This window comes from Psychrobacter sp. S1-30-MNA-CIBAN-0213, from assembly GCF_040309845.1.
Classification (GTDB): Bacteria; Pseudomonadota; Gammaproteobacteria; order Pseudomonadales; family Moraxellaceae; genus Psychrobacter.
On the sequence record NZ_JBEOPE010000011.1, the window covers coordinates 1 to 102705 of the forward strand.

The following is a 102705-nucleotide window of genomic DNA, read 5'->3' on the forward strand; positions in this document are numbered from 1 at the left end:
TGGATGCAAAATGACTTATCCAAATTGTTTTATGATATTTGTCCAAGGCATAACATTTTTATTTTGAACTGACTATAGTAAAGAAAAAGAGGGTTAGAACCCCTCTCTTTAGAGGTTTGTCTGAAACTTTTATTAAGAGTATTTGAAAAATTGAATATAATGCGCTTACTAGAAGTGGAATAGCGGCTGTACCGATATCTATACTGTTGAATGAATATATCTCTGTATCTAACCAATAAATACAAATCAATAGTATTGCTGAAAATATAGGTATTAGTATATCCTTCTGCACAAATAGTGCTTGATCGTTGAGTATCTTAGGAAGTCTTTTAACTCTATTCATTAAATAGTCAATTACTTCTAAATAAGCAAGTACACAAAATATGATAGAAAATAATAAGATAAAGACTAACTTAAAGTTGTATACAGAGAATAATTCATGTACAGAAAAATTCGCTCTTAATGGAAAAAAGAAAACTACTAGAAGTACAATCACAATGGCGATTAATCTATGAAAAAACATTTGACTGTTGCTCCATGTCTTATATAGTGAATAATAATCAAAGTCTACACCTATCAAATCAAAATTAGGATAAATATCTGAGATTAGAAGCAATTCAAACTTACTGAATTGGATAAAAATCATCGGTTGTAGAGTATATAAGCGGTATATTGTCTCTAATTGTATACACAAACACTATTTTAGGTTTGATTTGTCCAATCATGGGAGTGTCAGTGATCGAGTTGAATAAAATTATTGAATGGCGCGGAGGGGTAATGCAGGTACCAAAAGATTCAATTATTGCTTAGATATGATTAGTCGATGTTACAAATACCCCCTGAAGGTGCAAATCCTTCTCTCGAACCAAATATAATACTAGCTAGTAGATAATGAATTCCACTGGCTTTTTTTGTTCTAAACGCAGTAAGTGCTTGAGTCTAAATAAATGTCATTTATCATAATACTTTTTCTCTTTAGGAATTTTTTCAACAGATTCTTCAAGTTGCTGCTGTAATTTCTCTGAGCCTTTCGAGTAGTTTATTCCTAATATTAACAAGATGCTTCCCATAAGTGCTGCAAGCATTATAAAGATATTCACTATTTTTTTCTTCTGGGAAGTTAGATAGAAATATGGCGACTTTGCTTGGTTCTACGGAGGGATTAATACTAGGGATTTGTGAAATTACAGAAAGAACAATACTTATTAAGAACATTGAAATCCCTGCTAGCATGATGAAAGTTGATCTACCGTGCACATGGGTGATTCTAGAAATAAATAGAATTCTATAATTCTCATCAAGCTATAACCTTGAGACTGCATAATCCCATTTTTGCCTCTCTTCATCATTTTTATTTTTTCTCGACTTTGAGTATTTTGCTAACCATTTATCCGTATGCGGCTTTAAGTAACCCGCCCCTAAGCTAACTAAAACACCAACAAAAATAACCCCAAACCACCAAGATATAGAGCTTATGTTGTTTAGAATCTCATGCATTGACTAAGTTCCTGATCATTATTAGTATTTTTTCTAGAAATATTCTACATTAGTTAGTAGTCAAAATGAATGAAAGCGAATTAATAATTAAAATACACTAATAAAAACAATATACTTATAATCATGAAAAGAACGCAAATCAACAATATTTTAATTTGATTAACTTTTCATGAGACTAACCATACTAAAAAAATGGCAGCACCCCAAAATGAAGCACTGCCATCATCTAAAAATCCAATTATAGAACCAAAAACCTAACCCTTTACATTTACCACATAACGCCCAACTGTCTTACTCGCCATAAAGCGATCTAAGTACTCAGGCGTTTGCTCTAGGGTAATTTCTTCGGCATAACTCTCAAGGTCGGGCAGTTTCATATCGGTTGAAACGCGTTCCCAAATAGCTTTTTTATCGTCCAGTGGAATATAGACCGAATCGATACCGAGTAGGGACACTGCTCTGGTGATAAAAGGTATGACTGTCATAGAAAACTCAGCGCCGCTCGCTAAGCCACAAGAAGTAACCGCACCGCCAGCTTTAGTTTGTTTGAGCAAATTGGCTAGATAATCGCCGCCAATAGTATCAATGGCGTTGGCCCACAGCTCGCGACCGGCAGGTTTGTTACCGACTTCATTGATGGTATCGCGATGACGGACTTCACTCGCGCCAAGCTCTTTTAGATAATCGCTTTGCTCGGGCTTACCAGAGAAGGCAATGATCTCATAACCTAGCTGACTCAAAATCGCGATACTGATACTACCGACACCGCCTGTTGCACCCGTGACGGCGACTGGTCCGTCTTCAGGCTTTGCGCCCATTTTCTCTAATTTCTGAATACTCAAAGCAGCCGTTAAGCCGCCCGTACCGTAAATCATGGCTTCTTTTAGCGTTAAAGATTCTGGACAGGATACCGCCCAATCGGCAGGGATAGAGATCATTTGGCTTAAGCCGCCATCCGTATCCATGCCCAAATCATAACCGAATACGACGACCTCTTGCCCTTCTTTAAAAGTGCCAGACTTGTCGCTAACCACGACGCCTGCCGCATCAATACCAGGAGTATGCGGATAGTTTCTAGTGATTCTCTTATTGCCCGAGGCTGACATCGCATCTTTGAAATTTAATGATGAATAATGCACTTCGATTAACAAATCATTCTCAGGTAAATCACTGACGTTGCGTTGTTGAATACTTTTTTTAAATTCACCGTCGCTGGTTTCTTCGACGACTAAGGCTTTAAAAGTTTGGTTAGACATGGTGAAATTCCTTATGGATTGCTAGTGAGGTTTATCTTTATAATCACTTTCACATGGGCATAGATGTCTATATCTAATCTATAGTCAATACTAAATAAAGTAGATACGTTATATTTTGACGCGAGAATGGTATAAATTTTTCTTGCTTGCTGTGCCTACGCAGACAGAGGCTACAAAAAATAAATACCAGTCTCACTGTATCTTTTTTTATATCGGACTCCCTTGATTAAGGCTTCAAAAGTACCTTACCTTTTTTGCCTGACTGCAACTTACCATCGACCGCTTTAGTGATATCGGCCAGATCAAAAGTTGCTTCAACCGGTAGTTTCAACTTGCCATCAACCGCGCATTCTATTAACTCATCAACCAAACGCTGCTTATTTGCCACGCTCATTTCTTGACTAATCTTACTACCCCAAAAGCCTTTGATAGTGGCTTGTTTGAAGATAATATGCGTTGGGTTAAGCGTCATTGGCTGACCTGACATAATACCGAACGATGCTAAGGTGCCATAATGACCTAACAATGATAGTAAATCACCACTGGCCTCACCACCGACAGAGTCTACTGCGGCGCTGATGCTGTCATCGCCTACGATTTTACGGACTTGATCTTTCCAGTCTTCGTCTGAGTTATTGATATTATTTTTAATGCCGAGTGCTTCTAATTCTTCTAACGCATCGCTACTGCGTACGACGTTGATTGTATTGACACCGCGCGCAGCAGCCAGCATAGCGAGTGACTTACCAACTGCACCGTTGGCAGCATTATGGATAATCCATTGACCGCTCTCTACTTCTAAGAATTCAAGCAACATCAAGGCACTAAGCGGCATGGCAATCAATTGTGCAGCCAACTCATCTTCTAAGCTGTCCGGTACTGGGAATATCATGCTGGCAGGCGCGGTAAAGTATTCAGCCCACGTCGCTTGGACGCTAGCTGCCGCAATACGCTGACCGACTTTTAGGTCTTTGACGTCACTACCAACGGCATCGATGATACCCAAGGCCTCAGAACCACCGATCGCTGGCAGTTCAGGTTTAAAGCCGTATTTGCCGCGAATGGTTAATAGATCATGGTTATGAATGGAGGCGAGTATGGTTTTGACTCGCACTTCATCTGCTTTTGGCTCTGGAATAGGGTTATCACCTAAGCTAAGTACTTCAGTCGGTTTGCCAAAAGTGTCATAAGTTGCGCTACGCATAATAAATCCTTTATTTGTTTTTGATTAATTAAGTATGATTAAGTGTAATAGGTGCTCTTAATAGAAAGAGCTTAATCAGCCATCAACAGTAACAAGTCTGGCTCATCAATCGCAATATTACTTTCGTTAAGTAACGTTGTCGCTTGCTCGCCATAGTGAAATCCTAACCATCTAGTTTGGTGTCTCATTAACCTGCGCTTTATCAACTTCTGTGTTCTTTATTTCAATTGCCTTGAACTTCACATCCACCATATTTGTTAATAGCGGCTCACCTTTGTCATTAATACGAAACAGTCCATACTCTGCTGCTTCATAAGCCTCAGCATGACCTTCTTGAAAGAAAAAAGCATTGGTCGCAAGCTTTAGCGAACCGTTACGAATGCGGTAATGAATTGCCATTTCATTAGCAGCCAAGGTGTCGCGTTGATTACTGTTAGCTAAGCGCACAAACTGTCCGACATTATTTTTATCTAACGTTACGATGACATAGCCGTCACGTGAAGTAGTGCCATATAAATTTTCTTCTGGATGATTCTCTAACGCATTGAATACTTTACGCTCGATAGCATAGCTGAGCGTCATATAATCACCCTGCATAAACCCGCGTGGATCGACAGGAGCCAGCTCAAGTAAGACGGTATCACCAGTGGCAAGATGGGTTTCGTATTTCGCTACATTAATAGTCATCATGACAATGATAATCAGCAGTCCTAATAACGCAACGCTAATGGTAAAGGGGCGTTTTTGCCACCACGGTAAAGGTTTCGCCAAAGGCTTTTGTACTACTAAATTATCGTTTGTGTCATTCATAACGCGCGCTCCTTACTACCAGAAAAGTAGCGCTTAACCAGCAGCCAACGCATCATTAGCAGACCGATTCCAATAATAAGCAGAGAGACAGATTTGAGCAGCAACGAAGTATCGAGCTGATAGTAATACCAAAATATATAGCCCACCAATGCGCAGACACCAAGACCTAAGAGCACGCGCTGGCTATTGGCAGTCGCAATAATGATGATAAAGCTGGTCGCTAATAAGCCTGATACGTAGACTGACATGATGCCTAAAATGATAATAGCGCTGGCGATTATAAGGCTTGCTGCTGATAGTAGTTTGATCTGATAGCGTCTAAGGATAAGGTAGGCCGCATAGAGACTGGCAAGTGTGAGCAGCCCTTGCGCTAGGAAGTAGTTATAGCTGGAGGTTTCATTACTATTTAGAAAACTATGGCCGTATTCAGCGGCGATAAAATAGACCGATATGCTGAGCAACATAATAGCGCTGGCATAGGCGACAGCTTTAGTAATAGCAAAAGCACTGGAGCGCCACTTAGTAGGTATGCGCTGCAACAAACTATAGCGTTGTAAATGATTGACGACAGTAATAAGTGCTAAGAGTCCTAAGCTAACTTCAGATATGGAATAAAAATTAAGTAGATAGACCATGCAGCCCAATGCTACGGTAGCGCTTAACAAGCGATAGAGAAAGTTTGGCATGACAATGGTCATTATTAGCTGAATCAATAAAAACAACCAAACACTGAATGGTTGCTCAAGCTCGTTACTGAGTAAAGCAAACATGATATATATCTGACCGACGATACTAATGGCAAACGCTAAACTGTTCATAAAAGTACTACGGCGGCTATGTTTGCTTTTAAATAACGCCAGCCCCGCTGCACTTAATAATGTACCGATGATAAAAAGCGCAATAGCGCTATCTAACGCCCCTGTTTGTTCCAATATTAAAGTTAAAAATCCAATGAAGAACAGACTGGCAAGTAAACCACTCAAACCAAAAAACAGATGGATAAACCATGGCGTGTCATCGTAAGGTTCAGTTTTATTCTCAACAGAAGTGGTATTAATTAACCCATGTTGTTGCAATTGTACAAAGATATCATTCGAGTGCTTGCTATTCATGACCGCCTCCTTTTAATGAGTGAGGCTCAAACTTTCTAGTACTTAAACTTGCCACCTTACGCAGCCACATTACCGCCATAGAACTCATCCCGATTAGCAATAACGCTAAAACTAAAAAGCCACCAGCATCAAAATCATCTAGCACCAGCTTAGCTGTCCAAAACATCACTACAACGATGATAGAAAAACAAAGATAAGTCAGCATCAGCAAGTCAGTACGACGCTTACAAAACCGCCAATAGATAAATCCGCACCAGCTTGCCCATAACAGTAAAGATATGAGCGTGGTCAGAATACGAGTACTTTTAACATAACCATCGTCAAAGACCGTAACAATCGCTAGATGGGTTATAAAATAAGTATTGAGCAAACCGACAATATAGGTGCTCCAATGCAGCTTAGATTGGGTTTCGGTGTTGTCTTTAGAGTTGGCGAGTTCTAAGTCGTTTGTGCTAACGATGGCAGCGTGAGTATTGGATTTATTAATAGAGATTTTATTGACAGGGAGTTTATTTTCAACACAGACTAGCCATAATTTAAATGCTATAAAGTTCACTAGCGCCAATATTGCTAACTGAAAAATACTTTGATAGTTGTAGTCGATAAATAGGAAATCTGCGATATCTAAGTAGAGGATTAGAGAGGCATTAATTAACCCTAGCCATAGTAGCCACAGCGCAGGCAAGCGTGCGATAAGAACCCACGGAATAATCAATAATGCCCAGCTAAAAAACAGCTGCCACGTATCTGCGCCCGTCTGATACACCTGCCCAAATAGTGCCAGCAAACTGCCAGTAATCACGCTAGCAATAAGCAGTAATAACTGCCTGATAAACGTAAACCTGTGCCTAAAAGAGAGTAGGACGTAGAGTGTGATAGTAATAACCAATGCGCCTTCGACTAGGGCAAATTTACCCATCTTGCCCATATGTAGCCAGTTATAGGCGATAAAAAACACTAGTGACAATAAGAGTGCCACGACGCCGATAACTAATAGAGTCTTATCAAAAAAAGCCAGCCACGAGCGTTTGGTTGGAAATACTTCTAGATGAGTCGCTGCTGTATCTGCATGCTCTAGGGGAAGGCTACCTTGATTGAGCAAGTGCTCGATGGTACGTCGCAATTGAGTCATAGCGCTCTCTACATAAAAACAGTATGTAGTCTATCTTAGCTGTTTTTATCAGGTGAGAGTACGTTTAGTAGAGTTAAGAATGAGAGATAGCTCAATAAAACTCAATCCGACTAAGTACATGCTCCTGCACAAAGTATGCGCAGACGTACGCACTGGGCCACGCAAATACAAAGGCCAATCCCCACGAGTGCATTAGCTCTGTAAAGAAACCATCTATAAAGCCTACTTTGACCAATATCAACGCAGTCGAGATAATGAGCGACATCATCAGTGCCATAAGACCAGTAAAGATTAGCCGATAGTATTTGCGGCGAGTACGTATTCTAATAGTAGGTAGTTTTGCCATAATATTATCTAGTCCTACATGAAAAAGTCATGCTCAAATAATAATATCAGCATGACTTTGTCATTCGGTAAAGGGTTGAGTAAAGCATTATTCTTAATCTTATTAGCGGCTATGATATAGAGTATAGAGCTATTGATAAAACGATTATTAGCAATTATAAGTTTTGCTATATCTTAATAATAATGACCATCTCTTTAAAAAGCTCAATTTAGGCAGTCGGTTTTGCTACGATAAACAAGGTTATAACAAACAAATAAGGCAATGACATGGATGCTCAACAGCAACGAGATTCTCTACAAAAAACATTAGGCATCATCGGCGGTATGAGCTGGGAGAGTACCGAAAGCTATTATCGCTTGATTAATGAAGGTATAAAAGCTGAGTTGGGTAACCTACATTCAGCAGATTTACTGATTCATAGTGTCGACTTTGCACCAATTAATAAGTTGCAGGCGCAAGGTGCATGGGATGAAATGGGCGCGATAATAGCGAGTAGCGCTAAGCGCTTGCAAGCAGCTGGCGCACAAGGGTTGCTTATCGCCACGAATACCATGCATAAAGTAGTGGATGAGGTACAAGCTGCAACTGGCTTACCTATTATTCATATTGCAGATGTCACGGCTACTGCAATTAAACAAAAAGGTCTGACCAAGATAGCGCTATTGGGTACGCAGTTTACGATGACCCAAGACTTCTACAAGCAGCGTCTAATAGATGCAGGCTTGCAAGTTTTGATACCAGATACAGATGCGCAGCAAGAGATTCACAGAGTCATCAATGAGGAGCTATGCCAAGGGCAATTTCTTGATAGCTCACGTCAGTATTATAGCCAAGTGATTCAAGACTTAGCGAATGAAGGAGCAGAGGGTGTGATATTAGGCTGTACCGAAATTGGGCTACTTATCAAGCAAGAAGACAGCTCAATTCCGGTATTTGATACTACAGCGATTCATGCAGCGGCGGCGGTAGAATTTTTATTGGATAATGCAAAGTCGAGTCCAAGATAGAACTAGGTTAGGTATTCGTAGTAATAGGTAAATATTGTGAAAAAATTACTCGCCATACCAATGAGCAAAAGCCGCCAAGCCAAGTTAAGTTAAGATTGTATATAAACCAAGCTATGATCGTTTATTCTTTCTTATCATACGGTGTCTATGAAGTCGCCTCTGCAATCGTCGATGCAACCTTGCGATACGGCGTAAAGGTGACAGTTTCCACACAGTCGTTGGTACAATATCACGAAACGACGCACTGGTGCTCGAATGCGCGCGAAACTCCTCAGACCTTTGCGCGGCCTCTTCTGCGGTCAAGTGTTTACCTTTGCGCCATCCGCCATACAGATATAGTCCTGCGCCCATCACAGCAGTGGCTACCATGCCCGCTGGAAACGATAACCAAAGTGCATCGGTTCCGAGTAGGGGATAAAGCCCGAAAGCAAATCCAAGACGCACTGGGTACATGGAAATCACCATGACGATCAGCGGCCAAATTACATAGCCGTTAGCACGCATGGTGCCGAACAGCACTTGCGCGATCCCAAAAAATACAAAACCCCATGTCGCCATTAACTGAATATGCCGCCCAATCGGCACCGCTTCACTGTCACTACCAAGGAACAGGCTCAAAATAGTTTCATCAAAAATGCTCAGCACCCCGATGATCGCTCCCGTCAGCATCACGTTAAAGATGAGTCCCCAGCGGGTGATTCCTGCAACTCTACTCCATTGGTTGGCACCGATGTTCTGTGCGACCATCGCACTGGCTGCGGCACTTAGCGCCATTGCAGGCATCTGCACGTAGGTCCAAAGCTGTTGGGTCGCGCTATAAGCCGCTGTCGTCTGTACCCCCTCGCGGTTGATCAGTGACAGCATAGTTAATGCCGCCGAAGAGATAACGATCATCTGAGTGCCCATCGGCAACCCCTTCGAGAACATCGACTTCAGGATTTCTCGGTCTGCGCGCAAAAAGCGTAGCTCTGGCAACCTAAGTGTCAGCACAGAGCCACGCCAGTACAGGGTTACGACCATGCCAATAAGCGCTAGTGTGTTTGCGACGGCGGTTGCGAATGCCGAGCCAAATATACCCCATTCGGGAAAGGGTCCTAGACCCAAAATCAGCGTCGGCGTCAAAATCAGGTCAATAACGACTGATATAATGATAAACCAAAGCGGCGTCGTAGAATCGCCCGTTCCGCGCAGTGCCATCATCATTAGCGTAAAGGTCAGTGTGACGGGCATCGCAATGAAAATCATCCGCAGATACGTCAAGGCAAGTTCGACCGCGCTTGGCGGCGTACCAAGTAAATCAAGTAACATTGGGGCAAATATCCACCCTCCTGCCGACACCAATATACTTATCGGAATAATGCTACCCAGCGCCGTTCCCATGGTTTTCTTGACCATGGTGTCGTCACGGCGGCCCATTGCTTGACCAATCAAGATAGTAGAAGCCATGCCAAAACCGAAAACGAAGGATATCAGGATAAACATCAAGATGTTGCCGTTCGCCGTCGCTGCCAACGCCTCTTCACCTAAAAATCGACCCACCCAGACGGCATTGATCGAGCCGTTTAACGACTGTAATGCCGATGATCCAAGTGTTGGCAATGCAAACAGGAGCATCGTTTTGGCAATCGACCCTTCGGTGAGGTCACGTTGTTTACCAATGGCGGTATTTGTTTTACTCAATGTTTATCCTTTTGCGCTAGACCTTTAATTTGGGGCTGATTAAACGAAAGCGCTTATCATAAACCAGAAAGCTTGTGCCGTCTTTATTAGAGCTGTAAACCCTTAACGAGCTTTATGATTATTTGACTATCATTTTTGGTGGTGTTCTAAAAAGTATGCTGGCGATAAAAGTCAATAAGAAATCTATGCTAAGTTCTCTGATTGTATAGGGCTTTCAAGGCTTCAAGAATTGTTCAAATTTTAATCAGCATACTTTTTGACACACTACCTCATTTTTTATGTGATTGTCATACCGTTTAGACGGGAGGATAATTGCTATGATTGACAAAAATCTATCTCATTTTCATCACCATTATCAAAATGAGGACACGCCCTAGAGTTATGTTTTTCAATTCATTCTGCCAGCTGCTAACAAGGAAGTATCGATGCTATTAAAACGCTTATGCCTTGCCGCACTATTCAGTTTTTCAGTCGTCGGCTGTACCACCGCGCCCAATACCTTAGCCATAACTACCACACAAAAGCTTATCCAGTATGAACGCTCAAAATCAGACCTAACGACTAAATCATTTATGCTATCCTCAGGCGATACAATGGTCTATGCAGAAAACGGCAACGTCGCTGGCGAGCCTTTATTGCTGATTCATGGTTTTGGCGGTAATAAAGACAACTTTACTCGCATCGCTGATGAGTTGGAGCGTTATCATCTACTTATCCCAGACTTGCTCGGTTTTGGCGACTCTAGCAAACCGACGGCGGCTGATTACCGCGCGGACGCGCAAGCCGTGCGCTTACATGAGCTACTGCAAGCCAAAGGTGTGGCAGCCAATATTCATGTCGGCGGTAATTCGATGGGCGGCGCTATCAGTGTCGCTTACGCCGCGAAGTACCCCAATGAGGTCAAAAGCTTATGGCTGGTCGATAGTGCAGGATTTTGGTCAGCAGGCGTGCCTAAATCGCTTGAAAGCGCTACTCTTGAGAACAACCCTTTGCTGATCAATAGCAAAGAAGATTTTTATAATATGTATGACTTTGTCATGTACAAGCCGCCTTATATTCCAAAATCAGTCAAAGCGGTCTTTGCACAAGAGCGCCTTGCTAATAAAGCGTTAGAATCCAAAATACTAGAGCAAATCGTCACCGACAATGTCGAAGAACGCGCCAAAGTCATCGCTGAATATAATATTCCGACGTTGGTAGTTTGGGGTGAAGAGGACAACGTCATAAAGCCTGAAACCGCTGAGCTAATGATTGATATCATGCCGCAAGCCAAAGTGATTATGATGCCAAAAGTTGGTCATGTGCCGATGGTAGAAGCGGTAAAAGAAACGGCGAAGGATTATAAAGAGTTTCGTGCAAAGCTTCACGATTAATAAGTTATAGTTCCTTTACCAGTCGCTCTAGCAATTCAATCGTACTCTCTTGTCTGACCAAAGTTACTCCTTGTCCTGCCCATAAAGACTGATGTTCTGCATCGAAGTTTTTAGTCGCATGAGCACGTAAAACTTTGGTCATAGCATTTAATTGTGGATAGGGTGGTAGCTTATGAGCACTCTCAAATTGGCCAAAATCATGCAAATAATCATTTAATAAACCGCGTGCCTGCTTACCTGAAAACAGTCTTGTTAAGCGTGTCTCAGCACTGCGATTATCTTGACTGGCATCGAGTAGCGCTTGTTTATAAATGTCATTAATACTGCATTTATCTGTAGTCAAAAATGCAGTCCCTATTTGCGCAAGCTCAGCACCTGCTGTTTGAATTGCTTTGATGGCTTGCCCAGTCATAATCCCACCCGCAGCGATTAACGGAATATCGGTACAAGCGCGCGTTTGGCTAATCAAGGTCAATAATCCCATTGGATCGCTTGCGCTTTGTGGCAACCAACCACCGCGATGGCCACCAGCTTCTACCCCTTGTACGCATACTGCATCTGCGCCAATCTCTGCCCATGCTTTCGCTTCCAATGGATGATTGGCAGTACCGATGACGCGTGTACCTAGACTCTGTAAATGCTGAACTTGCTCAGCGCTAATAATACCAAAGGTGAAACTGGCGACAAGAACTGGATTGTCATAGAGCACTTGTAGCTGGTCTGCGAACCTAAGCGCTGGGCGTGCAGGTAACTCTATTTCAATATTTTGCTGTTGATAATACTGGTTTAGCCAAGTAGGAATGGATGTATCAAAGGTATTGGAGTCATGCTCCGATAACACCATCAGATTGATCATAAAAGGGCGGTCGGTAAGCGATTTAATGGTGTTAATTTGCTTATCCAAAACATCTGGCGCCGTCGTGCCAGACCCCAATGATCCCAATCCGCCGAAGTTACTGACCGTCACCGCCAGCTCAGGTGTGGTCGCTCCTGCCATCGGTGCTTGCACGATAGGGTAGGTTAAATTAAAGGTATTCAGTAAGGTCATGACGGGCTTCCTTTTTATTTTATTAGGCGTTTTACATGACTTACTTTAACAAAGCTGGACGGCTTGCATGTTAGATAATGTGTATTTAGTTGCTGAATGGAAAAGGTGAGTTTTGACTACAAGTTTGTAGTTAAAATAGTTGACTATAGAACTGTAGTTAAGAGCTATTAACTCATATACTTGATGTTGTTAAAGTATCTAACCAAAGAAAGTTGAAGTAAATAATGAATAAAATCTCTCAAATTACTCGGCGTGACATATTTGATATCTTAAGAATAGAAGATATATGGTGGGCAGGAAAGCTAGATGAAACGGAATTCTTATCTAGGCTTTATGATTTAGAAAGTATGCCTTCGACAGACCCCAGATTTTCGAACGCAGCAGACGATATCTGGCAACACAGGTTCAATAACTATGATTGGGAAGACAATTGGATCTTTACTGATGAAAGATTTGATTTATTGAAATGTGAAGATGCGGCTTTTCTGAATTTCTTATGCGAAATGATACATCCAGTTGTAAGGGTCAATGCGTATGAAGTCGATAAGCTACATAAAATGTTTAATGAAAGTCTTACCAATGATGATTTTGAAATTGTTGAGAGGACACGAATATCTAACAAACCAGTTTTTAGTGGAAGGGTAAAGTTCACAGGTAAAACCTCCATTGAAAAAAAAGGTAACGAAATCAAAATTATTTTTAATGCTGACTATGTTTCCCAGCAGATTAATCTAATGGAATCATCAATTGAAACTTCTCCTTATCAGGCTATAGGAATAGCGAAAGAGTTGATTGAAACTGCCTGTAAATCAATATTCAAAAGTAGGCAAGAAGAATGCAATAAAAACTGGGACTTATTTAAATTGATGAGAGAGACTACAAAGCTGCTTAAACTTACGCCTGATAATATATCTAACGAAGCAAAAGCAGCGAGTTCAATAAGACAAATTTTAGGCAGCTTATCCTCTGTAGTTCAAGGAATTGCAGAAGTTAGAAATGAATATGGCAGTGGTCATGGCAAAGATAGTGGGTTTAAAGGTTTACAACCTAGGCACGCTAAGTTAGCAGTCGGAGCAGCCTCTACTTTAGCTATATATTTATTGGAAACACATGAAATTAGAAAAGATAATTAAAACTTAGCAGCTAAAGTAATTATGCTTATTCAAAAGAAAAAATAGGTAAGCCCCCAAACCATCAAAACGATGATTAAGAAAACTGACCTATTTTTATAAACTAATTACTTAGCCTAAACGCTTAGTTCAACTGCAATGAACCTTTCGCATTCATTAGCAGCTCAACCACGTCATCACCACTGATGACGGTAAAGCGCTTATCAATGGCTGACTCTTCCACACCGCTGTGCTTCATACATGCACTGCAGACCAATACTTGTCCACCTTTTTCAATAAAGTTTTCTAGCAAATCCTTAGCAGGGTCAAACGGTGCGCCGATATCGACGTTATCCAAAGCATTAGGCAATGCTAGGTGTACCGCGTCTACCATCAGTATAACGGATGCAGAGTGACCTTTTTTAAGCGCGACACCTGCCATGGTAAAGGCTAAAGTAATTTTGCTTGGGTTTGATTCACTATTATCAAATAGCGTACCAACGTAATCCGTATTATTAATCATTTTATTTTCCTTATTAGACTGTGTTTATTTAGATGACATTTAATTAGATAGTATTCAATTGAATATTCTACTCACTAATATCCTAACACTTATTATACGTATTTGTATAATGTAATGTTGTGGAATGGTAGTCTTAAGGTTAACTGGCTGTGACAGATTATCAAAAATAAATTTACAGTTAGCCTAACCTAAAGGCGGCCACGGACGGTCATTATCACTCTCAATCCACTCGGCTACATAGCCAGTCGGCGGCATATTCCAATCAGATTTACCCATCGCATCCAGCACTTCTTGAGTTTCAATCACGCGTCCTTTGCTAGTGACGCCTGTCCGTAGTAGGGCAGACGAGCAGGGCTTGCCTTTGACCCACATTGATTGTTCCACGTAGATCCAGCGCTCATCAATAGCAGCCACGTGCGTCTTAATCGTAACCTTATCAAAGGCGCGAATACGTTTGCGATATTGTACGGTGCTACCAGCTACAACCAGCCCCCAGCGCTTATGCAGCAATTGTTTGCCAAGACCAGTACGAATGGCAAAGTCAGTACGTCCCAAATCGAATAACGTCAGCACGCGACCATTATTCATCTCTAAAAAATTATCAATGTCCGTCAAGCTACAGCGAATCTCAATCTCGCTGGTATCTGCTAAGTCTAGTTGATCGCCTTTCCTGTTAGCGATGACAGCCTTAGTGATAGATTTAGCATAACGAAAAAATGGATACATGACAGACTCTCAATAGTTTAAGGATTAGGGTTATGGTTTATTAGATTATTATTCATTGGAAGCATTGTTAGGTGAAGCGTTTTCAGGTGAAACATTATCAAGTGAAATATCGTTAGACGGAATGCCAATTGAGTGAAAAAAGGCGCTAACGGTTTCAGGTATCCAATTGATATCGAATTTTGAGGTCTTGGTTTTTTTACCATTCTTTTTCGATTGCTTAGAGCTGGATTTCACGGTGTCAGCCTGTTTGCTAGCTGAGCGATAACGCAGGTAACCAATATGCCCACCATGGTCGGTATCAAGGATAGTGACGCTATCAGACACATCGCCTTGAGTGGCGGTAAAGCCAATAAAGGGATCGTCTTTGGCACTAATCAGCAGTAGCGGATGGGTGACATTTATTAAGTAGGGTAGAGCCGATGAGGAGTGGTAATAGTCGTTTTTGGAGCGATAGCCATGACGCGGCGCGGTAAAGATATTATCAAAGTCACTGATACGATTGACCGACTTGATAGAGGCAATTTCCTCTTCGCTTATGTCATTTGATAAAGCTTTTTTGATAATTGGATTGAGCAAATATGGCGTATAAATACGATGACTCAAGAAGCTATGCATACTTAGAGCAGCTGACGACATATCGACAGGAGCGGAGATGACCACGGCACCCTCGCATAGCGCTTCATCACCATATTCGCCCATATATTTTGCCAGCGCATTACCGCCTAGGGAGACGCCTACCGCATAGATATGAGCATATTGCTCACGTAAATTCTGCAGCATGTGATGCACCTCTTCAGTGTCACCGGCATTATAAAAGACGCGTCCGTTAGCTGGAATACCGCCACAACTGCGAAAGTGTGCCACTACAAAGTGCCAGCCATCGCGATGCATTTGATACGCCAATGCGCGCGCATAATGGCTATCACTACTGCCTTCCATTCCGTGGAATAGCACGACTAAAGGTGTTTGCTCAAGCGTACCATCGTCAGTTGCCTCTATTGGATGCGCATCGTAGAAGTCATAAGCAATGTCCGTCTCACACAACGAGTCTTGCTTGAGTGCTCGGCGATAATTTGGCACTTCTGGTGCAAAAAACTTAGGCAAGATACTTTGCAGGTGTGGATTAGTCAGCCAAAATGGTGGCTTAAAAGGAGTGGGTGCAAACGGTTTTGGGGGGGTTGAAGACTTTGCGCTCTTTGAAGGTTTTGAAGTTGTCATAAATTAATCTTATTAGGTCATTATTATTAAACAGTGTTTTATCATACCGATAGGTCAGGTTAAATCCAATGATTTACAGTGAACGCATGATTACTCAAAATTGTTCATGTTCTATGATTTATCTAGCACCCGTCCATCCATTGCCAGACGCTCTTTTAAAGTCTCAATATCAGCTTCCGCAATAGTCACGGTTAACGTAACCTGCTTACTATAATTCACGTCATCAATACTGCCATTTAGACTTTCTACTACATAACGACATTGTGCTTCAGTAGCGAACTCCGCTAATATTTGTACTTGAGCCATTGGCACATAGGGGAGCAATATCATCTCATCGACAGCCGCTTGCGCAGAGCCTGCATAGGCACGAGTTAGGCCGCCAGCACCCAGTTTAATACCACCAAAATAACGCACCACAATAATAATAACGTTACCGATAGACTTGTGCTGTAGGACGTTTAGAATTGGCCGACCTGCTGTACCGTTAGGTTCGCCATCATCATCAAAGCCTGCGCTCGTTGTATTATCAGGATCGCCAATGATGTACGCCCAGCAGTGATGACGCGCATCAGCATATTGTTCGCGCAGCTGTTCCACGTGAAACATTGCTTGTTCACGTGAAGTGACCGGATAAGCATAAGTAATGAATTCAGATTTCTTGATTTCAAGACGAGCAGTGACGGCACGTTGTAAGGTTTGATAGCTCATATTCTAATGGATGATACGCCTAGGTTTGTGTTGAATATGGTAAACTTGCATGATAAACACTGCTGTCGTTTAAATCATTATTTGACGCAGTGTACTTTTATTATTCACTATAACAAAACTGATGGTAGCAAATAGCATGCGTTTAGATAAATTTATTAGTAAAGCCACCGAACTGTCGCGTAAAGAGTCCAAAAGAATCCTACACGCAGGCGAAGTCACGGTAAACGATGAAGTCATTAAAGACCCTGGTGTACATGTCGATATCGTCAATGATGAAGTCCTATGGGCAGGCGAGTCGCTATCGGTCGCAGCGGGCAATCGTTATATTTTATTGCATAAGCCAGAAGGCTTTGAATGTACGCTCAAAGTAAAAGAATATCCTATCGTCACCGAGCTGATTGCGGTGCCAGAATTGGGTAGCCTGCGTATTGCTGGACGCCTCGATGTCGATACCACTGGCGCATTACTCATTAGCGATGATGGCGGCTGGCTACACCGTGTCACCAGTCCTAAGCATGAGCACGCAAAAGTCTATGAGCTGACTTTGGCTGAGCCAATGGATAGTGACGCGCAGGCCAATGCAGTGAAGGAAGTCAGTGAAGGCATCTTGCTCGATGGCGACCATGAAGAAACCAAACCTGCTATCCTTGAGTTTATCGACGAGACTCACGCACGTCTGACGTTGGAGCAAGGTAAATACCATCAAGTTAAACGCATGATGGGCTACTTCGGTAATAGAGTCACTGAGCTACATCGCGCTAGTATCGGTCATATCACTTTAGAAGGTTTGGATAAAGGTGACAGTCGCTTTTTAACAGAGGAAGAAGTCGCAAAATTCTAAGAGTGGCGACGCCTTAAGCTTACTTATTAGATTACTTCACCAAAGTTAACTTCGTAATATTTTCTAAAAAACCAATTATCTGAAACAGCCATTGGCAGCAGACACCGTATCGGTGGACTGCTTGCTGATGTTGCCTGTCTCTTAAAGCTGAGTAGCAGTTTTGCAAAATAAATCGCCTAGCTCTTATCAAGCTCTTATAAAAATCTGCCAATGTGCTACAGTCTCAGTAGCTTACTTAATCTACTTTTTTGCATAATGTTTCTGTTTTATGTTTTAAAAAATGTCTCTAATAATGTCGCTGTTTTAGATGATGTAGCTACATTAGATTATTCCAGCCCCTTTATTTCAATATCGTAGTCGTTATTGTTCCATAATTTGCTTTAAGAACTCCGTTGATAAGAGCTTTATCTCAGTAATCTACTATTCATTTTGATAGGACAACGCTTGTGAAACAACCTGTATTTAAATTTGCCAGTCTCATTAGTGCCATATTGTTAGCGACTACCGCTTGCGCCGAGCCATCCGTTTCTAACTCCGTAAGCAAAAGTGCCAACCAAAACACTAGCCAAAATGCACAGAATACGTCAACAGCTGGAGATGTTAGTGCAGCTGTTGATAGTCAGCTACGCCAAGTACTGACCCAAGCTGGTATCAAGACGCAAATCACTTCTATTACGCCATCTAACTTACCTAATATGTATCAAGTTGATCTCGCTGGCCAACTGCCACTACATATTACTGCTGATGGCGAATACGTTATCCAAGGCGAGCTACAAAAGAACCCAAGCAAGCGTGTCGTGACTAAAACCCTAGCGCGTAGCAATAGTGCGCAAGCGGGTATGCCAGTAAGCGCTGCAGTCAAATCTGCTGTACTTGCCAATATGAGCGAGCTTAAAAACATGAGCGCCAAAACACCGTTCTTTTATACAGCTGTGCCGGGCGTGCTTTGGGGTGCAACGTTAGAGGGTGTACCGTTTTTATTATCCGATGACGCGCAATATATTACAGATGGCGAGATATCAGTCATTGAAAACGGTCAGTTCATGGGGCTAGACGAAGAGTTTGAAAAACGTAAAAACCAGTCCGTATTTAAAACCTTAGATGAGAAACAATTAATAACCTATCCGGCAACTAGCGCTGAGAGAGCCGTTATCTATGTGGCCGACGACGTCAACTGTCCTTATTGTCGCAGACTGCATCAACAACTACCGATGCTCAATGCAAAAGGCGTGACAGTAAAAGTCATCGGCTATCCGATATATGAGCAGTCACCAGCGCAAATGCGTGGTATTTGGTGTCAAGCAGATGATAGCAGTCGTCGCAAGGCATTTGATAAAGCAATGTTAGCGGGTGAGATGACACCTGCATCAGCTAACTGTAGTACAGATCATGTGACACCGAATCGTGAAAAGGCGGCTGGACTGGCTGTCATGGCCACACCTGCTATTTACCGCGATGATGGAGTGCTATACCAAGCGAGTTTTGAGAGCCCTGAGTTTTTAGAGTTCTTGGGAGTGAAGTAACTAGCTGTGTCATTCTTCTTAAAGAAGATCGGCAATAAAAAACCGCCCTATGAACATAGCTCATAGGACGGTTTTTTATGATGTATTTTTAATTAAAATGTCTTGTTAATCGAAGCTTACGGCAGGACTATATCGTTTATGGCAAGACTACATCAACGATTTTCCACTCAATGAAGCCTTCACGTTGCATCTCTATAGTAATAGGATAGCCTTTGACTTGACCGCTAATGGTAAAGCAATTGATACCGCAATAGCTTAATTTTGGCTTGTCACTATCGGTCCCTTGGGTTGCTTGCTGCTCTAACTGGGCAGCTTGCTGACTCATCATTTGCTGAACTTGTTGTTTGACTACCGCATCGACATCACCGCGATGAATAATCAAATCTTGAATTAGGTTTTTGAGGTCGACTTGATTGCTGGATATTGCCCAAGCAGCCGCAAGCTCTTTGGTAGCCGTATTGGCCTGACCCTGAGTATTGATAAGTTTTTCGATATTTTCTGGAGTCACAGCCCTATCTACCGCCTGCACGATAAAGCTATTAGCAGCTTTCGCAAGAGGCTCTCCACCAAGCTCTGCAACTAGCGGATATTGCTCCATCGTATTGGCAAACCTGCTGGTCAATTGGGTCTTCATACTCGGTCGTACTTGCTCGTAATTGATAGCAGCAGCGATAGTGGCACCGTCTTTGTCATCGTAGGCATTCTTAAGCTGATACGCACTGTAATAAGGCGAACCAGCATAAATAGCTACTGCAATGACTAACAATAACATCAGCAATGTCATTAGCTTTTTCATAATTTGGGTGACCTTATCGCGGACTTAATACAATCAATATGGCGATAAATACTAGCATGACTCTAACTAATAAAGGTATGAAAATGTTACGTAGATTTGCTGGGCTAGCAACGATTTATAATAGTTATTAGATTCCTTACTGATAATAGCTATTATAGATAGCATATTATCAAGCTACTCATTTCACTCCATACCCATGTAAATTATCGCTAGGAGCTTTTCATATTTTTTATAAACTTTAATAGACTAATTAAGAATTTAATGATTTAGGAGCTTGATAAATCAATTTAAGGTCTCCATTAATAGCGCAAACTTATATTAATTGATTTGGTTAAACAGCATCTCGCCGTTTTAGCTCGCAATCTTCATATGCTTCTCGTATTTTCACGCTCATACACCCTATGTTTCATGTGAAACATCTGCGTGTTTTCAGTCGTAAAAATCAATGAGTTAAAAAATGAGATTGCCAGTTGGCGTTACTGTGATGACGAGAGGAGAGCCCATGAGTAAGCGCGATTTTTATGAAATATTAGGCGTTAGTAAGACTGCAGACAGTAAAGAGATCAAACGTTCATACCGCAAGCTGGCGATGAAATATCATCCCGACCGCAATTCTGACGACCCTGATGCTGAAGATAAATTCAAAGAAGCGTCAATGGCTTACGAAGTGCTTAGCGATGAAGATAAGCGCTCAGCCTATGACCGTATGGGCCATGCAGCCTTCGAAAATGGAATGGGCGGTGGCGGCTTTGGCGGTGCAGGCGCGGGCAACTTCCAAGATATCTTCGGTGATATCTTTGGTAACTTTGGTGATATCTTTGGTCAGTCGCGCGGTGGCGGCGGTGGACGTTCGCGTCGTGGTTCTGACTTACGTTATGTAATCGAGCTGACATTAGAAGAAGCAGTACGCGGTTGCAAAAAAGAGATTAGCTTTACCGCACCTGCGCCTTGTGATACGTGTGATGGTAAAGGCGCAAAAGATGCCTCTGATGTAGTTACTTGTCAGACTTGTCACGGTCAAGGTCAGGTTCGTATGCAGCAAGGCTTCTTTGCTGTACAGCAAGCTTGCCCGCATTGTGGCGGTACGGGTAAACAAATCAAAAACCCATGCCCTGATTGTCATGGCGATGGGGTAAAAGATAAGTCACGCACGCTAGAAGTTTCTATCCCAGCAGGGGTTGATGACGGCGATCGCGTACGTCTGGCTGGTGAAGGTGAAGCGGGCGGTGCAGGCGTGCAAAATGGCGACTTATATGTTGAAGTTCGAGTCAAACCGCACAATGTATTTACTCGTCAAGGTGCGGATCTCTATATGGATGTGCCTGTTAGCATTACCGATGCAGCACTGGGTAAAGAAGTCGAAATTCCAACCTTAGATGGCAAAGTAAAAATTAAAGTCGCAGAAGGTACGCAAAGTGGCAAATTATTGCGTGTGCGCGGAAAAGGCGTCACGCCAGTACGTACGACGATGAAAGGTGATTTGATTTGCCGTGTCGTTATTGAGACGCCAGTGAACTTAACTCGTGAACAAAAAGACTTGTTACGTCAGTTCCAAGATACACTCGATGGTGATAGCAAACATCAACAGTCGCCACATAAAAAGTCATTCTTTAAGAAAATTGGCGAATTGTTCGACTGATAGATTGTTCAACTGATAGTTTAACTTGATAATCGATTTGATTATTTTAGCCCAATAGTTTCACGTGAAACTATTGGGCTTTTTAGTGGCTGTATAAAAAATAATTCATGCTATGATATTCAGTATAGGCTATATATAACCTCAAAAATAACCGTATTAAATCATAAGACTTTAGGAAAAAATATGACTAAACAAGTAAGTACACAACTTATCAATGTCGGTGTTATCGGGGCTGGCGGTCGTATGGGGCGTATGCTAATCGAAGCAGTGCAGGACAATCCGCAAACGACATTAAGCGCCGCTATTGAGCGTCAAGGCTCAAGCCTAGTTGGTGCTGATGCGGGCGAAGTAGCGGCTATAGGACGTTTAAATATAAAAATTGTGGATGACCTAACTGCTGTAATTGATGACATAGACGTCCTAATCGACTTTAGCTTACCGGATGCCACTGAACAAAACATGCAAACTTGTGCTGAGCATAAGGTAGCGATGGTCATTGGCACTACCGGCTTTAGCACACAGCAAGAGCAAGTGCTGACCGAAGCCAGTAAGCATACTGCTATTGTTTACGCTGGTAACTATTCTACTGGTGTTAACTTGTCATTGAAGCTGTTGAATATGGCAGCAAAAGCATTCGGCACAGATGCGGATGTTGAAATTATTGAAGCGCATCATAAGCATAAGATTGACGCACCGTCGGGCACGGCTTATATGATGGCAGAGGCAGTCGCAGAAGCACGCGGACAGAATCTAAAAGACGTGGTCGTATATGGTCGTGAAGGCCAGACGGGTGCACGTGAAGCGGGCACAATCGGCATTCATGCTATTCGCGGCGGTGAAATAGTCGGTGATCATACTGTGATGTTTATCGCGGATGGTGAAGTCGTTGAAATTACCCATCGTGCACGCGCGCGCATGACCTTTGCCGCTGGAGCAGTACGTGCGGCTACTTGGATTATTCAGCAAAAAGCTGGGCAATATAATATGCAGGATGTGTTGGGTTTAAATGACTAGTTATCAGTAGCTATCATTAATGTTATAGGATAAATCAGATAGATAGGTGCTACGGATAATAAGGAGCTGAATGTGCGCATAAATAACGATAATTTAAAGTTCATTATCAATGATATTGTTCTTTACGCACGCAACATAATCCTTGCTCTAAGTTTGGGTGTATTGCCAATAGTAGTGCAAGCAGCACCTTATCAAACCTACGTTATTCATACTTATGGCGGTGAAGCGTTACTGCCTGCTGTACGCCAGCAACTGGGTACCAGCACTGATGGTGGAACGGTTGCGACCTATCAAGATAAATTGGTATTACGAACGACGGCTACCAATTATCAAGCGGTACAACAATTACTAACGCAGATTGATGGTCAACCGCAAGCACTGACGGTTGCGGTGCGTGTTGGTAATAATGCCACTAGCCAAAGCAGTATCCAGCAAGGTCGGGTTATTATTTCTAACCGCAGTATCCAAGGTGCAGCAATCATTAATCAGCGTGATAGTCAGCAGCAGAATAATAGTATGTATCAAGTACAGACACTGTCAGGTAGCGCGGCAAGCATCAGTACAGGCACGCTCTATTCGCTAACGCAAAGTTATCAGGCGAATATTTATCCTACCTACAATCGCCCAGCGGGGCAGATTGTTATTCAGCAGCAAATGTTGTTACCAACCACTCAAGGCATTCAAGTCACCCCAAGATTATTGCCAAACGGTCAAGTGGAAGTTAATCTGTCTCAAACTGAAGAGAAACTGGTAATTGCTAATAACTCTAATAATCAAAGCTTTCATAATCAGAACCAGAACATCTATAACGGAAGTAACGCTGTTAAACGTCAAGGTCTCAACAGCACTATTATTGTGCCACGTGGACAATGGGTTGACATCGGACAAATTACGCAAGACATTCAAAATCAAAGCTCAAGTTATGGTAATAGTCGCAATAGTAACAGCAGCAACAGTGCGCCTATTTCGCTTTTAGTACAGTAGTTTATTTCAATTTTAAATGACACAAAAAAGCGCGGTACTGCTAATTACAGTACCGCGCTTTTATTTTATCACTTACTTATCTGCTAATTTATGTTGTTAGCTAACACAAGATGTAATCAACAGAAAATTTAATCAATATAGACCACTTCTAACGGAGGAAAGCCATTAAACTCGATAGATGAGTAAGAGTTGGTATAAGCGCCAGTGGTCAGCCAGTAGATCTTATCACCAATTTCCAGCTCTTCTGGCAATTGATAACCTGCTTCTTCATACATGATATCGGTCGAATCACACGTTGGACCGGCCAGCACTACTGTCCCTTCGCTGGTCGACGTTTCCATTTTCGGTGTATAGACCGGATATTTAATCGCTTCACCTAACGTTTCTATCAAACCTTGAAACAAGCCCACATCGGTGTACACCCAGCGGGTCAGATCAGTATCTGACTTACGTGAAATCAATACCACATCACTGACTAGGACGCCTGAACCACCAACCAACGAGCGCCCAGGCTCAAGAATAATCTCAGGCATATCTTCAACGCTATAATCATCGTTTAGATAGCTATTAATCTCTTCAGCATAAACCTGTACCGGATTCACTTCACTGATGTAGTTGGCCGGAAAGCCGCCACCTAAATTAATCATTTGCAGCTTAATGCCTTCTTCGTTTTTCATCCAGTCAAACATATATTTGACTTTGGCAAGTGCATCATCCCACGCGGCTACGTCTTTTTGCTGGCTACCTACATGGAAGGAAATGCCATAAGGTACTAAGCCCAAATCACGCGCCTGAATCAATAAATCAATCGCCATATTAGGATGGCAACCGAACTTACGTGATAATGGCCATTCAGCAGTATCTGAACCTTGTACCAAGATACGCACAAACACTTTAGAGCCTGGCGCCTGCTGGGCGATGTTCTTTAAGTCAGCTTCTGAATCAGTAGCATAAAGCTGTACGCCTTTATCATAAGCATATTTGACGTGTTCAGCTTTTTTGATCGTATTACCGTAAGAGATACGCGACGCATCGACACCGCAGTCAAGGACACGATCGAGCTCGTAGACTGAGGCACAATCGAAGTTTGAGCCAAGCTCAGCCAATAAGTTAATCACTTCCACAGCAGGACTGGCTTTCATTGCATAATGAATCTTAGCAGTAGGAAATAAGTCAGCCATTTCAGCATATTTAGTTTTGATACGACTTAAATCAACTACTAATAAGGGTGTCTCACGACCTTCAGCAGCTTTAGTGAACTTTTTCCAGCCAGTAGAGTCAAAATATTGGTCAATTTTAATCATGGTCATGATAAGAAGCCCTTAATAGAAACAATAGATTACCTAGACTATAAATGCTAAATAGCCTGTGAATAAAAGTAACGTAAAAAATAAAAAATTAAGCGTTGGTTGGCTGTGTCTCTTTATCCGCTTGTTTCTCGCCTTGCTTTTCACGTATTTTGAGCACTTTACGAACTTTATCACGTGCGCGAGTCTGTTTTAATTTTGATAAATAATCTACAAAGATAACACCGTTAAGATGATCCATCTCATGTTGAATACAGACAGCCAATAGACCTTCAACTTCTCTATCGATGGCTTGACCATCTTGATCCATTGCTTCGATACGTACTTTATTAGGACGCTCAACTTTGTCGTAGACATCAGGAACAGATAAACAGCCTTCTTCATACGGCTGTTTTTCTTCTACCAGCGGTGTTACTTTGGGATTAATAAACACCATAGGGGTGTCTTTATTTTCAGACAAGTCCATAACAATCAGCTGAATATGCTGGTCAACTTGTGAAGCTGCTAACCCAATTCCGTCCGCATCGTACATGGTCTCGATCATGTCAGTGATTAAGGTTTTAATCTCATCGTTAACTTCTTTGACTGGCTTAGCAATCGTACGCAAGCGCGGATCAGGATAGCTTAAAATAGGGAGTAATGCCATGACGGAGCACCTCGATAATAGCGGGTAGAATGGGCGGTTTATTATAAGTTAAATGAGGGCAAAAGTAACAATAATCAATGCATAACCGTGCAAATTCGTAGACTACGGTGTCACATTTTGCTTATCTAGGACACTTCCAAGAAATATATCGCACCAAGACTAAAAATAAAAAAAGACCTTACATGATGTAAAGTCTTCTTTCTCGAGATATATAAAATGACTATATGCGGCGTTTGTTCATAATCATCTCATATAGGAACAATAATATAATTGCACCAATTACTGAGAATAATAGACCAGTGAATCCACCATCGGCGTTAATACCGATGAGACTAGCGACAAAACCACCAAGCATCGCACCAACGATACCTAATACGATAGTCATAATCCAGCCCATAGGGTCATTACCAGGCTTAATAGCGCGCGCCAATAAACCTGCGACCAAACCTACAATAATCATCCAAATAAAGCTCATTGTTATTCTCCTAATTTATTACAATTGATAAAATCTTTCTATTAATATTATTGCTTAAGATGTTTCTCTTAAGGTCTTTCTAATGTTGATAGCAATATTGTAAACACTCATAGTGGTGAAAAGTAAGCATAAAGTGTTACCAGTGTAGGGGCTATGTGAGGAAAAACGACAAATTGCTATCTTGCAGAAGAAATTGGTAAATGAAAGGTTACAAAGGTAATCAGAGTGATAATGAAGAGACGTTATTCAGTATTTTACTCTTGGTTAGAAAATGTACAGCTCTGAGTTGACGTTAGGCACTAAGCATAAAATAGCGCTATCCCTTATGAAAAGAGTAGCGCTATTTTATTTAACAAGTTATGTGCACGGCATCAATAATCTACGCGAATAGTAGATAAGAAATGATACACTTTAAGTTTGGTCGGTCAATTCGCGTAGTGCTGTCAATAAGCGTTCATGAATACCTTCAAAGCCACCATTAGACATAATAATGACTGCATCGCCTGCTCGTGCGTGCGTCGTAATATGATCAATAATAGCTTCTACACTGCATACTACTTGCTGTTTGCCATTATGCTCAACACGATCAATGACTTCTTTCAATCCCCACTCAAGACCAGCTGGATCATACCAAAGTGTATGATCTGCTAGTACCGCTGATTGGGCTAGACTATCTTGATGGATGCCCATTTTCATAGTATTGCTACGTAGCTCAATAACCGCCCATAAACGTCTACCAGCCAGTTTCTTTTTAGCACCATCTAAAGTAGTAGTGATCGCAGTAGGATGATGAGCAAAATCATCGAAGACTAAGATGTCATTAATATCACCGATTAACTCCATTCGACGCTTAATACCAGCAAAAGTGGATAGCGCCGCACATGCGGTAGTGACATCTACCCCAATATTGTAAGCTGCTGCTACTGCAACCAGAGCGTTGTTGACATTGTGCATGCCGCTCATAGTCCAATCGACGATGGCAGTCGCTGATGGGTCTGCCTTAAAGCTTACTTCAAACTGACTACCATCCTCTGTAATCAATGCGGCTTGCCAGTCGCAAGTAGTCGCCTCGTGCTTCATACTTTCTGTATCAGCCTCTTGTCTGTTCGTCAACTTCTCGTCTGTCACTGCGGTACGCCAAACAGGAGTCCATACCCCTTTAGCTAGCGTGTCTTCTAAACTAGTAGTTGCTGTTGGCATAATGATTTTGCCAGTGCTTGGAATCATGCGCACCATATGATGGAACTGAGTCTGAATAGCGTTTAGGTCAGCAAAAATATCAGCATGATCGAACTCAAGATTGTTTAAAATAGCAGTGCGCGGACGATAATGGACGAACTTTGAGCGTTTATCAAAAAATGCAGAATCATACTCATCAGCTTCTATCACAAAATAACCCGATGTTGATGATGTTGTGCCGTCATTCGTTGTAGAGTTTGATTTTTCGTTACGTGTAACGTCTGCACCTAAATAACTGCTATGTGCAAACACGCTTTGCAAACGCTCATCCTTAGTATCCACTAATGGCACACCACCAATCAAAAACCCAGTATCAATACCAGCGTAGTGTAATATCCATGCCAACATAGTCGTCGTCGTTGTCTTGCCATGAGTACCGGCCACTGCTAATACATGACGTGACTGCAAAACCTCTTCAGAGAGGAACTGCGGCCCTGAGGTGTATCTCATACCTTGATTAAGCATATACTCAATGACATCCATACCGCGCTTCATGGCGTTGCCCACCACTACCAAATCAGGCGTTGGTTGCAAATGCTCCACAAGATAACCTTCTTGAATTATGACACCAGCGCTTTCAAGCTGAGTGGACATAGGAGGATAAATACTAGCATCTGAGCCTGTGACCTTATGTCCAAGCTCTCGCGCTAATAAGGCTAACGAGCCCATAAAAGTGCCACAAATACCAAGAATATGAATGTGCATAGATGTTCCACGCTATGATAAATAAGAAGTTGAATGAAGTAATACAGACGAGAACGAAAAGGTTAGTGAATAGAAAGTAGCAGATATTTAACGGCTACCAACATTCTTATTTACGCTATCAGCGCTCATTGTAAAGTAAACACTAATAGATAACCAATAAAAAACGCCTAACAAGGTAGGCGTAAACAATATACTTAAAGGACTTTAATAGAAGTTATTTCTCATGCATTTATAAAAATAAAATTGGGCTTATATCATACATTATTGGTTATTTACGCGATAAGGTAAGGTCAGCATTTAAGGTATTGTCATCATTCATCATTACAAGATGATTGTCTTGGATAGTATAACTTTCAATACTTTCGTTCTGATAGACAATGGTAATCATTGTATTGTCTTGACGATAAACACCCGACTCAACGAGTGGTACTTTAGGTGTCTTTGGATTCTCATAAATGCTGGTCTTTAGTACTGAACCATCAGCAAACAAGTTTAGCGTAACTGAAACACTGTCACAAAAAGGGCAGGGCAAAATTCCTACATAATCACCGATTAGCGTTGCCTGTAACTCACTACCTGCGCTGAGGTCTGAAATCATCGGCGCGCGGCGGGTCTGTAAGTTATCATCAGGCTTGGCTGCTGCAATCAACGACTCACCTTCACTAGCGACATCGTCTGCTACAGCAAGGCTATCATCATTCATCTGTGCAGAATCATATTGGTTATTATGCACTTTACTATCAGTCAACGATTGCTTCATAGTTGGATTATGAGCAACAGACGTCGTGGTTGATTGACTGTCACAACTAATCAGAATAATACTAAAAGTCAGTGTCAATAACAGACTACCAAAGCGCTTGATAGGAGAGGTTTTAGCAGGGATAGTAGGTGCGAAGTATTTCATCATTATACCAAAAACAAGCAAGCGTCTTGTAAACAAAAATAGGGCTTATAAAGCATTAACAAATATCCATACTAATAGTAGCGTTAATACAGAAGGAGAACGTTGTAAAAACGTCAACGCCTTTCAATACTTACATTTATCATTCTTTGCATCTTAATACCAATTAACTAACCACTTATCCAAAGTAAATACTACTTTTAGAGAAAACTTAATTAATAATAATTAGATACAAAGAATGAACGGCTATATAAAGAGGATGAACGGTGCACACCATAACAAACGATCATTGCTCTTATGTAGAGTTTTTGTTATAGACGAGTAAGTTTAGATGAGAGTGATTTTTAATCAAATAATTGATATAAATTATACCTAACAAAAGATAGGTTTTAGCTCAAAAAGAGTATAGATAATACAAAGGTGGTATATGAAATTTGAGATATAACAGAGGTGTAAATGAGAGATATTTAGCAGTTACTTAAAATAAATAACTGCTAATAAGTTAGAGGATTATAGGGCAAAAGATGTAAGCAAAATTATAATAAAACGCATGTCATGACATAGGTAGTTTATCGTTGAAGCAATTATTTAAGCAATTATAAATTTTATCTAGCATTATTAACGAGTAGTTAAAACAGGACGCAAAATACGCCACAATATTAGTCCATGTATCAGGAGCAATACACTAAAGAATATCAATGACTGCTCAGGAATGCTAAGGCCCAAAAAACGCCAAGAAACGGAAGCACATTCTCCAGAGCCTGCAAAGACTTCTTTAAACACTTGTAAAATAGGTAAAGTATCGAGCCAATAGTCTAAGCCTGGGCCACATGAAGGTACTTGATCAGCAGGTAAATGCTGAAGCCAAACATGACGCGCCGCCACGACTGTTGCCCAGCCAATGCCCGCCAAACTACCAACCCACAGTAATATTTTAAGAGCGATTGACTTGGGGTTCACTAACGCAGCGATTAAGGCGAATCCGCCCATTACCATTAATCCGATACGCTGAAATATACATAGTGGACAAGGCATTAATCCCATATAACGCTGTAAAAAGAATATTGCATAACTCATGCCGATCACGGTCATAATAACCAACAACACTTGTAAACTACGATAATTGGTCAGTCTTTGCATCAGGTACGTACTCTTATGGAATGGTTTATCTATAAAGGTTAAATATTAACAGTCGTTAGCCATTTGCTAGCGGTACTGCTGTAAAAACTCCATAAAGTCTTCAGTCTCAGCTTCTTCGATTTCAGCTTGTTGTAACACTGATTTTTCGGCAAGTACTTCATACTTAGCTTGTGCGTTAGGACTTAGAGTTTGCTGCAGTAAAGAGTCACGATGCTGCTGTGCTAAAGTGAAGCCAAGCTGCCACATGCTACCCAAACGCTCACTATCAGCGTTAACCTGAGCTGAGATAGTCGATTCAGAGTGACCAGCTTTACCTTGCATAAGCGCTAATGCGGCGCGATAATCGTTGCCACCATAATGGGCATCAAAGAGGGCTGCTAACGGTAACATGTTGTTTAAATGTTCAAGCATCCAGCTTTCTAATGGTACTTCTACACCATCATTGACGATATGTAGATTATCACGGCGACCTTCGTTGACCACGCGTTCGATGTTAATTGCTAGCTCATCTTCTTCATCAGGCATTAAATCAGGTGATTCGTTAAGCAGGCAATATAATGCCATGATTTCTAAGAAGCAAGCACTAGACAGGCGAATACCGACATCGCTATAAGGGTCAAGATCAATCGCGCGGAATTCAACATAGGCGATACCACGACGCTCTAAAGCCTCAGTCGGTGTCTCACCACGGTTAGCGATTTGTTTTGGACGAATAGGACTATAGTACTCATTTTCTATTTGTAGAATATGATCATTAATCTGAATTGGATGGCCATCAGTATCGTTTAAGCCCAATTTTTTGAAGCTCTCATGCGGTGTTTGGATGGCACGGCGCAGCCCCGAAATGTACTCAGGTAAATCATTGTAGCGAATATCGAGATGCTCTTGCACACTATTGGTATAGCCAAGTTTGCCCATACGTAAGCTGGTTGCGGTAGGCTTATAGTAAGTTGAATTATTTTGTAGAATCAAGTCGTGCTCACGTCCTGCCAAAAAACAAGGACAAACATTTGGACTTGCACCTAGCAGATAAAGAACAATACTGGTTAGGCGTTTAAAATTACGGATAAGGCCTAGATATTTATCGTTTTTGAACTCTGTCAGCGTTTGATTACTTGCTTCGGGCGTTTGTGCCTGCCAGTTTTCAAATAGTCCATCACCGAATGACAAGTTATAATGCAAGCCAGCAATGGTCTGCATACGGCGACCATAACGCACACCAAGACCACTACGATATAACGTTTTAAGTTGGCCAGTGTTAGAGCTACCATAATCTGCCAAAGGAATATCTTCATCATCAGACGAGAGCATGCATGGCATAGATAATGGCCACATTAGCTCGTCTTTAGCCAACGCTTGATAAACTAGCACATGTAATTGGCGCAGCATTGAGAGCGTGTCTTTGGGTGTATCTTTGGGATCAGTAATGAGCTCAAGTAGGCTTTCTGAATAATCTGTAGTAATAAAAGGATGGGTCAGCTTTGACCCAAGCTTTTCTGGATGCGGTGTTTGGGTCAGATAACCATCAGTTTTGATTCGTAGACCTTCTTTTTCGATACCACGGAGCATTCCAATTAAATGCTGACTGTCAAACCAATCTGGGATTTCAAAGTTAACAAAGCTGCTCGCAAAATTACTCATAATAGTCATCTATTGTTATTTATTATGGCAGATCAAAACACAACTGGCGTTTGACCATAAAAGAGGTAGATATTAGGTTAAGAATCCCGTCAGTTTAGCTCAAAGCTGTCATGAAAACCACGGACAATTACAAATACGATAAGCTTTATCCAAGGCTGATCCGACCGATTTTGACGGGAAAACTAACTAGAAAATAGTAGCAAAAAACTAAGATAATCGGTGCTATTCACGCGTATTTACCTTCATTTTTTCGTTACTTGTACCATGTAATTACAGCTTTATCCATACCAAGACACTTAGGATAAAGTTATTAGACTAAAAAGCACCTAACAATCAGATAGGTGCCTTAGCAAAACAAATAATTTAAACAATCAATATTGAAGCAGTCATTTAGATAGAAAATGACGAACCACAACCACAAGTGGTAGTCGCATTTGGATTGGTCACGATAAAGCGCGCGCCCTCTAACCCTTCGGTATAATCAACAGTAGAGCCTTGTAAGTACTGATAACTAAGCGAATCTACAACTAAAGTCACATCACCGTTGTCAAAGTTGGCATCATCTTCATTTAAGTCATTGGCAAAGTTAAAACCATAAGAGAAACCTGAACAGCCGCCACCAGTTACATAGACACGTAACATAAGGTCACTATCACCTTCTTCTTCACGTAGGCGACGTACTTTTTGTGCCGCGCTATCAGTTAAACTTAATATGGTTGGGTCTACTGGTTGGCTTGAGCTTGGGCTAAATTGGTTGGCTGATTCGTTCATATCTACCTCAGTTGCTAGGATCAAATGCTGTCGTCGTCCTGTTTGGGTTTGCAGTTAAATGGTTGCAAATAAAGATACGCACGGCGTTTGATTCGATTGGGTGCTGTGATTATGGCGATGTTATCGGTGTGACTAATGGAGCATTATAAATATAGTATTTGTGCCATCATAACTATTTAGTTGAAGGCCGGTACTTATCTTATAGCAGTATATCATAATGGGGGTAACGATTAGTTTGTCAAGAGTGACTCTATATAGTCAATCCACTATAAGAGAGTGACGGTGTTAACCTCGTTTGCAGTATCACCTATACATCTGCATTCGGTTGCCTTGACCCTCTTTTAAATTGAATCAACTATAATGACATTTAACTAGTCAAAGCTAAGCATTTATTATGCCTATAATTGCCAATCAAACCTCAAGTTACCTCTTATAATAAATGCTTGGTTTTAAAATAGTTATTTAATCGTTTGCCTATGGGGCAAGCGTTTGAAATAATAGCCGCCAGTTAACATACCAGATGTGTGTTTATTATTGCCTTATATTTTATATTACTGTTGAGATGAAGAAATTATATGATCGAATTTAAAGACGTTGGTGTTCGCCGTGATGGTCGTGAATTGTTTGCAGGGGCAAGCTTTCAGCTACATCCGGGCCACAAAGTTGGCTTGACGGGCAACAACGGCACTGGTAAATCGACCTTGTTTGCCTTATTACTGACGCGGATGGGCACTGGTGATACCGAGGTTACCCTTGATAGGGGCGAAGTGAGCATTCCTGATAGCTGGCATGTGGCGCATATGGCGCAGGAAGTGGGCGCGAGTGCACAAACGGCGATTGATTATGTATTAAGTGGTGACGAGCAGTGGTATGAGATTAACGCTGCTTTAAACGATTTGAGCAGTGTCAGTGATGAGCAGATTGGAGTGTTGCATCAGCAGTTTGATGAGATCGATGGCTATCGCACCCCAACCAAAGCCGCACAAATCATGGCGGGATTGGGTTTTAACACCAATCAGCATGAGCTGCCCGTAGAAGGGTTTTCGGGTGGTTGGCGTATGCGTTTAAACCTCGCCAAAACCTTGATGAGCCGTGCAGACTTAATGCTACTCGATGAGCCAACCAACCATTTGGACTTGGATGCCATTCTGTGGCTTGAGACTTGGATTAATGCCTTTACCGGTCTGGTCATCGTTATCTCACATGATCAAACCTTCTTGGACAATACTGTCGGTCATATCTTGCACGTTGAGCAGCAAAAAATCACCCTTTATACGGGTAACTATCAGCAGTTTATCCGTACCCGTCATGAGCGTATGGCGCAGCAGCAACAAGCGTTTGAGAAGCAAGAAGCAACCAAAGCACATTTGGATGACTTTATTCGTCGCTTCCGTGCTAAGGCCAGTAAAGCCAAGCAAGCACAGAGCCGTATCAAGCAGCTTGAGCGTATGGCAGAGCTATCACCGATGATGGCGGATAATCCATTTTCGTTCCGCTTTTACGAGCCAGCGAATATGAGCTCGCCATTGATTGAGCTAACCGATGCCGATATTGGTTATAGCGATACGCCACTACTTTATAATGCCAATGTGCAAGTGACCCCTGATACGCGTATCGGACTATTAGGCATGAATGGCGCGGGTAAATCGACTTTGGTTAAAGCCTTGGTCGGTGAGCTGGGTGTATTAAAAGGCAGTTATAACGTTTCAGATACGCTGAAACTTGGCTACTTTAATCAGCATCAAATGGATATCCTTGACCCTAAGGCAACCCCAATCGAGATGTTACGTCGTTTAGCAGGTAAAACGTCCGATGCGATGCTGCGCTCGTTTTTAGGTAGCTTTGATTTCCGTGGCGACCGTATCGATACCATCAGTGAGCTATTTTCAGGTGGCGAGCGCGCCCGTCTGACACTGGCTTTGATTGTCTGGCAACGTCCGAACGTCCTGGTACTTGATGAGCCAACCAACCATTTAGACTTACAAATGCGCCAAGCATTGACCATTGCCTTGCAAGGCTTTGAAGGGGCAGTGGTACTGGTCTCGCATGATCGCGAGTTGATTGCTAACGTCTGTGATGAGTTATATCTGGTCCATGATGGTCAAATCGATGAATTCGATGGTGATATTAGTGATTATGGTAAGTGGTTAGCAGAAAAACGCAAACAAGAAAATTCGTCAGATAAAGGCAGTAGTAAGAAAAAGAACAAAAAAGCCAATAAGAAGTTTGTTTCACGTGAAACGAACGACAGTCAAGCAACGAGCCAAGTAAACAATAAAACATCTACTGCGCCAGCAAATAACAAAGCTGTTCAGCCTGCGCTTAGTAAAGATGCGCAGCGCAAGATGGCAGCTGAGCAACGCAAGCTAACGGCACCGATTCGCCGTGAGATTGAAAATACAGAAAAAGCATTAGCTAAGATTGATGGACAGCTAGTTATGCTCGAAGAAAAGCTTGCTGACACCACCCTTTATGAAGAAAGTCGCAAGTCTGATTTGCTTGTTTTACTGAATGAGCAGACTGCGCTACAGCAGCAGCATAGCGATAATGAAGAAAAGTTATTGCTGTCGATGACGACGCTAGAAGAGATGGAAGCCAGTTTTGACTAGACAGCTCTAATAAGTGCGATGCGGTTGTGCACTTAAAGCTATTATTTACTTAAAATAGCAGACATAAAAAAAGGGAGAGCGTTAGCTCTCCCTTTTTATTACATTATTGTCTACGGTATTTGCCATCACCATAAGATAGTATCTTCATAGTGGTCGTACAAAGTTGACAGTTTATTTTACCAGCAGCGCCTTTAGACAAATCAAGGATTCGTCCTTTCGTAAAAGGTCCTCTATCCGTGATTTTTACTATTACGCTCTGCTTTGTCTTTTTGTTGGTCACTTCTACCTTCGTACCAAAAGGCAGCGTTTTATGCGCGGCAGTCATAGCATTCATATTAAAGATGCTTCCACTAGCGGTACGTTTACCATGAAACTTATTACCATAATAACTGGTGTTGCCAGCAAAGACTGTGGTAGTAAGTAATAGTGATAATGTGACAACTAAAGACTTGATTAAATAAGACATTTAATACCTTTATGCAGTTTATAAGATAGACAGATATTTTTGCCTACGTTATTTATACTCCCTATGAGTATGAATAATAGGGAGATTTTACAAGAGTGAGCTTGTCATATTATTACTGCTGTGTAAAAAACTCATGAGGTCAAATACCTGTTTTTTAAGAAGAAAAAGATATTTTTCAGTTAAAAAAATGATGATATAAGTACTGAAAGTAGCCTTATAAAGATTGATTCTCATAAAGAAGTCAACAAAATACTGGAAAGATAACAATACAATGTAAATAGGTAATATATAAAGACCAGAACTATCGATATAGCATAATTAATGTCATAAAAACCTAATTAGAAATAGCTAACATAATGTAAAAAAACCTTGCTATATTCTTACTTATTATTACAAACAAAGTGCTGAGTTGTCTTATATTGCTTCTAAACAAGAGGGACGTGCATCCATTGCCCTCACCAAACTGACACTACGCCAACAGTTGTCAAAGAACAATGATGCCAGAATCATAGTGACGCACGCTAATATAGTGACACACGCTAATAATGATGTTTTAAGTGATTCAGATAATACAAATGCTAGGGTCGCTTGGCATCATTACTGGTAAGACTTTGTTAGCTATGGCCGCAGGCGAAAAAATGAAATACTGACTCAGTATCCCCATATTATCTATTAACTGGATTGTTAGCAAAAAATACGATAAGGAAAAACAACATGGCAGAGAAAAACTACTATGACATTTTAGGGGTCAAAAAAGACGCCTCAGACGCTGATATCAAGAAAAAGTACCGTAAGCTCGTTCGACAATTTCATCCAGATGTTAGTGACGATCCAGATGCTGACAATAAGATTGCTGAGATTAACAATGCTTACGAGACGCTTAGGGACAAGGACAAGCGTAGCGAGTATGACGCGATGCTAAATAATCCATTCGCTGGACGAGGTAGTGCTGGCGGCTTCGGTGGTCAATCGGCTGGCGGTGGGCAGGGTGGTTTCCGCTGGGAAGATATGAAAGATCAGTTCGGAGAGGGCGAAGCCTTCGGTGGTGGCGGTTTTCGCTTCGATGATATATTTTCGGCATTTGGACGTGGGGCACGTGGCTCAGCTGGTGGACAGACAGGTAGCCGCTCTCAAAGTAGTGGCTTTGATCAATTTGGTGGTGGTTTTGGGTCGCAAGATAGCAAGGGTCAAGACCAACATGCAGAGATTACTGTGGATTTGGCCTCGGTCTATAGCGGAGACGATTATAGTATTAAGTTAAATGTCCCTGTCCGTCAGCCCAATGGCAGTGTAGATTATGAGAATAAAACCCTTAAGATTAAGATTCCTAAAGGCATCACTGATGGCAAGCAAATTCGCTTAGCAGGGCAAGGTGCTGCTGGTGGCGGTAATGGCAAAAATGGTGATTTATTCTTGAAGGTCAAAATCAATCACGCAGCTAACATTCGTATCGAAGGCGCGGACGTTTATCAAACAGTCAATATAGCGCCATGGGAAGCGGCATTGGGAGACAAAATCAACGTCAGTACGCCAGCAGGTACACTTGGCGTGACGGTTCCTAAAAACAGCAAATCTGGTAGCAGTTTACGTCTAAAGGGTAAAGGAATTCCTGCTAAGCAAGCGGGTGATTTATATTTAACCTTAAATATCGTCAACCCTGATATCAGTAGCGAGGCTGCAACCCAAGCTTATGAGCAATTAAAGCAAGCGTTTGCCGGCACCTCAATCAGCCGTTGATAGAGAGATAGGATGCTCAATTGAAGACGATGAAAATAAAGAGATAACGAGGATGATAATTATGAAAAACTCGCCCGAATTAAACGATATTGTATTGAGCTTAGATGAGCTAGTGTCTGCCTGTGGTCAAGACCATCAATGGGTACTGGCGTTGATTGAAGAAAATATCATTGAATATGATGTACCAGAGCGTCAGCAATTCACAGGTTACCAGCTCACGACCGTGCGCCGCGCCTCACGCCTTAGCCGCGACTTTGAAGCCAGTGTGCCAGCGATTGGTTTGATACTCGAATTATTAGATGAAGTTGAGCAACTTCGCCAATTAAAACGTCAGCTGGAACTGCAAACACCAGTCGTTGAAGTAGATATTGAACATTTAAAATAGTTAGTTTGATAGTAAAAAGTAGACATACAAAAAGGGCCTCAATGATGAATTGGGCCCTTTTCTGTTTGTGAAGCTTAATTTATAAATCTGAATATCTATCAATTAACGTGAATATTTAGGATCAGCTGCTGCGGTAAATAGTACGTCAGTTGAAGAGTTTAGTGCTGTTTCTGCAGAGTCTTGAATGACACCAATGATAAAGCCAATCGCAACCACTTGCATTGCAATGTCATTTGGAATACTAAATAGGCTCGCAGCCAATGGAATCAATAATAAAGAACCACCAGCGACACCAGATGCACCGCAAGCACTAACGGTTGCAACTAGGCTTAGTAGCAGCGCTGACGCAAACGTTACTTCGATACCCAAAGTATGCGCAGCAGCAAGTGTTAAAACGTTAATTGTAATCGCCGCGCCTGCCATATTAATAGTCGCACCCAGTGGAATAGTTACTGAATAAGTATCTTCGTGCAGACCTAGTTTACGGGCAAGGTTCATGTTGACGGGAATGTTGGCCGCCGAACTACGCGTAAAGAATGCCGTAATCCCTGACTCGCGCAGGCAAGTAAACACTAGTGGATAAGGATTTTTGCCAGTCTTAATGAGGACGATGATAGGGTTGGCCACTAGAGCGATAAACAGCATACAACCGACCAGCACCATCAAAATACGCGCATAACCTGCTAAAGAAGCAAAACCTGTCTCGGCGACGGTATTGGCAACCAAGCCTAAGATACCAAAAGGCGCTAGGGCAATAACCCACTTCACGACTTGAGAGATGGCATCAGCAAAATCGCCGACAACGGTACGAGCAGTATCGCTGGCTTGACGCAGGGCAAAGCCGATGATAATTGCCCATGCTAAGATACCGATATAGTTGGCTTCCGCAATAGCATTAACAGGGTTTGCGACTAGATTCATAAGAAGATTGGTTAATACTTCTTTGAGGTTAGCAGGTGGGACTTGCTCGATGGTAGCATTTACTAAAACCAATTCGGTCGGGAATAAAAAGCTGGCGCCCACTGCCGTCAATGCCGCCAAAAATGTGCCAAACATATACATGATAAGTACGGGTTTAACGTAGACTTCATTACCACTGCGATGTTGACTAATCGCTGCCATGACCAAAATAAATACCAATATCGGGGCAACTGCTTTTAGCGCACCCACAAATAACGTACCTAATAATCCTAATGCAATCCCAATATTTGGTGCCAACCAACCAATTAATACTCCTAATATTAAACCAATAATAATGAGCGGCACCAGCCCTATACGCTGGTACATCGCAGTCAATGAACGCATCTATACACCCTTTAGTTAGTCAGTAAAAAGTAAGTTAATAATGGAAGTAAAAAACTAATCGACGGATGGTAGCATTTTTTCAGATATTCGCATACCAGTCATACTAGAGGTGGGTAGATATCAAAGTGATAAAGAGAGATAAGAAGAAGATGAAAAAAGAAAAAGTGTAATGAATAAAATAAAATTCGCAGGCGAGTATAGGCAATAACTAGTTTGTAAAAAACTGGCCTATCTATAAGGTCTAATAGGTGAGGAAGGTTGCATAGATAATAACAGTCGAAGCATCATAGCTTCATAAGAGAAATGAGCCAACTACACTTTAAAGTGAGTAAGCTCATAGCCTAATTGTTGGTAGATCTTGTATTTGTGACGACCTTCTTGAACGCTGATGGCGTCAGGTTTTATTAGCTCAAGGACGCGAGAAGGTTTAGCATTGCTGGTCGCTGCCATGAAATCATTGACCGGATGTATCGTAGTATTGAGTACGATACCATTAAAATCTGCTGGTATATAAGCACCAAGCAATACCGGTGCTAAAGGGTTGCTAGTAGCAACATCAGTATCAGCACCTTTAGTATCAACATTGGATAGGCGTTGATGCGGTATAAAGCTGGCAGCATCTTGTGCCCATAGCGCCTCATCAAGCGTTGATAGCAACGCGTCATCTTTAATAAGAATCAGTATTGACTGAGTACTTTTATTGAGCGCCGTTTGAGTCAACTGACAAATAAAGCCCAAGAAATCTTGGGCTTTACTCTCACTTAAAACATAAAAACTGATTTTCATAAATCGATTAGGCCATATTTGCGCTGTTTTTTAAGTATTGCATAAATAACGGCACAGGGCGACCAGTTGCCGCTTTATCTTTGCCTGAGTTCCACGCCGTGCCAGCAATGTCTAAATGCGCCCATGCTTGACCTTCTTCAACGAAGCGCGATAAGAAGCATGCGGCAGTTACTGCCCCTGCACCTTTACCACCGATATTTTGCATATCAGCGATTGGCGAATCGAGCTGCGCTTGATATTCGTCATCCATCGGCATATGCCAAATGAGATCACCCGATAAGTTACTAGCATTTTCTAAGTCGAATAATACGTCTTCATCATTACTAAAGACTGCTGAGCGCACATGACCTAAAGCAACCACGCAAGCACCAGTCAATGTTGCTACATCGATGATGGCTGTTGGCTGATAGCGTTGTACGTAGCATAAAGTATCTGCTAACACTAAACGGCCTTCAGCATCGGTATTTAAGATTTCAACTGACTTGCCATTCATGGCTTTAACGATATCGCCAGGGCGGGTTGCATCACCTGATGGCATGTTTTCTGCGCAAGCTAAAGCACCAACGACGTTAATCGGCAGACGCGCTTCACATAGAGCTTTAATCGTTCCCAGTACTGCTGCTGAGCCGCCCATGTCAAACTTCATCTCATCCATTGCCGCACCTGGCTTAATTGAGATACCACCTGAATCAAAGGTTACGCCTTTACCGACTAATACGATAGGAGCATCGTCGTTGACAGCTTGTGCATTATTATCACTACTTGTCACTGCATTTTTAGCAGATTTCTTGTTAGAAGTTTTGGTCGGTAATTTATCAGCCAATGCTTTTAGACCACCAGAAACTTTCGCACTGCTAGTCGTTTCTTTGGTAGAGCCCGCATTCGCACTGAAGTTAGATTTACCGCGATACTCCATAAGCACGAGCTTGCCTTCTTTAGTAGAGCCTTGTGCTACCGCTAAGAAGCAGTTCATACCCAATGCTGACATCTCGTCTTCACCTAGTACCGTCACTTTTAACAAGTCAGGATACGTTTTTGCAAGGGCTTCGGCTTGTTCTGCCATATACGCTGGGAAACAGATATTACCTGGCTCATTAGCCACGTCACGAGTTAAGCTTTGACCAGCAAACACGGATTTTGCGAATTCTAGCGCAGGCTGTAATGACTCGTCAGCTACTAGATAGATATCGTTAAGTACTGGCGTAGTCTGCTCAGACTTATATTTATCAAAACGATAAGTCGCCGCTAACAGATTAAGAGCGAATTGACTGAATTGATTCTCATCTAAGGCATCACCCAACGCGACAGTAATAGATGCTACACGCTTTTGAGTACTGGTATAGATGGTCTTAGCAATTTTCTGTAGTACGTTTTCATTAAGTTTATCAACGTTACCTACACCGACTAATAACACTTGGACAGGATTTTGCTTGGTGGTTTTTTTGTCACCTGCTAAGGCATAATCAGCAACCGTTTCACAGGCTTTACCGTTAAAGTGTGAGACTTCAATCAACTGCTCGATACGTGCGGTATAATCAGTTAACGCTGATGCAGCAAGAATGTTTTTCTTGTCATCAACCAAGACCACTAGGCAAGCTTCGTCTTTACTCTTCGCTTCTTTTTTTAGAATCTTTTGTGTATGAGTTTTAGGCAGGTGCTGAGATAATTTAATATTCATATAGTTATCCTTATTAGAGTGGTAAAACTAGAATCGTAAACAAATGATGCAAGTAATATTGGTGATTAAGTCTACAATTAATGCAAATATTTCACATCAGATTTTTAAAATAAAAAAATGTCACGCATAGCTTATTTATCACTCATTCGAGATTGGTGAATCCTGCACCTAGAGTGATAAAAGCGTTCTTACCATGACTGCATAGAGTTAAGTTGGTTAGCATGTTTAGCTATCTTTATAGTGTAGCATATCAGCTACTCAGTGCGCAGATGGCAGGGATTAGGTAATGTTTTCATACAATTTTCTGCGCTATTTTACTTAACTTGTCATCTATGAGCGATCAACTTATTGGCGATTAAGCATTGACCAGTTCATCAGTCGAGACTAAGGCTGCAAATCTATCTTGCAAAGCTGCCATAGCAGTATCATGCATGATGTCAGCACTTATCGTCTCTCTTTTGTCACTAGGAAGGTCACGAGTGGCACAAGCATCATGGCAGACGAAATTCTGAAAGCCTAAATCAAAAGCAGCCCTTACGCTTGAGCTGACACACATATGACTCATAAAACCAGCAAAAATAATCTGCTGTTTTTGAGTAGATGAGATAAGTTCTTTAAGGTCAGTGTTGTAAAAAGCATTAGGGTGCTTCTTGGTGATAGTTTTTTCGCCATCCATCGGTTTTAGATCGTCAACAATAGCGACGTTAGAGGATAATGGATCAAAGACATTGCCATTATCTGCACCATGATGAGCGATATGAAAGATAGGGATATCTTCTTTACGGGCTTTATCAAGCAGCAGGCTTGCGTTTGCAATCGCCTTGCTACCTAATTGACCTAGCGGCATAGCACCGTTCACGTATTCGTTTTGATAATCAATAAAGACGACAGCGCAATTTGACCAATCGAGCTTATCAAATTCACCACCAGCTAACTCAAGTAGGGTAGAAGGATTAGACATTTTATTCTCCATTGTGCGTTATAAGTATGAATTCTGACTATTGGCAATTTCTGGGTAGTAAGTTCTGAACATTGATATTAATAAGTGCTGACAGCTAACGAGTTTAGCAATTAATACTGGCAATATTCGGTGAGTGATACGAATGACAAACAAACCTTTCTAAATTAAATAAACCAAAGACTTCATATTATTAAACTCGCTTATCCTCAGCTGTTGTTAAGCTTTATTGTTTCTTTATCATATTGTCTGTCAACTCACAAAAAAACGTACAAATACGTAACTAGCAAGGGTTAGGTAATGTTTTCAAACACATTTCACCGCTATTTTTTGCCAAAACATGCTAGCATTAGCGGTTATCTTAATCGCTAATTTTTATACGGTATAGCTAATAAGTGACTTAGTTACGTTTACAACTATTTAAGTATTCGTATGAAAAGCGCTACGCCTACAATATCTAGATACCACGCTGAAATTTGTCAGTAAGCACGCGCCAAATCGCGCGAATACCAACTGTTTAAGAGTACCTATTGTGATATTACGCCGCTACATGACCCGTCAGGTTGCCTCCACTACCGCTTTAGTATTGGGGTTTTTGGTGGTGATGATGCTCGGTGGACGCCTGATTCGTTACTTTGGAATTGCCGCTGAAGGCAACTTAGATGTCAGCCTGTTATTTATCATTATTGGTTATAACTTGCCGTATTTCTTAGAGCTTATTTTACCACTGGCATTTTTTATTGCATTAATGCTGGTGTTCGGACGCTTGTATGTCGATCAAGAGATGGCGGTTATTAATGCCAGCGGGGTCTCACGTGGTAAGCTTGCCCGATTGATGACGCCATTAATCTTGGCATTGTTTGTGGGTGAAGCGGCATTATCGATTGTCGGCAAACCGTGGGGCGTGCGCTCATCTGAGACTGTTTGGCAGCAGCAAGCATTAACCAGCGCTTTTGACTTGATTCGACCTAATGAGTTTATCAGTAGTGGTAATTATCATCTGTATGTAGGCAGTCTCAGTGACGATAAAAAGCAACTGCAAGATGTGGTACTTATCCAGTCTGAGCCTATCAAAAAAGGCAGCTCTACTAAAAACCTATCTGCCCCAGATATAAATACGGCAAATACTGTAAACAGCCCTGAGTTACCCAAAGAGTTGATTGATACTATGAAGAATAGTAATCAGTCTATTAGCAAAGATACCATTACTTTGGCTAAACGCGCTGAGCAAGTAGACAGTGCAAGTAGCGGCGTGACGCAGCTAGATTTATTTCAAGGTCGCCGCTATGAAGTGGGCGCAGGAAGTCTTAAATATAATCAAGTGGGCTTTGATCGTTACCGTATTACTTTGACTGAATCCTCTAAAGAGATAGTGACTGAGAATAATATCGAAACCCAAAAAATTGGGCAGTTATGGCAAGCGGCAACTGGTGGCGCGCAAGTTGGTAGTGTTAACGCATTACGTGCGGCACAAGGTGAGCTTGGCTATCGCTTTGCCTTACCTTGGCTGATGATTATCGCTCCTATGTTGGCAGTGCCACTTGCGCAAGTACGTCCGCGTCAAGGTCGCTGGTTACGCCTGTTCCCCTCTATTTTATTATTTGTCAGCTGTGCACTAGGTATCATATCTTTGAAGAATGCCGTGGGTAAAGGCAGTGTGAGCGTATGGGCATATGCATGGTTGGTATTAGGGTTTATGGCATTGGCGCTTTATATGAACTGGGGTAGCCGATTCCAGCATCGATTGCGTGTGCGTTTAGAAGATAAGTCATTAGGCTCTGTCGATAATTTAAGAAAAGACTCTAATGGAGGGCAACTATAATGCGCTCCTTGTTATCTAAAGCTCAAGTCTCTCAAAGCCCGTCTTCTAACTTAAAAGTGCTGGGACGTTATGTCAAAACCAATGCACTTCTCGCGATTATCGCCGCAGTAGTTGGGCTATGGGCGTTACAAGTCCTATTTACCTACTTGTCTGAGCTTGAGGATCTGACCGATAGCTACACTATGTCTGATGCGCTCAGATATATTTTTTACCGCTCACCCTATTTCTTAGAGCAATTCATGCCAACTGGTGCGCTACTTGGTGCCGTGGTAGGTTTAGGGTTACTAGCCAGTAAGAGTGAGCTGGTGGTCATGCGCGCCGCTGGTGTCAGTATTTATCGTATCGTCGGTTGGGTACTGCAACCGGCTTTGATTTTTGTAATACTCGCACTGGCTATCAATCAGTTCGTACTGCCGCATTCGAATCAATTGGCAAAAGAGATTAATAACGAAGACAGTAGTTCGCTGGTCACTTCTGTACGCGGCTATTGGACTATGCAGCCACGCTTTGCCAGTAATAATGATGGTGACGCACAGCCTGATGGTAGTGATATTTTGTATATTGATTATGCGGATGTACAAGGCAACATCGGAGAGGTCAAGCGTTGGCATTTGGATAATGATGGCAATTTGCAAACAGCTACTCATGCTGAGGGCGGACGTTATAGTGGACGTATACCAGCGCCTACTGCCAGTACCGAACCGAGCGAGCAATATCGTTATGAGTGGCAGCTGAACAATATGACTGAGCTGACTATTAATCAAGGCTTCGAGAGCAGTCAGTCTAGAGCCCCATTGAATACTTTAAGTCTGCCCTTTGCACCCGAATCTGTTTATTTACTGACACGTGAAGCAGAAGACTTATCGCTCACTCAGCTCTATAAACATCGACAATTTATGCAGCAGCAAGGCAAACGTTCCTTAGATCATGAGCTATCATTTTGGCAGAAGCTGCTGTCACCTTTGTCCATCTTGTCACTGGTGATTGTCGCTTGCTCCTTTGTCTTTGGCTCACTGCGCACCCATAGCTTAGGCTTGCGTATTGTGGTGGCTTTACTCTTTGGTTTGCTGTTTAGTTACGTTCAGGATTTAGTGGGCTTTGTCTCATTGGCGACTGGCTTTTCACCTTTATTAATGGTGTTGTTACCGATTATCGGTAGTGCGGCGTTGGGTTTTTATCTCATAAAACGACAGATGTAATATGGCGTTATCGCTCTATAAAATATAGGTTATATATAGTCGATACTAAATAAAATGGATACAGGGCATTATGATGCGGGACTGGTACAAATTTTTCTTGCTTGCTATGCCTACGCAGACAGAGGCTGCGTAAAATTTATACCAGTCCCGCTATATCTTTTTTATACTGACCTGACTATACAATGTCTGATGTGATATCACGCAAGACGATAAAAAACATTCGATTCCAATTGTTCGCAAGCTTATTTTTTTTTATCATTTTTCGGATATTTATATAAAATAAAAAGCACGCTAAATCTAATTTAGCGTGCTTTTTTAATGTCGATCTTAGCCATTATAATTTAAAAGACTTAGTCTTTGGTTGCCATGGTAATTGTATAGGTCTTACCTTGTTTGATCTTTTCGCTATTACCGAACACTTCAGTAAACGAGCGCTTCATAAACTGGCGCAAGCCATTGATTGTCACTACATAAAAACGTCCACCTTTACGCATGCGCGCATAGGCATCGAGGAAATACAGATAATGCTGCTCTTTGCCTACTTTGGCTGGCAAGTTCGACATCACAAGGCTAAAGTCTTTGTCCTTTGCCACATGATTAAAGCCGTTTGATAAATGCACATCGACATTTTTCAGATCGTTTTTTTCACAATTCAGACGCGCATATTCTACTGCCATAAAGTCTTTATCAATCAAAGTATGCTGACCGTTCGGACATTCACGCGCTGCCGTCATACCGAGCACGCCATAGCCACAGCCCAAATCTATCGAATCATCATCCGCTTGAAAATCTACATAATCAAGCAGCATCAAGCTACCTTCATCAAGCTTTTGCGGTGAAAAAATGCCCCACGTGGTCGCAAAATCAAACGGCTTGCCCAGCACATCTTGGCGAAAATTAATATCTTCACGCCAGTGTTGGGCGTTTTTCAATAGGTCAGCAGGGGGTCTATGGCTCATGGGATTCTCGGATAATAGATAAGTAAAAGGGGGTGTGCGGCTTAATCAGACGGCCTACACATTATGACGAGTATTGTAACGAGAAAAGGGCAGGTTTGCAGCTAGGGATTGATAGAATTATATTAAATGGTGATGGGAGCTAATCGCGCCTTCTGCTTGTATCTGTACCTCCGAGCGGGGCGGTCACTATTGGCTGATGGCACTCCTGCTCAGCGATACTACCCTCAGCCTAGTGACGCAGCCCGCTCAGATGCACAGGATACCGCGACAGTCACGGCTAAAGAACCTAGTTTGATTCAGGTTTAGCGTGTTGTTGAGATGACAAGGTATTATAGGTAGGGTGTGCCATGCGCACCTTAATCAAGATAATATCAAACCTCGGTGCGTGAGGCGCACCCTACGGCTTATTGAACATCACAAATCATTGAACATCGATCCCAATGATTTGTGATAAATGCCCCGTTTTTAGATACACCGTGGCGCCATTTGCTCCTGCTGTTATTTGCGATGTCGCATCGACAGGCAGACGTATCTAACCACCGCTCTGATAGGTTTGTCCAGCGTCTATCAGCGTACCCTCTAGCACCAATATCTCAGCACCTCCTGCGATGGCATCTGCAAACAATACCTCACCTGCATTGATACGTTGCAAGCTCACCTCTTCTCTTATATCTGAGTATAAATGACAAATCTCACGACCGCCTTGCGCTTGCCAGTTAGCCGCATCGTTGGTATCGATAGCGACATGGTTGGTCTCGCCGACTGTCATCTGCCAAAGTTTAACAAAAATAATAGCGCCTTCATGACTATAAGGCTGATGACCTGAGGTCGGTGGATTGCGTAAATACCAACCAGCAGGATAATGGCTGTTATCAGCCGAAAAAGTGCCTGACAGTACCAAAATCTCTTCGCCACCTGGGTGCAGGTGATGCGGAAAATTTGACTCAGGGGCATAGCGTACGATACTGGTAGCACGCGCTTTTTCGGCGCCAACGCGATCAAGCATCACGCGCTCGACGCCGTTTTGTGGTGACTGAACCCACTGATAGTGTTCAGGTGCTAAGGCAGCACGGCAGGAGAAATCTGCATTGATGAGCATAATATAACTTCTCATTAATTATGATATTGTTTGGAATTATCCTCTGATTCGTCAAAATAGACAAACCAGATAAACCTATTATCAACGTAAGTATGTATCATTAAAAAGGGTAGGGTGCGCCTTGCGCACCTCAATCGAGAAAACGTCTAACATCGGTGCGCTGGGCGCACCCTACGACTAGGACTTGATGTGTAGGCTGGGTTTTTAACCCAGCGAATTAACGAGTTGAAATATAAACTAAGGTTGTGTTCTGCTGTGCTACATGAAGATGGATTTACGATACTAATTCTTATTTTATAGGTAGAGTTGGGTGAAAAGCCCAGCCTACGAGTGATAACCAGCCTACGCGTGATAATCAATTACCTGCGTTAAAAACCATACTTAATGCAAATCAAGGTCTAAAATTAATGAGTGGAAAACTTATAAACTTCTATACTAATAGAGTATTCCGAACAGCCACAGAAGGTTGTTTCGTTGCAGGTACATTAGTACATACAGATAAAGGGCTTAAACCAATTCAAGATCTAAAAGTTGGCGATAAGGTATTGTCTAAGCCAGAAGACGATCCAAACGGTAAGTTAAGCTATCAGAAGATAACTGAAACGCATAATTTTGAGGATAAATCTATCCACCTTTTGCGCTTAGTAGAATCTTCTTCAGATAATATTTCCACAACAATAGAAATTTTTGCAACGCCGAATCACCCGTTCTGGGAGGTGGATGTTGGTTGGACTCGAGCTGATTTGCTTAGACATGGCGATGAAGTAATATTATCTAATGGTAATAAAGCAATTATTTTTGAATGGTCACCTGTCTTAAGAACCGCAAATGCTAATATTGGCTGGGTTGCTATTGACTTAGAAGGCATAGGAAAGACAAATGCTGAAAATGGATATTTGATAAACTTCTCAAACAACGAAATCTCAACACCATTTTTAAGTTTAGATAACTGGCTGAATGAACAAGTAAACTATTGGGACTACGCTCCAAATGGAATTACTTGGGCTGATAGTTATGAAGACAGATACTTCATATCAACGGTTTATAACATAACGGTTGAAAATACTTACACTTATTTTGTTGGTAAAGACGGTATTTGGGTTCATAACAGTTAACTGTTATAGTGAAGCATATCAATTCGCTAATGTACCTTTTGTCAATAAAATGTATGAAAAAACAGCTCGAAAATCCTAACCTCTCAGATGAAGTTCAACACGCAACTTCTACAACCTTGCCATCACCACATAGGTATAGGTATAGATTTACGTGACCAACATCACTTCTTCAAACTCTTCTTTAATAAATAATCAAAGATAAACGGACCAAATGGTAAAAACGAGCCAAGCACACCTGCAGGCATTGCCCACAGTGGCATTTTTATTTTACTCGTTGCGACCAGCAGCATCAAAATATAGGCGATAAACAGTATCCCATGCGCCATACCGACATATTTCACTGCTTCAGGAATACCTAGCATATATTTTAGTGGCATGGCGATACCAAGCAATAATAAAAAAGAAGTACCTTCTAAATAACCTGCAATCGTGAGATTCTTTAATACCGTATTTTCTCCCTTGGTTAGGGTAGGCTGGAGAGATGGTTGAGCTTGCAACACGGTATATTCCTCTTACAGTCATCGATTGACCGGACAGCTTAAAAGATTGGCTAGACTGATTATTTGCAGTTTGGTTTCAATTAACTGAAACTTGAATACAATTTTTCAAATGTTATACAGAAAATCCCCTTTAAGGGATTTTCTCTTGCGAACCTAACGAAGCAGTGCTTCGTTTTAACGGTTCTCACCCTCTCGGATGGTGCTCGGCATGCAATTTCTGCAATCTGGCCGTCGCCACATGGGTATAAATCTGCGTGGTAGACAAATCACTATGCCCGAGTAATAGCTGCACGCTACGCAAGTCTGCACCATGATTTAGCAGATGAGTAGCAAAGGCGTGGCGCAGAGTGTGCGGTGATAACTCTTTATCGATACTGGCGACTTTGGCATACTTTTTGAGCAAGTACCAAAAGTTTTGCCTTGTCATATAACCACCTTGCGCAGTCAAAAACACCGCTTGGCAATTTCCAGATTTCAGGTGAGCAATCAAATCACCTCGCCCATGAGACAGGTAATCTTCCAACGCATCTGCCGCGTATTCACCTAATGGCACTAGACGTGTTTTATTACCTTTCCCTGTGATTTGTAGCCAACCAGAGTTTAGATTGACTTGTTCTAATGACAGATTAATCAGTTCACTCACACGTAGACCGCAAGCGTAGAGCACCTCTAGCATGGCTTTATCTCGTAGTCCAAGCGCTGTGCTAGTGTCAGGTGAGGCAAGTAGATTATCGACATCCGCTTCTGCCAAGTCTTTGGGCAGTGGACGGCCCAATTTGGGGCTTTTTATACGCTCGCACGGATTGTCCTCACGCAGATTACTGGCAATCATCCATAGATAAAACTGCCGCAAGCTTGAGAGCATGCGTGCTTGAGTACGTGGGGTTTTGCCCTCAACGGTGAGGGTAGACAGACAATGCAGCACGTCATCAGGCTGCCATTTCGTCAGGGCAATAGGATTGGTGAGCTCGCAAGAGCGAAGGTCGCGGACATAAGCGTTACGCGTGCGTGTTGCAAGCCCACGTGCCAGCATCGCTTGACGAAACTCAGTGATATAAGCGGGTTCATCATCGACAGCTAGTGCTTTTGGTTGGCGCTGTTGTACGGCACGGTCGCGGCTCATGAGACAATACTCGACGGTTGAATGTTAAGCACGCTGCAAGCACCATAATGAGGTAACTTCCGCACTTCGTGCCGCAAAAAGTGGATCAGTCTCATCTTGGCTGCGACCATGCTTAGGTTTTGTATCTAGACGGTATTTCACTGCTAATCCAGCATTGGCAAACCAGTCCAATAATTCTTCACGAGTACGCAGCTGCAAATGTTCAGCCAAATCGGACAATATTAACCAAATCTCTCCTTGCTCCGCTAAGTGCTGTTTTGCGCCCTGCAAAAACCCACGCAGCATTGTGCTATTGGCATCATAAACGGCGTATTCGAGTGGTGAGCTGGGCTTAGCGGGCAGCCAAGGTGGATTACAGACAATCAGATTGGCCAGCGGCGCATCAGTCGGATACAAATCCGCTTGTTGCAACTTTACGTTAGCTAATTCTAATCGTGTAAAGTTCTCGCTGGCACAGTCCAAAGCACGTGGATTTAAGTCTGTTGCAATCACCTGTTTCACACCGCGCTGCGCTAAAATTATGGCTAGCAACCCAGTGCCAGTACCGATATCGTAGGCGACATTATTTACAGTCGGCAGCGGCGCATCAAGTAATAGCTGTACATACTCGTGACGAGTAGGCGCAAAGACGCCATAATGCGGGTAAATCGACACACCTAAGCTTTCAATCGACACACCTTTTTCGCGCCACTGCGCTGCACCTAACGCCCCTTGCAGGTCACGAAACGACAGTACGCAGGATTCATCAGCCGCTTTATCTAACTGGCCAAAAGCTGCTGTACAAGCGGTACTCACATCGGGCGCACGCCGTAAGTGGCTAACATAATCAGTATCCAGCTCTAATAGCAAACGGCTCAATATGCGCGAGCGCTGGGCTTGAATTTGACGCTGCTGATGAAATAGGTTAGGTATGTCTTTGGGTGTCTCTGAGGATTCAGCTGCAGTTTTATTAGACTTAGCAGGTTTATTAGCTGCTTTCTTTATTTTGCGCTGCTCAGAGCGCTCATTGGTACGCTCGATACGCCGTTTGAGGGCTTGTAGCAATTGCTTTGCATTATGAAAGTCACCGCGCCACAGCAGTGATGTGCCTTCGCATGCTAAGCGATAAGCCTCATCCGCGGTCGTCTTATCATCGACTAATACAATACGTGCAGGCGGCAGATGATTGCTTTCAGATAACCAGCGGGCATGACGTAAGGTTTCGTTCTCAAACCACTGTACATACTGCTTTTGAGTTGCTAACACGCTATCTACCTTTAATTTGTGAATGATATATTTCGTACAAAGCAAAGATATCTTTATGTTATTAATGCTCTTATGTTATTAGTGCTATAGGTTCTATCGAACGTATTCAAGCATCCTTTTTCTTAACTAAATAACGATAAAGCGTGGCGCTTATAGGCGCGTTATCATCGCCATCGACAGTTATTTCATCAGGATCGACGTTTAAGCTCACATTTTCAGCAAGCGTCTCTTGATGCACAAGCGTATGTCCCAAATGACGGCAAAAATTAGGAATGTCACGAGTCGTCGCTGGGTCAGTGGCGAGTATTTCAATGACTTCACCAGCATCCGCTTTACGAATGGTTCGATGTAGCATCATTACTGGCTCAGGGCAGATTAACCCTTGGGTATCCAGATGATGATTAATAGCGGTGTTAGATATTGAAGTAGTCATAGTCGTTGTATTACAAATGAGTAGTGAATTTAGGGATTGCTATCGATTGAAGATTCTTTAGGAGCTTGTTGCAATGCTTCAGCAGTGGCAGGTTCCTTAGTCAGATCCTCTTCGGCTTCTGTTTCGGCTTCTAAAAAACTAAAAAAGCGCTTAAAGTTAGCTCTGAATAAAAACGCCACGCCTAGCCATGAGGCCAGTCCCAACCATGCGGTATCGGCAAATAATAATCCACCAACCAGTATGATGGTGGATACTCCAATACTTAGTGCAATCATCGAAGGTTGGCTCAACCGATAGCGATAGATGACGAGACCATCATAAATAGTGATGGGGATGGTCAGGGCTATCAGCGCATAGGGTAGATTAAAAAACAACCGATAGAGTAGTTGATTGTCATGGAACGCTTTGATACTGGCAATAGTGCCAAAGACCATAAAAGCGATGATAGCGGCATAGATTAGATAGATCGCTATCTGGTTTGCGCGCTGTGCACCTTTAATACGTGCGATAGCGAGCGGGGCAAAGCCATGTTGCGTGGATTGGTCTGAGACAATGGGCATAATAATCAGGCATTTATCCATGTAGAGTGACGATATGTCAGAAATTAGCGGTATTTAAACAGAAAAATTGTCGCTTACTTAGTCCGCTTAATTAATCAGCTTTGATGGCGTCGATGGCGATACTGCTACTAGGATCAGCAAAATAAGTCGACATCAAGATACAGGCAGAAATATCATCGATTGGGTCGCGCTCATGCTTAATCCAACCATTCTCCCACGCAATTTCTCGCGCTGCGACTGAAGTCAGGCGCTCGTCACAAAGGGTCACTACTACTGGTAGATGCTGCTCCATAATTCTATGCGCTAGGCGACGAGAAAATTTATGCGCACGCTTTGACAGCATCGAGCTGCTCCCATCCATGTTAAGTGGTAACCCGACCACAACCTTTGCCACGCCCCACACCTTGATAATGCCTAACAAATTATCCCAATCTGGCTGACCATTATCCATCGCCAAAATATCGAACGCACGTGCAGTTTCGGTAATCGTATTGCCCAGCGCCATGCCCATCTTTTTAACCCCATAATCTAAAGCTAAGATAAGATGCGGCTTAATGGCTGGTTCGGCGACAGTAGTGTCGGTCGCTTCAAGGGTAGTATCAGGATCTACCATAATTATGCGTACTTCCTATTTCTATTAAGCTCAACTCGTTTAGTTTAACTGCTTTAACTTAGATGTTACTTTTGGCTGTCATAGCAAATATGCTATGCATGACCGATATCGCTACTGAGATAATCAAAGTTAACCCCGATTTTTTCAGCGGCAAGCTGCCAACGTTCTTCAAAAGGCGTATCAAACAATAAGGTTAAATCAGCAGGACATACTAGCCAATCGCCGCTTTCAAGCTCGCGATCGAGTTGTTTTTTGCCCCAGCTGGCGTGGCCTAGGCATAGCTGGTAATGACCGACGCCTTGACCTGCGGCGATACGTTGCAAAATATCTTGGCTAGTAGTGATGCAGACATTTTCTGAGATAGCAAAAGAGGATGCCCATTCTGGCTGACCGGTATGCAGCACAAAGCCTACTTCAGGATACATCGGACCGCCTTCTAACGCTAAATCCTCCATAACCTGAGGGTTAGTGACATCGATATCTAAATCTTCTAATAACTTACCCACATGCGCTTGCTCGAGTGGACGATTCACCATTAAACCTAACGCACCTTGTTTATCATGGCGACAGATATAGATTAGCGCCTTCTCAAACCGTGGGTCTGATAGATCAGGCGCTGCAATTAAGAAGTGATGGGTCAAGTTAGCTTTGGACATAGAGGCAAACGCAACATAAAAAAGATTAGACACTACTATATGGCGATACTAAATAGAAAAGCAATATAGAAAATAAACAGAAGCAAAAATCAACAGACTTGAGATGAGGATTAATTTTCTATTACCAACGTATTTATCAACAACGTATTTATTAACAATGTTTTTCTATTTTACATCGGTTAATAAACTACGTGCGTGCTCACGAGTGACATCAGTGATGTTCACACCGCCTGACATACGCGCCAGCTCATTTACCTGTGCATCTTTGGTCAAGATAATCAGCTCGCTTTGTGTCTGCTCATGATGATGCTTCTGTACTAGAATATGCTGATGCGCTTGAGCGGCGACTTGTGCTTGATGCGTAATCGCTAGTAGTTGCTGCGTTTGCCCAAGTGTACGTAGTAATTCACCGACTACTTGCGCAGTACCGCCACTAATACCGACATCAACCTCATCGAAGACCAGCATAGGCTTAGCAGCATTGTTATCAGCATTGGTTACTTGCAAGACTTGCATGACCAACGCCATACGCGACAATTCACCACCCGAGGCAATTTTATGTAGCGGCTGCATCGGCATACCAACGTTGGCACTGAATAACAGGTCGATGTCATAACAGCCTTGACCATTGTAGTGATTAGGATCGGACTTTTTGGTAAAGACAAATTCACAGCGCGCATTAGGCAGGGCAAGAGGCTGTAATTGCTTGATAAGTTGTTTACTTACAACTGGCGCCGCTTTCGAGCGTTCTTTATTTAACTGCGTAGCTAGCGCTAAATAGTCTTGCCATGCTTGCTCAATTTGCGCCGCCATTGCATCGCTACTCGGCTCATTTTCTAATTGCTCTAACTGCGCTTCCCACATTTTAGCTTCAGCGATTAAGTCGCTAGCCGGCAAGCTATGTTTGCGTGATAAGCGATGCCCTAGACTGATAAGGCTATCTAACGCTTGCAAGCGCTCAGGATCAGGTAATTGCTGTTCAGCATAATCTGAAAGCATAGCAGTCACCTCAGTGATCTGCTGTTGTGCTAGATGTAGCTGCTCAGAGGCTTGCTCAAAAGTTTGGCTGACGCTCATTTGGTTATCACACAGTTTAATCGCTTGACCTAGCAAGGTCATGACGTCTGGCTCATCAGTGTCATTATCAAGCAGGTGCAGACCATGACTGGCCTCCGTCATCAAAGCTTCTATATTAGAAAGCTCTTCGTGCTCGGCTTCGACATCCGCATAATCGACGGCTAACAATGGTGCAATATCTGCTAGTTGGCTTTGCAAGAGCTGGATACGGTCTTGGCGCTGAGCTTCACGACTAGCAATCTCGTCCGCTTGGCGTTTTAGTCGTTGATACTGTTGGTAGCTACTAGCGGTTTGCGCCGCTAGTGTTGTCAGCTGCGCCATCTCATCAAGCCATTGCACCACAAACTGCGGCTTTAGCAGCGCTTGTTGGGCATGTTGGCTATGGATATTGACGAGTAGTGCACCTAAACTTTTCAATTCTGCTAAGCTCACGGGCGTACCATTCAGCCACGCTTTTGAACGCCCACTATTGCTAAGTTGGCGTCGAATCAAGATTTCCGGCTCATCCAACGAGCGCTCATTTTGAATAAACCAATCGGCTATAATAGTGTTACTTGTCACATCAAACTGAGCATATATATCGGCATGAGCAGCACCATGTCTAACCATTGCGCTATCTGCTCGCTCACCTATACAAAGTGATAATGCATCAAGGAGTAACGACTTGCCGGCCCCTGTCTCACCGGTAATGACATTAAAGCCTTCAGCAACGCTTAGCTCATGTTCAGCAATCAGCGCAAACTGATATAAGGTTAACGATAAAAGCATTAAAGTCTCTCATGGTGGACAACTAACATTGAATAAGATCTTATAGTTAGGATCTTAATTAGGGTCAAACAGTCAGATGATATATGGTGACAACATAATTTAAATACAAATTTTTGTAGCTATTATTCGTATAAAGTCACATAAATTTTTTGGAAATTATCATCAATAATCTCAGTTAGACTAACTATAAGGCTTATGAAAAGCAACTGTGTTTAGTGCGTTATTTTGAATTAATTACATGCTTGTTTTACAACACTAAAACTTATCAATTGATATCAATATCGGTATACATAGCAGTGGTTTAAGAGTAATGGTCTAAAGTTAGTTTAAATCATGAACGATATTTTCAGCAATGCTTTAACAAACTTTTTAGATATAATGTGGTAGCATAAACTCACTTAATCATAAACTTCTGCCACAGTATATACACATATTATCGTTAGGGATTTTGAGTGAATAGACACGGAAACGTTGAAGGATAAGGGTTTAGGTTATTAAACCAATAACATAATATGTTTATTTAAAAAATAACTATGTTAAAAGCAGCTGTTTTAAAATAAGCTGTGTTAGAGATGAAGGTTTAAACTGTAATGTCATAAGACACTTATTTTTTAGTTTAGCAATAATTATTTGATAAGGAAGCCACTATGTCAGCGGCACAATATACTAACGTAACGGTCAATGCTCAAGCTACAGTATCATATGATGGGCGTTGTTCAAGCCATACCATTATGTTTGAAGATGGTCGCCACAAAACATTGGGTGTCATTTTACCCTGTGATAATACTGTTGAGCGATACCATTTCAGCACCAATACTTCTGAGCGTATTGAGATTACCAGCGGTGAATGTGAAGTCAAAATTAATGGTGATGAAGAATTCAGCTATTATCGTGCTGGTCAATCATTTGTGGTTGAAGGCAATAGCAGTTTTAACCTGCGTACCGAAGAAATTGTACAATACGTCTGTCATCTAGAAGGTTAGTATTAAAGAGACAGTTAATCGTAAAGTGACATATACATAAGGTTATAACCAAGGTAGCACCATCACTTTGGTTATAATCTTTTTATTTTAACAGCGACAACAATCTATATTTACCCTTATACTCATGTTTGATAAGTTATCTATAGATATCGTAATATTCTAACTCGTATCGTACTAAGCGATATTCACTTTTTATCAGTAGGCCTATTATGGCAAAACCCAGCTATTTTTATGGTATTCATGCCATTGATGCTTTGCTTGAACATCGTCCGCTTGATGCGCTCAGTTTATTTGTGCAACAAGGTCGTGAGAGCGATAGTCATGTAAAAGCCATTATTGCGCAAGCCCAAGCAAATGGCGTCAGTATGCAACCGACGCAAAAAGACAAGCTTACTCAACTATGTGGTAGCCCGCAGCACCAAGGCGTTGTAATGCATGCTCGGCCATTAGGGTTTGCAGATGAAGGTTTGTTAGATACTATTATTGGACGCGACCAATGTTTATTATTGGTCCTCGACCAAATTACCGATGCGCACAACTTTGGCGCTTGCTTGCGTACAGCAGTAGCGATGGGTGTGGATGCGGTCATTTGTCCAAAGCATCATGCAGCAAGCTTAACACCGACGGTAGCTAAGGTGTCGGTAGGGGCAGCTGAGATGATGCCTATTATTAGTGTGACCAATCTAGCGCGTACACTTACACGCATTAAAAACGCAGGTGTATTTGTGTTCGGTACGGCACTCAATGAAGATGCTAAACCAATACACGCAGCAGATTTAACTGGAAAGACCGCTATAATTATGGGATCAGAAGGTGAAGGCATGCGCCGACTGACCACTGAAAGTTGCGACGAGCTGGTATATATTCCCATGTCGGGCAACGAGCATGGCAACCTACAGAGTCTCAATGTCAGTGTTGCTACAGGTATGGCTCTTTACGAGGTCAATCGGCAACGTACTTTAGCTGCTGGGCAAGCTTAAGATAGTTTTGGTGTAGTGGTTCTAGTTGTTGATGTAAACTTGCTAAATCTTCTTCATTAACGACTAGATCGTCAGCATGACGATTACGCTCAGTGCGGTCAAGTTGGTTAGCCATGATGGCTTTTATCTTAATCATACTTTGCTCATCACGCAAACTTGCGCGTGCAAGCTGAGTATCTTCATTTGCATCAATAACTAAGATACGTTGGCATAAATTAGCAAGCCCTGCCTCTGCTGCCTCAATTAGTAGCGGTGCTGATAATATAATATACGGTGAGGTGCTTGCTGCCAGTTGTTTCTTCGCAGTCTCACGAATAGCGGGGTGAGTAATCTCTTCGAGTTTAATAAGGGCAGCAGGATTAGCAAATACATGTGTGCGTACAGCTGCCCGATCCATGTTACCCTCTGCGTCAACCACCCAATCCCCAAGTTTTTTCTGAATTTTGTATAAAGTGGGACTGCCTTTCGCCACTACTTCATGAGCAATCACGTCAGCATCAATGATATCAATCCCTTGTGCCGCGAACCAATCGCTAGCCGCTGATTTACCACTGCCAATACCGCCTGTTAACCCAATTACTAAGGTTTTGTTTTGCATTTTTGCTTGCTGGCGTTGAGGTATTGATTTTTTAGAGTGTATTGACATAACAGTGACTTATTTGGCTAGTAGATTAATAGAGAGAATAGTTGTTCATCTAAATATTAGATGACTCAGCTCATATGACTTAGTAAATATCGCTAACTTACTAGCTTAACGTTTATAGATAACAAGGATATGAGTGTTGGTTTACTATATTGTAATCCTATCATAAGCATGTTATCACTAAGTATTTTGCCAAAAAATTGAGATAAGCCTATTAAACGTACATATTCAAGTACCAATTAACGATGTCGGAGCCATAGAGTAATGCAACTATTCCAGCGACAGCGATATAAGGTCCAAAAGCGAAGGGTTGGCTCTCACCATGTCTTTTCATCAAGATAATACCGACGATTGAGCCAAGTAAAGACGACAGGAGGATGATTAACGGTAACATCATCGGTCCAAGCCAAGCACCTAGTACGGCTAATAGTTTGAAATCACCTTGCCCCATACCGTGTTTTTTGGTTATAAGATAGAACACCTTGACCACTATCCATAATGATAAGAACCCGAGCAATAATCCCCAAATCGATTGGGTAGGGGAGACAAACCAGCTTTGAGAATTAACCGCTAAACCAAGCCCTGCTAATGGGAAAGTCAGCCGATCAGGTAATAGCTGAGTATCAAAATCGATTCCTGTTAAGGCAATAAGCGTCCATACCAGTACAAGAGCAGACAACCCAGTAGCAGTAACACCGAATTGGTAGATAACCAATGCTGATAATAGTGCAGTGACAAGCTCCACAATAGGATAACGTGTACCGATTGCAGCGTCACAAGCAGAGCAGCGTCCACGTAGTACTAGCCAGCTTATTAACGGTATATTTTCATACCATTTAATTTTGTGCGCGCAGTGAGGGCAACGTGACGCTGGTCTACTCAAAGTGATAGGCGTATCCTTTGCAGTAACGTCCATCAGAGCTTTAGTATGCTCATGCGGCATATCTATTTGCTGAGACATAAACTGACTACATTCTTGTCGCCAGCTGTAAACCATCATTAGCGGTATACGATGAATCACTACATTCAAAAAACTACCTACACAAAGGCCTAATATCGCAAATACTATTAGCGCCAAGGTCATATTACTTTGTAATAATTCTATCAATTGCATTACTTTGCTACCCTACTACTGAGCCCATTTGGAAGATTGGTAAGTACATGGCAATGACCAAGCCACCTACTAACACACCTAATACTGCCATGATTAATGGCTCCATTAAGCTGGTCAAGCCATCAACCGCATTATCAACTTCGTTTTCATAATATACGGCTACCTTATCGAGCATCTCTTCTAAGCTACCTGATTCCTCACCGATACCAACCATTTGAATCGCTAAGCTTGGGAACAGATTAGTCGTACGCATTGAAAACTGTAACTGTTGACCAGTTGATACATCATTCTTGATTTGTTGAATGGCATTGTAAAATACCACATTGTTAGCGGCACCAGCAGTAGAGTCTAAAGCATCAATTAGAGGTACACCAGCGGCGAAGGTCGTTGATAGTGTGCGAGCGAAGCGTGCGATAACGGCTTGATAAGCAATATTGCCAAATATTGGCGCTTTTAGAGCAGCACGGTCGAGAAAGTCACGAAATTTCTTAGATCGTTTCTTGGCTTCAGAAAAGCCAGCGATAGAACCACCAATTACGATAATAAGAATAAACCACCACGTTTGCATCCAGTCCGACATGGCGACAACCATCTGGGTAAAAGCAGGTAATTCTGCGCCAAAAGATTCGAATAAACCAGAGAATACAGGAACAACTTTAATAAGCAATATGATTGTGACGATCAAGGCAACGACGATTACCGCAATAGGATATTTCATAGCTTTTTTGATTTTGGCTTTGAGTAGCTCGCTTTTTTCTTTATAGGTAGCGACACGTTCAAGCATAGTTTCAAGCGCACCTGATTGCTCACCAGAATCGACAAGAGAACAGAACAGATCGTCAAAATAGCGCGGATGCCTACGTAGCGCAGAGGCAAAAGTACCACCAGCTTCAATATCAGCTTTGATTTGTAATACCAAGTCTTTCATACTTGGGTTATCTAGCGAATCAGCGACAATCTCAAATGATTGGGTCAAGGGCACCCCAGCTTTCATCATAGTGGCCAACTGACGGGCAAAAATAGCGATATCAATAGGCTTAATGGCTTTCTTCATTTTAAATAAAGGTTTGGGTTTTTTCTTAATAGTTTTAACCGTGATACCTTGTTTACGCAAAGTCGCTTTTGCAATCTCTAAACTGCGACCCGTGGTCTCACCTTTGATTTTTTGTCCACGCCGATTGACCCCGTCATAGACAAAGTCTAGTAGCATATCAGTCTTAGCCTGTGCCATATCTTTACCCTCAAGTTTTCCGTAATCTGTATGCTTTAATCAGCGTTATTTGGTAAGTGTTTTTTGAATGGTAATCGAGTAGCTTATTACAGCTACTAGTTTTCACTTGATATTATTCAGAAGTTACCCGCATCATTTCTTGAATACTAGTGACACCTTGCAATACTTTTAAAATGCCTGAGCGTCGCAAATCACGAAAGCCATTTTTGACAGCAGCATCTTTGATATCGATCGCATTACCGTCTTCCATAATAATGCGTGAAATATCTGGGCTGACTTTCATAACCTCATAAATACCCACACGACCTTTGTAGCCTTCACGGCACTCGCTACAACCGACTGGCTCATAGATGGTACTATTTGGATCGTCGAGATCATCATCGGTAAAGCCAACCTCAAGTAAGCTCTGCCTCGGTACATCAAGCACAGTTTTGCAATTTTTGCATAAACGTCGTGCTAGTCGCTGAGCAATAACTAAGTTGACTGAGGTAGCAATATTAAAAGATGCTACGCCCATATTCCGTAATCGAGTCAAAGTTTCCGGAGCAGAGTTAGTATGGAGAGTTGACAGTACCATATGGCCGGTTTGTGCTGCCTTAATGGCAATCTCAGCGGTCTCAAGATCACGAATCTCACCAACCATGACGATGTCTGGATCTTGACGCAAAAACGATTTTAAAGCATTGGAAAAGGTCAGACCTACTTTAGCGTTGACGTTGACCTGATTGATCCCCTCAAGGTTAATTTCAACAGGATCTTCTGCTGTAGATATATTGGTCGCTCCAGTGTTCAAAATGTTGATACCTGTATATAACGATACCGTTTTACCAGAGCCTGTAGGACCAGTGATTAATAACATGCCCTGCGGTTTGTGAAGCGCTTCCAAAAACATCTCTTTTTGATCAGGCTCATAACCCAAAGCGTCGATACCAAGCATCGCCGCAGAGGGATCTAAAATACGCAGCACGACCTTTTCACCGAATAGCGTTGGCAAAGAGTTCACCCGAAAATCAATAGCCTTATTTTTAGATAACTTAAGCTTAATACGGCCATCTTGTGGTACGCGGCGCTCTGAGATATCCATTTGTGACATGACTTTAAGACGGGCTGCGATTTTCCCTGCTAATTGCACAGGCGGGTTTGCCATTTTTTCCATTACCCCGTCGACTCGAAAGCGCACGCGATAAGACTTCTCATATGGCTCAAAATGTAAGTCAGATGCGCCCATACGAATAGCGTCAACTAGCATCTTATTAACGAACTTTACAACGGGTGCCTCATCAATACTGTCGGTAAGAGTGGTCTCGCTGTCATCCTCTTCAGTGTCTTCAAAGCCCACATTTAAGTCGCCATCAGCGAAGTTACCAAAACTCTGCATGGTATCTGCATAGACACTATCAATACGTTTTTTGAGCTTGTCTTCTTCGACCACCACCGTCTCAACAGATAGACGCGAATTAAAGGCAATCGCATCAATCGCATCGATACGGGTAGGATCACTTAAAGCAACAAATACTCGCTGGCCGCGTTTAAAGATAGGCAGGGCATTAAATTTACGGACAATCTTTTCATCAACTAAATCTTTTGGGATGACATCGTTACTAAGCACGCTCAGATCGAAAAAGGGATCGCCAAATGATTGCGACATCAACAGGGCAAGTTGATAGGCATTGGCCATATTATGGTCTACTAAATAAGAAACGAGACTGATTTGCTGTTGTTGCGACTCAGTCTGTGCTGTTTTCATGTGCGCTTCGCTAACGATACCTGCATTAGTTAGCTGCTGTGCTAAACCACCGAATGTACTGGTTGTAGTAGACACTGACTTCTCTCCTTAGTACTGCATATATGACAAATCTGTATAATTTTATTTTTAGATTTAATTTGTTTTTCAATTGAGGAACAATAAATGAAAAAAACTGCATAAAAGATAATGATTCATAATGCACGTTTTAATTTAATATACTGGTATTGAACACATGCAAGAAACATGACAATTTGTATACGTGTCTTTGAGGCCTAATAAGACTTTTGTGAAAAAGACATAAAGTAGAACGAATTGAAAAAATGTAAGGATTTCGCGATACCAAAAAGCAGATTTTTAATATTGAAGGCTTTTCTGTGATGATATAAATATATATAGAAGAATTCACATGACATAGCACGATGATGACACTTATAGCAGCACTTGATAAATATTTGCTATACTTGGGCGCATGTATAGTAGCCGTATTGGCAATGATGAATGACAAAAGGTAGATGAGTGATGCAGGCTTGGGTAATTGGAAATTGGAAACAAAATCCGGCAACGATCAGTGACGTTAATACGTTGTTAGAAACTTTATTAGCGGTAACTAAAAATGAAGGTGCTGGTAACAAAGCCTATTGCCAGCTAATGGTAGCGCCCAGTTGTATTCATTTAGCCCATGTGAGCGCACGCTTGCAAGGTACTTCTATATTAACTGCCGCTCAAGACATTAGTGCCCATAGTGATAGTAGTGGTGCGTATACTGGTGATTGTTCAGCGCAGCAAGTCGCTGATGCAGGCGCGACATGGACGATACTAGGTCACTCTGAGCGCCGTCAATACCATCAAGAGTCTCACGAAACGCTATTGAATAAGCTTGGTAATGCGCTTAAACAAGATTTGGGTGTGGTATTTTGTATTGGCGAAACTCAGTCTCAGTATGATGGCAAGCAGACTTTCAATGTACTTGATGATCAGCTAGCAGTGATAAAAGATCTGTTTATTCAGCGTGCAGAGCATGCATCAGAGCATCAGTCTGAGCTGACTAAAGTGTTAGCTGAGCGTTTGATTATTGCCTACGAACCTGTTTGGGCTATCGGCACGGGTAAAATACCGACTGTTACTGAAGTGGAAGCCACTCATCAACACATTAAAGAAACCGTGGCTAGCTTTGATAGAGCATTGCCTGCGATTACCGTTCTATATGGTGGTAGCGTCAATGCGGATAATGCCGATAGTTTTGCAGCCAGCCCTATGATAGATGGTGCATTGGTTGGCGGTGCCTCATTAAAGGCCGAAAGCTTTATAGCGATTGCTGATGCTTTTAGTCAGGCTAAAACTAATTAATCTCTGTGATATTTAAACGTCGCATCTCTTTATTACAGATAGGTGCTATATAACAAGCACTTGTTAGTTATAAAAAGTGGGTTTAACAGTGCCCTTGCAATCGTGTACAATGCGCCTTATTTATTCTTATTATAGTTTAATCTCATTGTAGTTCTATGGTTATAGGACTAAGTATAAAGATTCAACTTTCGTTATTAGTCGTTGTTACTCGGCAAAAGAGGCCACCATGTTTACGTTTATATTAGCCCTGCATATTATCGTGGCGATTGCTATGATTGGCTTGATCTTGATACAGCATGGCAAAGGGGCAGACGCAGGAGCATCTTTTGGTGCTGGTTCTTCTGGTACTGTTTTTGGTGCAGCAGGCACGGCAAACTTTTTGACCCGTGCTACTGCCGTATTGACTGTGATTTTTTTCATAACCAGTATGACCCTTGCTATTAATGCCCGCGAGCAGGCTGAAGACCAGTTTCGTTTAGATGCGCCTGTTTCAGCGCCACAAACTCCGCGTCCTTTAACGCAGAATCCTCAGTAATGACTTTGGTTCCAATGGTTTAAGTTCTAGCTGTTTAGGTTTAGCTGTATTATCTAGCCTAATTGTTTGAAGCCTTTTTAAGATGTAGTCACGTTGTTTGACGCGTAACAGAGTACGGTAGATAAGCTTTTTATAGTAGTCCTTGCTATTTGGTTACGTTAGTTTTACAATGCTCGTCTGTTTTTATTAAGCTAGATTGACTTGTTACTGTCATCCTCATGGCATAGAGTTAATCATTAAAAATAAGCTGATTAGAAATAGAGCAGTAAAAGAAGTTATAGCTATAAGCGATTGTGGTGGAATTGGTAGACACGCCATCTTGAGGGGGTGGTGGCGCAAGCTGTGGGGGTTCAAGTCCCCCCAATCGCACCAACTTTTTTTACGTCGCACAGTGTAAAGTTGATTATTATAGAAATGAGATTTTTAGTTTAAAGTTTATTTTAAATAAAGATTGACAGACCTATGAAACTAACATACAATGTGCATTCTAAATTGATGCGGGGTGGAGCAGTCTGGTAGCTCGTCGGGCTCATAACCCGAAGGTCGTTGGTTCAAATCCAGCCCCCGCTACCACTTTCAATACTGATTTTTGTACACTAAATTGTCAGTTGCAATAAGCCCACCATTATGTTTGTGGGTTTTTTTGTATCTGAGAGTCAGTGTTATCGCGGTATTTATTCTACTTATGCTAAGCTCTATGCCTATAGAGTAAGGTAATATCAGTCAATTGCGCGGTGATTCGTAAGCGACAATGCCTTTTATTTCATACTCTCACAGTGACGATTTTGCTTTATGAGTTCTATTAGAATTCATAGTCTTAATTTGACGTCCATTATTCATATCATTTCGTAAACATAAAACGAATACGGTAGGATATTTGGATTTACTTATAATATAGCCATATTGTTTAGATAGTAAAATATACGACGGTTATAGTGCTATTTCTAAGTGTTCCTCATAATATATATAATAAGGTTCTCTAAGCACTGTGTACAAGCAAACAGGAAAATATAAATAAATTATGAAACTTTCTACCAAAGTTGAAGAACTGACCAATATTATCGCTCCTGCGGTAGCAGCATGTGATGTGGCTTTGTGGGGCGTAGAATTTGTCCCACAAGGGCGTCGCTCTTTACTGCGCATTTATATTGAGTCATTACCTGAAGAGCAAGCGCAAGATAAGCAAGTGACTATCGAAAACTGTGCAGCAGTCAATCATCAAGTGAGTGGTATTCTTGAAGTACATGACCCTATTGCTGGTGAGTATATTTTAGAGGTGTCATCGCCTGGATTTGATCGTGCATTCTTCTCAGAAGAGCAAATGCGTGATTATATCGGTCAAACTGTTAGCCTGCGCTTGATACAAGCGATAGGACAAGGCGATAAAAAACGTCGAAAGGTAACAGGCGTACTAGATAGTATGGGTACTGATTCATTAAATCTTACGGCTACTGATAATGAGCAGTTTGAGATTGCTTTTAGCAACATTGATAAAGCTAACCTAATTTTTGAAGATGCTTAATGTTGCTGCAGGTTTCTAATACGGTTATTAATAAATAAGCGTGATAATCATAAATCGTTTAAAGCATAAATAACGTATGGTTTACTTTAGCAACATAACGTCAATACACAAATTATAAAATTTAAGTAAGTATAGGACTGGTATAGCATGAGTCGAGAAATCTTAACGGTAGTTGAAACCGTCAGTAATGAGAAAGGCCTAAATCCTGAAGATATATTTGAAGCTATAGAAGACGCTTTAGTAGTATCGACTAAGAAAAAAGTATATACCGAACAGCCTGAAGTGGCAGTACGAGTTGCTATTGACCGTACGACTGGTGATTATGATACTTATCGTTACTGGACAGTAGTTGCAGATGAAGATCATGAGATGCCAGCTTGTCAGCTTGCTATTACTGACCTTGACCAAGAAGAATGGTCAATTGGTGATGTAAAAGAAGAGCAGATTGAATCGATCGAATTTGGTCGTATTGCAGCTACTCAAGCTAAGCAAGTTATCATCCAAAAAATTCGTGAAGCTGAGCGTGCTCTAGTAGCAGATGCTTTTGAGCCACGTATTGGTGAGATGATGTATGGCGAAGTCAAAAAGCAGACGCGAGATGGCTATATCATCGATTTAGGCGATAATGCAGAAGGTTACTTGTCACGTGATCATATGTTGCCACGTGAGCAGCTACGTGTTAAGTCTCGTATTAATGCAATCCTATATCATGTGAACCGTGAAAATCGCGGTGCACAGTTATTATTGTCGCGTACGCATCCTGAAATGCTTTCAGCATTAATGCAAAAAGAAGTGCCTGAGATTGCTGAGCAAATTATTGAGATTCGTAATGTTGCTCGCTTGCCGGGTACTCGTGCTAAAATATCGGTTAAGACTAACGATCATCGTATTGATCCGGTCGGTGCTTGTATTGGTATGCGTGGTACACGTATCCAAGCAGTACAACAAGAGCTTGATGGTGAACGTATTGATGTCGTTGTGTGGTCCGATGATCCAGCACAATATATTATTAGTGCGCTTGAGCCTGCGGACGTTAGTAGCATCATCTTAGATGAAGATACTCAAACAGCAGACATTATATTTAGTACCAATGATCAGCTCGCACGGGCAATTGGCTCACAAGGTCAAAACGTACGTTTAGCCTCAGAGTTAACTGGCTATAAGCTGAATATGATGCTTGAAGAAGAGTATCAGAAGCGTCAAGAAAGTGAAAGCAAAGCGTTTATTGAATTATTCTATGAGCGTTTAGAAGTAGATCAAGACTTAGCACATGCTTTAGTTGATATCGGTTTTACCAGTATCGAAGAAGTGGCTTATGTGCCGGTTGAAACTTTCTATGATATCGAAGGTCTAGACGACGAAGCGATTGATATGATTCAAGAGCGTGCTAAAGAAGTAGTCATCGCAGACGAATTAGTTAAACAACAAAACATGAAAGAGCCAAGTCAAGAATTGCAAGATCTTGAGGGTATGACAGTCAGTTGGGCCTATAAAATGGCACAAAAAGATATCATTACCGTTGATGATTTAGCTGAACAAGCAATCTTTGATTTAGAAGATATTGAAGGCTTAGATGCTGAAACAGCAGGAAAGCTCATCATGAAGGCTCGGGAATCTTGGTTCAATGAATAGGCGTTAACTGCATATCGCTGTCTTTTGGTGGTATGCTATTAATAATAAAGGGCTGATAAAAGATCATTATTTAGTGTGCTTATATAATAATTAGTTATGATAAATAACACTAGCATCAGCCTAAACGCAATCATTTGTAGCCAACAACTGAATTGAACATATAGCAAATAATAGACAGTAGGTGATAATAAATGGCAGATAAGACCGTCAAAGAACTGGCAGAAATGGTAGGCAAAACCGCTAGTGCTGTACAACAGCAACTACAGGATGCTGGGCTACCTGCTCGCGGGGAGGATGACTCAGTCACCGAACTTGAGCAAGAGAAGTTGGTGACGTATTTAAAACAAAGTCATGGTCAGCAAGAGAAGCGCCGTATTAGCCTCAAATCTAAGACGACCAGTACCGCGCGTGTGACTGGCTCTTCAGGTAAATCCAAGAGCGTCAATGTTGAAGTACGTAAAAAGAAAGTATTTGATAAGCCGGATCCGGAAAAGATAGCGGAAGAATTAGCTGCGCGTGAACAAGCGATGATTGAATCGCAAGCGCGTGCTGCTAAAGAAGCTGAAGAACGTTCTGCAACTAAGAAAAAGTCAGAAGAGCGTCAAGCAGCAACTCTAGCTGCTATGCGTGCAAGTCTTGGTTCAAGCAAAAGCTCAAGTGGTAAAAATGAAGAGATTTCTACCTCTTCAGTCGTAGTTAAGAAAGGCGGCAAAACTACCGTTGAAGTTAAGCCTAAAGAAAAAGAGAAAGAGAAAGAAAAGAAAAAAGTTGCTGCTACTAAGCCAAAAGTTGAAACCGCAGCTGAGCGCAAGGTTCGTGAAGTACGTGAGAAAGAAGAAGAACGTCTACGTCAAATTGAGACTGAAACTCGGCGCGTACAAGCTGAAGAGGCTCAAAAACGTACACTTGAGCAAATGCGCAAAATGGCTGGTAAATACACGGATCAGCCTGCTGCCGAAGTTCGTAAGGACGAGCCATTGGCTGAAGGTCTGGTAGGCGATGCATTAGAAGAGTCGTTTGAAAAAGAGCGTCGTGAAATCAAGCGTGGTGCAAGCAGCACTGGCGCTCGTGGCCGTCGTCGCAAAAACCAAGATGAACGTGAGTTTAAGAACCGTAAGAACGGTTTGAGATCAACGCAAGCTGCACAACATAAATTCGAGAAACCTCTCGACAAAATTATTTACGATGTTGAGATTAGTGAGCAGATTTCTGTAGCAGATCTTGCCCAGCGTATGGCTGTTAAAGCTCGTGAAGTTACTAAATTGCTGATGAAAATGGGCGAAATGGCTCGTGAAACAGATACTATTGATCAAGCGACCGCTAGTTTAATTGTTGAAGAAATGGGTCACAACCCAGTACCAGTCAGTGATACCAAAGTTGAAGACGATCTTCATCATGCGGTTGATGAGCGCAGCAGTAACGTACAAACGCGTCCACCAGTCGTTACTATTATGGGTCACGTTGATCATGGTAAAACTTCGTTACTTGATAAGATTCGTGAAACGAAAGTTGCAACGGGCGAGGCAGGTGGTATCACCCAGCATATCGGTGCTTATCATGTAAAAACTGAGCGCGGTGTTATTACTTTCCTTGATACTCCAGGTCACGCAGCCTTTAGTGCGATGCGTTCACGTGGTGCTCAAGCGACTGATATCGTAGTATTGGTTGTCGCAGCCGATGATGGCATGATGCCACAAACTGAAGAGGCGATTGATCATGCTCGTGCAGCGGGTACTCCTCTAATCGTTGCTATTAATAAAATGGATAAGCCAGGCGCTGATCCTGATCGTGTATTAAACGAATTAACTGCAAAAGAAGTAGTCTCAGAAGAGTGGGGTGGTGATACGCCAATGGCGCGTATCTCAGCTAAAACTGGTGAAGGCATTGACGAGCTTTTAGAATATATCAGTTTACAAGCTGAATTAATGGAGTTAGAAGCCCCATTAGACGGTGCTGCACAAGGTGTGGTAATTGAGTCAAGACTTGATAAGGGTCGTGGCCCTGTTGTAAGTGTCCTAGTTAAGAAAGGTATGCTTAAACAAGGTGACTTAGTTCTAGCTGGTGAGTACTATGGTAAAGTTCGTGCAATGACTGATGAGCATGGTCAACGCGTTCAGTCAGCTGGTCCTTCTATTCCTGTTGAAATCTTGGGATTACCTGAGACACCAGCAGCTGGTAGCGAATTCCTAGTCGTGACAGATGAGAAAAAAGCACGTGAAGTTGCTGATTTTAGAACCAATCGTGAGCGTGAGCGTCAACTGGAACGTCAGAATGCCATGCGCTTAGAAAGCATGTTCGATCAGATGGAACAAGGCGATGTGTCATTCTTGAATATCGTATTGAAAACAGATGTTCGTGGTTCGCTTGAAGCGTTACTTTCTGCACTGAATGAATTATCAACTGACGAAGTTAAAGTCAGAGTGATTAGTTCAGGTGTTGGTCCAATTTCTGAATCTGATGTTACTCTTGCAGAGTCTAGTGAAGCCGTACTATTAGGTTTCAACGTCCGTGCTGATGCAACCGCACGCCGTAAAGCAGACGCTGCCAACATGGATATTCGCTATTACAGTGTCATCTATGGTTTGATTGATGATGTAAAAGCGGCGATGAGTGGTCTACTTGCTCCTGAACATCGTGAGAAAATCCTTGGTATCGCTGACGTTCGTGAAGTGTTCCGCTCTAGTAAGTTTGGTGCAGCTGCCGGTTGTATGGTCGTTGAAGGGACTATCTATCGTAATAAGCCTATCCGCGTATTACGTGATGATAAGGTTATCTTTACTGGACAATTGCAATCATTACGTCGTTATAAAGAAGACGTTAATGAAGTGCGTACCGGAATGGAATGTGGTCTAGCGGTTCGCGGCTATGATGTTGAAGCTGGCGATAAGATCGAAGTTTTCGAAATCCAACAGTTTGAACGTACGATTTAAGCATATTGTGCTTTTATCTAGCAAAGCTTAGATTATCGAGATAATGATGTACTTAGGCCTAACAGGTCCAACCTGGTAGGCCTTTTTTATCGTATATTTCTGCTATTAAACACTATTACTAAATTATTATTAAAAAACAGGGTAATAATATGAACCAACGTTTACAACGCTTAGCAGACCAAATTCAACGCGAGATTGCAGTACTTATTCGTGATGAGGTCAATGATCCGCGTCTTACTGGTTTTGTGACTATCTCTAGCGTCAAGGTAAGTCCAGATCTAGGTTATGCCGATGTCTATGTTACCATCATGGAGCCTGAGCTAAATGATGCTATGAACAAGACTAACCACGAGCAAAGCATACAAGTTTTGAATAAAGCGGCTGGCTTTTTGCGTACTGAGCTTAGTCATAGTTTAAAAACGCGCACTACACCGCGCTTACGCTTTCACTATGATGAAGTGACTGCTCGTGGTAACTATATGATGGATCTAATCAATCAGGCCGTCACCAAAACAGAGCAAAATGAAGCAGACGAGTAATTTTCTATTATGTCCAAACGAGCTGATAAGCAACTTAATAAGATAAGAATATCAGGAGTTATCTTAATTGATAAGCCCACTGGTATGACCTCACAGCAAGTAGTGTCAAAGGTGAAATATCTATTTAAGTCACCTGTGTATGACAGCAAAAAAGCAGGTCATACAGGCACACTTGATCCGATGGCGACTGGTTTATTACCTATTTGTTTAGGCGAAGCAACTAAATTTAGCCATTATCAATTGGATGCTGATAAGTCTTATCAAGCGACTATTTTGCTTGGTAGCCAGACAGATACTGGTGATGCAGATGGACAAATAATTGCCCAAGCTGCTATACCAAAATTTAGTGAGACTTTATTAAAAGAGCTTGGACAGCAATTTTTGGGTGCACAGCAACAAATTCCACCAATGTATTCTGCTCTGAAGAAAGATGGTAAGAAGCTTTATGAGTATGCGCGTGCTGGTATAGAAATCGAGCGTGCGCCTAGAGATATAGTCATTAAGGCTATTGATTTATTGAGATTAGATGAACAGCAGGTTCAACTAACGGTTACATGTTCTAAAGGCACTTATGTACGTGTTCTAGGCGAAGATATCGCTAAAGCATTAGGTACGTTAGGTCATTTAACCGCATTACGTCGCTTACAAGTAGGCGATTTTTTGATCGATAATGCAATGACCTTGTCACAGTTAGAAGAGCTCGAATTACCTCAAAGATTGTCACAACTGTTATCTGTAGATGCCTGTATAAATATTGAGCCTGAATTAATACTAACAACTGAACAGTGCGAACGTGTCAGGTTAGGTCAGCGACTCAACGTATTTGACCAACTGGACGGTACATTGAATGATTATATTACTGAGGCCGTCGAACAAAACTTAGCTAGTAGCAAGCTAGCTAATGATAAAGATGATAATGTCCTAAAAGATAATCATACTGACAATACCGTGAATCAAAGTGCTGAAGAATCAGTACTGATGCACGAAATACCTGTAGATGTACGTCTTGTTGACGAACAAGGACAGTTTATTGGGTTAGGTGCCGTAAGTCTGAACGGTCGACTACAACCTAAAAAGATTGTTCATTTATAAGATATTTTTATTATAAGTAACCTATTATACTGTTGTTCACCAATCCCTCTTACTAATTACTAGCGCATTACATTAATCACATATCGTCACATTTTATTGCAGGCTTCACCTATGGTGAAGCCTGTTTTTTTTATACACTGTTTAAGTCAGCTAGGAAAAGCAGAATAAACAGATCTAATTAGAATACTTAATAATAAAAAGATTAATAACAAAAACACCGAATTATAAGTACTAATACTTAATAGTGAATCATACGAATAATAAGTTAATAAAAACTAATAAGTTAATAAAAACTCTAAAAAATTACATTTCGAACATATAAGGTAGATTATGAAAACGATTGCTTTCTTACTACATAATAATTTTGAACAAGCAGAGTACGAAGACGTAAATAACCAATTAAAAGAAAAAGGTTATAAGACAGTCCTTATTACTACTAACAAAGAGAAAGAAGTTCAAGGGATGAATGAGGATGTAAATAAAGGCGATACGTTTACCGCTGATATTTTCGCAAAAGATGCCAAAGTTGCTGATTATGATGCTTTAGTATTGCCAGGTGGTACTGTGAATGCAGATACCATACGTGGCAACAAAGAAGCACAGGATATAGTCAATGCGGTTAATGATGCAGACAAACCATTAGCAGTTATTTGTCATGCTCCTTGGGTTCTTATTAATACCGGTATTGCTAAAGGTAAAACTCTTACCGCTTATCATTCGCTACAAACCGATTTAGAAAACGCTGGGGCGACCTTTGTAGACAAAACAGTCCAAGTAGATGGTAATTTGATTACTTCACGTAATCCAGATGATATCAACAATTTCGTTGAAGCTATTGACAAAGCATTATCTTAATAAATTTCATCATTCTATGAATAATGAGATAGCAACTTTCATTTAACTTACTTATAACCACAACAACACTAACCGAGGAAAATATTATGGCAAACCCTAATCCAAACGACACCAAACTTGAGCAAGAACGTTCTGAGTCAGCAACTGCAGCACTTAAGAGCCAAACTGAAAATAATCATACAGAAGATTCTGAAGCCGCAGCAGATCGTATTGCTGACAACTTAGAAAATGCTAAGAAAGATAAGTAAAGTTTATTGAGTAGCATTCAGTAGATTATTTACATAGAGTATCTCTAAGACGGATATTAGCTAGATACTAGCGAATATCCGTTGTTACCTAGAGAATAAAAGGAGATTTTATGGATAAGTCAAAAAAAGATATGGATAAGCAAGAACTAGAAATAGAAAAACTAGTAGAAGATATCAATCCTAATCAAGATGTAACTCCAGACAGCTTAGCTGAAGCAACAACGGTACCACTTGATGACGATGCCCTTGGTGGCAATGCTACTGAAGACGATATTAAGAAAAACACAAATAAGTAAGTACCTTATTTATTATATGAATTTTATTATATGAATCGTTTATCTATGCAGTATTAATCTGATATTGTTTACCTAAAACTGTTGAAACTAACACGGAAAATTGCTGTTAGTTCAGCAGTTTTTTGTTATAATTGCTGTCACATTTAAATTAGGCCTTAAATAAGGCAATATGCTTAATTTACTGCTGTATGCAGGTGATTGAATTAAGTGTTATTTTGCATTAATTTGACCTAGTTTTTAAGTAATCGTTACAACAGACTGAGCTTATCGTACACTAGGTCAACTCTAGTAATGCAGGGTTGTCCTGAATGACGTATAAGCTACCTTATTTACTATTCTATTGTTCTTAAGAATACTTAAACCTGAGTATATCTTGGAACTTTTAGCATTGCCGGAGATATTTATGCTAACTAATACCGATCGTGAACAAATCATTGCTCAATACCAACGTGGCGAAAACGACACTGGCTCACCAGAAGTTCAAGTAGCTTTGTTAAGTGCTCGTATCAATGATTTACAGAACCATTTTAAAGAGCACAAAGGTGATCATCATAGCCGTCGCGGTCTTATCCGTATGGTTAATACGCGTCGTAAATTGCTTGATTACTTAAAAGGCAAAGATCTTGGTCGCTATACCACAGTTATCAAACAGTTAGGTTTACGTCGTTAATTCAACGACTATTGTATAGATAGTAGCCAAGTGAGAAGATATTGCCAATTTGCAATATAACTTTGAGAACTACTTTAGAAGTCTTGAGAAAAATGACTTGCTGTTATCAATATAATATATAGGTAAAACAAAAACGGTGTGGAATAGCTTCACGCCGTTTTTTTATGGGTATTGAATAAAGGCTGGACGGTATAAATGCTAGTTAGCTTAACTTTTAACCAGAAAAACACTCAGTTTTGTATTTAATTGGTCAATGCCTCTAAATCACTGTAAAATAGTGCACTGTGCATTTCCATAGCTATATCAAAACTTATAGCATTTATTCTGTAGCTGCCCTATGACTAGAGTTAGGTTATATCAGGTACCTTGTATAAATTGACGAGCACAAAATTGGTGCAAGACTTTATTACAACTCGTAAAGATAAGCGGCTATAGAAACCAAATTTGAATAATTAAAAAGATGCAGCAGTACTCTTGATAAATGTATGACCAATAGCAAGGTTTGCAAATAATATTTATCAGTATCTGTAATTACACAATAGAACTCTTAACGACCGATGTTAGATTGCTCAAGCAATTGATATCGTTTTCGTCATTCAACATTAGGAAAAATATATGACAAATCCGACAATGTTTAATACTATTAAACGTGAATTCCAATATGGCGACCAAAAAGTCGTCCTTGAAACTGGCCGTGTTGCTCGCCAAGCTAATTCTATTATGGTCCATATGGGCGGCGTTTCAGTGTTGGTGGCAGCAGTAGTAAAATCTGATGCCAAAGAAGGCCAAAACTTCTTTCCATTGACTGTAAACTATCAAGAAAAAATGTATGCTGCGGGTAAAATCCCAGGTGCATATGGCAAACGTGAAGGCCGCGCCAGTGAGTTTGAAACATTAACGTCGCGTCTAATTGACCGTCCGATTCGTCCGCTATTCCCTGAAGGCTACGTTAACGAAATTCAAATCACTGCTACTGTTGTTTCATCAGATAAGACTCAGTCTGCAGATATCGCAGCACTAATCGGTGCCTCAGCAGCACTGGCTATCTCTGACGCGCCATTCAATGGCCCTGTTGCTGCCGCACGTGTTGGCTTTATCAATGGTGAATACGTACTAAACCCAACGCTTGAACAACTTAAAGAAAGTGACCTTGATTTAGTTGTAGCTGGTACAAAGTCTGCCGTATTGATGGTTGAATCTGAAGCGGCAGAGCTTTCAGAAGATCAGATGCTAGGCGCGGTACTATACGGTCATCAGCAACAGCAAATTGTTATTGATAACATTGCTTCAATGGCAGAAGAAGTTGGTACTGCTAAACAGCAATATGCTGCCCCTAAACGTGATCAAGCGCTTGAAAGCAGCATGAAAGAGCAGTTCGGCGAGCAAGTTGCTGATGCTTATACCATTACTGATAAGCAAGAGCGTTACACTAAGCTTGATGAGATTAAGCAATCAATTATCGATGCGCTCGCTGGTGATGCTGAGTCAGAAAATTATGCTGATACGGTATCTGAGCTAAAGGAAATCTATAACGACCTTAAATATCGTACTGTTCGTGACAATATCTTGTCAGGCAAGCCGCGTATTGATGGTCGTGATCTTGAGACCGTTCGTGCTCTTGACGTACAAGTAGGCGTGTTACCATTTACTCATGGTTCAGCACTATTTACTCGCGGTGAAACTCAAGCATTAGTAACGACAACGCTTGGTAACAGCCGTGACGTCAATATGATTGACTCATTAGCGGGTACTATCCGTGATCATTTCATGCTGCATTACAACTTTCCGCATTTCTCAGTAGGTGAGACTGGTCGTGAAGGGATTCCTAAACGTCGTGAAATTGGTCATGGTCGTCTAGCACGTCGCGGTGTACAAGCGATGCTACCAGACAGCGAACGCTTCCCGTATGTTATCCGCGTAGTATCGGAAATCACTGAGTCAAATGGTTCATCTTCTATGGCCTCTGTTTGCGGTGCAAGCTTGGCATTGATGGATGCAGGCGTACCAATCAAAGCGCCAGTTGCTGGTATTGCGATGGGTCTGGTTAAAGAAGGCGAGCGCTTCGCAGTCTTGTCTGACATCCTAGGTGATGAAGATCATCTTGGCGATATGGACTTTAAAGTAGCTGGTTCTAAAGACGGTATCACAGCCTTACAGATGGATATCAAAATCGAAGGTATTACTCCAGATATCATGGAGCAGGCGTTAAAACAAGCCCATGCAGGTCGTATTCATATCCTAGACGCGATGAATAAAGTATTGCCAGAGAGCCGTACTGAGATCAACGCTCACGCACCTAACTATGCAGTTATTGAAATCAATCCTGATAAGATTCGTGACGTAATCGGTAAAGGCGGTGCGATGATTCGTCAGCTAACCGAAGAGACTGGCGCGGTTATCGATATTGATGATGGTGGCACGATTCGTATCTTTGGTGAAAACAAAGCCGCAACTAAAGCTGCTATCGGTAAAATCGAAGCATTGACTGCTGAAGTTGAAGTGGGTAAAACTTACGAAGGTACAGTCGCTCGTATTGTTGACTTTGGCGCATTCGTCAACGTCTTGCCAAATACTGATGGCCTAGTACATATCTCACAAATCGCAGAAGAGCGCGTAGAGAATGTATCAGACTATCTAAAAGAAGGTCAGATTGTTAAAGTATTCGTTCAAGACGTTGATAACCGTGGTCGCATCAAGCTGACTATGAAAGGTATTGAGCAGAACTAAGCTACCGTCTATTTAATGTAATATTAAATTTTTGCTTTAAAAAACCGCTTCGATTTTGTCGAGGCGGTTTTTTTGTATTTATTTTTGGATAATGAATGAAAAGTCATTTGGATTTATAGTGTTGGGTGTCGCAAGCTTCGCCTAACATAAATGTTGATATTTGAAATCCAAAAAACACTCACAGTACCTACTAAAAGTACTTATCATTTAATAAAATTTGTGTCTATTTTAGAGCATCTAGAGCATCTAGAGCATCTAGAGCATCTAGGTCAGCAGGCTTTTCCAGTTATCAAAACTCATTTAGCATCACGTGTGTGATAGAAAAAACCGCTCTTTTTTCTAATTCTTTTATATTCATGTAAGTGTAATAGACCCTAGATATACTGTCATAAAGTATCCGTAAGATCTGGCAAATTATTGGAGATAGAATACACATGAAACAACTTATAGGCGTATATGGAGCAAGTGGATTTGGTAGACAAGTCATGCCATTAATCAAATCTCAATATCCTTACTTAGATAAGTCTTCCTTCGTTTTTATTGATGATTCCAAAGTAACAGATAACCTTAACGGCCATGAAGTACTAAATTTTAGTGAATTTTTAAATTATCTATCGGCTGAAAAATCCGTGACTATCGCTATTGCCGACAGTAAGGTTCGAGAGATATTAGCAGATAAACTTAGGAAAAATAATATCCCTTTAATAGCAGTTGAAGCATCCACAGTCATTAAATTAGACGAGGAGACAATAGAGCTAGGTGAAGGCAGTATTCTGTGTAACAACGTCTGCTTAAAAGTTGATATTAAGATCGGTAAGTTTTTCCACGCTAATACGTATAGCTACATCTCACATGACTGTGTAATTGGAGACTACGTTACATTTGCTCCTAGGGTTAGCTGCAACGGCAACATACATATCCATGATCACGTATACATTGGAACAGGCGCTATAATAAAACAGGGTATACCTGGCAAACCTCTAATTATTGGCAAAGGTGCAATTATAGGTATGGGAGCAGTGGTAACGAAAGATGTGCCTGCAGGAGCAGTGGTAGTGAAAAACCCTGCCCAACCGTTAGTAAAGAGTTTTAAAAGAGAAGAAAGCAGCGTGAAAATCGCCTGAAAATAAAATAACGTTATTATCGGATTCAGTCTTATTCCTATTTTTTCTCAAGGCTTTTACATCTAAATTGAAGTCGCTACAGGCTCACACTTGAATGCATTACGACACGTATATTTCTACAGTATTGACGGCCTCTATTGGATTAAACGATTAAATCTCTGCTAGATCTCTTGTTCTTAATCGCTATATTCAATGCTTGGTAAACTAAATCTACTGCCATGTGCTCATGAATAACACAGCCAACTAGCTCCTGCCGCTTCACAGTCTGCTATTTTCAACAGTTTTGCATACGTTGTGCTTAACCTCGTTCTCAGCTTGCGAATAACCTGCATTCACAAACAATGCTTGAGCGCAAATTTGCACCCTATCTCCTTAGTATTCGGCTTTTCAAAATACGATTTTGCTGTAATAAAAAACTGAAGAAATCCCTGCACCAAATCCATTATGCGTGCGTCCACGGTACGCTGGCGTTTTTTCCAAGAGCTACACTATGGTAGGGAGAAATTCAAAGTTAAAGTACTGCTACGTATAGTATGCTCATCAGTAAAGATAGAATTAAATTATAGCCAACAAAAAATCCAATGCCAAACGCTTACTTTAAACGTTTAACATTGGATTGATGACACTATAAACTAACGAGATAAAGTGCTTACTCTTGATCTAACTTATCAATCATACCTTGGTACTTGTCTTTTCTACTCACGATCTTAGCACGTTCTTCTTCTACATTTGCTATGAGCTTTTTAGCGACTTCTACGCTTTTATCAAAGGCTGCCAATTCCATATCTACCACAGCTATTAATCTTTGAAGAGTCATGGCAGCCGCTTTTTCGGTGACGCCATTAGTAATGCCCGTAGCTTCGGACATGAAGTCCTCTCTAAGCTTAGATGCCCACTGAAATATACCAGCCATCGTCATATTAGATGTGTCGTCTTGCTCAGACTCATCCTTCTTATCGGCTTCATCTTTTTGATCAGATTTACTATCTTCAGTATCAGTGTCATCTTTACTAGATTTATCGTCTTTTTTGGATTTACTATCCTTTTCAGACGAATCTTCTTTACTAGATTTCTGATCTTTATCAGTGTCTTTACTTTTGCTAGACTTATCCGACTTATCTTGTTTATCTGACTTATCATCGTCTGATTTATCATTTTTAGTAGAGCTATCGGCTTTCTTTTCTTGATCTTTCTTTTTTTGATCTTTGTCTTCTTGATAGTCATGCTCAGCGTTATAGTCTTCAAAGTCACCGTTTTCAAATACTACGGTATCGTCTTTGACCACTTCTACGCCAATGACCGCTTTATTGTCAGTAGATTTCTTTTCGTTTCCAGTCTTGCTGTTTTTTGAGTTGTTGTTTGACATAACTGATTATCCTGTTTGGAGTTATAGGTAAAAGATATCTACGCTCGATAATTCTTATAACTTGATATTAGGCTGGAGTAATTTTTTAGTCAATATCTCGACATAAATATACCTATTAAGGCCTACAGGAAAAAACATTTTGATAGAAAGTTTGGCAGATCTAAATGACGATACTTTTGGGCAGATGAATATCAACTCGAACTTTTGGTAGATCTTGTAAATATTGGTTGAGAAGAGGTAGGGTATCAGTATCCCAATCCAAGGGAATCAAACTTGGGGTATTAGCTATATGGCTTTTAGAATTATCAAAGACAAGCGGGCGTGCGAGTAGAGCAGCCCTACGGATACCTTGATAACGTATCAACGGAATAAGCTGCTCGCATAAATCAGTCAATGCAGCCGTTAACCAACGCGACCGTGCTGGATGATAAGGATGGTCGGATATGACAAGGTTAGCAACATAACTTGGCTGATTGCCATTACTACTGATCCCAAGACCAGCATGTTCACGCAACCGCTTATGAAGTAAGCAGCTACCAGCTTCCAAGCTACCATCACGGCAAGCGCGATAATAGCGTTGATAATTGTCAGAATACAAGGTTTTAGTTCGCATCAGCACAGGATCTAGAAATATCCCAGCATTATTAACTGGTAAGATAAGTATCTGCGCGCTACTATTTAGAATAGGGGCATGGGTGAGTTGCAGAGTAGTCATAACAGATGCCCCATGAGTAGATGCTTTTATAAGTTATATAGACTCAGTTTACAGCTGAATAAAGGCTGCTGCCTACTGACATACTGTTATCCAATTCAATGTTTTTAAGATGATAGCTTATTGAGGAGTTTGTGCGGCTTCTAACTGTGCGATTTGCTGCTCAAGCAATTTGATTTGTTCAGCTTTCATATCTGTCAGTTTTTTATTCATTTGCACTTGCTCAATTGCTAGTTTCTCTTGTTCTACGAGTCGTTGACGCTCGTCTTCTAAGCGATCGACTTCTTCCTTGGCTAAACTGTCAGTTTCCGGTAATGAGGCATTTAAAATTGCCTCAGAATCAGGTGTTTGTATCCCAGTTGTCTCAGTACCTTCATTAATCGAAAGGTCGCTATCAGTATCATCAATACTCGTTGAATCCATAGTCGTTGGTATCGTATCAACCTGAGATTGCTCAGGTTTTGTCGGTGTCTCTTTTACAAGCGTTGAGGTGCTCGGAAGCGGGCGTGGCCAAACGAAATAAGCGATAACGATAAGTAGCAGCAACAAGGCTATGGTTATGAGTCTTTTTAGACGGATACCCGTTGGCTTAGTTGTTACTGTTTTGGTCAGAAGAGACGAAGGTTTCTTAGAAGTCATACTGTAGCCAGTTTATATCGAAAACAAAGTTTCCATACTATAGCAAACTAAAAAACAAAAGCCTATCAATTGATAGGCTAGTAGTGAGTGCATTATTGACGACTTAGTTCAAAGCTTTTATCATTTTATAAGTATATTTACTATAAAAATTTGAAGTTAAGGTTTGAATTTTACTGTGCCACTAGTGCCGGTTGCCATTGCATCGCGATTAATCTGATCCTCAAGATGATTCTTGGCGCTAATCTCATCAGGGTCGGGACGGTGTTCACTATGGCCACACAGGGTACATTCAATATATTCATCAGGTGCTGGCGTCACGACATTTATTTGCACTACTGCATCTAACACCTGACACTTAGGGCAGCGTACTCCCGCTAAGAATTGCCTTTTTGGATGACTAGATTGATAACGCATTAGCTGACCTCACGCTTAGTTTGAGCATTTGCCGCAGTATTGATATCCGTATTATTAAAGCCACTATGACGTAACAACGCGTCAATACTGGCACTACGCCCACGGAAATTCTCGAAGTTGGTTTTTGCCGGCAAGCTACCGCCCACAGATAAGATAGTCTCGCGGAAGGCTTTACCAGTGACTGGATTAAAGATACCGTCTTCTTCAAACTTACTAAATGCATCCGCAGATAACAATTCAGCCCATTTATAAGAGTAATAACCTGCTGCATAGCCACCCGCAAAGATATGACTAAAACCATTAGCAAAGCGGTTGTAATCGGGCGTTTCCATAATGGCAATATCACTGCGAACGTCATTAAGTGTTGCAAGGATACCGGCATAATCAAGCGCTGGCGTATGCGAGTGAATAAGTAAATCGAACAGTGCAAACTCAATTTGACGCAATGTTTGCATGCCACTTTGGAAGTTCTTGGCAGCTAATAAGGCATCAAGCTTATCTTTTGGTAATGGCTCACCCGTCTCGACATGACTGCTAATAAGCGCAATGCCTTCAGCATCCCACGCCCAGTTTTCCATAAACTGACTGGGTAGCTCGACCGCATCCCACTCAACCCCGTTTACGCCCGCGACATCACCGACCGTTACTTGGGTCAATAGGTGATGTAAACCATGACCAAACTCATGAAATAAAGTTAATACTTCATCATGGGTGAGCAAACTTGGCTTACCGTCTAGCGCTGGGGTAAAGTTGCCGACCATAAAGCAAACTGGTAGCTGCTGATATGCTTGCTCATCATTGCTATAGCGCGATTGAAAGCCACTCATCCACGCACCGCCACGCTTGCCACTACGCGCAAATAAGTCAAAGTAAAAGCCACCGAGCAATGTATCGTTTGCATCAAATAATTGATAAAAGCGCACGTCATCATGCCAGCGCGAAACGGCGTTGGCTTCATATTTAGTAGCTTCATTAGAACTATTTTGTTCTTGTACTTTAATGCCGTATAAACGCTCAACGATAGCAAAGAGACCGTCAATAACTTTCGGTAAGGGGAAGTACGGACGAATCTCTTCTTGCGATAAACTAAATTTGTTTTGTTTTACCTTTTCGGCAATATAAGCACTGTCCCATGGTTGTAAATCAGTGATGTCATAATCACGCGCACATTCTTGCAACTGGGCTAAATCCTGCTCAGCAGTACGCTTAGCTTTGGTAGCCAAATTGCGTAAAAAGGTCTCAACTTCTGCTACGTTGTCTGCCATTTTGGTCGAAAGCGACACTTCAGCATAATTAGCAAAGCCTAATAGCTGGGCTTTTTGTTCACGTAGTTGTAGGATTTGGCCCATGATGTCAGCGTTATTTAGCGACTCGCCTTTAGCATTGGTATGAGTATCAAATTCAGAAGCACGGGTTACATAAGCGCGGTATAAAGTCTCACGCAGTTCGCGATTGTCCGCATGGGTCATGACCGCAAGATATACGGGAATATTCAAAGTCGCAACATAGTAGGGTGTTGGTAACGCATCAATCTCAGCTTGTTTGAGCGCACCGCTGGCAAGTTCACGAGCTTTATACTGCTCACCGGCATCGGCTAGTAATGCCAAGCCACTTTCTGTTAAACCTGCCAATTGCTCTTCTTGTAGTGGCAAGGCAAAGGCTTGGGTGGCATCTAAGATATGATCGGAGAACGTTGCAGATAAGGTAGATAATTTACTTTGAATGTCAGCAAATTCGTCTTGCTTATCTTTGGGTAGCGCTACACCAGACAGCTCAAAGCTTTGTAATGCAAGCTCAATGGCACGCGCACGTGCTGGCTCAAGCTCTGCAAAAAATTCTTTATCATTGACGATAGCTTGGTAACGGCTAAATAGTGGCTGGTGCTGACCGACTCGAGTACCGTAAGCGGATAGTTTAGGTAACAACTCATGATGTACATAACGAATCTCGTCATTACTCATCACACTATTAAGATGCGATAAGACTCCCCAACTCCGATCCAATGCCAAATTAATATGATCAAAAGCAATCACATCAGTCAATGCCTGCTTAGGACTTATATTACTAGCGTTGTCTGTAGACGTTGTTAGCTCGTCTAGAAAGTTATTACCTTGCTCAATCGCATCATCTACTTTTACCTGTAATTCGTTAGGCTTCGCTGCGGTAAAGTCGATAAGATGTAGGTTTGGGTCAATCGTAGTCATAGAGGTATCCAATGGTAATAAATGGCTAATTGTTATTTGGTTAATTATTGTTGAATAGTTTAATTGCTTTTTAGCATATACAAGTTAGCAAATTCAAAGAAAGCTATCTAAATGATGGGTATGCTTTGGTAAGAATGCAAGCCAGCAGCCGTAGACTAAAAGTAAATCGTCTATATTGTTTATAGGATATATTGTTTGTCAGATAAATATTATGATTATTAGATGTCTCAAAATATGGTTTTCATTAATGATGCTTACAAAGCGTCATCATTTGCTTGCAAACTAACCCTATAGCTAGCAACATTAACTTGATAGCATCATAGTTGTTCTACATAAAGTTGTCCTACATAACAATCAGAATATACTTGTATATAAGTATAAAAAATAACGGACGTATAGTGTGCATAACAATACATTAAACAAAGCAGTTGAATAGATAAAAGCTGTCCGATGATTAACTATGTCATAGCATTGACATAACTTGGTTAGGATAGTCCTATAGATAAAGCCTGTCTTTATCATTTAGCTACTCAAAACCGACAACAATAACATAAGGAAAAATGTTTATGAAAGCGACCCTCAAGAGTTTACGTGAAACCAAAGCCAATCCAGCAGTGAGTATATTTGTTAAGACCCATCGCGCGCATCCAGCGAATGAACAAGATCCTATCGCTCTAAAAAACCAGTTGAAAGTGATGGAAGATCGTTTAACCAGCGAGTATGATAAGCGTACCGCAACGACTATTCTAGAAAATATTCATGCCAAAACTAATGATTTAAATCATAACTATAATCTTGATACATTAGCGATATTTGCTAGCACTGATGATGTGCAAGTCATCCGTATGCCAATCGATACTACAGAACGGGTCATTATTTCAGATCGATTTGCAACCCGTGACTTAGTTCGCGATATGGCGAGTGCGGTACATTATTATACGGTAGTTCTGACCCGTGATAAGGCGCGACTCATCGAAGCTTCTAACGATCGTGTAGTCATGGAGTTCGACAAGGATGATGATAGTCAAAATCATATGGAAAGCATCCCATTCCCTATCGATAATAATGGACTATATACTACAGGCGATGGTGGCTCTGATCGTTCATCTAACAATGAAAGCAGTTATCTAAAAGAGTTCTTTAACCAAGTTGATAAAAGTGTTCAAGAACTATGGGGTGAGCACAAAATGCCACTCGTTATTGTTGGTGATGCAAAAAACATTGGCTATTACAAAGAAGTCTGTGATCGTCCAGATAATATTATTGCAATGGTCTCAAACGCTACCAATCTAGATGATGGTAGTGCACAACATATCGTTAACTCGGTACAAGAGGCGGTAGAAGAATATCGTACTTCATTACATACAGCAGCATTGGGTGAGATTGACAAAGCACGGGGGGCTGATATGCTTCGGACTGATCTGCAGGATGTATATCGTGCTGCATATCAAGGCGCTGGTGAGACCTTGTATGTACGTCGCGGTTATATGCAGGCTGCGATGATTGACGAAAAAGCACAGACATTAACTGCTGCTAATGATGCATCTGAAAAAGGTGTGACTGATGACGCTGTTGGCGAAATCATTGAGCATGTCATTCATAATGGTGGTGAGGCTGTGTTTATGCCACAAGATATTATGAGTGATGATCAGCCAATTGCTTTGGTTACGCGCTACTAATTGTTATCTAGCTAGCCAGTTAGCTTAGCAATAATGATTTAGCATCAATAGAAAAAGCATTGGTTCAATATGAGCCAATGCTTTTTTGCATTTCATATAATTAATATAGTTGTGATAAGGCTAAGACAAAATTACCATTCCTGTTGTTATAGCGCGAATAACGCCTATAATCGCTTATAACACTTATTTTATGAATACTGAATCTATGATTAATAAAAACTCTTTTGTTGTGACCAGCTATAACATCCATAAAGGCATGTCGCCACTTAATCGCCGAGTAAAAATGCAAGGGATTGCTCAAGCCCTTGAAGAAGTAGGCTCTGATGTCCTATGTTTACAAGAGGTGCAAGGTCAGCATTTGAGGCGCAATATGCACTATAACGAATACCCTGATCAATCTCAGCATGAATGGTTTGGTGAGTATCTGCAGCTAGAAAATAGCTATGGTAAAAATTCAGAATATGAAAATGGTCATCATGGTAATGCGGTACTGAGCCGATTTCCACTAGATCCAAAGCATAACGTTAACATTACTGTGAATAAACTTGAGCAACGCGGTGTCTTGCATTGTGAAGTGCAGCCAGCTGGTTGGGATGTGCCAGTGGTGGTGTTGTGCGCTCACTTGAACCTATTTGAGCGTGATCGTGTTAAGCAATATCAAGCCATTAGTGATTACATGCGCAACGAGATAGCTCCGAATCAACCTCTGATTTTAGCGGGTGATTTTAACGACTGGAAAAAGCTATCTTGTGATACCTTAGCAAGTGATCTTGGGATGACTGAGGCTTTTAAACAATGTCATGGTAAATTGTTACCGACCTTTCCGGCAAAGCTGCCTGTACTAAGTTTAGATCGTATCTATGTACGTAATCTTACTGTGAAAAACGCTTGGGTACATACTGGTAAACCTTGGTCGAAATTGTCCGATCACTTGCCTATTAGTGCTGAGTTGGCTTTGTTATAGTATAGGTTCGCTACCTATAAATTGAATAATACCTGTTTCTTTTTTAATAAAATTAAAGCTCAAAAAATTCCAAATTAATAAGATAATTAACTATTAGCACATAACATATAAGGATATATACCTATGTCTAACCTTTCTAATAAACCATTGCCAACGACTCAACACGCTGTACTTATTCGTGAGTTTGGTGAACCCGAGGTCATGAACTATCAAGACGGTGTCGCTATCCCTGAGTTAAGTGATGACCAAGTGTTAGTGAAAGTCGCGTATGCAGGCATTAATCCCGTTGATTATAAGACTCGCCAAGGTAAGGGCTGGGGTGCCGAGAATATCCGTAAAAATAAATTTGACCATGACAAACCTGCTATTTTAGGTTTTGATATGGCTGGTGTTGTGGTCAAAAGTAATAACGATCAGTTTACTGTTGATGAGAAAGTCGCAGCGCTTACTTTTGATGGTGGCTGCTATGCTGAGTATGTCGCAGTCGATGCTACATTGCTGGCTAAAGTGCCAGAATCGATAACGCTAGAGCAGGCAGGTGCACTCCCTTGTGTAGGACAAACAGCGCTACAATTTGTAGAGTTTGCTGATATCAAAACAGGCGAGCATGTCGTAATGAATGCCCCGGCAGGTGGTGTTGGTCATCTACTCATTCAGTTATTAATGGACAAGGTAAATCAGGACGATATCAAAATCACTGTTATTTGTTCACCAGAAAAGTATGCCAAGCTTGATGACCTTATAGATAAGAGCAGGCTAGCAGGCTGGGTTGATTATACTAAAGAGGATGCGTTCCCTGATTTGCAAGCGGATGTACTACTGGACTTGGTCGGTGGTGATGCAGGTTTACGTGCGCTTGATGTGCTCAAGTCTGGTGGACGCGTCAATGTGCTACCAACGATTTGGGTCGATAAGCTCAAGGAGGCTGGCAGCCAAAAAGATCTAAATGTCGCTGGTTATAAAGCTCAACGTAGTGGGCAAGATATGGCAAGAGTATTACAACAAGTGGCAACTGGTAAGCTCAAATTACATATTCAGCAGACTTATCCGCTATCTGAGATCGTTGCCGCTCACACTGAGCTACAAAAAGGCGATACCTTTGGCAAAATTGTCTTAAAAGCCAGCTAATCTGAAAGCACGTGCCGAAACGTTAGACTAATTCGTCCATCGGCTACTGTTTTAGTCTTAGTGACGGTGTGCTTCCAAAATGCTTGGGTATCACCATGCATAACGATAAGCTGACCAGACTCAAGATGAAGCTCGACTTTATCTTGAGTTTTTTTATGCTTAAAAACAAATTTTCGTGTAGCGCCAACGGACAAGGAAGCAATAATTGGCTGATAGCCTAGCTCCTTTTCATCATCCGCATGATAGCCCATACCGTCAGATCCTGAAGGGTAATAATTTAGCAAACAAGTATTAAAGTCAGCGGCGATTCCAATATTTGCCAGCTGTCGCTCGACAACTTGTTTCACATGAAACACTGCATCTGACCATGGAATGCTTTGGCGCGCATGACCGGAGTATTGGTAACTGGTATCTTCTTCACCCATCCAAACAATCTGACGAGTGGTGACATGAGTTTTACCAAATAAAGTTACGATATCAGAGCGCCAAGGAAGCTCAGTTAAAAGTGTGTCGTAGAGATCATTAGGATTATTAATAATAACTCCTAAATTATTGCCCTTGCCATCATAGGGTAACAAGTTATCAGTGGGTGCTGGGACAAAAAGATCAGTCATGGTTTGGTCTATTTACGGCTTTGATAGTGTTCACTTATGATTTGCGCACATAATTCAGGCGCTTCCATCGGTAACAAGTGACCGTAATCTGTTAGTGATATGATGCTGTTGTCAGGTACAAAATTTTGCCATTGCTTGCGAACTTTATGGTTAATAAACAAAGTTGGTTTACCGGTAATAAGCGTATAGGGGCAGCGCAATTTTTTAAGAGATTTATCAATATGTGGCGTGCCAAAGTAATTGGCGAGCTCTTGCTCTGGATCAAATATTAGAGAGTAGCTGCCATCAGTATTTGCAGCAAGGCTTTGTTCAGCGAACACCAACAAGTGCTCATCACTGATACGTCTGTAAGCACGTTGTTCGCGCAGGTGCTCATAGTAACCTTCGATACTTGACCAAGTCGTTCGCTTGGTTAGTGTGCTTTTAAAAGGCTCACGGCTGAGCATAAAAGCCCGTGGGAGTAAATTATATAGTGCTGTTTGTTTCTTGGTAAAAGTGACTGGCTCGATAAGGTATAGTTGTGAGAATAGATCGGGACGCTTGGCCGCCGCCATTGCGGTAGCGGTTGCCCCTTGTGAATGTCCAATACCGATAATAGGTGCATCTTGAGTTTTGTCCAAAAACTTAATGAGCATATCGGCATCTTGTTCACGAGTCAGGCGACGAGCTTTGGGCTTGTCGTACCAATAGCCACGCATTGCTAGCGAGGTTATATCAAAATTATCCGCAAGATTATGCATTAGAGGCTGATAGGTACCGACGGTGAAGCTATTGCCACCATAAAAATGCGCAGCTGGACGTTTATGGGTACTTTTCCCTACCGCCGCATTGAGCTGAGTTAAGTCGTAATAGCGGGCTTGTTGTCCACTGATATCAATACTGTTTGTAAATGCTTCCATGAGAATAACACTTCCTTGTGACTCATTATGTTTAACGATAATTAACTGTTTTCACCTAAGAAACCACCACTTTGGCGTTGCCATAATCCAGCATAGACGCCATTTAATGCTAATAATTCATCATGGCTGCCTTGTTCGATGATTTGACCTTTATCCATGACCACCAATCTATCAAGCGCTGCAATCGTTGACAGACGATGGGCAATAGCAATGACGGTCTTGCCAGTCATGATATCATTTAGGCTTTCAGTAATGGCGTATTCAATCTCAGAGTCGAGCGCACTTGTCGCTTCGTCCAATAATAAAATTGGCGCATTTTTTAGCATAACGCGTGAGATGGCAATACGTTGACGCTGACCGCCAGAGAGTTTGACCCCGCGTTCTCCAACCTGCGTATCAAGACCAGTATTGCCTTTATCATCATATAAGTCTTTGATAAACTCCCAAGCTTGTGCTTGCTTAGTGGCAAGAATGATTTCTTCATCGCTGGCATCAGGACGTCCATAGGCGATGTTTTCACGTACGGTACGGTGGAGCAGTGAGGTATCCTGCGTTACCATACCGATTTGCTGACGCAAGGATTCTTGAGTGACTTCATCAATCGCTTGTCCATCGATATAAATTTTACCTTTATCAACATCAAAGAAGCGCAGTAATAAATTCACTAGGGTCGATTTACCAGCACCTGAACGTCCAACCAAACCGATTTTTTCACCGGGTTTGATATCTAAATAGAAGTTATCCAGTAGTTTTACTTGTGAGGGGATAAGCGCTGTTCCTTCAGTATCAACCTCATCAATGCGCTCACCTTCGATATCATCTTCACCCTCATAACTAAAATCAACACGGTCAAAGACGATATGACCATCGGTAACTTTTAGATTAGAAGCGTTAGGCGCATCAACGATAGTCTGCGGTGCAGATAAGGTACGCATACCGTCTTGGGCGGTACCAATGCTCTCAAACAAGCTTGCTGTTTGCCACATAATCCACTGCGTTAAACCGTTTAACCGTAACGCCATTGCGGTTGCTGCGGCAATAGCCCCAACGCCAATATCGCCTTGTTGCCATAAATAGATACCAATCCCAGCCGTACTACTCACTAAAATAACGCTGATCAGATGGGTTGAGATCTCTAAATAGCTGACCCAGCGCATTTGCGCATGAACCGTTCCTAAAAACTGACCCATAGCGTTCTTAGCATAACCCAGCTCACGGCGCGAATGACTGAACAATTTAACGGTCATAATATTGGCGTAAGCATCAGTGATACGGCCAACCATCAACGCGCGGGCATCAGCCTGTACGATAGCAGTCCGTTTAAGCTTGGGAATAAAAAAACGTAAAGTAAAGCCAACGAGTACAAACCAGATGATAAATGGGATTAGTAATAAGCTGTCTAAGTTAAATAAAATGACACCGGTGGTAATAAAATAAACGATCACATACATAAACATATCAGTGACCGTCATCACCGTATCGCGCACGGCCAGTGCGGTTTGCATTACCTTGGCAGAAACTCGACCAGAAAACTCATCTTGATAAAACTGCATCGACTGCCCGAGCATATGCTGATGAAAACGCCAGCGCATTTGCATCGGGAACACGCCCTGAATCGACTGAAAATGAATAAACGATGATAAGGCAATCCAAAACGGACTCAGTAGCATTACCGCTAGCATCAAAAGGAGCACGTCGCCTTTTTCAGTCCATAGCGTTTGCGGCGTATAGATACCTAGCCAGTCAACTATATTACCAATCCATGCAAATAGCATCGCTTCATAAATGCCGATACCCGCGGACAAAATCATAAAAAACAGTAGCCAGCCACGTAAACCTTTGGTACATGCCCACAAAAATCTCAACAGCCCTTGACGAGGTGAGGGTAATGGCATAGGAGTATCAGGAAAGGCGGGTAGACGATTTTCAAAAAAACGGAATAGAGCATTCATAGGCAAAAATGATACGCCAAGATAAACGATATTAAACGTCATCTTGGGCACTTACTTGTGTTATTGGGATTACGCACTATTTTAGCAAAACTTCAGAGTTACACCTGCATGCTAATTGTAATTTGAACGCTACAGGTCGTATTTGGTATTAACTGTTAAAAACCACTATAAATAGATTGCTGTATAAAAAATATTTTGTTACCTTCCCCTATTTCGTTTTATTCAATGGGGTATATTCTCTATTAATAATCATTGGCTTATCTAAGAATCAAGCGCTTAAAAATGACTATATCAAGATTCTCAGCACTGGCATACGAACAATAAACCTGCAAAATTGCAATTTAAGAAGGTAGAAGCTAATGATTTATTTAACGATTGCGGTGCTATGTAGTGTCGCTGTTTCCGTTCTGCTCAAAGTTCTAAGACGGAAAAACATAGATATTCGCCAAACAATCGTGGCCGGTTATCCAGTCGCCTTTTTACTGACTTTTATCTTATTAAAACCAGATGTGAGTAGTGTTAATACACTTGGCGCTGCATGGGGCATTATTATCGCTCTTGGTGTGCTGTTGCCCGTCGTATTTGTAATGCTTGGACGTGCCATTGAAGCCGTTGGAATGGTGGCAACCGATGCAGCTCAGCGTTTATCATTGATTATTCCTATTGTTGCCGCCTTTTTATTATTTGGTGAGATTTTGACTGGCACGCGCATATTTGGGCTAGCTTTAGGATTTTTGGCACTAGGAGCCTTGGTTTATCGTCCGCAGCAAGCTGTCATTGCTAATACCAGTGGCAATACTACTACTAGTGGCAATAACACCAATAGTATAAGTATGGCAGCTACTGAGACTGCCAATAAAAATCCTGCACTCAAAACACCGCTATGGTTGTTTGGGGTGTGGGCAGGTTATGGCATCATTGATATTTTGTTCAAACAAGTTGCCAAGCAAGGCACGGCATTCCCCTTGACCTTATTTGTCAGCTTTGGACTGGCAGGGTTGTTGTTATTTATATATTTGCTCATCACATGTGTGCGCTGGCAAGGTAATGCACTTGTCGCAGGATTACTGCTTGGTGCGCTCAACATGGGTAATATTTATGCATATGTGCGTGCACATCAAGTATTGTCTGACTCACCAAGTATCGTATTCACAGGTATGAACGTTGGAGTCATCGCAGTGGCGACTATCATTGGAGTAGGTGTCTTTAAAGAATCTCTTAATCGTATCAATATGCTGGGATTGTTGTTAGCAGTAAGCGCTGTGGCAGTACTGTTCTTAGCTTAGACAACGAGACAATGTAAATTTCACGAGCAATTTAACATTTATAATAGGAATAGAAGGTTAAGTTTGTATATGCTGATATCAGTATATATAATAAAGCATAGTGATATCATATATAAATCCAACAACTGTTCTTAAAAATCACTAATTCTTAACTTATTCAATGTAGGCACATAGTATGTCCTATGGTAAAGTTACTTATAGTTAGATCGTATGCAAGTTGTCATATAGCGCATAAGGTGTCACAGTAAAATTGATACTTATTAATAATTAGAGGATGCACACTTAATGGAATATCAAAAGCAATTACAACGGATAAAAGACGGTTCGGGATTTATCGCGGCACTCGACCAAAGTGGTGGAAGCACGCCTAAGGCACTTGAGAATTATGGTGTGAGTGGGGATGAGTACGATAATGACGAAGCCATGTTTGATCTTGTACATGAGATGCGTGTACGGATTATGACTTGCGACTGCTTTGATAGCGAGCGTGTTCTTGGGGCGATTTTGTTCGAAGATACGATGGATCGTGAGGTCAATGGTAAGCCTACGGCTAACTATCTATGGGAAGATAAAAATATCGTGCCTTTTTTAAAGGTGGATAAAGGCTTAGCAGAACAAATGAGCGGCGTACAAGTGATGCGTCCAATACCTAATTTAGATGCATTATTGGATAAAGCCCAAAACTACCCAGTGTTTGGCACTAAAATGCGTTCAGTAATTTATGAGCCAAGTGTCGATGGTATTGAGCTTGTCGTCCAGCAGCAGTTTGATGTGGCGAAGCAAATTATCTCTAAGGGTTTTATGCCTATCGTTGAGCCAGAAGTAGATATCAATAGTGCTGAGAAGCACGAATGCGAGCTACTGCTTAAAACCAATCTATTGCATAACCTTGAGCGCTTGGCTGATGATAAGCAAGTGATGCTTAAGCTGACTTTGCCTGAAGAATCTGGTTTCTACCAAGAATTGATTGATCATCCAAAAGTATTAAAAGTCGTTGCCTTGTCTGGCGGTTATAGCCGTAGCGATGCTTGCGAAAAGCTTAAGCAAAACCCAGGTATGATTGCCAGTTTCTCACGCGCGTTTACCGAAGGTTTGAGTAAACAGCAAAGCGATAAAGAGTTTGCTGATACCATCAATATCTCAATCGATGAGATTTATAAAGCGTCGAAGGTTTAAATTTTCCAGAAGACTGGAACGTACATTAAAAATCCCAATAAGCGTTCTGCTTACTGGGATTTTTTACTTTATATTGCAAAATAAGTTCATATTTAAAGTTACATCCGTGACTACAAATCATGTTCTCGTAGCCAGTCATCAATCATGACATTAAGACGTTCACCTGAGAAGCTTGGAAAATGACCACCATGAACGACACGGACGGGCAAAGCATTTAAGCGCCGCATGCTTTTAGCGTAGTCAAAAATATCACTATGCCAAGTATCTTCAATCAGTGGGCCGTCATAAATGAGATCGCCAGATATTAGAGTTTTAGTAGCGGTCTCCCAAAGGGCAATGCCACCAGGTGAGTGACCTGGAGTGTGAATTACTTCAAACTGCCGGTTGCCTAGATCAATTATGTCACCATCTTCTAGCTGTACAATTTTCGCTGGGACAGGAATTTTATAGCCGCAGTGCGCATAGGGCGCTGGCGGTAAGGCGTCAAACATCTCATCATTGACAAACATATCAGCTAAGGTGCGTGCATTGTCTGGTGCTGCAAGAATATCAGCCTCAGCCGAGTGCACATGACAGCAGCCAAATTCACTTGCTGCGCCAATATGATCGAAATGAGTGTGACTAGCAACGCCGACTACTTCGCGTTCAGTAAGTAAAGCAACATGACGACGTAAGGGCACAGCACCTAAGCCAAAATCTACCAATAAGTCGCGCTCGCTCCCTCTTACATGCCAAAGATTACAGCGAAAAAAAGGCTTAATCCAAGGCTCGTCGATGAGCGTAATGTCATCGCTCATACTTTGAGTTCGATACCATTTCTCCGGTGCAATACGCGGTAGCGTGCTTTCATTCATAAGCCAGCTCCATTTAACTTATCTAAATCTTTTAGATAGTCATGATTAGTACGGCTTTCATTAATTCGGTTCAAATCGATATCTACTATTAATATACCAGAATCATTGCCAAGATTACCCAATACCTCACCATCAGGACCAGCTACGAGACTGTGACCGCAATAATGCAGCTCTCCTTCTATGCCAGAGCGGTTAACACAAGCGACGAAGCATTGATTGTCCATCGCGCGGACACGAATTTGAAGTATCTGGCGTTCCGCATTCGGCATCATATTAGCGGTAGGCGATAGTATAATCTGTGCACCTGCTTGAGCGAGTTTTCTGGCTATTTCTGGAAATTCATTATCATAACAAATCATTAGTCCCAACTTTCCAAACTGAGTATCGACGACGCAATATTTTTCACCAGCAGTGAAATATTCATGTTCACGGTCCCATAGCTGGCGTTTATGATAAGTGGCGAGACGCTTGCCACTGTCGTCGAATAAGACAGCAGAGTTGGTCAACTGACCATTGGACTGATGCTCGGCAAGTCCAAATAATATATGCAAATTATATTTAATCGCGAGCTTGGCGACTTGAGTAGCGATGGGTCCATCTACTGATTCAGCCAAATGATCGAGACGCTCGAAAATATTATAGCCAGTCAATGCCAGCTCTGGCATGACGAGCATGTCTACTTTCGCATTTTCTGCTAGCTGGCAGAGGCTTTCTAAGGCCTCTAAGTTGGCAGAAGGATCAGCCCATACGGGGTTGGTTTGAGCAAGCATTAGTCTCATGATACGGTTACTCGCTGGTTGAGTTGATAGCAGTGCTAGAGCGAGTAAATAAAGTAGCTCCTAGCCAGTAAAGGGCACCAGTGATTATAAATACTGGTAATGAAGCGCCGAAAGCGGGTGGAGAAATTATTGCCCAATAAGCAGCGAGAGTAGCACCAATCAAGTAAGCACCGATAGCAATCTTTGCAGTAGGACGCCCTAATTGACGCTTAGAATCAAGAAGCTTAGCTGTATAACCCTCTTGACCAACCAAGTAATAATCAACAATCATTACTGAAAACGCTGGAATGAAGAGCGCGCCTACTAATAATAAGAAATTTTGAAACTGATCTAAGATACCCGGAATTAGTGCGCCCAAAATAGTGACAACACCAATGATTAATGCAGGTTTCCAAAAGCTCATATTAGGCGCTATATTCATACATGACAATGTAGCACTGTAAACCGCCATAACGTTAGTTGTCATGACTGAGAAGAAAATGACTAATGCAGCTGGTAAACCAAAGCCAAACTCTGCAAGCAAGCGCGTAGGATCGTAAGTCTGTTCCATACCATTTAGTATTGAAAGACCTGAAATCATAGCACCTAACCCCATAGCTACAATAGCTGCTAAGATGTAACCGAAATAGGTGGCCCAGATGGCAACTCGTGAGGTCTTACAGTTACGGTTATAATCCGCTGCTGAAGACATCCAAGAAAATGCAGTGGCAATGACAATATCAAAGGCAATACCTAAAGTAATGCCATTGCGAGATTCAACTGGCATCTCAAAGAGTGCTGAGACATCGTAATGCTGGTAAAGCTGATAGAGTACTATAACCGTGAGTCCGGCCATTGCTAGTGCTGCCCAGCGTTCGACAAGTTCAATTCCGAGATGACCACGTAGCACAATCAGTACCACGACGGTCTCACACAGAATAACAAACAGTGGTAAGTTGCTATATCCTGTAGTCACTTCAATAGCATAGTTGAGACTCATGCCTGCGAGCAGAGCTTGAATACAGCTCCAAGCAATCAGTACACACATATTTACTAGTGAGATCAGTTGACTACCAAGGGGGCCATAAGCTCTTCGAGTCAATGCCATTGATGGTAGACCAGTGCGTTGGCCCATAAGCCCAACTAAGAGCAGTGGAATTGCACCAATCAACGAGCCAATCAGTACCGTTGTTATAGCGGTGCTAAATCGTAAATCAGGTACCAATAACATACCAGTTAGAATAGTAGTGACGACTATGTTGGCACCGAACCATAGAGCGAACGTACCAAGCGAACCTAAACTGTGTCCCGCGTTATTTGGCGATAGTGTGTCTTGTCCAAAAAATGAAAATGGTTTGGTCATTACGGTCTTCCTTAACCGAATTATATTAATACCAGCGAATCAAATGCACTGGTGACGATAGAACTATCCATGTATATACCGTGTTGGGAAAATAGCATTTCTAATCGTATTTGTAGTAAATGTAATCAAATAAAAGTTTACTTATTTTCACGATACATAATTAAGAGTAATCAGACCATGCTAAATTTTAGAAGTAAACTTCTGTTATTTCGTAGTGAATCCATCTAGTTACTTATAATTAGGAGTTATATTTTAAAAATACAATATTAAAATATAAGAAGAGCTTAAGAGTAGTGAATGTCTTACATAATTTTATGAATGATCTAGATATACAGTAAGAATAATAAGGCATGACTATGACTGTAGCTTGATTCAGACGTAAAAAAAGCTTGAACCTAACAATTAGGTTCAAGCTTTTTACTTTAACTAGATTTTAGTAAATGAATAGCTATATCTCTTTATACAACTGACGGCCTTCACTATGATGTTTTTCGGTCATCTCTGCCATACCTTTACGTACTTCCTCGGCCTTGCCCAACAAGCTCAGTTTTTACTTCTTCAATCAGATGACCAGCATTGGTTAAGTCGCCCGTTTAAGGCGTTACCTTTTTATTAGCGGCATCTTTATCCAGTCCCGCTGCATATTCCCGCACGTTTTGAGTGATTTTCATCGAGCAAAATTTTGGGCCACACATTGAGCAAAAGTGGGCGGATTTGTGCGCATCTTTTGGCAAAGTTTCATCATGATATTCACGCGCGGTATCAGGGTCGAGGGCTAGATTAAACTGATCATCCCAGCGGAACTCAAAACGAGCTTTGGACAAAGCGTTATCACGTGCCTGTGCACCTGGATGGCCTTTGGCAAGATCGGCAGCGTGAGCGGCAATCTTATAAGTGATGATGCCGTCTTTGACATCCTTTTTATTGGGCAGACCCAAATGCTCTTTTGGCGTGACATAACAAAGCATGGCGGTGCCGAACCAGCCAATCATCGCTGCTCCGATGGCACTGGTGATATGGTCATAACCCGGTGCAATATCTGTCGTTAAAGGCCCTAACGTATAAAATGGCGCGTCAGCACACAGCTCAAGCTGCAAATCCATATTTTCTTTGATACGGTTCATCGCGACGTGACCCGGTCCTTCAACCATGACCTGCACATCATGCTCCCATGCCACTTTGGTCAGCTCACCCAAGGTTTTGAGTTCACTGAATTGCGCTTCATCATTGGCATCTTGTAAGCAACCAGGACGCAGACCATCACCCAAACTAAAGGCGACATCATAGGCTTTCATAATCTCACAGATATCTTCAAAGTGAGTGTACAAAAAGCTTTCTTGTTGGTGCGCCATGCACCACTGCGCCATGATTGAGCCACCACGTGACACAATGCCTGTAAGGCGTCCGGCAGTCATCGGTACATAATCGAGCAGTACACCTGCATGAATAGTGAAATAATCCACGCCTTGCTCTGCTTGTTCAATCAAGGTGTCGCGGAATATCTCCCATGTTAAATCTTCAGCGACGCCATCGACTTTTTCTAGCGCTTGATAAATAGGGACCGTACCAATCGGCACTGGTGAGTTACGAATTAGCCATTCGCGGGTTTCATGAATATGATTGCCGGTCGATAAATCCATAATGTTGTCTGCGCCCCAACGTGTTGCCCACGTCATTTTTGACACTTCTTCGTCAATAGAGGAGCCGAGTGCTGAGTTACCGATATTGGCGTTAATTTTTACTAGGAAATTGCGTCCGATAATCATCGGCTCAGATTCAGGGTGATTGATGTTATTAGGGATAATTGCGCGTCCAGCGGCAACTTCATCACGTACAAATTCAGGGGTGATAATTTTCGGCGTATTAGCACCGAAGCTCTCACCATCATGTTGACGCATATCAGTCAACTCGTGCTGCTTTTGCGTCTCACGAATGGCGATATACTCCATTTCAGGGGTGATAATGCCGCGACGAGCATAGTACATTTGCGTGACATTTTTGCCTGTTTTTGCACGGCGAGGTTTATCAATGTGGGCAAATCGTAAGTTGGCAGTGCTAATATCACGGGCGCGCGTTTGTCCATACTGACTTGATAGACCTTTTAACTGCTCGGTATCTCCGCGCTCGTTTATCCAGCCTTCACGTAATTTTGGCAATCCTTTGGTGAGGTCAATCTCAACATTGGGATCAGTATAAACACCTGATGTGTCATAGACATAAAACGGTGGGTTTTGCTCCCATTCGTTCTCAGAAATGCCTTGCACAGGGGTTGGATCAAGCGTTATTTCGCGCATCGGTACTTGAATATCGGGTCTTGAGCCTTCGATATAAATTTTACGGGAGGCGGGCAAGATACGGTGTAAGTCGCGGGCATCTTCTTCAAAGCGCGCGTCTGTTTGATGGCGATGGGCAGGTGTTTTTAGGGCATCTGCTTTTTTATCCGCTTTGCTGTCAGTCGCGTTGAGCGAAGCATTAGCTGGGATATGGGTTTGAGCAGCTTTTGTGTTCGAGGTAATGTCTGAGATAGTCATATGCTGTCCTAGCGTGTTGGTTTTTGAATAAAATCAACACCGCCAGTAGCTGCGGGGTAAGCATTAGTTATCCATGCGATATCAATTTAAATAAAATGATTACTCTACTAAACTTAGATCTAGTAAATTATTTTAGAAATTGGTAGACGCAGCTTCGTATCATTCGTCATTATATAGCGCTTGGCAAGCGACAAAAAATAGTGACGATAATAAAAAGGCATTTCTGCACGCCCTTTGCACATATATAACCATTGCTTAAGACTTCCCTGCGTCGGTACTAACCGCATCAGGTTCGGCGGGTGATCTCTCAGCGAATGTATAAAGGCGATTACTTTAATAAAGTAAGTTTAGTAAAGCGAGCCTTTAATACACCGCACCCCGAGTCTGTCAGTGTTGTGAATCAACTTTATACTAGCAAACTTCTATGGCGAATTATAGTCATTTACCAAGTTTAATAGTATCAGGTTCAAAAGTGTAAATCTTAAGCCTCTGGTGTCCAACCTTGCGCACGCTCATAGTCTTCATTATCCAAAAACTTATCACGCTGTTCGGTTAAGAATTTTTTGGCTGCAGGATCCATCATGCTTAAATGGTTCTCATTAATAAGCATCGTCTGATGTTCAAGCCATTCTTTCCACGCTTTGTCAGATACCGTTTCTTGTAGCTCTTGACCTTTTTTATTAGGAAAAGGCGGATGCGGCATTTTTGGCAATTCTTGCTGATATTTACGGCAAAAAACTGTATTGGCTTGTGGGTTAAAACTCTCAGTCATGAGGCGCTCCTTATTAAGTAAGCTATTAATTTATTAAGTCAAATATCGATATCAACCTATGATAACGGTCTTGGTCGATTTAGCAAAGGCTATCAAGTATATAGAAGGTAACCGTAAATCTGCTTAATAGCAATTTTGCCAACAATATGACAAATAAAAAACACCCGCCCTAAGTAGTGAATGTTAGGAGCGAGTGTTAAATATACAATATTAAGGCGGTTTTTTTAAACCAGGCGTTTAAGCAAACACTTTTAAGCGTGCACGACCATTAACGACAGCTTGCTTAACTTGATTGGGTGCAGTGCCACCTAAATGATCACGAGCTGCTAATGAACCTTCTAATGTTAAAAAGTCAAACACATCATCACCAATAGCCTCACTAAACTGCTGTAGTTGGGCAAGTGACAAATCACTCAAATCAACACCCTCTTTAATACCTAGAGCAACGGCATTACCGACCACTTCATGCGCATCACGGAATGCCACACCTTGGCGTACGAGATAATCTGCTAAATCGGTCGCAGTCGCATAACCTTTCATGGTGGCAGCACGCATGTTTTCTTTGTTTGGCGTAATATTTGGCAACATATCAGCGAACGCCAAAAGCGAACCAGTTAAGGTATCAACACAATCGAATAGAGGCTCTTTGTCTTCTTGGTTGTCTTTATTATAGGCAAGCGGCTGACTTTTCATAAGGCTCAATAAGGTCATCAACTGACCAAATACGCGTGCTGCCTTACCGCGTACCAGCTCTGGCACATCAGGGTTTTTCTTTTGCGGCATAATAGATGAACCGGTACAAAAACGATCTGGTATCTGTACGAAGTTAAACTGCGCTGACATCCACAGAATAATCTCTTCGCTCATGCGTGACATATGCATCATTAAAATAGAAGCAGCTGAAGTAAACTCGATAGCAAAATCACGGTCAGAAACTGCATCTAGCGAATTCTGGCAAATACCTTCGAAACCTAGAAATTCAGCAGTGATAGTGCGATCGATTGGGAAGGTCGTACCAGCAAGGGCGGCGCTACCAAGTGGCATCTGATTGATACGGCGGCGTGCATCAACTAGACGTTCAGTATCACGATATAACATCTCAAACCATGCCATTACATGATGACCAAAGCTGACAGGCTGTGCGGTTTGCAAATGGGTAAAGCCTGGCATAATGGTATCGGTATGTTGTTCAGCCAAGTCAAGTAGGCCGCTTTGCAGGCGTACCAATAAGGCAATGATATTGTCAGTTTCTTCACGCAACCATAAACGAATATCAGTTGCGACCTGATCATTACGGCTACGTCCAGTATGCAGCTTTTTACCCACTGCACCGACGATATCGGTTAAGCGCGACTCAACGTTCATGTGCACGTCTTCAAGCGCAATCGACCATTTAAACTCGCCTGCTTCAATCTCGACAAGCACCTGCTTTAGACCGTCGATAATTGTTGCAACCTCGTCAGCCGTCAGAATGTCACATTCTTTGAGCATAGTAGCGTGAGCGATTGAGCCTTCGATATCATGTCGCGCAAAGCGTTGGTCAAAGCCAACCGAAGCGGTAAAGGCTGCAACGAAGCTATCGGTCGCCTCACTAAAGCGTCCACCCCACATTTGTTGCCCCTGTGCATTGTGGGCGGGGCTGTCAGCTTGATTAGGGGTAGCGGCATTTGTCTGTGTGGCCGCTGCATTTGTGCTAAAATCAAGTGAATTTGAATTTTTATCTTGCTTGGGATTACTAGGATTTGAAGAGTTGGCGTTCATATTGGTCTAAGACAAGTCAGGAAAATAAGAGCTCAAGTATAGCAAAGGATGAGGTTGCCTTGCTAGCTGAGCGCTTAGAGTTTTTTATGCCTAGGCTTACAGAAATGATGAAACCATGGCAATGGATGCTCTATATCTTCTTTTGGGCGCTGTTTGTTACGTCGATTGATCGTCATGATCTGGCTACTTGGCCTCAATTTTTTGTTAAATTTTTAAGCCGAATTGTTCAGTATACTTTGAGCATTATTCCCTCTCTATATTTGATAGATTATCTGCGACCTATTTTTAAACGTGCCAATCCTATCAACGTTAGCATGAAGGTTTTGCTCCTATTTACCATTACCTCTGCTGTGTCTGCAATGCTAGTCATGCTGGTAAAGATCAATACTGGCTGGCTGGTTTATGAGCGTAAAGCCTTTGTATTAAACGTACTATTCAATATTGTGATTACGGTCGGTTTTACTTTAGTATTTATGTTGTACTTTATTAGACGTTACCGTGAGTTGATCGCACTCAAGCAGTCATTTGAGCACAAACTTACTGCCCAAAATGACTTAATGAAGGCACGTATTGCCCCACATTTTTTCTTTAATACCGTCAATATTTTAGTATCACTTATCGAATCTAACCCTCCACAGGCTGCTGAACTTTTACAACATGTATCGGCACTCTTTCGAGCCACTTTTAATGGCGCGCGCGAAATTAGCTTTGAAGAAGAAGTTGCCCTTTGTGAGCATTACTTAGCGATTGAATCGAGTCGTTTGAGCGATAAGCTGGTTGTAAATTGGAATCTTCCTGACGATGACGTCATGTATGATATGGTAATTACTGCGTTAACTTTACAAAGCGTTCTTGAAAAAATGCTGCTTAATGTCGTTGAGATGACAACTGAAACTATTTTTATCGATATTACTGTAACATGGCAACAGCATCGCGTTACTATCACTGTGACTGTCCAACTGCCCAGTAAAACCTTAATGGTTGTTCATGACTTACGTCGCCATGTGAACTTTTATATCCAAGCTGAACGTCTCAGAGCCTATTTTGATCAAAGTGCTAACATACAAAGTGATGTCACCAACGAGCGCATTGTGACCGTGATTAATTACCCTCTACATGATGTAGGATTATAGTTTTTCTCAACACAAAACTTAAATCGACCATTTATTCTACCTTTCATTCAAATATCGCTACCGTTAATTCAAACATGGCATATTTATTGCTGCATATCTTGTATAACGCTATTTTAGAGACTTAGTCACTCGTATGCACTTAGGTTGATTGATTGGTAGCTACAGGGTTTGAATCAAAAACCATATGAATATCATCATCAAGCTGTCTGTTTTAATAACATATAGATGACAAACGCTCTCCAAAACTCATGCAGGTTTTATAGCTTGTTTGAAGTAAGATAATTACGAATTATCGGTGTCTAACTAATTAATCATAGAGTTATGAAATAATTATTTTTATGTATGCTGGGCTACTGCGAATTTATACAAATATAATATCAAGAGTAGTTAAAAATATATTTATTATGCTGTAAAAGAGGAATCTATATGCGAATCGTAGTTTGTGATGATGAACCACTTGCTCGTGAGCGTTTGGTTAGAATCGTGCAAGAATCAGGGTACGAGGTGGTCGCCCAAGCAACGACTGGTGCTGAGGCCATCACTGCAGTAAAAATACAGCAGCCTGATATAATATTGCTCGATATACGAATGCCAGAAATGGATGGGGTACGCTGTGCACAAGCACTTAATGAGCTTGAGCATCCGCCAGCTATCATTTTTGTTACAGCCTACGACCATTATGCCATTGCAGCGTTTAAAGCCAATGCGATAGGCTATTTACTCAAGCCTGCAAATAAAGATGAAGGGGCTGTCCTAGATAAATAAAATAATCTAGGATAGTCATATGAGAAAGAGTAGATTAAGTTGGTACAAACAAACTA

General features: G+C 41.7%; 90 protein-coding genes, 2 tRNA genes, 1 pseudogene and 1 riboswitch. Of the genes and pseudogenes, 38 read left to right on the forward strand and 55 right to left on the reverse strand.

Features of this window, described 5'->3' with window-relative positions:
- Positions 1 to 1302: 1302 nt before the first annotated feature.
- The 7 genes from AAEY87_RS10525 to AAEY87_RS10555 all read right to left on the reverse strand — a co-directional run bounded on the left by AAEY87_RS10525 (position 1303) and on the right by AAEY87_RS10555 (position 7357).
- A complete protein-coding gene (locus AAEY87_RS10525) occupies positions 1303 to 1497 on the reverse strand; it encodes a hypothetical protein (protein WP_350657129.1) in 195 nt (64 codons plus the stop codon).
- A gap of 254 nt (positions 1498 to 1751) precedes the next feature.
- Positions 1752 to 2753 carry an oxidoreductase gene (locus AAEY87_RS10530; RefSeq protein WP_350657130.1) on the reverse strand — a complete coding sequence of 334 codons (1002 nt, stop codon included), beginning with the start codon at positions 2751 to 2753 and terminating at the stop codon, positions 1752 to 1754.
- A 226-nt stretch (positions 2754 to 2979) separates the two neighbouring features.
- A complete protein-coding gene (locus tag AAEY87_RS10535; protein WP_350657131.1) occupies positions 2980 to 3957 on the reverse strand; it encodes a zinc-binding dehydrogenase in 978 nt (325 codons plus the stop codon).
- 171 nt (positions 3958 to 4128) lie between these two features.
- Positions 4129 to 4767 (reverse strand): GDYXXLXY domain-containing protein, encoded by a 639-nt coding sequence (locus tag AAEY87_RS10540; RefSeq protein ID WP_350657132.1) that lies wholly within the window; start codon positions 4765 to 4767, stop codon positions 4129 to 4131.
- Entirely contained in the window at positions 4764 to 5879 is a 1116-nt protein-coding gene (locus tag AAEY87_RS10545; protein WP_350657133.1) for a DUF4401 domain-containing protein, read from the reverse strand. Before AAEY87_RS10545 ends, AAEY87_RS10540 begins: the two co-directional genes overlap by 4 nt.
- A complete protein-coding gene (locus AAEY87_RS10550; protein ID WP_350657134.1) occupies positions 5872 to 7011 on the reverse strand; it encodes a DUF2157 domain-containing protein in 1140 nt (379 codons plus the stop codon). Before AAEY87_RS10550 ends, AAEY87_RS10545 begins: the two co-directional genes overlap by 8 nt.
- A 91-nt stretch (positions 7012 to 7102) precedes the next feature.
- Positions 7103 to 7357, reverse strand: a complete 255-nt coding sequence (locus tag AAEY87_RS10555; RefSeq protein ID WP_068033581.1) for a DUF2798 domain-containing protein — start codon at positions 7355 to 7357, stop codon at positions 7103 to 7105.
- A gap of 266 nt (positions 7358 to 7623) precedes the next feature.
- Between AAEY87_RS10555 and AAEY87_RS10560 the strand changes: the two genes are divergently transcribed.
- Positions 7624 to 8364, forward strand: coding sequence for an aspartate/glutamate racemase family protein (locus tag AAEY87_RS10560; RefSeq protein WP_350657135.1), 741 nt, complete (start codon positions 7624 to 7626; stop codon positions 8362 to 8364).
- A 111-nt stretch (positions 8365 to 8475) separates the two neighbouring features.
- Here AAEY87_RS10560 and AAEY87_RS10565 read toward each other — a convergent pair whose 3' ends face one another.
- Positions 8476 to 10044 carry an MATE family efflux transporter gene (locus AAEY87_RS10565; protein WP_350657136.1) on the reverse strand — a complete coding sequence of 523 codons (1569 nt, stop codon included), beginning with the start codon at positions 10042 to 10044 and terminating at the stop codon, positions 8476 to 8478.
- A gap of 425 nt (positions 10045 to 10469) precedes the next feature.
- On the opposite strand from AAEY87_RS10565, the gene AAEY87_RS10570 reads away from it, so the two are divergent.
- The gene (locus AAEY87_RS10570) at positions 10470 to 11417 is read left to right on the forward strand and encodes an alpha/beta fold hydrolase (protein ID WP_350657138.1); all 948 of its coding nucleotides are present in this window, start codon (positions 10470 to 10472) and stop codon (positions 11415 to 11417) included.
- A 4-nt stretch (positions 11418 to 11421) separates the two neighbouring features.
- Here the strand turns inward: AAEY87_RS10570 and AAEY87_RS10575 are convergent, their stop codons facing one another.
- On the reverse strand, positions 11422 to 12465 hold the full coding sequence (locus AAEY87_RS10575; RefSeq protein WP_350657139.1) for an NAD(P)H-dependent flavin oxidoreductase: 1044 nt from the start codon (positions 12463 to 12465) through the stop codon (positions 11422 to 11424).
- A gap of 224 nt (positions 12466 to 12689) precedes the next feature.
- On the opposite strand from AAEY87_RS10575, the gene AAEY87_RS10580 reads away from it, so the two are divergent.
- Entirely contained in the window at positions 12690 to 13598 is a 909-nt protein-coding gene (locus AAEY87_RS10580; protein WP_350657140.1) for an abortive infection family protein, read from the forward strand.
- Between the two features lie 121 nt (positions 13599 to 13719).
- On the opposite strand, the gene AAEY87_RS10585 is transcribed toward AAEY87_RS10580, so the two are convergent.
- The 4 genes from AAEY87_RS10585 to AAEY87_RS10600 form a co-directional block, all read right to left on the reverse strand.
- A complete protein-coding gene (locus AAEY87_RS10585) occupies positions 13720 to 14097 on the reverse strand; it encodes a DsrE family protein (RefSeq protein ID WP_350657141.1) in 378 nt (125 codons plus the stop codon).
- Between the two features lie 183 nt (positions 14098 to 14280).
- Complete coding sequence (locus AAEY87_RS10590; protein ID WP_350657142.1) at positions 14281 to 14823, reverse strand: acyl-CoA thioesterase; 543 nt, start codon at positions 14821 to 14823, stop codon at positions 14281 to 14283.
- A 48-nt stretch (positions 14824 to 14871) separates the two neighbouring features.
- Positions 14872 to 16041, reverse strand: coding sequence for a YheT family hydrolase (locus tag AAEY87_RS10595; RefSeq protein WP_350657143.1), 1170 nt, complete (start codon positions 16039 to 16041; stop codon positions 14872 to 14874).
- Positions 16042 to 16152: 111 nt separating this feature from the next.
- Positions 16153 to 16749, reverse strand: coding sequence for a YigZ family protein (locus AAEY87_RS10600; RefSeq protein ID WP_350657144.1), 597 nt, complete (start codon positions 16747 to 16749; stop codon positions 16153 to 16155).
- Between the two features lie 136 nt (positions 16750 to 16885).
- Here AAEY87_RS10600 and AAEY87_RS10605 point away from each other — a divergent pair, with 136 nt between their 5' ends.
- Together AAEY87_RS10605 and AAEY87_RS10610 are read left to right on the forward strand one after the other, a co-directional pair.
- Positions 16886 to 17590 (forward strand): pseudouridine synthase, encoded by a 705-nt coding sequence (locus tag AAEY87_RS10605; protein WP_068033601.1) that lies wholly within the window; start codon positions 16886 to 16888, stop codon positions 17588 to 17590.
- Between the two features lie 446 nt (positions 17591 to 18036).
- Entirely contained in the window at positions 18037 to 19113 is a 1077-nt protein-coding gene (locus tag AAEY87_RS10610) for a disulfide isomerase DsbC N-terminal domain-containing protein (RefSeq protein ID WP_350657145.1), read from the forward strand.
- Between the two features lie 136 nt (positions 19114 to 19249).
- Here AAEY87_RS10610 and AAEY87_RS10615 read toward each other — a convergent pair whose 3' ends face one another.
- Complete coding sequence (locus tag AAEY87_RS10615; RefSeq protein WP_350657146.1) at positions 19250 to 19909, reverse strand: DUF2939 domain-containing protein; 660 nt, start codon at positions 19907 to 19909, stop codon at positions 19250 to 19252.
- 502 nt (positions 19910 to 20411) lie between these two features.
- On the opposite strand from AAEY87_RS10615, the gene dnaJ reads away from it, so the two are divergent.
- From dnaJ to AAEY87_RS10630, 3 genes are all read left to right on the forward strand, one after another.
- Positions 20412 to 21548: a molecular chaperone DnaJ gene (dnaJ, locus tag AAEY87_RS10620; protein ID WP_068033607.1), complete on the forward strand. Its 1137-nt coding sequence runs from the start codon at positions 20412 to 20414 to the stop codon at positions 21546 to 21548.
- A 183-nt stretch (positions 21549 to 21731) separates the two neighbouring features.
- Entirely contained in the window at positions 21732 to 22562 is an 831-nt protein-coding gene (dapB, locus tag AAEY87_RS10625; protein ID WP_068033609.1) for a 4-hydroxy-tetrahydrodipicolinate reductase, read from the forward strand.
- 72 nt (positions 22563 to 22634) lie between these two features.
- A complete protein-coding gene (locus AAEY87_RS10630) occupies positions 22635 to 23546 on the forward strand; it encodes a hypothetical protein (RefSeq protein ID WP_350657147.1) in 912 nt (303 codons plus the stop codon).
- A 128-nt stretch (positions 23547 to 23674) separates the two neighbouring features.
- On the opposite strand, the gene AAEY87_RS10635 is transcribed toward AAEY87_RS10630, so the two are convergent.
- From AAEY87_RS10635 to erpA, 8 genes are all read right to left on the reverse strand, one after another.
- Entirely contained in the window at positions 23675 to 24850 is a 1176-nt protein-coding gene (locus tag AAEY87_RS10635) for a type III PLP-dependent enzyme (protein ID WP_350657194.1), read from the reverse strand.
- 94 nt (positions 24851 to 24944) lie between these two features.
- The gene (def, locus tag AAEY87_RS10640; protein WP_068033610.1) at positions 24945 to 25499 is read right to left on the reverse strand and encodes a peptide deformylase; all 555 of its coding nucleotides are present in this window, start codon (positions 25497 to 25499) and stop codon (positions 24945 to 24947) included.
- Positions 25500 to 25719: 220 nt separating this feature from the next.
- Positions 25720 to 25974 carry a GlsB/YeaQ/YmgE family stress response membrane protein gene (locus AAEY87_RS10645; protein WP_068033613.1) on the reverse strand — a complete coding sequence of 85 codons (255 nt, stop codon included), beginning with the start codon at positions 25972 to 25974 and terminating at the stop codon, positions 25720 to 25722.
- Positions 25975 to 26385: 411 nt separating this feature from the next.
- Positions 26386 to 27918, reverse strand: a complete 1533-nt coding sequence (mpl, locus tag AAEY87_RS10650; RefSeq protein ID WP_350657148.1) for a UDP-N-acetylmuramate:L-alanyl-gamma-D-glutamyl-meso-diaminopimelate ligase — start codon at positions 27916 to 27918, stop codon at positions 26386 to 26388.
- A 268-nt stretch (positions 27919 to 28186) separates the two neighbouring features.
- Positions 28187 to 28822: a copper resistance protein NlpE N-terminal domain-containing protein gene (locus AAEY87_RS10655; protein WP_227514088.1), complete on the reverse strand. Its 636-nt coding sequence runs from the start codon at positions 28820 to 28822 to the stop codon at positions 28187 to 28189.
- Between the two features lie 615 nt (positions 28823 to 29437).
- A complete protein-coding gene (locus AAEY87_RS10660) occupies positions 29438 to 29959 on the reverse strand; it encodes a disulfide bond formation protein B (protein WP_350657149.1) in 522 nt (173 codons plus the stop codon).
- Positions 29960 to 30025: 66 nt separating this feature from the next.
- Entirely contained in the window at positions 30026 to 31600 is a 1575-nt protein-coding gene (gene gshA, locus AAEY87_RS10665) for a glutamate--cysteine ligase (RefSeq protein WP_350657151.1), read from the reverse strand.
- 390 nt (positions 31601 to 31990) lie between these two features.
- Entirely contained in the window at positions 31991 to 32371 is a 381-nt protein-coding gene (erpA, locus tag AAEY87_RS10670) for an iron-sulfur cluster insertion protein ErpA (protein ID WP_021813277.1), read from the reverse strand.
- 575 nt (positions 32372 to 32946) lie between these two features.
- Here erpA and AAEY87_RS10675 point away from each other — a divergent pair.
- Positions 32947 to 34980 (forward strand): ATP-binding cassette domain-containing protein, encoded by a 2034-nt coding sequence (locus tag AAEY87_RS10675; RefSeq protein WP_350657152.1) that lies wholly within the window; start codon positions 32947 to 32949, stop codon positions 34978 to 34980.
- 103 nt (positions 34981 to 35083) lie between these two features.
- Here AAEY87_RS10675 and AAEY87_RS10680 read toward each other — a convergent pair whose 3' ends face one another.
- The gene (locus AAEY87_RS10680) at positions 35084 to 35446 is read right to left on the reverse strand and encodes a septal ring lytic transglycosylase RlpA family protein (protein ID WP_068033623.1); all 363 of its coding nucleotides are present in this window, start codon (positions 35444 to 35446) and stop codon (positions 35084 to 35086) included.
- Between the two features lie 714 nt (positions 35447 to 36160).
- Between AAEY87_RS10680 and AAEY87_RS10685 the strand changes: the two genes are divergently transcribed.
- Positions 36161 to 37183: a DnaJ C-terminal domain-containing protein gene (locus AAEY87_RS10685; protein WP_350657153.1), complete on the forward strand. Its 1023-nt coding sequence runs from the start codon at positions 36161 to 36163 to the stop codon at positions 37181 to 37183.
- A 61-nt stretch (positions 37184 to 37244) separates the two neighbouring features.
- Positions 37245 to 37568: a chaperone modulator CbpM gene (locus tag AAEY87_RS10690; RefSeq protein ID WP_350657154.1), complete on the forward strand. Its 324-nt coding sequence runs from the start codon at positions 37245 to 37247 to the stop codon at positions 37566 to 37568.
- A 102-nt stretch (positions 37569 to 37670) separates the two neighbouring features.
- On the opposite strand, the gene sstT is transcribed toward AAEY87_RS10690, so the two are convergent.
- The 4 genes from sstT to AAEY87_RS10710 all read right to left on the reverse strand — a co-directional run bounded on the left by sstT (position 37671) and on the right by AAEY87_RS10710 (position 42298).
- Positions 37671 to 38873 carry a serine/threonine transporter SstT gene (gene sstT, locus AAEY87_RS10695; RefSeq protein ID WP_068033629.1) on the reverse strand — a complete coding sequence of 401 codons (1203 nt, stop codon included), beginning with the start codon at positions 38871 to 38873 and terminating at the stop codon, positions 37671 to 37673.
- Between the two features lie 312 nt (positions 38874 to 39185).
- Complete coding sequence (locus AAEY87_RS10700) at positions 39186 to 39659, reverse strand: DNA polymerase III subunit chi (protein WP_350657155.1); 474 nt, start codon at positions 39657 to 39659, stop codon at positions 39186 to 39188.
- Positions 39660 to 39666: 7 nt separating this feature from the next.
- Positions 39667 to 41337, reverse strand: coding sequence for a leucyl aminopeptidase (locus tag AAEY87_RS10705; RefSeq protein ID WP_068033633.1), 1671 nt, complete (start codon positions 41335 to 41337; stop codon positions 39667 to 39669).
- A 355-nt stretch (positions 41338 to 41692) separates the two neighbouring features.
- On the reverse strand, positions 41693 to 42298 hold the full coding sequence (locus AAEY87_RS10710) for a cysteine hydrolase family protein (protein WP_350657156.1): 606 nt from the start codon (positions 42296 to 42298) through the stop codon (positions 41693 to 41695).
- Positions 42299 to 42845: 547 nt separating this feature from the next.
- Between AAEY87_RS10710 and AAEY87_RS10715 the strand changes: the two genes are divergently transcribed.
- Both AAEY87_RS10715 and lptG read left to right on the forward strand, forming a co-directional pair.
- Positions 42846 to 44117: an LPS export ABC transporter permease LptF gene (locus AAEY87_RS10715; RefSeq protein WP_068033637.1), complete on the forward strand. Its 1272-nt coding sequence runs from the start codon at positions 42846 to 42848 to the stop codon at positions 44115 to 44117.
- A complete protein-coding gene (lptG, locus tag AAEY87_RS10720; protein WP_068325348.1) occupies positions 44117 to 45316 on the forward strand; it encodes an LPS export ABC transporter permease LptG in 1200 nt (399 codons plus the stop codon). Before AAEY87_RS10715 ends, lptG begins: the two co-directional genes overlap by 1 nt.
- A gap of 350 nt (positions 45317 to 45666) precedes the next feature.
- Here lptG and AAEY87_RS10725 read toward each other — a convergent pair whose 3' ends face one another.
- A complete protein-coding gene (locus AAEY87_RS10725) occupies positions 45667 to 46275 on the reverse strand; it encodes a class I SAM-dependent methyltransferase (RefSeq protein WP_350657157.1) in 609 nt (202 codons plus the stop codon).
- A gap of 421 nt (positions 46276 to 46696) precedes the next feature.
- Positions 46697 to 47374: pseudogene (locus AAEY87_RS10730) on the reverse strand (cupin domain-containing protein).
- A 407-nt stretch (positions 47375 to 47781) separates the two neighbouring features.
- On the opposite strand from AAEY87_RS10730, the gene AAEY87_RS10735 reads away from it, so the two are divergent.
- On the forward strand, positions 47782 to 48489 hold the full coding sequence (locus AAEY87_RS10735) for a polymorphic toxin-type HINT domain-containing protein (RefSeq protein ID WP_350657159.1): 708 nt from the start codon (positions 47782 to 47784) through the stop codon (positions 48487 to 48489).
- Between the two features lie 161 nt (positions 48490 to 48650).
- Here the strand turns inward: AAEY87_RS10735 and AAEY87_RS10740 are convergent, their stop codons facing one another.
- The 8 genes from AAEY87_RS10740 to recN all read right to left on the reverse strand — a co-directional run bounded on the left by AAEY87_RS10740 (position 48651) and on the right by recN (position 55464).
- Positions 48651 to 48989 carry a DUF3817 domain-containing protein gene (locus AAEY87_RS10740; protein WP_350657160.1) on the reverse strand — a complete coding sequence of 113 codons (339 nt, stop codon included), beginning with the start codon at positions 48987 to 48989 and terminating at the stop codon, positions 48651 to 48653.
- Positions 48990 to 49173: 184 nt separating this feature from the next.
- A complete protein-coding gene (xerD, locus tag AAEY87_RS10745) occupies positions 49174 to 50112 on the reverse strand; it encodes a site-specific tyrosine recombinase XerD (RefSeq protein WP_350657161.1) in 939 nt (312 codons plus the stop codon).
- Between the two features lie 24 nt (positions 50113 to 50136).
- Positions 50137 to 51357, reverse strand: a complete 1221-nt coding sequence (locus AAEY87_RS10750) for a methyltransferase (RefSeq protein WP_350657162.1) — start codon at positions 51355 to 51357, stop codon at positions 50137 to 50139.
- 106 nt (positions 51358 to 51463) lie between these two features.
- On the reverse strand, positions 51464 to 51790 hold the full coding sequence (gene tusA, locus AAEY87_RS10755) for a sulfurtransferase TusA (RefSeq protein WP_068325356.1): 327 nt from the start codon (positions 51788 to 51790) through the stop codon (positions 51464 to 51466).
- Between the two features lie 29 nt (positions 51791 to 51819).
- Entirely contained in the window at positions 51820 to 52350 is a 531-nt protein-coding gene (locus AAEY87_RS10760) for a hypothetical protein (RefSeq protein WP_350657163.1), read from the reverse strand.
- Positions 52351 to 52441: 91 nt separating this feature from the next.
- The gene (ruvX, locus tag AAEY87_RS10765; RefSeq protein ID WP_068033660.1) at positions 52442 to 52963 is read right to left on the reverse strand and encodes a Holliday junction resolvase RuvX; all 522 of its coding nucleotides are present in this window, start codon (positions 52961 to 52963) and stop codon (positions 52442 to 52444) included.
- A gap of 92 nt (positions 52964 to 53055) precedes the next feature.
- Positions 53056 to 53619: a YqgE/AlgH family protein gene (locus tag AAEY87_RS10770; RefSeq protein ID WP_068033662.1), complete on the reverse strand. Its 564-nt coding sequence runs from the start codon at positions 53617 to 53619 to the stop codon at positions 53056 to 53058.
- Positions 53620 to 53784: 165 nt separating this feature from the next.
- Complete coding sequence (gene recN, locus AAEY87_RS10775) at positions 53785 to 55464, reverse strand: DNA repair protein RecN (RefSeq protein WP_350657164.1); 1680 nt, start codon at positions 55462 to 55464, stop codon at positions 53785 to 53787.
- A gap of 647 nt (positions 55465 to 56111) precedes the next feature.
- Here recN and ppnP point away from each other — a divergent pair.
- Positions 56112 to 56447, forward strand: coding sequence for a pyrimidine/purine nucleoside phosphorylase (gene ppnP, locus AAEY87_RS10780; RefSeq protein ID WP_068033666.1), 336 nt, complete (start codon positions 56112 to 56114; stop codon positions 56445 to 56447).
- Between the two features lie 209 nt (positions 56448 to 56656).
- Positions 56657 to 57427 carry a 23S rRNA (guanosine(2251)-2'-O)-methyltransferase RlmB gene (gene rlmB, locus AAEY87_RS10785; RefSeq protein WP_068033668.1) on the forward strand — a complete coding sequence of 257 codons (771 nt, stop codon included), beginning with the start codon at positions 56657 to 56659 and terminating at the stop codon, positions 57425 to 57427.
- On the opposite strand, the gene coaE is transcribed toward rlmB, so the two are convergent.
- From coaE to pilB, 4 genes are all read right to left on the reverse strand, one after another.
- Positions 57390 to 58073: a dephospho-CoA kinase gene (gene coaE / locus AAEY87_RS10790; RefSeq protein WP_350657165.1), complete on the reverse strand. Its 684-nt coding sequence runs from the start codon at positions 58071 to 58073 to the stop codon at positions 57390 to 57392. The two genes, rlmB and coaE, sit on opposite strands and share 38 nt — an antisense overlap.
- A gap of 211 nt (positions 58074 to 58284) precedes the next feature.
- A complete protein-coding gene (locus AAEY87_RS10795) occupies positions 58285 to 59184 on the reverse strand; it encodes a prepilin peptidase (RefSeq protein WP_350657167.1) in 900 nt (299 codons plus the stop codon).
- A gap of 7 nt (positions 59185 to 59191) precedes the next feature.
- Positions 59192 to 60415, reverse strand: coding sequence for a type II secretion system F family protein (locus tag AAEY87_RS10800; protein ID WP_068033674.1), 1224 nt, complete (start codon positions 60413 to 60415; stop codon positions 59192 to 59194).
- Between the two features lie 112 nt (positions 60416 to 60527).
- Positions 60528 to 62237 (reverse strand): type IV-A pilus assembly ATPase PilB, encoded by a 1710-nt coding sequence (gene pilB, locus AAEY87_RS10805; RefSeq protein WP_068325362.1) that lies wholly within the window; start codon positions 62235 to 62237, stop codon positions 60528 to 60530.
- A 444-nt stretch (positions 62238 to 62681) separates the two neighbouring features.
- Between pilB and tpiA the strand changes: the two genes are divergently transcribed.
- From tpiA to AAEY87_RS10880, 15 genes are all read left to right on the forward strand, one after another.
- Positions 62682 to 63509 (forward strand): triose-phosphate isomerase, encoded by an 828-nt coding sequence (tpiA, locus tag AAEY87_RS10810; protein ID WP_350657168.1) that lies wholly within the window; start codon positions 62682 to 62684, stop codon positions 63507 to 63509.
- A gap of 226 nt (positions 63510 to 63735) precedes the next feature.
- Positions 63736 to 64044, forward strand: a complete 309-nt coding sequence (gene secG / locus AAEY87_RS10815; protein ID WP_350657169.1) for a preprotein translocase subunit SecG — start codon at positions 63736 to 63738, stop codon at positions 64042 to 64044.
- Between the two features lie 287 nt (positions 64045 to 64331).
- A tRNA-Leu gene (locus tag AAEY87_RS10820) sits at positions 64332 to 64416 on the forward strand.
- 124 nt (positions 64417 to 64540) lie between these two features.
- A tRNA-Met gene (locus AAEY87_RS10825) sits at positions 64541 to 64617 on the forward strand.
- A 448-nt stretch (positions 64618 to 65065) separates the two neighbouring features.
- A complete protein-coding gene (gene rimP, locus AAEY87_RS10830; RefSeq protein ID WP_068033682.1) occupies positions 65066 to 65566 on the forward strand; it encodes a ribosome maturation factor RimP in 501 nt (166 codons plus the stop codon).
- 147 nt (positions 65567 to 65713) lie between these two features.
- Positions 65714 to 67198, forward strand: coding sequence for a transcription termination factor NusA (nusA, locus tag AAEY87_RS10835; RefSeq protein WP_068033684.1), 1485 nt, complete (start codon positions 65714 to 65716; stop codon positions 67196 to 67198).
- Between the two features lie 191 nt (positions 67199 to 67389).
- The gene (infB, locus tag AAEY87_RS10840) at positions 67390 to 70128 is read left to right on the forward strand and encodes a translation initiation factor IF-2 (RefSeq protein WP_350657170.1); all 2739 of its coding nucleotides are present in this window, start codon (positions 67390 to 67392) and stop codon (positions 70126 to 70128) included.
- A 149-nt stretch (positions 70129 to 70277) separates the two neighbouring features.
- Positions 70278 to 70667, forward strand: coding sequence for a ribosome-binding factor A (locus AAEY87_RS10845; protein ID WP_068033687.1), 390 nt, complete (start codon positions 70278 to 70280; stop codon positions 70665 to 70667).
- Positions 70668 to 70676: 9 nt separating this feature from the next.
- Positions 70677 to 71759: a tRNA pseudouridine(55) synthase TruB gene (gene truB / locus AAEY87_RS10850; RefSeq protein WP_350657171.1), complete on the forward strand. Its 1083-nt coding sequence runs from the start codon at positions 70677 to 70679 to the stop codon at positions 71757 to 71759.
- A gap of 330 nt (positions 71760 to 72089) precedes the next feature.
- Entirely contained in the window at positions 72090 to 72614 is a 525-nt protein-coding gene (locus tag AAEY87_RS10855) for a type 1 glutamine amidotransferase domain-containing protein (protein ID WP_350657172.1), read from the forward strand.
- Positions 72615 to 72700: 86 nt separating this feature from the next.
- Positions 72701 to 72862 carry a hypothetical protein gene (locus AAEY87_RS10860; RefSeq protein ID WP_158510464.1) on the forward strand — a complete coding sequence of 54 codons (162 nt, stop codon included), beginning with the start codon at positions 72701 to 72703 and terminating at the stop codon, positions 72860 to 72862.
- Positions 72863 to 72972: 110 nt separating this feature from the next.
- Positions 72973 to 73158: a hypothetical protein gene (locus tag AAEY87_RS10865; RefSeq protein ID WP_068325374.1), complete on the forward strand. Its 186-nt coding sequence runs from the start codon at positions 72973 to 72975 to the stop codon at positions 73156 to 73158.
- Between the two features lie 403 nt (positions 73159 to 73561).
- Complete coding sequence (rpsO, locus tag AAEY87_RS10870) at positions 73562 to 73828, forward strand: 30S ribosomal protein S15 (RefSeq protein WP_068033696.1); 267 nt, start codon at positions 73562 to 73564, stop codon at positions 73826 to 73828.
- A 630-nt stretch (positions 73829 to 74458) separates the two neighbouring features.
- Positions 74459 to 76555 (forward strand): polyribonucleotide nucleotidyltransferase, encoded by a 2097-nt coding sequence (gene pnp, locus AAEY87_RS10875; RefSeq protein WP_350657195.1) that lies wholly within the window; start codon positions 74459 to 74461, stop codon positions 76553 to 76555.
- A 434-nt stretch (positions 76556 to 76989) separates the two neighbouring features.
- On the forward strand, positions 76990 to 77679 hold the full coding sequence (locus tag AAEY87_RS10880; protein WP_350657174.1) for a NeuD/PglB/VioB family sugar acetyltransferase: 690 nt from the start codon (positions 76990 to 76992) through the stop codon (positions 77677 to 77679).
- 649 nt (positions 77680 to 78328) lie between these two features.
- Here the strand turns inward: AAEY87_RS10880 and AAEY87_RS10885 are convergent.
- From AAEY87_RS10885 to AAEY87_RS10905, 5 genes are all read right to left on the reverse strand, one after another.
- Entirely contained in the window at positions 78329 to 79045 is a 717-nt protein-coding gene (locus AAEY87_RS10885) for a hypothetical protein (RefSeq protein ID WP_350657175.1), read from the reverse strand.
- A gap of 160 nt (positions 79046 to 79205) precedes the next feature.
- On the reverse strand, positions 79206 to 79760 hold the full coding sequence (locus AAEY87_RS10890) for a hypothetical protein (protein ID WP_350657176.1): 555 nt from the start codon (positions 79758 to 79760) through the stop codon (positions 79206 to 79208).
- Positions 79761 to 79877: 117 nt separating this feature from the next.
- Positions 79878 to 80396: a hypothetical protein gene (locus AAEY87_RS10895; RefSeq protein ID WP_350657177.1), complete on the reverse strand. Its 519-nt coding sequence runs from the start codon at positions 80394 to 80396 to the stop codon at positions 79878 to 79880.
- A gap of 156 nt (positions 80397 to 80552) precedes the next feature.
- Entirely contained in the window at positions 80553 to 80810 is a 258-nt protein-coding gene (locus tag AAEY87_RS10900; protein ID WP_350657178.1) for a YheV family putative metal-binding protein, read from the reverse strand.
- Positions 80810 to 83014, reverse strand: a complete 2205-nt coding sequence (locus tag AAEY87_RS10905; RefSeq protein ID WP_350657179.1) for a M3 family metallopeptidase — start codon at positions 83012 to 83014, stop codon at positions 80810 to 80812. The genes AAEY87_RS10900 and AAEY87_RS10905 overlap by 1 nt, the downstream gene beginning before the upstream one ends.
- 566 nt (positions 83015 to 83580) lie before the next feature.
- On the opposite strand from AAEY87_RS10905, the gene AAEY87_RS10910 reads away from it, so the two are divergent.
- The 3 genes from AAEY87_RS10910 to AAEY87_RS10920 all read left to right on the forward strand — a co-directional run bounded on the left by AAEY87_RS10910 (position 83581) and on the right by AAEY87_RS10920 (position 86785).
- Positions 83581 to 84693 carry an AOC03_06830 family ribosome hibernation factor gene (locus AAEY87_RS10910; protein ID WP_350657180.1) on the forward strand — a complete coding sequence of 371 codons (1113 nt, stop codon included), beginning with the start codon at positions 83581 to 83583 and terminating at the stop codon, positions 84691 to 84693.
- A 205-nt stretch (positions 84694 to 84898) separates the two neighbouring features.
- Positions 84899 to 85657 (forward strand): endonuclease/exonuclease/phosphatase family protein, encoded by a 759-nt coding sequence (locus AAEY87_RS10915; protein WP_350657196.1) that lies wholly within the window; start codon positions 84899 to 84901, stop codon positions 85655 to 85657.
- 123 nt (positions 85658 to 85780) lie between these two features.
- The gene (locus tag AAEY87_RS10920) at positions 85781 to 86785 is read left to right on the forward strand and encodes an NADP-dependent oxidoreductase (protein ID WP_350657181.1); all 1005 of its coding nucleotides are present in this window, start codon (positions 85781 to 85783) and stop codon (positions 86783 to 86785) included.
- On the opposite strand, the gene AAEY87_RS10925 is transcribed toward AAEY87_RS10920, so the two are convergent.
- From AAEY87_RS10925 to AAEY87_RS10935, 3 genes are read right to left on the reverse strand one after another with little or no spacing between them, the layout of a single operon-like run.
- Positions 86782 to 87399 (reverse strand): alpha-ketoglutarate-dependent dioxygenase AlkB family protein, encoded by a 618-nt coding sequence (locus tag AAEY87_RS10925; protein WP_350657182.1) that lies wholly within the window; start codon positions 87397 to 87399, stop codon positions 86782 to 86784. The two genes, AAEY87_RS10920 and AAEY87_RS10925, sit on opposite strands and share 4 nt — an antisense overlap.
- 8 nt (positions 87400 to 87407) lie before the next feature.
- Positions 87408 to 88298, reverse strand: coding sequence for an alpha/beta fold hydrolase (locus tag AAEY87_RS10930; RefSeq protein WP_350657184.1), 891 nt, complete (start codon positions 88296 to 88298; stop codon positions 87408 to 87410).
- 41 nt (positions 88299 to 88339) lie between these two features.
- On the reverse strand, positions 88340 to 90250 hold the full coding sequence (locus AAEY87_RS10935) for an ABC transporter ATP-binding protein (protein WP_350657197.1): 1911 nt from the start codon (positions 90248 to 90250) through the stop codon (positions 88340 to 88342).
- 359 nt (positions 90251 to 90609) lie between these two features.
- Between AAEY87_RS10935 and AAEY87_RS10940 the strand changes: the two genes are divergently transcribed.
- Both AAEY87_RS10940 and AAEY87_RS10945 read left to right on the forward strand, forming a co-directional pair.
- Positions 90610 to 91536, forward strand: coding sequence for an EamA/RhaT family transporter (locus AAEY87_RS10940; protein WP_350657185.1), 927 nt, complete (start codon positions 90610 to 90612; stop codon positions 91534 to 91536).
- Between the two features lie 285 nt (positions 91537 to 91821).
- Entirely contained in the window at positions 91822 to 92712 is an 891-nt protein-coding gene (locus tag AAEY87_RS10945; RefSeq protein ID WP_350657186.1) for a fructose bisphosphate aldolase, read from the forward strand.
- Positions 92713 to 92822: 110 nt separating this feature from the next.
- Here the strand turns inward: AAEY87_RS10945 and AAEY87_RS10950 are convergent, their stop codons facing one another.
- The 6 genes from AAEY87_RS10950 to argH form a co-directional block, all read right to left on the reverse strand.
- Positions 92823 to 93566 carry an MBL fold metallo-hydrolase gene (locus tag AAEY87_RS10950; protein ID WP_350657187.1) on the reverse strand — a complete coding sequence of 248 codons (744 nt, stop codon included), beginning with the start codon at positions 93564 to 93566 and terminating at the stop codon, positions 92823 to 92825.
- Entirely contained in the window at positions 93563 to 94345 is a 783-nt protein-coding gene (locus tag AAEY87_RS10955; protein WP_350657188.1) for a carbon-nitrogen hydrolase family protein, read from the reverse strand. The genes AAEY87_RS10950 and AAEY87_RS10955 overlap by 4 nt, the downstream gene beginning before the upstream one ends.
- A 7-nt stretch (positions 94346 to 94352) precedes the next feature.
- Positions 94353 to 95687, reverse strand: a complete 1335-nt coding sequence (locus tag AAEY87_RS10960; RefSeq protein ID WP_350657189.1) for a purine-cytosine permease family protein — start codon at positions 95685 to 95687, stop codon at positions 94353 to 94355.
- Positions 95688 to 96280: 593 nt separating this feature from the next.
- Complete coding sequence (thiC, locus tag AAEY87_RS10965) at positions 96281 to 98218, reverse strand: phosphomethylpyrimidine synthase ThiC (protein WP_350657191.1); 1938 nt, start codon at positions 98216 to 98218, stop codon at positions 96281 to 96283.
- 246 nt (positions 98219 to 98464) lie between these two features.
- A riboswitch (TPP riboswitch) is annotated at positions 98465 to 98609 on the reverse strand.
- Between the two features lie 90 nt (positions 98610 to 98699).
- Positions 98700 to 98990, reverse strand: a complete 291-nt coding sequence (locus AAEY87_RS10970; RefSeq protein WP_068033730.1) for an oxidative damage protection protein — start codon at positions 98988 to 98990, stop codon at positions 98700 to 98702.
- 237 nt (positions 98991 to 99227) lie between these two features.
- A complete protein-coding gene (gene argH / locus AAEY87_RS10975) occupies positions 99228 to 100601 on the reverse strand; it encodes an argininosuccinate lyase (protein WP_350657198.1) in 1374 nt (457 codons plus the stop codon).
- Between the two features lie 236 nt (positions 100602 to 100837).
- Between argH and AAEY87_RS10980 the strand changes: the two genes are divergently transcribed.
- Together AAEY87_RS10980 and AAEY87_RS10985 are read left to right on the forward strand one after the other, a co-directional pair.
- Complete coding sequence (locus tag AAEY87_RS10980) at positions 100838 to 101884, forward strand: histidine kinase (RefSeq protein ID WP_350657192.1); 1047 nt, start codon at positions 100838 to 100840, stop codon at positions 101882 to 101884.
- Positions 101885 to 102310: 426 nt separating this feature from the next.
- Positions 102311 to 102649 (forward strand): LytR/AlgR family response regulator transcription factor, encoded by a 339-nt coding sequence (locus tag AAEY87_RS10985; RefSeq protein ID WP_350657193.1) that lies wholly within the window; start codon positions 102311 to 102313, stop codon positions 102647 to 102649.
- Positions 102650 to 102705: the final 56 nt, after the last annotated feature.

What these genes read in the sequence shown, in the direction of transcription:
- AAEY87_RS10960 (WP_350657189.1), bottom strand. Translation starts at nt 95,687, where the DNA reads ATGACCAAACCATTTTCATTTTTTGGACAAGACACACTATCGCCAAAT.
- AAEY87_RS10725 (WP_350657157.1), bottom strand. Translation starts at nt 46,275, where the DNA reads ATGAGCCATAGACCCCCTGCTGACCTATTGAAAAACGCCCAACACTGG.
- rimP (WP_068033682.1), top strand. Translation starts at nt 65,066, where the DNA reads ATGAAACTTTCTACCAAAGTTGAAGAACTGACCAATATTATCGCTCCT.
- AAEY87_RS10930 (WP_350657184.1), bottom strand. Translation starts at nt 88,298, where the DNA reads ATGGAAGCATTTACAAACAGTATTGATATCAGTGGACAACAAGCCCGC.
- AAEY87_RS10580 (WP_350657140.1), top strand. Translation starts at nt 12,690, where the DNA reads ATGAATAAAATCTCTCAAATTACTCGGCGTGACATATTTGATATCTTA.
- AAEY87_RS10680 (WP_068033623.1), bottom strand. Translation starts at nt 35,446, where the DNA reads ATGTCTTATTTAATCAAGTCTTTAGTTGTCACATTATCACTATTACTT.
- AAEY87_RS10855 (WP_350657172.1), top strand. Translation starts at nt 72,090, where the DNA reads ATGAAAACGATTGCTTTCTTACTACATAATAATTTTGAACAAGCAGAG.
- AAEY87_RS10660 (WP_350657149.1), bottom strand. Translation starts at nt 29,959, where the DNA reads ATGCAAAGACTGACCAATTATCGTAGTTTACAAGTGTTGTTGGTTATT.
- AAEY87_RS10760 (WP_350657163.1), bottom strand. Translation starts at nt 52,350, where the DNA reads ATGCCCATTGTCTCAGACCAATCCACGCAACATGGCTTTGCCCCGCTC.
- infB (WP_350657170.1), top strand. Translation starts at nt 67,390, where the DNA reads ATGGCAGATAAGACCGTCAAAGAACTGGCAGAAATGGTAGGCAAAACC.
- ruvX (WP_068033660.1), bottom strand. Translation starts at nt 52,963, where the DNA reads ATGGTAGATCCTGATACTACCCTTGAAGCGACCGACACTACTGTCGCC.
- AAEY87_RS10595 (WP_350657143.1), bottom strand. Translation starts at nt 16,041, where the DNA reads ATGACAACTTCAAAACCTTCAAAGAGCGCAAAGTCTTCAACCCCCCCA.
- AAEY87_RS10635 (WP_350657194.1), bottom strand. Translation starts at nt 24,850, where the DNA reads ATGATTAAAATTGACCAATATTTTGACTCTACTGGCTGGAAAAAGTTC.
- dnaJ (WP_068033607.1), top strand. Translation starts at nt 20,412, where the DNA reads ATGAGTAAGCGCGATTTTTATGAAATATTAGGCGTTAGTAAGACTGCA.
- AAEY87_RS10675 (WP_350657152.1), top strand. Translation starts at nt 32,947, where the DNA reads ATGATCGAATTTAAAGACGTTGGTGTTCGCCGTGATGGTCGTGAATTG.
- AAEY87_RS10980 (WP_350657192.1), top strand. Translation starts at nt 100,838, where the DNA reads ATGCCTAGGCTTACAGAAATGATGAAACCATGGCAATGGATGCTCTAT.
- gshA (WP_350657151.1), bottom strand. Translation starts at nt 31,600, where the DNA reads ATGAGTAATTTTGCGAGCAGCTTTGTTAACTTTGAAATCCCAGATTGG.
- AAEY87_RS10860 (WP_158510464.1), top strand. Translation starts at nt 72,701, where the DNA reads ATGGCAAACCCTAATCCAAACGACACCAAACTTGAGCAAGAACGTTCT.
- AAEY87_RS10900 (WP_350657178.1), bottom strand. Translation starts at nt 80,810, where the DNA reads ATGCGTTATCAATCTAGTCATCCAAAAAGGCAATTCTTAGCGGGAGTA.
- AAEY87_RS10910 (WP_350657180.1), top strand. Translation starts at nt 83,581, where the DNA reads ATGAAAGCGACCCTCAAGAGTTTACGTGAAACCAAAGCCAATCCAGCA.
- AAEY87_RS10615 (WP_350657146.1), bottom strand. Translation starts at nt 19,909, where the DNA reads ATGAAAAAGCTAATGACATTGCTGATGTTATTGTTAGTCATTGCAGTA.
- dapB (WP_068033609.1), top strand. Translation starts at nt 21,732, where the DNA reads ATGACTAAACAAGTAAGTACACAACTTATCAATGTCGGTGTTATCGGG.
- thiC (WP_350657191.1), bottom strand. Translation starts at nt 98,218, where the DNA reads ATGACTATCTCAGACATTACCTCGAACACAAAAGCTGCTCAAACCCAT.
- AAEY87_RS10540 (WP_350657132.1), bottom strand. Translation starts at nt 4,767, where the DNA reads ATGAATGACACAAACGATAATTTAGTAGTACAAAAGCCTTTGGCGAAA.
- erpA (WP_021813277.1), bottom strand. Translation starts at nt 32,371, where the DNA reads ATGAACGAATCAGCCAACCAATTTAGCCCAAGCTCAAGCCAACCAGTA.
- AAEY87_RS10905 (WP_350657179.1), bottom strand. Translation starts at nt 83,014, where the DNA reads ATGACTACGATTGACCCAAACCTACATCTTATCGACTTTACCGCAGCG.
- rlmB (WP_068033668.1), top strand. Translation starts at nt 56,657, where the DNA reads ATGGCAAAACCCAGCTATTTTTATGGTATTCATGCCATTGATGCTTTG.
- recN (WP_350657164.1), bottom strand. Translation starts at nt 55,464, where the DNA reads ATGCTTTTATCGTTAACCTTATATCAGTTTGCGCTGATTGCTGAACAT.
- tpiA (WP_350657168.1), top strand. Translation starts at nt 62,682, where the DNA reads ATGCAGGCTTGGGTAATTGGAAATTGGAAACAAAATCCGGCAACGATC.
- AAEY87_RS10705 (WP_068033633.1), bottom strand. Translation starts at nt 41,337, where the DNA reads ATGAATATTAAATTATCTCAGCACCTGCCTAAAACTCATACACAAAAG.
- AAEY87_RS10545 (WP_350657133.1), bottom strand. Translation starts at nt 5,879, where the DNA reads ATGAATAGCAAGCACTCGAATGATATCTTTGTACAATTGCAACAACAT.
- AAEY87_RS10795 (WP_350657167.1), bottom strand. Translation starts at nt 59,184, where the DNA reads ATGCAATTGATAGAATTATTACAAAGTAATATGACCTTGGCGCTAATA.
- AAEY87_RS10605 (WP_068033601.1), top strand. Translation starts at nt 16,886, where the DNA reads ATGCGTTTAGATAAATTTATTAGTAAAGCCACCGAACTGTCGCGTAAA.
- AAEY87_RS10950 (WP_350657187.1), bottom strand. Translation starts at nt 93,566, where the DNA reads ATGAATGAAAGCACGCTACCGCGTATTGCACCGGAGAAATGGTATCGA.
- truB (WP_350657171.1), top strand. Translation starts at nt 70,677, where the DNA reads ATGTCCAAACGAGCTGATAAGCAACTTAATAAGATAAGAATATCAGGA.
- AAEY87_RS10690 (WP_350657154.1), top strand. Translation starts at nt 37,245, where the DNA reads ATGAAAAACTCGCCCGAATTAAACGATATTGTATTGAGCTTAGATGAG.
- AAEY87_RS10845 (WP_068033687.1), top strand. Translation starts at nt 70,278, where the DNA reads ATGAACCAACGTTTACAACGCTTAGCAGACCAAATTCAACGCGAGATT.
- AAEY87_RS10915 (WP_350657196.1), top strand. Translation starts at nt 84,899, where the DNA reads ATGATTAATAAAAACTCTTTTGTTGTGACCAGCTATAACATCCATAAA.
- AAEY87_RS10685 (WP_350657153.1), top strand. Translation starts at nt 36,161, where the DNA reads ATGGCAGAGAAAAACTACTATGACATTTTAGGGGTCAAAAAAGACGCC.
- AAEY87_RS10935 (WP_350657197.1), bottom strand. Translation starts at nt 90,250, where the DNA reads ATGAATGCTCTATTCCGTTTTTTTGAAAATCGTCTACCCGCCTTTCCT.
- xerD (WP_350657161.1), bottom strand. Translation starts at nt 50,112, where the DNA reads ATGAGCCGCGACCGTGCCGTACAACAGCGCCAACCAAAAGCACTAGCT.
- AAEY87_RS10715 (WP_068033637.1), top strand. Translation starts at nt 42,846, where the DNA reads ATGACCCGTCAGGTTGCCTCCACTACCGCTTTAGTATTGGGGTTTTTG.
- mpl (WP_350657148.1), bottom strand. Translation starts at nt 27,918, where the DNA reads ATGCACATTCATATTCTTGGTATTTGTGGCACTTTTATGGGCTCGTTA.
- AAEY87_RS10890 (WP_350657176.1), bottom strand. Translation starts at nt 79,760, where the DNA reads ATGACTACTCTGCAACTCACCCATGCCCCTATTCTAAATAGTAGCGCG.
- AAEY87_RS10585 (WP_350657141.1), bottom strand. Translation starts at nt 14,097, where the DNA reads ATGATTAATAATACGGATTACGTTGGTACGCTATTTGATAATAGTGAA.
- AAEY87_RS10535 (WP_350657131.1), bottom strand. Translation starts at nt 3,957, where the DNA reads ATGCGTAGCGCAACTTATGACACTTTTGGCAAACCGACTGAAGTACTT.
- AAEY87_RS10895 (WP_350657177.1), bottom strand. Translation starts at nt 80,396, where the DNA reads ATGACTTCTAAGAAACCTTCGTCTCTTCTGACCAAAACAGTAACAACT.
- AAEY87_RS10955 (WP_350657188.1), bottom strand. Translation starts at nt 94,345, where the DNA reads ATGAGACTAATGCTTGCTCAAACCAACCCCGTATGGGCTGATCCTTCT.
- AAEY87_RS10645 (WP_068033613.1), bottom strand. Translation starts at nt 25,974, where the DNA reads ATGAGCTTTATTTGGATGATTATTGTAGGTTTGGTCGCAGGTTTATTG.
- argH (WP_350657198.1), bottom strand. Translation starts at nt 100,601, where the DNA reads ATGTGGGGTGGACGCTTTAGTGAGGCGACCGATAGCTTCGTTGCAGCC.
- AAEY87_RS10655 (WP_227514088.1), bottom strand. Translation starts at nt 28,822, where the DNA reads ATGAAATACTTCGCACCTACTATCCCTGCTAAAACCTCTCCTATCAAG.
- AAEY87_RS10945 (WP_350657186.1), top strand. Translation starts at nt 91,822, where the DNA reads ATGGAATATCAAAAGCAATTACAACGGATAAAAGACGGTTCGGGATTT.
- coaE (WP_350657165.1), bottom strand. Translation starts at nt 58,073, where the DNA reads ATGTCAATACACTCTAAAAAATCAATACCTCAACGCCAGCAAGCAAAA.
- nusA (WP_068033684.1), top strand. Translation starts at nt 65,714, where the DNA reads ATGAGTCGAGAAATCTTAACGGTAGTTGAAACCGTCAGTAATGAGAAA.
- AAEY87_RS10735 (WP_350657159.1), top strand. Translation starts at nt 47,782, where the DNA reads ATGAGTGGAAAACTTATAAACTTCTATACTAATAGAGTATTCCGAACA.
- lptG (WP_068325348.1), top strand. Translation starts at nt 44,117, where the DNA reads ATGCGCTCCTTGTTATCTAAAGCTCAAGTCTCTCAAAGCCCGTCTTCT.
- AAEY87_RS10570 (WP_350657138.1), top strand. Translation starts at nt 10,470, where the DNA reads ATGCTATTAAAACGCTTATGCCTTGCCGCACTATTCAGTTTTTCAGTC.
- AAEY87_RS10800 (WP_068033674.1), bottom strand. Translation starts at nt 60,415, where the DNA reads ATGGCACAGGCTAAGACTGATATGCTACTAGACTTTGTCTATGACGGG.
- AAEY87_RS10940 (WP_350657185.1), top strand. Translation starts at nt 90,610, where the DNA reads ATGATTTATTTAACGATTGCGGTGCTATGTAGTGTCGCTGTTTCCGTT.
- AAEY87_RS10700 (WP_350657155.1), bottom strand. Translation starts at nt 39,659, where the DNA reads ATGAAAATCAGTTTTTATGTTTTAAGTGAGAGTAAAGCCCAAGATTTC.
- AAEY87_RS10555 (WP_068033581.1), bottom strand. Translation starts at nt 7,357, where the DNA reads ATGGCAAAACTACCTACTATTAGAATACGTACTCGCCGCAAATACTAT.
- tusA (WP_068325356.1), bottom strand. Translation starts at nt 51,790, where the DNA reads ATGACTACTTCAATATCTAACACCGCTATTAATCATCATCTGGATACC.
- sstT (WP_068033629.1), bottom strand. Translation starts at nt 38,873, where the DNA reads ATGCGTTCATTGACTGCGATGTACCAGCGTATAGGGCTGGTGCCGCTC.
- AAEY87_RS10550 (WP_350657134.1), bottom strand. Translation starts at nt 7,011, where the DNA reads ATGACTCAATTGCGACGTACCATCGAGCACTTGCTCAATCAAGGTAGC.
- AAEY87_RS10575 (WP_350657139.1), bottom strand. Translation starts at nt 12,465, where the DNA reads ATGACCTTACTGAATACCTTTAATTTAACCTACCCTATCGTGCAAGCA.
- ppnP (WP_068033666.1), top strand. Translation starts at nt 56,112, where the DNA reads ATGTCAGCGGCACAATATACTAACGTAACGGTCAATGCTCAAGCTACA.
- AAEY87_RS10920 (WP_350657181.1), top strand. Translation starts at nt 85,781, where the DNA reads ATGTCTAACCTTTCTAATAAACCATTGCCAACGACTCAACACGCTGTA.
- AAEY87_RS10710 (WP_350657156.1), bottom strand. Translation starts at nt 42,298, where the DNA reads ATGTCTAATCCTTCTACCCTACTTGAGTTAGCTGGTGGTGAATTTGAT.
- AAEY87_RS10985 (WP_350657193.1), top strand. Translation starts at nt 102,311, where the DNA reads ATGCGAATCGTAGTTTGTGATGATGAACCACTTGCTCGTGAGCGTTTG.
- AAEY87_RS10970 (WP_068033730.1), bottom strand. Translation starts at nt 98,990, where the DNA reads ATGACTGAGAGTTTTAACCCACAAGCCAATACAGTTTTTTGCCGTAAA.
- pnp (WP_350657195.1), top strand. Translation starts at nt 74,459, where the DNA reads ATGTTTAATACTATTAAACGTGAATTCCAATATGGCGACCAAAAAGTC.
- AAEY87_RS10865 (WP_068325374.1), top strand. Translation starts at nt 72,973, where the DNA reads ATGGATAAGTCAAAAAAAGATATGGATAAGCAAGAACTAGAAATAGAA.
- AAEY87_RS10590 (WP_350657142.1), bottom strand. Translation starts at nt 14,823, where the DNA reads ATGTATCCATTTTTTCGTTATGCTAAATCTATCACTAAGGCTGTCATC.
- AAEY87_RS10530 (WP_350657130.1), bottom strand. Translation starts at nt 2,753, where the DNA reads ATGTCTAACCAAACTTTTAAAGCCTTAGTCGTCGAAGAAACCAGCGAC.
- AAEY87_RS10525 (WP_350657129.1), bottom strand. Translation starts at nt 1,497, where the DNA reads ATGCATGAGATTCTAAACAACATAAGCTCTATATCTTGGTGGTTTGGG.
- AAEY87_RS10600 (WP_350657144.1), bottom strand. Translation starts at nt 16,749, where the DNA reads ATGAGCTATCAAACCTTACAACGTGCCGTCACTGCTCGTCTTGAAATC.
- AAEY87_RS10885 (WP_350657175.1), bottom strand. Translation starts at nt 79,045, where the DNA reads ATGTCAAACAACAACTCAAAAAACAGCAAGACTGGAAACGAAAAGAAA.
- AAEY87_RS10770 (WP_068033662.1), bottom strand. Translation starts at nt 53,619, where the DNA reads ATGTCCAAAGCTAACTTGACCCATCACTTCTTAATTGCAGCGCCTGAT.
- AAEY87_RS10560 (WP_350657135.1), top strand. Translation starts at nt 7,624, where the DNA reads ATGGATGCTCAACAGCAACGAGATTCTCTACAAAAAACATTAGGCATC.
- rpsO (WP_068033696.1), top strand. Translation starts at nt 73,562, where the DNA reads ATGCTAACTAATACCGATCGTGAACAAATCATTGCTCAATACCAACGT.
- def (WP_068033610.1), bottom strand. Translation starts at nt 25,499, where the DNA reads ATGGCATTACTCCCTATTTTAAGCTATCCTGATCCGCGCTTGCGTACG.
- AAEY87_RS10925 (WP_350657182.1), bottom strand. Translation starts at nt 87,399, where the DNA reads ATGACTGATCTTTTTGTCCCAGCACCCACTGATAACTTGTTACCCTAT.
- AAEY87_RS10880 (WP_350657174.1), top strand. Translation starts at nt 76,990, where the DNA reads ATGAAACAACTTATAGGCGTATATGGAGCAAGTGGATTTGGTAGACAA.
- secG (WP_350657169.1), top strand. Translation starts at nt 63,736, where the DNA reads ATGTTTACGTTTATATTAGCCCTGCATATTATCGTGGCGATTGCTATG.